This window comes from Pseudomonas sp. App30, assembly GCF_047947025.1.
Classification (GTDB): domain Bacteria; phylum Pseudomonadota; class Gammaproteobacteria; order Pseudomonadales; family Pseudomonadaceae; genus Aquipseudomonas.
The window spans coordinates 6258156-6369257 of sequence record NZ_CP133165.1 but is presented as its reverse complement, the minus strand read 5'-3'; the positions used below and the strand labels follow the sequence as shown (position 1 = coordinate 6369257).

The following is a 111102-nucleotide window of genomic DNA, read 5'->3' as shown; positions in this document are numbered from 1 at the left end:
CCAGCACGGCGGTAATGGCCGCGGCCAGGGGCAGCAGCCAGAACAGCGAGAATCGGGAGTGCGGGCGCTCGCTCACGCAGCGGGTCCTGTGCGTTGGGTGTCACTGAGTAATAGGCGATGACCGGGCTTTCGGCCTGGCCATCGGACGAAAGACAGGCGAAAAAAAACGGGCCTGACCAGGCCCGTTTTCACTCAGCTGGATAGCTGCAACTTATACCGCCGAGCGCCGGTAAAAGCGATAGCGCGGGAACCAGAAGTTGCGCTCGATGGCCGCCAGCAGCAGCTCCTCGGGCGTTTCCAGGGCCACGCCATCGGCCTGGGCCTGCTTGGCCACGGCCACGGCGATTTTCTTGCTCACCGCCTGGATGTCTTTCAGCGGCGGCAGCACCGCGTCGCCGCTGCCGGTAACCACCGGCGAGCACTCGGCCAGGGCGTTGGAGGCGGCCATCAGCATGGCGTCGGTGATGCGCGTGGCCTTGGCAGCCACCACGCCCAGGCCGATGCCGGGGAAGATGTAGGCGTTGTTGCACTGCGCGATCGGCAGGCTGCGGCCGTTGATTTCCACCGGTGCAAACGGGCTGCCGGTGGCGACCAGGGCGTTGCCTTCGGTCCACTCCAGCACTTCGGCCGGGGTGGCCTCGACGCGCGAGGTGGGGTTGGACAGCGGCATGATCAGCGGCTGCTTGCAGTGGGCGTAGACCTCGCGCACCACGGCCTCGGTGAACAGCCCGCGCTGGCCCGAGACGCCGATGAGAATGGTTGGCTTGGCCTGTTTCACCACTTCCAGCAACGGCAGGCCGTTGTCGTCGCGCTGCCAGCCCTGCAGGGCGCTGGCCTTGTGCGCCAGGCGCATCTGGAAGTCGTGCAGGCCGGTCATGTCGTCGGTCAGCAGGCCGAAGCGGTCGACCATGAAGATGCGCTGGCGCGCCTCGCTTTCCGACAGGCCTTCGATCTGCATGGCCGCGACGATGTGCTCGGCAATACCACAACCCGCGGAACCGGCGCCGACGAAGGCCACCACCTGCTCGCCCAGCTTCTGGCCCTTGACCTTGCAGGCCGCCAGCAGGGTGCCCACGGCCACCGAGGCGGTGCCCTGGATGTCATCGTTGAAGCAGCACAGCTCGTCGCGGTACTTCTCCAGCAGCGGCATGGCGTTGGTTTGCGCGAAGTCCTCGAACTGCAACAGCACGCCCGGCCAGCGGCGCTTCACCGCCTGGATGAACAGGTCGACGAATTCGGCGTAGTCCTGGCCGGTGATGCGCGGGTGGCGCCAGCCCATGTACATGGGGTCGTCCAGCAGTTCCTGGTTGTTGGTGCCCACGTCCAGCACGATCGGCAGGGTGTAGGCCGGGCTGATGCCGCCGCAGGCGGTGTACAGCGACAGCTTGCCGATGGGAATGCCCATGCCGCCGATGCCCTGGTCGCCCAGGCCGAGGATGCGCTCGCTGTCGGTGACCACGATGATTTTCACCGAGTCCTTGGTGGCGCTGCGCAGGATGTCGTCGATGCGGTCACGGTCGGGGTAGGAGATGAACAGGCCGCGGTGGGTGCGGTAGATCTTGGAGAATTCCTGGCAGGCCTGGCCGACGGTGGGGGTGTAGATAATCGGCAGCATCTTGTCCAGATGCGACTCCAGCAGGCGGAAGAACAGCGTCTCGTTGTTGTCCTGGATGGAGCGCAGGTAGATATGCTTGTCCAGGTCGCTGGCGCACTGTTCGTACTGGCGGTAGACGCGGTCCACCTGCTCTTCGATGGTCTCGACGTTCTGCGGCAGCAGGCCGATCAGGTTGAAGTCGATGCGTTCTTGCGGGGTGAAGGCGCTGCCCTTGTTCAGCAGCGGCATTTCCAGCAGCGAAGGGCCGGCGTAGGCGATGTACAGGGGGCGAGACTGGTTCGGCACATTTTTCATGGGTGATTTCCGTCATCAGGCAAAAGCACTCCGGCCAGGGTATCGCCGGCAGGCTGCACGCCCGTGACACCGCTGGAGAAGGCTTTTTGTATACACGTCAAAGCACCGATTAGCGCAATTTTGACACCCCTGCGTCAAGTTGCCACACCATGAAATTCTCGACAGGCCTGTTGTGGTGGCCCCGGACGCTGCCTGGCGGCAGCTGCTACAGGGGGTTGGTGCAGGCCTGGGCGATATGCTCGCGCAGCCAGCGGTGCGCCGGGTCACGGTGGCAGCGCTCGGGCCAGAGCATGGTCATCTGGAAGCTTGCCACCGCCAGTGGTGGTTCCAGCACGCGCAGTTCGGGATCGCCGCGCACCAGGCGCTCGGGCAGCAGCGCCACCAGGTCGCTGTTGGCCAGGGCATGGGGCACCAGGAGGAAATGCGGCACCGACAGCACCACCCGGCGGCTCAGGCCCAGCGCCGCCAGGGCGTTGTCGGTGGCGCCGCTGAAGCCGCCGCCATCGGGCGAGACGATCACCTGCTCAAGCTTGCAGAACTGCGCCAGGGTGGGCTTGCGCTTGAGCCGCGGGTGGTCCTTGCGGCCCACCAGCACGTAGCGCTCCTCGAACAGCACGCGGCTGCGCAGGCTTTCCGGCGAATCGTCACGGGTGTGGAACGCCAGGTCCACCTCGCCCTCCTCGGCCTGCCGCGCCAGCCGCGCCGGCACCAGCTGCAGCACCGCCACCCGCGTATGCGGGGCGGCGGCGCGCAGGCTGCTCAGGGCCGGCAGCAGGATAGTCGCGGTGCTTTTGTCCGAGGCTGCCAGGCGCCAGGTGTCCCGCGCCTGGGCCGGGTCAAACGGCGCCACGGGTGCCACTGCCTGTTCCAGCCCCGCCAGCGCCTGGCGCAGCGGCTCACGCAGGGCCTGGGCCCGCGCCGTAGGGCGCATGCCACGCGGGCCTGGCAGCAACAGCGGGTCATCGAACACCTCGCGCAGCTTGGCCAGGTGCACGCTGATGGAGGGCTGCGAGTAGTTCAGGCGCTGCGCCGCGCGGGTCACGTTCTGCTCGCTGAGCAGCACGTCCAGGGTCACCAGCAGGTTCAGGTCCAACTGCCGCAAATTAACCATGCCAATACCTGCAATATCAGTTATTCATTTCCACTATACCCCAGCCGGCGCGAGGATAGCCCCAACCCCACCCGCCCGGACCTGACCATGAACATTCTGATTGTCTACGCCCACCCCGAAGCCAAATCCCTCAACGGCGCGCTGAAGGATTTCAGCGTCGCCCACCTGCAGCAGGCCGGCCACCAGGTGCAGGTCTCGGACCTGTACGCCATGCACTGGAAGACCACGCTGGACGCCGACGACACCCAGCAGCGCCTGGACCCGCTGCACTTCGACGCCTCGAAAGAGTCCCGCCACGCCTTCGCCAACGGCCAGCAAAGTGCCGACATCGCCGCCGAACAGGCGAAGCTGTTGTGGGCCGATGCGGTGATCTTCCAGTTCCCACTGTGGTGGTTCTCGATGCCGGCGATCATGAAAGGCTGGTTCGACCGGGTGTACGCCTACGGTTTTGCCTACGGCGTGGGCGAACATTCCGACACCCGCTGGGGCAACCGCTACGGCGAGGGTTCGATGCAGGGCAAACGCGCCATGCTGGTGGTGACCAGCGGTGGCTGGGAGTCCCATTACAGCGAGCGCGGTATCAACGGGCCAATGGCCGACCTGCTGTTCCCCATCCACCACGGGATGCTGCACTACCCCGGCTTCGACGTGCTGCCGCCGTTCCTGGTGCACCGCACCAGCCGCGTGGACGAGGACCGCTATGCCACGCTGGCCCATGCCCTGGGGCAGCGGCTGGATACGTTGTTCAGCGAGACGCCGATCGCGTTCCGGGCGCAGAACGGCGGGGATTACCAGATTCCGCAGTTGACGCTGCGCGATGACGTGGCGCCCGGCCAGACCGGCTTCCACGCCCACGTGATCCCCCACCGCCCGTAGCAGTGGCCGCCAGGCCGCGTCCGGCCCTGACGCGGCCTGACGGCCGCTGCTACATTCATGAGCCAGGCTCATAAGTTAATCCTGCAGGGGCGCCTTAATCCGCGCCGCCGCGGCTTGTAGCATGGGCTGCTCACCCACAAGGAGGCACCCACCATGCAAACCCGCCAACTCGGCAGCACCGGCCTGCAGGTCTCGGCCCTGGGTATGGGCTGCATGGGCCTGAGCTTCGGCTACGGCCCCGCCGTCGACCGCGCCACCGGCGTGCAATTGCTGCGCGCCGCCTTTGAACGCGGCGTGACCTTTTTCGACACCGCCGAATGCTACGGCCCGTTCACCAACGAGGAACTGCTGGGCGAAGCCCTCGCACCGTTCCGCGACCAGGTCATCATCGCCACCAAGTTCGGCTTTGAGAACGGCGACTCCAAACAGCCGCTCAACAGCCGCCCCGAGCGCATCCGTGCAGTGGCCGAAGCCTCGCTCAAGCGCCTGAAGACCGACCGCATCGACCTGTTCTACCAGCACCGGGTCGACCCCAACGTGCCCATGGAAGACGTGGCCGGCGCGGTCAAGGACCTGATCGCCGAGGGCAAGGTCAAGCACTTCGGCCTCTCGGAGGCCGGGGTCGGCTCGATCCGGCGTGCCCACGCGGTGCAGCCGGTGGCGGCGCTGCAAAGCGAGTATTCGATGTGGTGGCGCGAGCCCGAGCGCGAGGTGCTGCCGACGTTGGCTGAACTGGGCATCGGCCTGGTGCCGTTCAGCCCGCTGGGCAAGGGCTTCCTGACGGGCGCCATTACCGAGACCACCACCTTCGACGCCAGCGACTTCCGCAACCAGGTGCCCCGCTTCAGCGAAGACAACCGCAAGGCCAACGCCGCGCTGGTAAAGGTGCTGGGGCAGATCGCCGAGCGCAAGCAGGCCACCCGCGCGCAGATCGCCCTGGCCTGGCTGCTGGCCCAGGCGCCGTGGATTGTGCCGATTCCGGGTACCACCAAGCTGCATCGCCTGGAGGAAAACACCGGTGCCGCCAGCGTGGTGCTGGGCGCCGACGACCTGGCAGCCATCCAGGTGGCGCTGGACGGTATCACCGTGGTGGGTGACCGCTACCCGGCCCATTTGCAGAAGCGCGTAGGCGGTTGATGCCACGCGGCCCCTGCTAGAATGGGGGGCCGCCCCCTGAAGGAATCGCCTCAATGCTGCGCGAGAACGCCAACGACCTGCTCGCCTTTCTCGCGGTGGCCCGCGAGCGAAGCTTCACCAAGGCGGCAGCCAAGATCGGCGTGTCGCAATCGGCGCTGAGCCATACCATCCGCGGCCTGGAAGCGCGCCTGGGCCTGCGCCTGCTGATTCGCACCACTCGCAGCGTGTCGCCCACCGAGGCCGGGCAACGGCTGTTGCAGACCGTAGGCCCGCATTTCGAGGAAATCGAGATCCAGCTGGCCGCCCTCAGCGACCTGCGCGACCGGCCCGCCGGCAACCTGCGCATCAACGCCTCGGATTACTCCCTGGATACGGTGCTGCGGCCCAGGCTCAGGACTTTCCTGCAGCAGTACCCGGACATCAAGGTCGAGGTGTGCTGCGACAACGGCCTGGTGGACATCGCCGCCCAGGGTTTCGACGCCGGCGTGCGCCTGGGCGAGCAGGTGGCCGAAGGCATGATCGCCACGCGCATCAGCGCCGACATGCGCATGGCGGTGGTGGGCACGCCCGAGCATTTCGCCCGCTACCCCAAGCCGCTGACGCCCCGCGACCTCACCGCCCACCCGTGCAACAACCTGCGCCTGGCCACCCACGGCGGGTTATACGCCTGGGAGTTCGCCAAGGGCGGCGAAAGCCTGAACGTGAAAGTCACCGGGCAGGTCATCCACAACGGCGTCTACCAGTTGCTGGCGGCGGCAGTGGACGGGCTGGGGCTCAGCTACGTGCCGGAAGACCTGTGCGCGCCTTATTTCCAGCGCGGTGAACTGGTGCGCGTACTGGAGGACTGGAGCCCGGCGTTTGCCGGCTTTCACCTGTATTACCCCAGCCGGCGCCAGGCTTCGCCGGCGTTCGCCTTGTTGGTCGAGGCTTTGCGGCACCCCATGCCGTCTTTGTAGTCGTGGGGGCCAGGACGCAGCCTCCGCTTAAATCGCGTCGCCTGCATCGCGGCCAAGGCCGGCTCCTACCACGAACGGGGTAGGAGCCGACTTTAGTCGCGATGCAGACGACGCCGTTTCAAGACAGTTGCTGCTACAGATCGCGCGCTGCATCTGTAGCAGCGGCCAAAGGCCGCGTCAGTGCATCACCCGGGTGACCAGGAAATTCGCCAGATCCGGCTCGTCATCCAGCTCGATGGCGCGCGCCGGGCGCGGCAGTTCTTCCAGCACCGAGTCCCAGAACGCCATGGCCGCATCATCCTGGCGGTAGTAGCGCACCAGCCAGTTCTCGTGGCCGCCCATCAGCACCTGGGTGACCAACGCCTTGCCAATGCCCTTGCGGCGGTAGCGCTTGAGGATGAACAGGTCGGCCAGCTCCAGGGCGTCGATGCCCGGCAGCTCGCTGCGCTCCACCAGCAGGAAACCGGCCACGCAGCCGTTGACCAGCAGCAGGTTGGCGCTCCAGTCCTGCTCGTGCCAGTAGCGCATCAGGTGTTCGTCGTGGATGTAGTAGCGGCCGTCGTCGTCGACGTCCTCCTGCTCCCAGTCGGAAGACTCGTAGGCGTAGAACTGGTACAGGTTGCGGATCAGCTGCGCCTGGTCCACCTGGGTGGGCAACAGCTCGACGGTGAAATCGTTCATGGCTGAAGCTCCCGGGCAGGAGAGCATGGCGCGTGGCAGGCGAAAATCGAAGGCATGGAGTTCCCGGTAAAAATGACCATGGCGCGGGCCCGAACGGGCCGCGCGGTTTTGCAGGGCGCTATTGTTTACAAAAGCGCCGCGCATTGCCATGGGCAATTGTCATCAAGCCAACGCAGCCATGGCCTCCACCTCGATCAGCATGCCTTCCAGCGCCAGGCGCGGCACCGGGATCAGCGTGCAGGCAGGCTTCATGGCCGTGCCCCAGGCCTCGTCCGCCGCGGCCACCCAGGCGCGCAGCCGGGCATCGTCGTGGTCGACGATCAGCAGGGTCAGCTTGAACACGTCGGCCAGCGTCGCGCCCTGGGATTGCAGCGCCACCTGCACGTTGGCCAGGGCCTGGCGCGCCTGCGCGGCGAAGTCGGCGGGCAGCACCCCGTCGCGGTCCTCGCCGCCCTGCCCGGCCAGGAAGATCATGCGCGCCTGGGTGGGCACGCTGGCCACGTGGGAATAGGCGTTCGGGGCGGGGTCGTAGAGGCCCGGTGGGTTGGACAGTTCGAAGGCGCTGCGGCTCATGGAGTGTATTCCCTGACAAAATGAAACGGCAGTATTGCACGCCGCCGTCCTGCAGCCACGGCATAAACCCGGCGCTATACTCAGCACTCATGAGCGGCACGGATGCCGGCAGCCTTCCGTTTGCCGCAAGCAGGCCGTGCACATGACACCCGATACCGCAAGCGTCACCGCCAACGCCGTCCAACTGGCCGCCCTGCACCGGGTCATGGCCATGGCCTGGTTCAGCCCCGAGGGCACCTTGCTCGACGCCAACGCCAACTACCAGGCCCTGCTGGGCTATGGCGGGGTGGACCTGCGCGGCCGCCATCACAGCGCGTTCTGCCCGCCAACGTTGGTGAACAGCGCCGAATATGCAGCGTTCTGGCAGAGCCTGCGCGACGGCGGCTCGCGCTCGGGCGTCGCCGAGCGCCTGCGCCGTGATGGCAGCAGCTGCTGGCTGGAGGCAACCTACCTGCCGGTGCTGGATGAAAACGGACAGGTGGCGCAGATCCTCAAGATCGCCACCGACATCACCGCGCGGCTGGAGCAGGAACACGCCCAGCAGGAGCGCCTGAAGCTGCTGTCGATCGCCGCCGAGGTCAGCGACACCGCCGCGGTGATCACCGACCGCCAGGGGCTGATCACCTACACCAACAGCGGCTTCCGGCAGATGTTCGGCTGGAGCGACCACGAGGTCTGGGGCTGCGACCCCGCCCAGCTGCTGGCGCCGCGCGAGGACTCCAGCGCCGAGGACGGCGGCCACCGCGAGGCCATCGTCACCGGCAAGCAGGGCCAACGCTACTGGGCGCGCATGACCAGCAGCCCGATCGTGGATGACAACGGCCGCCTGCAGCACACCGTCACCCTTTTCACCGACATCACCGAGAGCAAGATCCACCGCGCCCTGCAGCACCAGGTGCTGGAAGCAGTGGCCCGCGAGCAGCCGCTGACCGAGGTGCTGGAGCTGATCTGCCTTGAAGTGGAACGCATTGCCCCCGAGGTCACCGCGTCGATCCTGGCGGTGGACGACCAGGGCCAGCTGCACTCCCTGGCCGCGCCCAGCCTGGACCCCGAATACTGCCGCCAGCTCAACGGCCTGAGCATCGGCCCCAAGGTGGGCTCGTGCGGCACCGCGGCCTGGCGCAACGAAGCGGTGCGCATCGACAACATCGCCGAAGACCCGCTGTGGGCCGACTTCCTCTACCTGGCCCTGCCCCTGGGCATCATCGGCAGTTGGTCTACGCCCATTCGCAACAGCGAAGGCCAGCCCATCGGCACCTTCGCTTTCTATTTCCATGCGCCGCGCAACGCCCACGCCGAGGCCTTCCACCAGCGCCTGGTGGACGCCTGCGCCAACCTCTGCGCCCTGGCGCTGGAGCGTGACGCGTCGCGCCATCGCATCCGCCAGCTGGCGTTCTACGACGGCCTGACCGGCCTGCCCAACCGCACCTTCCTGCAGACCCGCGCCGATGCCATCATCGCCAGCGGTGCCGGCAAGGCGCACCCGGTGGCGGTGCTGTTCATCAACCTCGACCGTTTCACCCAGGTCAACGACTCCCTGGGCCACCCGGCTGGCGACGAGCTGCTGCGCCAGGTGGCCGCGCGCCTGCGCCACGAGCTGACCGAGGCCGACATTGCCGCGCGGCTGTCGGCCGATGAATTCGTGGTGCTGCTCACCGACGGCGATGCCGAGCACGCCGCCCTGACGGTGGAGCGCCTGCAGGCGCTGCTCAGCCAACCCATGACCATCGCCCAGACCAGCCTGAGCATTACCGCCAGCGTCGGCATCGCCCTGTACCCGCTGGACGGCGCCACCATGGAAAGCCTGCTGCACCGCGCCGACATCGCCATGCACCAGGCCAAGAACAGCGGCCGCGGCGCCTTCCGTTTCTTCAGCCACGAGATGAACAGCGTCGCCCGCGAGCACCTGGCGCTGGAGTCGGCGCTGCGCCAGGCCATCGCCCACCGCCAGTTGCACCTGCACTACCAACCCCAGGTCGAACTGGCCAGCGGCCGCCTGTACGGCGTCGAGGCCCTGGCGCGCTGGCGCCACCCGCAGCTGGGCGACATCCCGCCAGGCCGCTTCATCCCGCTGGCCGAGGAAAGCGGGCTGATCGACGAGCTGGGCCGCTGGGCCCTGGACGAGGCCTGCCGGCAACTGGCGGCCTGGCGTGCCCAGGGTGTGGACGTGCCGTCGGTGGCGGTCAACCTGTCCTCGGTGAGCTTCCACCGCCTCGACCTGGCGACGCTGGTGGACACCCTGCTGCACCGCCACCACCTGGCGCCCAAGGACCTGATCATCGAACTGACCGAGAGCATCCTGCTGGACAGCAACCCCAGCACCCTGGACACCATCCAGCGCATCCAGGCACGCGGCATCCGCCTGTCCATGGACGACTTCGGCACCGGTTATTCCAGCCTCAGCTACCTGCGCCGGCTGCCCTTCCACGAGCTGAAACTGGACCGCAGTTTCGTCGCTGACCTGGACCATAGCGAGGCCGCCCGCGCCCTCAGCCAGGCCATCCTGGGGGTGGGCCAGAGCCTGCACCTGACCCTGGTGGCCGAGGGCATCGAAACCCACTCGCAGCGCGCGCGGCTGCAGGAACAAGGCTACCCGGTGGGCCAGGGCTACCTGTTCTCGCCGCCCCTGGCGCCCGCGGCGCTGGAGGCGTGGCTCAAGCAATGGGCGCGGCGCCAGGCGCCGTCAATGAGCTGAAGGCGGTAAAAAGCGGCCTTATATCGCACAACAGTCCGATAATCGCACCAATTTAGCTTCAGGCACTCTCCCCCCACCCCCGTTTTGCGGCACGCTATAGCCATGACGCCAAGCGCCGCCCATTGGGCGCCTGGCGTCGCTGCCGACAGCGCTTCGGCTAAATTGATAACAAGAAGACGTGGCCATTGCCCGTGGCCCGTGCCTTGACTCATTCACACTCCAGGAAAAACCAGGAGCTCGCTTTGATCAATAAAACGTTTGAGTCCGTCGCTGCCGCGGTGGAAGGGATTGCCGACGGTTCGGTCATCATGGTGGGTGGCTTCGGCACCGCCGGCATGCCTTCGGAGCTGGTCGATGGCGTGATCGCCACCGGTGCCCGCGACCTGACCATCATCAGCAACAACGCCGGCAACGGCGAGGTTGGCCTGGCCGCGCTGCTGAAAGCCGGCTGCGTGCGCAAGGTGATCTGTTCGTTCCCGCGCCAGTCCGACTCTTATGTGTTCGACGAGCTGTACCGCGCCGGCAAGGTCGAGCTGGAAGTGGTACCCCAGGGTAACCTGGCCGAGCGCATCCGCGCCGCAGGCTCAGGCATCGGTGCATTCTTCTCGCCAACCGGCTACGGCACCCTGCTGGCCGAGGGCAAGGAAACCCGCGTCATCGACGGCCGCAACTACGTGCTGGAAATGCCGCTGCACGCCGACATCGCGCTGATCAAAGCCTACAAGGGCGACCGCTGGGGCAACCTGGTGTACCGCAAGGCCGCGCGCAACTTCGGCCCGATCATGGCCATGGCCGCCAAGACCGCCATCGCGCAGGTCAATGAAATCGTCGAACTGGGTGAACTGGACCCTGAGCACATCATCACGCCGGGCATCTTCGTCCAGCGCGTGGTCGCCGTGCCGACCTACCCTGTTTCTTCGACCGCCAAAGCCGTTTGAGGCCCGCCATGACCCTGAAAAAACTCTCGCGTAACGAAATGGCCCAACGCGTGGCCGAAGACATCAAAGAAGGCGCCTACGTCAACCTGGGCATCGGCGTGCCGACCCTGGTGGCCAACTACCTGGGCGACAAGGAAGTGTTCCTGCACAGCGAGAACGGCGTGCTGGGCATGGGCCCAAGCCCGGCCGAAGGCGAAGAGGACGACGACCTGATCAACGCCGGCAAGCAGCACGTGACCCTGCTGACTGGCGGCGCCTTCTTCCACCACGCCGACTCGTTCTCGATGATGCGCGGCGGCCACATCGACATCGCCGTGCTGGGCGCCTTCCAGGTGTCGGTCAAGGGCGACCTGGCCAACTGGCACACTGGCGCCGAGGGTTCGATCCCGGCCGTGGGCGGCGCCATGGACCTGGCCACCGGCGCACGCGAAGTGTTCGTGATGATGGACCACCTGACCAAGACCGGCGAAAGCAAGCTGGTGCCCGAGTGCACCTACCCGCTGACCGGCATTGGTTGCGTGAGCCGCATCTACACCGACCTGGCCATTCTGGACGTCACCAGCGACGGCCTGAAAGTGCGCGAGATCGTCGCGGACATCAGCTTTGAAGAGCTGGAGAAGCTGAGCGGCGTGCCGCTGATCAAGTAAGCGAAAACCCTCGTAGCCGCTGCCGCCAGGCTGCGGCTACGAGCGTTTGGAGCGCCTGCTCTGCTGATTCAAGGCCACCGCCGCGCGAATCAACGCCCTGAACGCCTCCTCATCCACAGCCTCCCCCTCGCGCAGGTCAATCGCCCGCCGCACATTGCCGTCCAGGCTGGCATTGAACAACCCCGCCGGATCCTCCAGCGCCGCGCCCTTGGCGAACGTCAGCTTCACCGCCTGCTTGTACGTCTCCCCGGTGCACAGAATGCCGTCGTGCTCCCACACCGGCACGCCTCGCCATTTCCAGGTTTCTTCCACCTGCGGATCCGCCGCCTTGATCAACGCCCGCACTTGGGCCAGGGTTGCGCCGCGCCAGTCGGCGAGGTCGTGGATACGGGCGTCGATGAGGCTTGAGGGGCTGGGGGTGTCGGCAGCGTCGGTCATGCGGGGGCTCCGATACGAACATGCCTATGAGCATAGTTTGTAGACGCGGCCAAGCTGGATTGGCCACGTTGAGGCAATGCAGGAAAATTCGGGGGCAGGAGCTGGCTTGCCAGCTAGCTTATGGGCCCCGAAAAGCTCGCTGGCAAGCCAGCTCCCACAAGGGTATCGAATTTTCGGAACGCCAGCATCGACTCGCTGACTCTTTGTGATTCCTGCGCCCCCAGTATTATTTCTTCACACCGCGCGCAGCGCTCAGCATGGACAGCGACGATATAGGTCGTCTTGCCCTTATAGGTATAGGGTAGGTCGAAGATGCCGGAGACCAGCTCTGTATGGCTACAGATAGGGCACTTCATGGTCAACGCTCCTTGAACGAGGCGCCCGACAGTAACCTGATAGTCCGCTTGGGCAATAGTCCGGTATTGTCAGTTTTCGTTGCAACAGACACTACGACTACGGGTCGGCGCCTGCATTCACCCCGTAGGGTCCGAGCCTCCCAACCCCATCAAATACGCACAGAACATATCCCCCATCGCCTTTGCATACGCCTCGATCTGCGCCGAGGTACGCGGGGTTTCGGAAAACCGTTTGCCCACCCCGCTCAAGGTCGCGAGCAGCAACTCCCCGGCCAGCCTACGCGCGGCGTCGTCGGCCTGGGGCAGCACCTCCAGCAGGAAGCGCTGGAACGCGCCCTCGCCCGCCGCCCTCGCCGCCTGGGCTTCGGGTGCGTCGCGGTACAGCGGGGCGGCGTCGTCCAGGGCCACGCGCATGGCGGCTTCTTCGCATTCGGACTGGATGAACGCGTGCACCAACTGCCGCAGGCGCTGCAAGGGCGGCGTGGCGGCGTCGGCGAGTATGGCGCTGAGCAGGTCGCTGGTCTGGCGCCATTCCTCGCTTTGCAGGCGGAACAAAATCGCGGCCTTGTTGGGGAAGTACTGGTACAGCGAGCCGATGCTCACGCCGGCCTTCTCCGCCACCCGCGCGGTGGTGAAACGCTGGGCACCTTCCTTGGCCAAAACCTGAGTGGCGGCCTGGAGAATGACCGCCACCAGCTCGGTGGAACGGGCCTGGCGCGGCTGTTTGCGCTGTGAAATCGGGGGTGCGGGGCGTTCGCTCATGGGGGTTCGGGAATGCGAATAGAAAATGTGATGGATTGATCGCATTCTAGACCCATACCCACACCGCTGCACACTCACCCTGGAGAATGTGATGAATACTCTGACTTGCGCGCCCCTCGCCGCTCTGCTGGAGCGCCTGTTCGACGAGGCCGAAGCCTACCACCCGGACATGTCGCAGCTGCCAGCCAAGCAGCTGGCGCAGCTGATGCAAAGCAAGACCGGTTACCGCGAGCTGTACAGCCGCCTCAAGGACTTCGCCCTGCCCGTGTCACGCGCCACCGGCAAGCTGCTGTACCTGCTGGCGCGCAGCAGCCAGGCGACGACCATCGTCGAGTTCGGCACCTCGTTCGGGCTGTCTACCCTGCACCTGGCCGCAGCCCTGCGGGACAACGGCGGCGGCCGGCTGATCACCAGCGAGTTCGAAGCGTCCAAGGTCGCCATCGCCCGGCAGAATCTGAGCGCCGGCGGGCTGCTGGACCTGGTGGAAATCCGCGAAGGCGATGCCCTGCAGACCTTGAGCCGCGACCTGCCTGCGCAGATCGACCTGGTGCTGCTGGACGGCGCCAAGGCGCTGTACCCGGAGATCCTGGCACTGCTGGAAAGCCGCTTGAAGCCCGGCGCGCTGATCGTCGCCGACAACGCCGACCACAGCCCCGAGTACCTGGCAAAGGTGCGCTCCACGGCCAGCGGCTACCTGTCGCTGCCGTTCGCCGAGGACGTGGAGCTGTCGATGCGCGCCCTATAGCAGCGGCGGGGCGGCCATCCGCCGCAGGCCGCGTCCGAACACACCGCGCATCCCCAGGCACACCGCGCCGTTGCCGGACGCAGCCTTCGGCAGCTGCTACGCGGGTTTGTTGTAGCCGCTGCCGAAGGCTGCGCTGGCCCTTCCCCACGCTGAAAATCTTCAGTGCACGCCGGGACCAGTGCAGCCTCGCGGCAGCTGCTACGCCAACTCCCTTGTAGCAGCGGCCGCAGGCCGCGTCCCAGACGCTGCGCAGGGGCTGGCGCACCGTGCCATCCTGTGGGAGCTGGCTTGCCAGCGAGCTGTTGGGGCCATAAAAGCTCGCTGGCAAGCCAGCTCCCACAAGACAGTTGCTGCTACGCGAATGCGTAACCGCTTGGATCGCGTGGCCTGCCTCGCGGCCAAGGCCGGCTCCTACCACGAACGCTGTAGGAGCCGACTTTAGTCGCGATGCAGACGGCGCCATTTCAAGACAGTTACTGCCCCACCTCCAGCAGCTTGCCATCGCCATTGAACTTGCCCGCCTGGTAATCACGGATGGCCTGCTCGATCTCGCCACGGGTGTTCATCACGAACGGCCCGTGGGCCACCACCGGTTCGTCGATCGGGTCGGCGTGGCCGAACACCAGCACGGCGTCGCTGCTGGCGTCGATGGCCAGGGTGTCGCCGTCGGCGTTCAGGCTGACCAGGTGCCACGGCTTCACCGGCGTGCCGCCGATGTTCACCTGGCCGCTGACCACGTACAGGAACACGCTGCGCGTGGCCGGGGCTGGCAATTGCACCTGGGCGCCCGCCTGCAGGCGCAGGGTGCTCATGAACACGCCGGTCAGCGACGGGATCGGCCCCTGGGTGCCCTGGAACTGGCCGGCAATCAGGTTGAGCACGCCCTTGCCGTCGGCCACCGGCAGCGCCGGGATGCCATCGGCCTGCACGCCGGTGTAGCGCGGCGCGGTCATTTTCAACTTCGACGGCAGGTTCACCCACAGCTGCAGGATCTCCAGCGGGCCGCCGCTCTGCTTGAAGCTGGGTGGCGACACTTCGGCGTGGATCAGGCCGCTGCCAGCGGTCATCCACTGCACGCCGCCAGCCTCGATCACGCTTTCGTGGCCGCCGGTGTCGTAGTGCGCCAGGTTGCCGGTGAGGATAAAGGTCACGGTCTCGAAACCGCGGTGCGGGTGCGGGCCGAACGGCAAGCCGTTGTTGTTCGGTGCGTACACCTGCGGGCCGTGGTGGTTGAGGAACAGGAACGGGTCGACCTGTTCCAGGCCCGGGCCGGGCAATGGCCGGCGGGTAATCAGGTCGGCGATGTCATCCCGGTAGGCCGGGTGGCTCGCAGCGACGGTGCGGCTGGTCATGGGTGCGCCTCGCGGTAAAAATCAAATGGTACGCCAGTGGCCACGCATAAAAAAACCCGCTGCCACCCTGGGGGCGACAGCGGGCTTTCACGCGAAGGTCTTACTTGCTGTCAGGCAGCGCGTAAGCGATCACGTAGTCGCCACGGTCGGTCGACTGGCGAGCACCACCGGCGGTGATGACCACGTACTGCTTGCCGGTTTTCGGCGAAACGTAGGTCATCGGGCCGCCCTGGCTGCCGACTGGCAGGCGGGCTTTCCAGGCTTCTTCACCGTTGGCGGTGTTGAACGCACGCAGGTAGAAGTCCTGGGTACCGGCGATGAACACCAGGCCACCTTGGGTGGACAGGGTGCCGCCCAGGGTTGGCATGCCGATTGGCAGTTGCAGGTGCATGCGGATGCCCATCGGGCCAGTGTCCTGCACGGTGCCGACCGGCACTTGCCATGCAATCTTCTGGGTCTTCATGTCAACGGCGGTCAGGGTACCGAACGGCGGTGCCTGGCAAGGGATGCCGGCTACCGACAGGAAGCGGTTCTTGTTCACGGCGTATGGGGTGCCTTTCAGCGGTACAGCGCCCATGCCGGTGTTCAGTGCTTCACCACCCGAGGAGGCCTTGGCGTCTTTCTGTTGCGGCACCATCTGGCTCCACAGGCCCAGACGCATGTCGTTCAGGAAGATGAAACCGTGTACCGGGTCAGTGGAGATGCTGCCCCAGTTCATGCCACCCAGCGAACCTGGGAAGCTCAGCGACACGTCGCTGCCCGGTGCGGTGTACAGGCCGTCGTAGCGCATTTTCTTGAAGGCGATACGGCACAGCATCTGGTCGAACGGCGTGGCACCCCACATGTCCGATTCGGTCAGGGTCTGCGCGCCGATCTGCGGCATGCCAACCGATTTAGGCTGGGTAGGCGAGTACGGCTCGTTCGGGATGTTCGACGGCTTGACCGGTACTTCTTTCACTTCGGTCAGCGGCTGACCGGTGTGGCGGTCCAGCACGTAGATCTGGCCGGCCTTGGTACCAATCACCACGGCAGGGACCTTGGTGCCGTCAGGCTTGGCAAAGTCGATCAGGCTAGGCTGCATCGGCAGGTCGAAGTCCCACAGGTCGTTGTGGACGGTCTGGTAGACCCACTTCTCTTCGCCGGTGGTGGCGTTCAAGGCCAGTACCGAGGCACCGTACTTGTGGTCCAGCTTGGTACGTTCAACACCGTAGATGTCGGTGGACGAGCTGCCCATCGGCAGGAACACGGTGTTCATGGCCGGGTCGTAGGACATCGGCGCCCAGCTGTTCGGGGTGCTGCGCACGTAGGTCTTGCCAGCTTCCGGCGCTTGCTTGTCTTGCGGGTTGCCCGGGTCGAACGCCCAGCGCATCTTGCCGGTGACCACGTCGAAACCACGGATCACGCCGCCAGGCATGTCGGTCTGGACGTTGTCGGCTACACGGCCGCCCACTACTACGGTGGTACCGGCCATCAGCGGTGCCGAGGACAGTTGGTAGTAGGAGTCAGGCACGTCGCCCAGGCCGGCTTTCAGGTCGACTTGACCGTTGTTGCCGAAGTCCTTGCAGTACTCGCCGGTGTCGGCGTCAACTGCGATCAGGCGGGCGTCGATGGTGTTGGTCAGCAGGCGACGCTGGCACATGGCACCTGGGGCCACCGAAACGGCGGCGGCTGGGGTGCTGCCATCGGTAGGCGCGGCGACAGCGGCGGTGGCGTCGAAGTACGCCAGGCCACGGCAGCGCTGCCAGACCTTGCTCTGGGCGTGGTTGTCACGCTTCCACAGCTCTTTGCCGGTGTCGGCGTCCAGGGCGATGATGTTGTTGTGCGGGGTGCAGATGAACACCTTGTCGCCAACCTGCAGCGGGGTATCCTGGTCTTCGGCACCGTTGCCGTCGCTGACGGCCACGTCACCGGTGTGGTAGGTCCACACGGGTACCAGCTTGGAAACGTTGCTGCGGTTGATCTGGTCCAGCGCGGCGAAGCGGCCACCACCTTCATCGTTACCGTAGTGTTTCCAGTCTTTCTGGGCGTGAGCCGGGTCAACCTTGGTCAGGCCTGGGCCGTCGCCGGTCGGGGACACCGAGTCATGCGGGATGAACATGCCATAGGCACCGGCCACCACGCCGACAGCCAGCAGGCCACCCAGCGCGTAGCCACCCTTGCCACCGGCCAGGCCATTGGCCTTGCGCAGGGTCGGGTAGACCAGTGCTACCACCAGGCTGAGGACAGCCAGGGCGAACAGGCGCGACACCTGAGGCCAGAACACAAAGCCGGCATCGGCGATGGCCCAGATGACGCTGGCCACCATTACAACGGCGAACAGCCAGGCACCGGCCAGGCGCTGCTTGAACAACAGGACGGAGGAAACCAGCATGCCGACGCCGGCCAGTACGAAGTACCAGCTACCGCCAACGGACGCGAGGTAACCACCCAGCCCGATGTAGAGAAGTGCAAAAACCAGCACGCCCAGACCGGCGACCCATGCGGGCCAGCGGCTGACGTTTGCCGAAGTTCGAGTGTTAGTCATGTACATGATCCTACTGACGCATGAACGTTGCGGGGAAGTTTTAAGAGTAGTGGAGGCCTCGGCTTTTGGAAGCCAAAGCCTTGACAATGTTCACCGTGGGGCTTGCAAGGTCTGCGCACCGCCCTGGGCGATGCGACTCGCCAGCTTGGGTCGGTGACCACTTAAACGCAATTAACTAATCAGTTAGTTACTGAATGTAAGCATACCAAAAAATCACGTCCCTGCGACAAGTTGTCATTTGATCGGGGGAGAAACACTGTTGTTTGGATGGTAACAATGGGGCGCCACGCCCCGTAGCAGCGGCCCCAGGCCGCGTCCGCGAACGCCACGGTTTTCCAGGTGCACCGCGTAATGGCGGGACGCGGCCTGGGGCCGCTGCTACGGGTTGTCATAAGCTTTCGCGGACGTCTACTTGCAGGGGCACGATGACTGTCTGGCCGGCTACCGGCTGCGCCAGCGCCGCCACGGCGCGTTCGGCCAGCGCTGCCACCGGCTGCGACAGCACCGCGTGCAGCAGGCCCTCGGCTGCCGCGTCGCGGGTCAAGGCCGTGACCTCGTGGCACACCACGATGGGCAAGCGCGCGCCCCGCGCCTTGAGCTCGCGCAACGCCCGCACCACCCCGGCAATGCCGCCGCCGGCCACGTACAGCCCGGCCAGGTCCGGCGTGCCCATCAACAGGTCCAGGGTGTTGCCGTAGGCGAAGCCGTCGTCTTCCAGGGTCAGCCGCGCGGCCAGCAGCTCCCACTCCGGGGAGTGCTCGGCCAGGTAGCTGCGAAAACTCAGTTCGCACAGCTCCTGGCACTGGAAGCTCTGGCTGCTCAGCACCACCGCCACCGGCCCCGGCTGCCTGGCCAGCTGCGAGACGAACCAGCCAGCGGTGCGGCCCATGCGCCGGTTGTCGACGCCGACGTAACCGGCGCCCGCCACCGCCGACAGCGCCGACACCAGCGCCACCACCGCCACGCCGCTGTCGCCCAGGCGCGCCACGGCCGCGCGGATCAGCGGGTGATCCACGGCCACCACGCCCAAGCCGTCCACCTGCCCGCGCAGGGCCAGGATGCGCTCGGCGACCTTGGCCGGGTCCAGTTCATCCAGGTAAGCAATCACCACGCGAACGCGGGCATGGGCGTAGTTGACGGCGGCTGCAGACAGCGCCTGGGCCAGCCCCTGGTAGAACGCGACGCCGCTCTTGTGCAGCAGAAAACCCAGGCGCACCGTGGGCCGGTGGGTCAGCAGGCGCTGCTCGATCACCGCCTTGGCATGGAAGCCAACCTTGTTCGCCGCCTCGGCAATGCGCTGGGCGGTGTCGGCGCGCACATCAGCGCGCAGGTTCAGCACCCGGTCGACGGTGGACAGGCTGACCCCGGCTTCACGGGCCACGTCGGCCATGGTCGGACGCCGGGAGTGCTGGGTTCGCTCTGACATGTCTTGACACCTCCTGCCCGCATCATGAGAGGTTCTGACACATTAAGCCAGCGGCTCATGGCGCCCCGCGCCTGGCCCGCCTAGCATCAGCCCGGAGAATAAAAACAATGGAGCGCCGCCATGAAAATCGCCCTGGACCCGTATATGCACCGCCACCTGAGCCTGCCAGCGCTGTGCCGCAAGAGCGCCGAGCTGGGCTTCGAGTACCTGGAGCTGTCGCCCCGCGACGACTTCCTGCCCTGGTGGGTGCACCCGCGCGCGCACAAGGAGCGCATCGCCGAGTTCAAGCAGGCCCTGCGCGACCACAACGTGCAACTGGCCTCCCTGCTGCCCATGTACCGCTGGGCCAGCCCCCACGAAGACGAGCGCCGCATGGCGGTTGAACACTGGAAGCGCGCCATCGAGGTGGCGGTGGAGATGGGCTGCCAGACCATGAACTCCGAGTTCGGCCGCGGCCCCTCGCCCGACCGCGGCCACAGCGTCAGTTGCTGCGGTGGCGTGCACAGCCACGAGTCCAGCGAGGCGGCGTGGTGGCGGTCGATGGAGGAACTGGTGCCGATCCTGGAGCGCGAGGGCATCACCCTCAACGTCGAGCCGCACCCCGAGGACTGGTGCGAGACCCTCAACCCGGCGCTGGACATCATCAAGACCGTGGGCTCGGCCAACGTCAGGTTCCTGTACTGCGCGCCGCACACCTTCCACTTCGGCGACGACATGGCCGGCATGATTGGCCAGGCCGGCACGCTGATCAACCACGTGCACATCGCCGACACCTACAACCACAAGGCGTCGTCAGGGCTGCGCTACATCATCAACCCGCCGGGGGCGAAGGTGACGGTGCACCAGCACATGGACATGCACCAGGGCGAGATCGACTGGGACGTGTTCTTCGGCGAGCTGGCGCGCACCGGGTTCGACGGCATCGTCACCGCCTGCGTGTTTGGCTGGGAGGAGCGCGCGGACGACTCCGGGCGCTTCATGCGCCAGGAGATCCAGCGGTACGTGGATAAATACTTCCGTTAAGTCATGAGCAGTGTGGGAGCTGGCTTGCCAGCGAGCTTTTCAGGCCTTGACAGCTCGCTGGCAAGCCAGCTCCCACAACAACGCGTGCATCAACTCAACTGGTGCGCGAACCGCCCTACTGCGTCCACCACCTTGCGCGCGCCTTCCTGGATTTCGACGATCACCTCACCAGCCTGGCTGGCCAGTTGCACGCCCTGCTCGGCCTGCTGCTTGCTGTGGGCCATCTCGCGCACGGTGCCTTCCACCAGGGTCTGGTTCTGCTGCACCACGGCGGCGATTTCCTCGGTGGCGGTACTGGTGCGCCCGGCCAACTGCCGCACTTCATCGGCCACCACCGCGAAGCCCCGGCCCTGCTCCCCGGCCCGCGCTGCCTCGATGGCAGCGTTGAGGGCCAGCAGGTTGGTCTGCTGGGCGATGCTGCTGATGGTCTGGATGATCGAGCTGATCAACAGCGACTGCTTGCCCAGGGCCTCGACACCGGTGGACGCCGACTGCATGTCATCGGCCAGTTTGCGCATGGTCTGCACGGTGTCGTTGACCACCACGGCGCCGCGCTGGGCGGTGACGTCGGTCTGCTGGGAGATGCCGTAGGCGGTGTGGGCGGCGGCGTTCACTTCCTCCTCGCGCGCCACCTGGTCGCTGACCACGGTGGCAAATTTCACCACCTTGCACAGCTTGCCCTCGGGGTCGTACACCGGGTTGTAGGTGGCTTCCAGCCACACCGGGTGGCCGTGGGCGTCGACACGCTTGAAGCGCCCGGCGACGAACTCGCCACGGTTGAGAGTGGCCCAGAATTCTGCGTACCGGGGCGAGTTGGTCTCCTCGCTGGTGCAGAACTGCCGGTGGTGCTGGCCCTTGACCTGGGCCAGGGTGTAGCCCATGGCGCGCAGGAACTGGTCGTTGGCCGACAGCACGTTGCCCTTGAGGTCGAACTCGATCACCGCCGTGGAACGCAGCAACGCGTCGATAAAGGACGTGCTTTCAGCGGCCTTCTCGATGTTGGCGGTGATGTTGTTGGCGAAGCAGCGGATGTGGGTCAGGGTGCCGCTGGCGTCCTTGATCGGCTGCCAGTGCGCGCGTATCCACACCAGCACGCCGTCGGCACGCAGGAAGCGGTAGTCATCGGTGATGGAGCGGGCCGAGCCGATGGCGGCCATCAGGCTGTGGTAGCACGGCAGCTTGGACACGTAGCTGGGCACGATCTCGGCCATGGGCCGCCCCACCAGTTGCGCCACCGAATAGCCCAGCGCCTTGGCGAACCCCTCGTTGCAGCCGTCGATGCGCATCTGCGGGTCGAGGCTCAGCGTCAGCATTTCCCGTTGCAAGCCGTCGACGAGCTGACGCAGCTCATCGAGTTCGGCCGATTGTTCAGCGAGCTGCTTTTTTATTTGGGTGTTGAACATGAGCCGATGACCTCCTTGTGGTAAGGAGAGTATCGGCGAGGTTTTTCGGGGGATAAGCACCGTTCGGCGGCTTTTATCCCCCGCCCGCCGGGCTATGCGGCGAGTTCGGCGCTTTCCAGCAGCGCCAGCACGTCGGTGAGGGTGGCTTCCAGGCACTGGCCGGCCTTGTAGGCGGCCAACACCGCTTCGCCGCCGTCGATCACCGCCTGGGGTCGCTCGATGAATAGACCGATCTGTTCAAAATCAGCGCTCAACACCACCACCAGCGGAATGGAGACCTTCTCCAAGCCCAGGCGCTCGCGCAACGCCTGCTCGGCGCGGGCCTTGGTGATGATGCCCAGGCGCACGCGAGGCTGCACGCGGCACAGGTAGTCCAGCGCCGCCAGGTTCAGCTGGCAGTCCGGGCACCACATCTCGCCGGCGGCCAGCAGGTGGTAGGTGCCTTTCAAGGAAGCCAGGCGCTGCAGGGTCGCCTCGCTGATGCCGACGGTGTCCAGCGCCTGGCGGGCCTGGGCGACGGTGGCACGTTCGGCGGGCAGGCCGCTGGCGGCGAAGGCGTCGAAGCCCTGGCCGATGGGGAAGAGTTCCGAGTACGGGGTCATGGGACCGGTTTTCCTGATGCTGCAAATTGCCCCAGTGTACGGCAGCGGCGCCGTTTTGGCCTATCATCTGCCCTCGTTCATTGTGGAACCTGTCATGTTCGACTGGGAAGACCTGCGTTATTTCACCCTCTTCGCCAAGCTTGGCTCGCTGTCCGCCGCCGCGCGCCAGCTGCGCGTCGACCACGCCACCGTGGCCCGGCGCATCGCCGCGCTGGAGGCCGCGCTCAAGCTGAAACTGGTGGACCGCCGCCAGCGCGCCTACGTGCTGACCGAGGACGGCCAGCGCGTGAGCCAGTTCGGCGAGCAGATGACCCTGTCCTCGTTCGCCCTGGAACGTTTCGCCGGCGGCGAACAGGCCCAGGTGCAGGGCGAGGTGGTGGTGTCGTCGCCACCGGGCTTCGTCGGCAGCCTGATCGCCCCGCGCGTGGGCGAACTCACTCGCCGCCACCCGCTGCTGCAGCTGCGCCTGATCGGCGCCAAGGCCCGCGCCTCGCTGACCCGCCGCGAGGCCGACATCACCATCAGCCTGATGCGCCCCAGCGAGCCCACCCTGGTGGCCCGGCGCCTGGGCCAGATGGAGTTTCGCCTGTACGCCAGCCCCGACTACCTGGCGCGCACCCGCGACTACAGTTTTATTGGCTACGACGACAGCATGGACGGTTCGGCGCAGCAGAACTGGCTGCTGGAACAGGCCAACGGCCGGCCCATCACCCTGACCAGCAACGACCTGCGCCTGCAGGCCATCGCCGCGGCCGGCGGCGCCGGGGTAGTGTCGTTGCCAGCGTTCATGGCGGCCGAGCACCGCCTGGTGCTGGTGGACCCCGACGGACCGTGCCTGGTGCGGGAGATCTGGCTGGCGGTGCATGAAGACGTGCGCAACGCGGCGCCGATACGGGCGGTGATGGATTTCATCGTGGAGTGCGTGGGGGCCTGAAGCCCCGGACGCAGCCTGCGGCAGCTGCTACGCGGGCCGTAAAAACCGCGGCCCCTGTAGCAGCGGCCAAAGGCCGCGTCCCGACCCCCGCATGTGCATTTCTGCATAGCTCAGATGCGCAGGTAGGGAGTTCTACCAACCAGCACGCAGGACTAGCATCGCCCCCCTCGATTCACAGCACGGTACTCCCCCCATGTCCGCATGCCCCTCGGCCCTCACCGCCGCCCCGCCCACCACCAACGCCCCGCTGCTGCGCGCCGCCTGGGTGGTGACGGCGGTGTTCATCCTGTCCAGCGCCGCCACCCCGCTGTACGGCCACTGGCAGCAACAGCTGGGCTTCGGCGCCGGCACCCTGGCGACGATCTTCACCTGCTACATCCTTGGCCTGCTGGCCACCCTGCTGGTGGCCGGGCAGCTGTCCGATCACTTTGGCCGCAAGGCCTTGCTGCTGCCGGGCCTGGGCCTGGCGATGGGCGCAGCCGTGCTGTTCCAGCTCGCCGAGAGCGTCGCGGTGCTGATGCTGGCGCGGCTGCTGACCGGCGTGGCGGTGGGCATCATCGTCTCCGCCGGCATGGCCAATGTGGTCGACCAGGCCGCCGACAGCCACAAGCGCCAGGCCTCGCTGCTGGCCTCGGTGGCCATGGTCCTGGGCGCCGGCACCGGGCCGCTGCTGGCGGGCGTGCTGGCGCAGTACAGCGCGCACCCGGTGGCCATCGTCTTCAACCTGGAACTGGCCTTGCTGGCCCTGGCGCTGTGGGTGGTGCTGGCGCAGCCACGCCAGCCCCGTGCCACTTCCGCCTTGAAACTGCGGCTGCCCCGGGTGCCACGGGACAGCGTCGGCCATGTGCTGCGCGGCATTGCGTTCTTCGGCCCGGGCATCACCTGCACCTCTTTCGTGCTCAGCCTGGGCCCGGGGCTGTTCTCGGCGTTCGCCCACGTCAGCAGCCCGCTGATCGCCGGCGGCACCGCGTTCGCCATGTTCATGGTCGGTGTTGGCGTGCAGTTCGCGGTGCAGCGGCTGGCGGTGAAGCGCATTTTCCTGCTCAGCGGGCTGGCCACCGTGCTGTCCATGGCCACCCTGTGGCTGGCGGTGCACCAGGTCTCCATTCCCTGCCTGATCGTCGCCGCCCTGCTGGCCGGCGCCGGCCAGGGCCTGGGCCAGCTGGGCGGCCTGAGCCTGATCGCCCTGCACGTGCCGGCCAACCGCCGCGCCGAGGCCAACGGCGTGTTCAACATGGGCGGCTACGTGCCCGCCGGGGCCTTGCCGGTGGTGGCCGGGCACCTGATCGACCTGCACGGCATGGCCGTGGGCGTCAGTGTGCTGGCCGGGTTGATTGCGGCGCTGGCGCTGGCCGCCCTGCTGAGCCTGGGACGGACTGATCGGCCAAGATGAAACATGGCGCGGTGCTATCGCTGCCGCCAGGGCGCTCGGGTATTCTGCGGAACCGCTGCCCCAGCGGCAGGCTCGATCAGGATGGGTGTTGAATGGATGCACCGCGCAAAGCGAACCCCGCCACCCCGGCGCAACTGGCCGCCGGGCGTGTCATTGCATGCTCGATCGCGGCCAGCGTGGCGGTCTCCGCTGCCTTGGCGGCTTTCAGCCTGTTGGCCCCCTACTCCCTTTCGCCCACTGGCAGCGCACCACCCACCACCCTGGGCGCTGCCGAGCGGCAAGCCCGTGAATCCGCATTCAACGCCAGCCTGCCCCTGCCGTTGCAACAGGTAGACAAGGCCGATATACCCAAGGCGGCCGCCACCCTGCACCTGCCCAAGGGCACGCACTTGTCGGTGTGGACCAGCGCCACGCCTGCCCCGCCCGCCGACACTCACGCCGCGCCGCGCCTGGCCTGGGTCAGCCTGTGGGACTCGGACCGCGACAATGGCGACGTGGTACGGCTGTTCAGCGCCGGCTATGGGCGCACCTTGTCACTGACGCGCCAGCCGCAGACCTTCGCCATTCCCGTGGCCAGCGACGGCCAGGTTGTCCTGTACGGCGTGCGCGAAGGCCCCGGCGGCGGCATCACCCTGGGGTTCGGCTCGGGGCCCCAGCACGTGCTGCTGCCCGTGATGGCGGTCAATCAACGGCTGTCCTTTACCGTCAAGGTGCAATGATGCGCGCATTCCGTGAGTGGGCTCTCTCCCTGGCCCCTGTCGCCGCGTTGGCGACGGCACTGATGTTTGCCCTGCCGCTGTGGCTGAAGCTGCCTGGCGTCGATCCCACGCTGCAACGCCTCGGCGTGGCCATGGCCGGCGTGGTGCATCGCGGCGCCTGGTTGCTGCTGGGGCTGGTACGGGCGGGCTGGTTGCTGACCTTCGTCGGCATCTTCCATGAGCGCCAGCGCCGCCGGCAGGCGTGGCCCGCCGATGGCCACTGGCTGGTCAGCCTGTTGAATCGTTTTACCGGCACCCCAACGGCGCCCCCGGTGGCCTCGCTGTGGGCCCGCGCGCCCTGGTGGCGGGCCAGCGTGCTGGGCACGCTGGCGCTGACCGCGCTGTTCATCACCTTCGGGCCACTGTACCGGCCGCAAGCGGTAATGAACCTGCCACCCATGGCGGAGGTAGTGACCTATACCCCGCCGGGTGGCAGCACCGCCGCCCCCGGCAACATGGCTATTTTCACCACGGCCGAGCCGCCGGTCGTCGCTATGCCCTCGACGCGGCCGTTCACCAACAGCTTCGCCATGGACGGCTTCGAGCTGCCCCTGCCACCCGGCCAGTGGCTCACGCTGGCTGGCGGCGACGCCCGTGAGGGCAACGCCGTGGGCAAGCACTACCTGCTGGGGCAAATCGAACACGGGAGGCTGATGGCCGCCGTGCAGGTGACCAGCCTGCGCAACCGCACGCAACTACTGAGCTTTCACGGCAAGGGCTGCGACGCCTTGCACGGCCCCTCCGTCTATTCCCAGGAACTGGAGCCAGCCTCCTCGGCAGACCACCAGAGCTGCTGGCGCCTGAGCCACGTGTTCACCCCACCGCTGCAGCACTGGCACGACGCTGCCGTGCCCATGAGCATGCTGATGCGCACCGGCGCCGCCACCCTTGCTGCCAGCCACGTGGGCTACGCCCAGGACTACGTGCAAGTGGAGTTCATCAGGGCCGAGCCCTGGGGGCTGCTGGAGGCCAGCTACTGGTTCAACCCGGAGCGCGAGGGCATTGCGTCCGACCCGGCCGAACTGCCAGGCAATTCGAACTGGCGCGCAAGCAACGTCTCGCGTTATCCCGAGAAACTGGCTTTTATCGACGGGCTGAAACAATGGGGCGGGATCTTCCGCGAGCGCTTCGACCGGGCCTTCGACGCAGGCAAATGACAGGTGCGGGGCCAGCGGCTACGGGGGGCGTGACTACGTGATGGTGGCGTTGCGAATACCCTCCAGCAGCATCGCGAACGCCGGGTTGTCGTTGTCCTCGCGCCAGATCAGGTGCAGCTCGCTCTGTACCCCCTCCCCCAGGTCGATGTCGCGGAACACCACGTTCTTGAACACCACGCTGGTGGCGCAGCGCGGCACCAGCGCCAGGCCCAGGCCGGCGTTCACCAGCGCCAGGATGGTCAGTGACGAGCCCAGCCACTGCACGTAGTCGGGGGCCACCCGCGCCGAACGCAACATGCCGGTAAGCAGTTCGTTGAACGGCGGGTAGGCGGCGTGGGAGTACATCAGGAACGGCTGGCCATCCAGGTCGCTGACCTTGACCTCTTCGCTCGACGCCAGCGCATGGCCGCGCGGCACCGCCAGCACGAAGGGTTCGCGCACCAGGCATTCGGTGGCGTAGCCCGGTTCCAGCAACGGCGCGCGGGCGATGCCCAGGTCGATGCGCCGGGCGCGCAACGCCTCGTGCTGGGTGTAGGTGTTCATCTCTGCCAGGTCGATTTTGACGTGGGGCTGCTTCAGCCGCGCCTCGGCGATCACCTTGGGCAAAAACTCGTACACGGCGCTGCCGACGAAGCTGATGGCCACCGCGCCAATGTCGCCCTCGGCAAACCGCCGCGCCGCCACCGCCGCCTGCTGGGCGCGCTCCAGCAGGTTCTGCGCCTCGACGAAAAACGCCCGCCCCGCCGCCGTCAGCGCCACGCTGCGGGTGCTGCGGGTGAACAGTTCGACGCCCAGGTGGTGCTCCAGCAGCTGGATCTGCCGGCTCAACGGCGGCTGGGTCATGTTCAGGCGCTCGGCGGCGCGGCGGAAATTCAGCTCGGTGGCGACGGTGGTGAAGCAGCGCAGCTGGGTCAGCTCAAACATTGATTCAATCCAGGTATCAATCAAGTGCCAGGTTAGATTAGACGGGAACAATGCACCCGTCCATCATCGGCCTGTCCCCACAAAAACAATACCGGGAGTCGCCCTTGAAAACCCAAAACCCCAGTGTGCTGGAACAGGCCGCCGCCAAGGTCAAGCGCCATGTGCTGCCGCTGTTCGTGGTGATGTTCATCGTCAACTACATCGACCGCGTCAACATCGGTTTCGTGCGCAGCCACATGGAAGCCGACCTGGGCATCGGCGCGGCTGCCTACGGCCTGGGCGCCGGGCTGTTCTTCATCGGCTACGCCCTGTTCGAGGTGCCGTCGAACATCCTGCTGCAGCGCTTCGGCGCCCGCGCCTGGCTTACCCGCATCATGTTTACCTGGGGCGCCGCTGCAATGGCCATGGCCTTCGTGCGCGGCGAAACCAGCTTTTACGTGCTGCGCTTCGTGCTGGGCGCTGCCGAAGCCGGGTTCTTCCCCGGCATCATCTACTACTTCACCCAATGGCTGCCGGCCGCCGAACGCGGCAAGGCCATGGCGGTGTTCCTCAGCGGTTCGGCGATTGCCTCGGTGATCTCCGGGCCGGTGTCCGGCGCGCTGCTGAGCATCAATGCCCTTAGCCTGCACGCCTGGCAGTGGATGTTCCTGATCGAGGGCGGCGCCTCGCTGGTGCTGTGCGGTTTCGTGTGGTTCTGGCTGCAGTCGCACCCACGGGAGGCGCGCTGGCTGAACGCGGCAGAAAAGCAGGCGCTGGAAAGCTGCCTGGCCGAGGAACAGCGGGCCCGTGAAGCCCAGCACGTGGTCAAGCCGTCGATGTTCAAGCTGTTGGCCGACCGGCAGATCGCGCTGTTCTGCTTCATCTACTTCTCCATCGCCCTGACCATCTACGGCGCCACCTTCTGGCTGCCGAGCATGATCAAGAAAATGGGCAACCTGGCGGACTTCGAAGTGGGCCTGTTCAATTCGGTGCCCTGGCTGATCTCCATCGTCGCCATGTACGGCTTCGCCGCCGTGGCCGCGAAGTGGAAGCACCAGCAGGCCTGGGTGGCCGTGACGTTAGTGGTAGCGGCGCTGGGCATGTTCATGTCCACGGTCGGCGGGCCGGTGTTCGCCTTCGTCTCCATCTGCTTCGCCGCCATCGGCTTCAAGGCTGCCTCGGCGCTGTTCTGGCCCATTCCCCAGGGCTACCTGGACGCGCGCATCGCCGCCGCAGTGATCGCCCTGATCAATTCCATCGGCAACCTGGGCGGCTTCGTCGCGCCGGCCACCTTCGGCTTTCTTGAACAGACCACCGGCAGCATCGAGGGCGGCCTGTATGGCCTGGCCGCCACCTCGCTGGTGGCTGCGGTGGTGATCTTCTTCGCCCGCAGCACCCCGGCCCCGCGCGCGCCCAAGCCACGCAAGGCCACGGTTGCCATCGCCTAATTCGTCGAGCCTGCCTTCAGGAGCATTACTTTTGAAAATCAAGCGCGTCACCGTCACCCCCATCGCCTTCCGCGACCCGCCGCTGCTCAACGCCAGCGGCATCCACGAACCCTTCGCCCTGCGCTCGATCATCGAGATCGAGAGCGACAACGGCTACATCGGCCTGGGGGAAAGCTACGGCGACGCCCCGGCGCTGGCCATCCAGCAGCATCTGCAGAGCCAACTGATCGGCCTGGACCCGTTCAACCTCAACCGCCTGCGGCAGATCGTCGAGGCCACGGTGGCGGCCAACCGCACCAGCTCCCTGGCCGGCGCCGAACTGGCGCCCGGCTCCCATGCCAGCAAGGCAGTGAGCAACGCCTATTCGGCTTTCGAGGTGGCCTGCCTCGACCTGCAGGCACACTCCCTCAACGTGCCGTTGGTGGACCTGCTGGGCGGCGCCCTGCGCGACAAGGTGCCGTTCAGCGCCTACCTGTTCTTCAAATACGCCCAGCACATCGACTCACCCTACAGGCCCGACAACTGGGGCGAGGCGCTGAACGAAGAACAGATCGTCGCCCAGGCCGCGCGGATGATCGAGGCCTATGGTTTCAAGAGCATCAAGCTCAAGGCCGGCACCCTGCCGCCCGAGCACGAGGTGGCCTGCATCAAGGCACTGAAAAAGGCCTTCCCCGGCTACCCGTTGCGCATCGACCCCAACGGCAACTGGTCGCTGGAGACCGCCATCCGCATGGCCGAGCTGCTGGGCGACGACCTGCAATATTACGAAGACCCCTGCCCCGGCCTGGACGGCATGAGCGCGCTGCACAAGCGCACCGGCCTGCCGCTGGCGACCAACATGGTGGTCACCGATTTCGACGAGTTCCGCCGCAGCGTGGCGCTGAACAGCGTGCAGATCGTGCTCGCCGACCACCACTATTGGGGCGGCCTGCGTGACACCCAGACGCTGGCGAAGATGTGCCAGGTGTTCGGCCTGGGCGTGTCCATGCACTCCAACTCGCACCTGGGCATCAGCCTGATGGCCATGGCCCACGTGGCCGCGGCCGTCCCCAACCTGGACTACGCCTGCGACACCCACTACCCCTGGCAGGAGCCGGACGAGGAAGTGATCAAGGGCGGCAAGCTGCCCATCGTCGACGGCTGCGTGAGCATCAGCCGCGCCCCTGGCCTGGGCCTGGAGCTGGACCACGACCAGCTGGGCAAGCTGCACGACCAGTACCTGAGCTGCGGCATCCGCCAGCGCGACGACGTGCGCCAGATGCAGCGCTACAAGCCCGACTGGAAGACGGTGAAGCCGCGTTTCTAAAGGCCCAGGTGCACCTTGACGAACGCCTGCGCCTCGCGCGCCAGGGCGTCAAGGTGCCGGTCGCGCTGCTTCTCGGCGTTGACCATGGCGGGCTCGCCATGTTGCTTCAACAGGTAGGCATGAATCTGCCGCACCTCCACCGAGCGGTAGATGGGCGCGGTGTCCAGCACCGGCGTCAGCCCTTGGGAGGCGTGGTCGCGGGTGTTCATCAACACCTGCGAGCCGCGCGTGCCGATCACCTGGAACCCCAGCGCCTGCCCGCACGCCACCTGGCTCACCACGCAGCCCAGCTCCGCATGGGGGTAGCGCGCCAGCACCTTCTGCACCATGGCCCTGGCAATGCCCTGGCGCCGATGCCCGTCCTTCACTGCCAGGAACAACAGCGAACACGCCTCGGCGTCGCCGCTCAGCGGCAGGTACAGGGCAAAGCCCAGCAGCTGCGACGGGTCCTCGTCATCCAGCGCCGCCACCACCTCCACCGCAAAACCGCGCGAACCGTCCATGGCCTGCAGGTACTGATACACCTCATAACCCACGCCGTACTGGTACAGCGGGTACAGCGCATTACCGGCCGGCAGCGCCACCTGGCTGATGGCGGTGAGGTTGTCGATCACCAGCTGCTGGATCTGCGCCTGGAACGACTCGGGGGGTGGGGTTTGGAACAGGGTGATACTGGGCATTGAAGGCAGCTGCTCTGGTTGGAGGTGAGGCATTGTACCGTAGCAGCTGCCGTGAGGCTGCGTCCAAGGCCCCAGGATTTGCGGCGCCTGGGACGCGGCCTCGCGGCCGCTGCTACGCAAGTGCCGCGCGCGATGCCCCGTAGCAGCTGCCGCCAGGCTGCGTCCCTACCCCCCACCATTTGCGGCGCCTGGTCAACGTGTGATGCCGCGCCGGGAAACGGCGTCTAGTCACCGGCATTCCAACAACAAGGCCCCCCATGCAAACGCTCCTCAACCAGATCCTCGACGAAGTCCGCCCGCTGATCGGCCAGGGCAAGGTCGCCGATTACATTCCCGCACTGGCCGAGGTGCCGGCGAATCAGCTGGGCATTGCCGTGTATGGCAACGACGGCAGCCTGCACAGCGCCGGCGATGCGTACACGCCGTTTTCGGTGCAGAGCATTTCCAAGGTGTTCAGCCTGGTGCAGGCCATCGGGCATTCCGGGGAAGCGATCTGGGAGCGGCTGGGGCATGAGCCGTCGGGGCAGCCGTTCAATTCGCTGGTGCAGCTGGAGTTCGAGCGTGGGCGGCCGCGCAATCCGTTCATCAATGCCGGGGCGCTGGTGATCTGCGACATCAACCAGTCGCGCTTTGCCGCACCGGCGCTGTCGATGCGTGATTTCGTCCGGCGGCTTTCAGGCAACCCCCATGTGCTGGTGGACGGCAAGGTGGCGGAGTCGGAGTACCAGCATCGCTCGCGCAACGCGGCCATGGCGTACCTGATGCAGTCGTTCGGCAATTTCCACAACGAGGTGGAGGCGGTGCTGCGCAGCTACTTCAGCCATTGCGCGCTGCAGATGAACTGCGTGGACCTGGCCAAGGCCTTCTGTTTCCTCGCTAACGAGGGCTTCTGCAAGCACAGCGGCGAGCAGATCCTGACGCCGCGGCAAAGCAAACAGGTGAATTCGATCATGGCCACCAGCGGCCTGTACGACGAGGCCGGCAACTTCGCCTACCGCGTGGGGCTGCCGGGCAAGAGCGGCGTGGGTGGCGGGATCATCGCCGTGGTGCCGGGGCAGTTCACCGTGTGCGTGTGGTCGCCGGAGCTGAACGCGGCGGGCAACTCGCTGGCGGGGATGAAGGCGCTTGAGCTGTTGAGCGAACGGATCAACTGGTCGGTGTTTTGAGCCGACGGATTTGCGGCGGCCCCATCGGGCCAAGGCCGGCTCCTACCCCGTCCGCGTTGGCGCCGGCACGCTTGATGTTACTGCCCCAGATCAGCCAACAAATCCGCCTGCACAATCTCGATCCAGTACTCGTCCGGGTCACTGATGAACGCCACGTCCTTCATGCCCTTGTCCAGGCGCTTGACGAACGGAATCTGCAGCCGCTCGAAGCGCGCGCAGGCTGCCTCGATATCCGGCACGCTGAAGCAGATGTGGCCAAACCCGCGCGGGTCCTTGTTGCCGTTGTGGTACTGCGAGTCGTCGCTCTCGGTGCCCCAGTTGTGGGTCAGCTCCAGCACCGACTGGCGGCCGAAGGTATACACCTGGCGGGCGCCGCGCTCGTCCGGCACGTCCTCGCCCGCCGTCATGGCCAGGAACAGCAGCGAAAACCTCGCGTCGGGGAAATCCACCTGGCGCAGCAGGCGCATGCCCAGCACGCGGGTGTAGAAGTCCAGCGAGCGGCACGGGTCCTTGACCCGGATCATGCTGTGGTTGAACACGTAGGCCTGGGTTTCGGCATCGGGTTCCAGGCACACGCCTGGCTGGTTTTCGCTGATGAAGGACATGGCAGGGGCACTCAAGTGAGGTGGCCCAGTCTAGGACTGCCGCGCCACCGCCGGGTAATAGGCGCCTACTACGGGTCTAAGCTTATTCCAACGTAGTAGGCGCCTATTACCCGCCCCCCGCTGGCGTTACTACTATGGGTTGCGTGACAACAACAATAAGAAGGACTTCGCCATGAGTAACCTGACACTCGATCGTCGCCGGTTTCTTCAGGGCAGCGGCGGCGTGCTATTGGGCACGCTGCTGTTCGCCAGCGGTCCCATTGCCCTGATGGCCCCCAGCCAGAGCTGGGCCCTGCCCATGACCACCCTGGACAGCGACAGCGGCGACAAGCTGCTGCTGATGATCCGCCGCATCTACCCCCACGACACCATGGAAGACGCGGTCTACGCCTTCCCGGTGCAGGCCCTGGACCAGAAGGCCAGCACCGACCCCGGCGTCGCCGACACCCTCAGGCAAGGCATCGCCACCCTCGACCAGAAGGCCGGCGGCGACTGGCGCAAGCTCGACGCGGCGCGCCAGTTCGCCATCCTCCAGGACATCCAGGACACACCGTTCTTTGCCCTGGTGCGCGGCAACGCGGTCAACAGCCTGTACAGCAACGAGCTGGCGTACCTGCACTTCGGCTACGAAGGCGCGTCCTTTCCCAAGGGCGGCTACCTGATGCGCGGGTTCAATGACCTGTCCTGGCTACCCGCCCCACCCGCCTCGGCCAGCCCCGATCCGTTCTCCTGAGGAAGCACGCCCATGACCAACTTCAACCATGACGACGACTCGGTCGTGGTCGTCATCGGCTCGGGTGCCGGCGGCGGCACCCTGGCCAACGAACTTTGCCAGAAAGGCATCAAGGTGGTGCTGCTCGAAGCCGGCGCGCGGCAGAGCCCGGGCACCTTCATCAACGACGAATGGCCATCGTTCTCGCAGCTGGCGTGGGGCGACACGCGCACCACCTCCGGCACCTGGCGGGTGGCCAAGGACTTTCCCAACCTGCCCGCCTGGATCTGCAAGACCGTGGGCGGCACCACCACCCACTGGGCCGGCGCCAGCCTGCGCCTGCAGGAACACGAATTCCACGCGCTGCAGACCTACGGCGCGATCCAGGACGCCAACCTGCTGGACTGGCCGGTGACCCTGGCCGAACTTGAGCCCTACTACGCCCGCGCCGAGGACAAGATGGGCGTGACCCGCACCAACGACATCCCCGGCCTGCCCGGCAACAACAACTTCAAGGTGCTGTACAACGGCGCGCAGAAGATGGGCTACACCGAGTGCTCCACCGGCCACATGGCCATCAACAGCCGCCCACGCGCCAACCGCGCCTCGTGCCAGCAACTGGGCTTCTGCTTCCAGGGCTGCAAGATGGGCGCGAAGTGGTCGACGCTGTACACCGAAATCCCCGCCGCCGAGGCCACCGGCAAGCTCGACCTGCGCCCTTCATCACAAGTGGTGCACATCGAACACAACGACCAGGGCCTGGTGAACGCCGTGGTCTACGCCGACGCCACCGGCCAGCTGCAACGGCAGAAGGCGCGACTGGTGGCGGTGGCCGGCAACGCCATCGAGACCCCGCGGCTGCTGCTCAACTCCCACAGCGGCCGGTTTGCCAACGGCCTGGGCAACGGCGCCGGCATGGTCGGCAAGCACTACATGCGCCATACCACCGGCTCGGTGTTCGCCGAATTCAGCGAACCGGTGCACTTCTACCGCGGCACCATCATGGCCGGCATCATCAGCGACGAGGTGAAGTTCAAGCCCGACCGCGGCTTCGTCGGCGGCTACGAGATGGAGACGATCTCCCTGGGCCCGTCGTTCCTCGGCGCCTTCTTCAACCCCGGCGCCTGGGGCCCGGATTTCACCCGGGTGATGGAGCAGTACACGCACCTGGCCGGCCTGTGGATCGTGGGCGAGGACATGCCGCGCGAGAGCAACCGCGTCACCGTCAACGACCAGGTCAAGGACCAGTTCGGCATGCCGGTGGCCAACGTCCACTACGACGACCACCCCAACGACCTGGCCATGCGCGAGCACGCCTACACCCAGGGCCAGGCGCTGTATACGGCGGTGGGCGCGCTGAAGACCCACCGCGTGCCGCCCTACCCCTCCACCCACAACCTGGGCACCTGCCGCATGAGCGCCAAGCCCGAGGACGGCGTGTGCAACGGCTTCGGCCAGAGCCATGAAATCGCCAACCTGTTCATCAGCGACGGCAGCCAGTTCACCACCAGCGCGGCCGAGAACCCGACGCTGACCATCGTCACCCTGGCGATTCGCCAGGCGGACTACATTGCCCAGGCCATGAAGGACCAGCGCGTCTGACCGTCAGTCAGTGGCCCACGGCCGCCGCGTACTTGCGCGCGGCCGGTGCCACGTCGATGCTCTCGCCCCAGCGCGGCATGTCCTCCACCTCCAGGCCGAAGCTGTCCAGCGCCCGCGCCACGGTGTGGTCGACGATGTCGGCAAGGCTTGTGGGGTGGGTGTAGAACGCCGGCACCGGCGGGTGGATCACCCCGCCCAGGTCGCTCACGGCCAGCATGTTGCGCAGGTGCCCGGAATGCAGCGGCGCCTCGCGCACCATCAGCACCAGGCGCCGGCGCTCCTTGAGCACCACGTCGGCGGCGCGGGTCAGCAGCGTGGTGGTCACGCCGCTGGCGATTTCGGCCAGGGTGCGCACCGAGCACGGCGCCACCAGCATGCCCAGGGTGCGGAACGAACCGCTGGCAATGCTGGCGCCGACGTCGGCGATGGGGTGCACGTGGTCGGCCAGGGCATACAGCTGCTCGCGGCTGAGGTCGGTCTCGTAGGAGCGGGTCATCTCGGCGGCCTTGGACACCACCAAGTGGCTCTCCACGTCCAGGGCCTTGAGCATCTGCAGGGCACGAATGCCGTAGATGATGCCGGTGGCGCCGCTGATACCCACCACGAGGCGTTGGCGTTTAGTGCTCATGCTGGCCTCCGGGGAAACAGTTCTGGGGCGTAGGGGTGCGGGTCGACGTCGACGAACTCGGCGCGGGTGAAATGCTCGCGCAGGTGGAACGGCGCGGTGCAGTCGAAGATGGTCTTGCAGGTGTTGCCGCGCACCAGCAGCGCCGGGTTGTATTCCGGGCCTTGGGAGGGGTCCAGCACGTGGCCGGGCACGCCGGGCAGGAACAGCGTGTCCATGTCGCCCTGGTAGCGGGTCTGCATGGCCCACAGCACATCGTTGGAGTCGAAGGGGTCGACGTCCTCGTCCACCAGGATCACGTTTTTCAACTCGCGGTACACGCCCAGGGCAATGATCGCCGCCTGGCGCTGGCGGCCTTCGTCGCCGGCCTTGCGCTTGGCCACCTGCAAAATCGCCAGGAACTTGCCGCCACCAGCGGTGTGCGCGTACACATTGACCAGGAAGCCGGGCATGGCCAGGTCGACGGCGTTGCGAATGCTGGCCTCGGTGGGAATGCCGGCCAGGTTGGTGTGTTCTTCGCCCGGGCCCACCAGGGTCTGCAGGATGGCCTCGCGGCGCATGGTCACGGCAGTCACGCGGATGATCGGCAGCGCCGGGTTGGCCGGGCCGTTGTAGCCGGGAAACTCGGGCATGGCGTGGCCGGTGTTGGTGTTGATGTCTTCGCGCATGCGCTCATGGGGCAGGATCTCGCCCTCGATGACAATCTCGGCGCGGGCGATGGACTTCTGGTTCACGGTCACCGCGTCCACCAGTTCCACGCCGGTGCCGCGCAGGCCACCGGCAATCTTCAACTCGTCGTAGCCCAGTGGCGTGGTCGGTGCCTCGAAACAGGCGCCGATCGGGATGGCCGGGTCCAGGCCCATGTTGATGGTGATGGGCAGCGGCTTGCCGGCGGCCTCGGCCTTCTGGCGGAAATGGTCGATGTGGCGGTCAGGGGCGAAGAAAATCGTCAGTTTGTCACGGTCCTGCACGCACAGGCGGTGGATGGTGACGTCGGTGTGGCCGTGCTCGGGGTCGCTGCCCAGCACCAGGCCCAGGCAGAAGAACGGCCCGGCGTCCTCCTCGGTGTTGGTGGGGGCCGGCAGCAAGGTGCGGATATCGAAGTCGGGGTCGTCGGCGTGGAAGACGATTTCCTGGCACGGCGCGTCGGCGTGGTCGACCATCACCGGGTCGACGGGGTTGCGCACCGCCTCGCCCATGCGTTCGGCGAGCTTGTCCGGGGCGCTGTCCAGCAGCAGGCCGACGCGTTCGCGGCTGGCCATCAGGCCCACCAGCACGCGGGAATGGGGGTAACCTTCAATGGTGTTGAAGATCATCGCCGGGCCCAGTTGGGTCGGGCGCTTCACCGTGCCGCCCGCGCCGATGCGGCGGTAGACGCCGGCCAGTTGCGCGTGAGGGTTTACCGGGTGGTCGGTTTCCAGCAGCTGGCCGGGGTGGTCTTGCAGGCGGGCGAGCGCGCTGCGCAGGTCGTTGATCGGTGGCTTGGGCATGGGTTCTTCGCCTCTTTGGCTGTACACGTAAGGTGCAACCACAATGAACCCGAATGAATGGATGATCCATCCACTGGAAGGTGTGTTATTGATAAGAAAAAACTTATAATCAAACCATGACGACTTCCCTGCGCCGCCTCGCCTACTTCCTCGACGTGTGTGAAACCCTGCACATCGGCAAATCCGCCGAGCGCCTGGGCATCGCCCAGCCGGCCCTGAGCCAGCAGATCAAGAAGCTCGAAACCGAGCTGGCGGTGCAGCTGTTCCTGCGCCGCAAGCGCGGCATCGAGCTGACCGTGGCCGGTGCCGCCTACCGCCTGGAGGTGCAGCGCCTGCTGGCCATGCACGAGCAGGCCAGTGAGGTGGCGCAGCGCACCGCCCGTGGCGAGCTGGGCTCGATTCACCTGGGGTATGTGGGCTCGGCGATGTTCGAGCCCGAGTTCCCGTCACTGCTCAAGCGCCTGCGCAGCCAGTACCCCGGCGTGCGCCTGGCCCTGCATGAGCAGCGCATCGAGGACCAGCTGGCCGCCCTGCAGCGTGGCGAGTTGGACATCGCCGTGGTTCGTGCGCCAGGCGTAGAGCTGGGGCCGCGCCAGCACAAGCGCGTGGGCTCGCGGCGGCCGCTGATCGTCGCCCTGCCCAACGACAACCCGCTGCTGGCGCAGGCCGCGGTGAGCATCACTGACCTGGCGCCCGAGCCGATGATCAGCTTCGACGACCCCTCCAGCCTGGCTATCCTGCAGATCGCCCACACCCTGGCCCAGCGCGCCGGCGTGCAGTTGAACGTGGCCTGGCGGGTGCCGGAAGTGGCGAGCATTCTCGGGCTGGTGGCGGCGGGCATGGGCTATGGCATCGTGCCGGCGTCGATTGCCAGCCTGGCGATGCCGACGGTGAGTTTCCGGCCGCTGACCGATGAAGGCGCGTACGCGGAGCTGTGGTATGTATGGAACGAAGACCGCATCACCCCCGCCATCCAGCGCTTCCTGGACCTCCTGTAGCAGCTGCCGCAGGCAGCGTCACCAGCACCGCGCTGGCCAAATCAAGGCGCATAGCGCAGCGGCAACCGCGTGGAATACTTGATCTGCTCCATGGAAAAACTCGAGCTGATGTCCGACAGCCCCGGTATGCGAATCAGCTGCTTGTACACCGCGTCATACCCCGCCACGTCCGGCACCGCCACGCGCAGTAGATAGTCGGTGTCGCCGGCCATGCGGTACACCTCCACCACCTCTTCGATATCGGCCACGGCGCGGTGGAAGCCTTCGATCCACTCGGCGTTGTGCTGGGTGGTGCGAATCGAGACGAACACCACCACGCCCACGTTCAGCTGCTTGCCATCGAGCAGCGCCACGCGGGCGCGGATGATGCCGGTTTCTTCCATTTTCTGGATGCGCCGCCAGCAGGCGGTGCTGCCCAGGCCGATCTGGTCGGCGATGTCGCTGACCGAGCGGGTGCAGTCCACCTGGAGGATGTCGAGGATGGCGCGGTCGAGTTTGTCCATCAGAAGGCCTTGAAAGCGGGTTTTGGCGAATTTTATTCGCACGCGGCAGGGAATGACAGGTGAATATTTCACGGCGACCAGCGGTCCCGGGTGTTCAGCTGCCCTTCAGGTTGGCTTGGTATAACGGAACCAAGGCCCTGATACGTCACCCGGAGGCACCGCCATGTTTCGAGCCGTCCACCTGCACGTCAGCTTCCCGCGTTTCGGCAAAAACATGTTCCGCCAGCACGTGGTGCTGCGCAGCACGCCCACGCTGATCCACAACCCGCGCTACGCCGCGGTGCTGATGCCCCAGACCAGCCGCCACTTCAGCAGCGAGGTGGTGGGCCTGAATGACCCGTTCCGCTTCCTCAACGCTATTTTGCAGGCCAACCTGCTGGACACGCCGGTACACCACCCGGCGGCCTGAACGCAAAAACCTCGGCGGCACATGCCGCCCATTGCCTATTCTGAGATCACCGCGCTGAACCCTGCCGGCCGCACCCGGTCTGTAGGTGCAGCCAGCATGTCGCTGCCCTTCCCTTTTTCGGAGACGCATTGTGATCTCGACCCTGCACCTGGCCAGGCTCAAAGCCTGGGGCGCCCATGGTTTCACCGCGACTGGCGTGGTCACCGCCTTCCTGGCCACCCTGGCGCTGTTCGAAAACCAGCCCAAGGCCTGCCTGATGTGGCTGGGCGTGGCGCTGATCGTCGACGGCGTCGACGGCTCGCTGGCGCGCCGGGTGAACGTGCAGACGGTGTTGCCGCATTTCGACGGCTCGGTGCTGGACCTGGTGATCGACTACCTCACCTACGTGTTCATCCCGGCGCTGTTCATCTACCGCTACATCCCGCTGCCCGACTACACCGCGCTGGTGGCCACCTCGATCATGCTGGTGTCGTCGCTGTTCTGCTTCTGCAACGTCAACATGAAGAGCAAGGACAACTACTTCCAGGGCTTCCCCGCCGCCTGGAACGTGGTCGCCCTGTGCCTGTACACCCTCAGCCCGTCGCCGTGGTGGACCCTGGCAACCATCGTGCTGCTGGCCCTGCTGACCGTGACCCGGATGAAATTCCTCCACCCGTTCCGGGTGCGCCGCTTCATGCCCGTGAACATCGCCGTCACCGCCATCTGGCTGCTGTGCAGCCTGTCGCTGGTGCACGACCACCCGGCCATCAACCCGCTGGTGCTGACGCTGTGGCTGCTGATGTCGGCGTACTTCCTTGGCGTGTGCCTGTGGCGCACGGCGGCGGACTGGTTTGAGCGCAGCGATACGCCTGCGCCATGACGCTCAAGATTGGATCACAACCATGGCAGCGTAGTATCATCGTGACATCGCCAGCCTGAACCCGGATGTGATTTTCCCAATGCGTTTGCCTCTTCTCCTCGCGCTGTCGGCCAGCGTGTTCAGCATTTCCCACGCCAACGCGGCCGACGACCCACGCCTTGTCTGCTCGGCCTACTACGAATTGCTCTCGGTTGATGGCGACCAGCTGGACATCAGCGCCAAGCAGGCTTCCAAGGCGTTCTACGCGCTGTTGAAGCAGGCAGGCGATACCCCCCAGGCGCAGGAAGTGGTGGCACAGCAACTGGTAACACTGCGCAAGGAAATCCCGGGGCAGATGAGCGTCGAAAGCATCGCAGCGTTCCGGGCCAAGCATGACTCAGGCTGCAGGACACTGCTGAAAGCGGCCTGGTGCGAGGTCTACAAAGACCCAGGCGCCTGCACGTAGCAGCAATTGTCTTGAAACGGTGTCGTCTGCATCGCGACTAAAGTCGGCTCCTACGCCGTACGTGGTAGGAGCCGGCCTTGGCCGCGATGCAGGCGACGCGATCGACGAGGTACACGGGACCCTGTAGCAGCGGCCGAAGGCCGCGTCGCAAGGCGCCGCGGTGCGCCTGGTACACCACGGTTGCAAGACGCCGGCCCCTGTAGCAGCGGCCGAAGGCCGCGTCATAAGGCGCCGCGGTGCGCCGGGTACACCACGGTTGCAAGACGCCGCCTGCGGCAGCTGCTACGGGGGGCGGGGTTAGAACGCCGGGACTACGTCGCCGTGGTAGCGCTGCTGGATGAACTGCTTCACCTGCGGCGAGGTCAGCAGCGCGCCCAGTTTCTGCACCGCCGGGTCGTTGGCCTTGTCGCGGCGCACGTACAGGTAGTTGGCGTAGGGCGAGTCCGAGCTTTCGATGAACAGCGCATCTTTGTGCGGCTCAAGCCTGGCCTCCAGCGCGTAGTTGGCGTTGATCAGCGCCAGGTCCACCTGGTTCAGCACGCGCGGCAGCATGGCCGCTTCCAGTTCCTGGAACTTCAGGTGCTTGGGGTTGCTGACGATGTCCTGGCGGGTGGCCATGATGTTGCTCGGGTCTTTCAGGGTGATCAGGCCTTGCTTGGCGATCAGCAGCAGGGCACGGCCCGAGTTGGCGGGATCGTTGGGAATGGCGATGGTGGCGCCGTCCTTCAGCTCGGCAATATTCTTTATTTTCTTCGAGTAAGCCCCGAACGGCTCGATGTGTACCGCCACGATCGGCACCTGGTCGCTGCTGGGACGGTCTTTCTTGTAAGCCTCGTAATACGGCTTGCTCTGGAAATAGTTGGCGTCCAGCAGCCCTTCGTCGGTCTGGCGGTCGGGCTGCACGTAGTCGGCGAACACCTTGACGTCCAGGGTCACGCCTTCCTTGGCCAGCTCCGGTTTGAGGAATTCGAGGATCTCGGCGTGGGGCACCGGCACCACGGCGATTTTCAGGGTTTCGGCATAGGCCGAACCGACGGCGGCGACCAACAGCGCCAATGACAGGGCGACACGTTTCACGATTGTTTTCCTTTGAAGCGTTGCAGGGTGAAGGACGACAGGTCCAGGTCGGTGGTGCCGCGGGTGCACCACTGGGCGAACGCTTCGCCCAGCGCGGCGGAGTGTTTGAAGCCATGGCCCGAGCAGGCCGACACCATCAGGGTGTGCTGCAAGGACGGGTGCTCATCGATGATGAAATGGCGGTCGGGGGTGACGGTGTAGGCGCACACCGCCGATTTCACCACCCGCGGGCCGACGCCGGCGATGCGGCCCTGCACCTGCTGGGCGTACATGGCCTGCTCCTCGGCAGGCGCCACGCGGCGGTCCAGGGTGTCGGGGTGCGAGGCGGTGTGGTACTGGGCGGTGGCGATCTTCACGGTGCCCTCGCCCGGCAAGGCAGGGAAGCCGTAGTTGACCTTGTCGTCGCCGCGGCCGTGGGTCAGGATGAAGGTCGGCGAGGCGCCCAGCAGCGCCTCGTCCGCAAGTTCGAACCAGAACAGCTGCTGGCGGTACACCTCCAGCAGGCCGTCGAATGGCGCCCCCAGCAAGCCACCGGCCCAGTTGCCGGCGCTGATCACCAGCTTGTCGGCCTGCAGGGTGCGCTGGTCGGTGGTTACCGTCACGCCCTGGGCGTCCGAGGTGATCGCAGTCACGGTCTCGCCCTTGTACAGGGTAGCGCCGTGCTGCTCGGCCAGTTTCAGCTGTACATCGATGCAGCGCTCGGGCCGCACGAAACCGCCACCCGGCTCGAAATAGCCGATGGCATCGTCACGCACGTGGGCGAACTGCGGGAAACGTTGGCGGATCTGCCCGGCGTCGAGCACTTCGTGTTCGATACCGTAGGTCTGCGCCAGGCCAATGGTGCGCAGGGTGAAATCGCTGCTGTCACTGGGGTCGAAATCCGGGCTGGAGGTCAGCACCAGCAGGCCCGACTGTTCAAACAGCGCCTCGCCCGACAGCGCTTCCAGCTCGCGCCAGATGCGGTGCGAGTTGCGCACGATGGGCACGTACTGCGCGCCCTCGCCCACGGACAGCCGGGTGATGCGCGTGTCACCGTGGCTGGAGCCGAAGGTATGGGGCGGGTGATGGCGGTCGATGCCCGCCACCTTCACGCCCATTTTGGCCAACTGGTAAACGGTGGCGGCTCCCATGGCGCCCAGGCCCAGGACCAATGATTCGAATCGTTTCGTCATCAACTGTCGTCCCTGCAAAAGGCGTGTAGTTGATTGAAAAACGTCAGCAAAAACAAAGATTAAAAAATTATAACCTTATGCCCGTAGCAGCGGCCGAAGGCCGCGTCAGCGCCAGTCGAGAATCCGCTGCGCCGCGGCCAAATTGGCTTCAAGGTCATGCCGCCACAACCAATCGAAACGGCTGGCCAGGGTGGCTGACAGCGCCGGCTCTTCGCGGGCGAACGACAGCGCGCGTCCTTCGTAGAGGTCCCCCGCTTCGCGCGAAGTCTGCTGCACGCGGCTGGCCCGTGGCCGGCGCAGGGCGTCGTAGGCCTGCAACAGGGTATCGGGCGCGGTGCCCAGGGCGCGGCGGTCGCCCAGCAGGCGCGCCAGCAGCCAGGCGTCTTCCAGGCCCTGGCCGGCGCCGGCGCCCTGGTGGGGCAGCATGGCGTGGGCGGCGTCGCCGATCAGCGCCACCCGGCCATGGGCGTAGCCAGCCAGCGGCTCGATGTCGTGCAGCGCCCACAGCGACGGCGGCGGCATGCAGCCCAGCAGCACCTGCACCGCCGGGCACCAGCCAGCGAACGCCTGCAGCAGTTCGGCGTGGCTGGCGGCGCGTACCCAGGGCTGCTCCGCCGGCCAGGGCGTGGCGTCGGTGACGAACGCCACCACGTTGATCAGACGCCCCTGCTTTACCGGGAAGGTAAGGATGTGCGCATCCGCGCCCAGGTACATCTGCGGCACGTCGATCAGGTGAGTGTCGATGCCCTGCTCGGCATAGGCAGCGCGCAGGTGCGCGCTGTCGATCAGCCCGCGGTAGGCACGGGTGCCGCTGAAGCACGGCGCCACCGGCGGCTGGCCCAGGCCTTCAAGCACGTGCTGGCGCAGGCTGGACTTGATGCCGTCCGCGGCGATCAACAAATCACAGCGGTGCTCACTGCCATCGGCGAAGGCAACCGTGGCCTGCCCCGCCGCCTGTTGCACCGCCACCGCACGTTTGCCGAAGCACGCCACGCCGGGCGGCAGCTGCCGGGCCAGGGCGTCGAGGAAGTCGGCACGGTGCACCGAGGACTGGCCCACGCCCGGCGCCACGCTGGCCCCCAGGTAGCCGGCGTCGGCGCTGCGCCGCCACTCGAACCACACGTCCTGCCAGGGCGCCGGGGTGGCGTCGGCGATCTGCCGGTACGGCCCGCCCAGGCCCAGGCCTTCGATGGCGCGCACGGCGTTGGCGCCGAACGACACGCCAGCGCCGACTTCACCAAAGGCCGCGGCCGCCTCGAACAGCTGCACCCGCAGATGTTGATGGCGCGCCAGGTCCAGGGCCAGCGCCACGCCGGCGATACCGCCGCCGACGATGCCAATACTCAGAGCAGTTTGCATGGGGAAATTCCTGTTGTTGTTGGAGTGCCCCGAGCATGCCCGCCTCACCTCTATTGATAAATGGCGCAAACTGCATAGACACTATCACCACCCTGAATACGCACCGGGACGACCATGGAACTGCGTGACCTGGACCTGAACCTGCTGGTGGTGTTTCACCAGTTGCTGCTGGACCGCAGCGTCAGCGCCGCCGCCGACAGCCTGGGGCTGACCCAGCCGGCGCTGAGCAATGCGCTCAAGCGCCTGCGCAGCCGTCTCAACGACGAGCTGTTCGTGCGCACCCGCGAAGGCATGGCGCCGACGCCCTATGCGCTGCACCTGGCCGAGCCGGTGGCCCAGGCCCTGGCCACCCTGCGCGGCGCGCTGAACCACCCGGCCGGCTTCGACCCGGCCAGCAGCCAGCGGCGCTTCGTGGTGGCGATGACCGACATCGGCGAAATCCATTTCCTGCCGCGCCTGCTCGAAACCTTGCTGCAACGCGCGCCGGGCGTGGCCGTCACCACCCTGCGCGCCCACCCCGGCCTCAACGAACAACTGGCCAATGGCGAGGTGGACCTGGCCGTGGGCCTGCTGCCAGGCCTGCAAGCCGGGTTCTACCAGCGTTGCCTGTTCCACCACCGCTACGTGGGGTTGTGCCGCCAGGGCCACCCGCTGACCCGGGGCCCGGTGACCGCCGAACGCTACTGCGCCCACGGCCACGTGCGCGTGGTGGCCGCCAGCACCGGCCATGAGGCCGTGGAAACGCACCTGAACCGCGCCGGCCTGCGCCGCGACATTCGCCTGCAGATCCCGGACTTCGGCGCCCTGGGCCACATCCTCCAGCACAGCGACCTGGTCGCCACCGTGCCGCAACGCCTGGCCAGCAGCTGCCTGCAACCGTTCGGCCTGGCCACCGTGGCGGTGCCGGTGGCGCTGCCGGACATTGCCATCAACCTGTTCTGGCACGCCAAATATCATCGCGACCCGGCAAACCAGTGGTTGCGCGGTTTGATGGCCGAAGTGTTCACTGATTGAATCGCTGCCGCGCCACTCCATTATCGACGCCAAGGACCTGCCATGCCCGCACCGGACGCCAACACCGCCCTGCTGATCATCGACATGCAACAGGGCATGAACACCCCTGCCCTGGGCCGCCGCAACAACCCCGGGGCCGAGGCGCACATCGCGCAACTGCTGCACGCCTGGCGTACGGCGCAGCGGCCAGTGGTGCACGTGCGGCACATCTCGCGCACGCCTGGCTCGGTGTTCTGGCCGGGCCAGGCGGGCTGCGCGTTCCAGCCAGCGCTGGCGCCGCTGGACCACGAGCACGTGGTGGAAAAAAACGTCCCGGACGCGTTCATTGCCACCGGGCTTGAGCGTTGGCTGCATGTGCGCGGCATTCGCCACGTGGTGATCGCTGGCGTGGTCACCAACAACTCGGTGGAAGCCACGGCGCGCACCGGCGGCAACCTGGGCTTCGCGGTGCAGGTGGTGGGCGACGCCTGCTACACCTTCGACCAGGTCGACCTCAACGGCCGCACCTGGCCGGCCGAAGACGTGCATGCCCTGTCGCTGAGCAACCTGGCGATGGACTACGCCACCATCGTCGACACCCACGAGCTGGTATGACACTACGCCCGGACGCAGCCTGCGGCAGCTGCTGCATCCTGTGGGAGCTGGCTTGCCAGCGAGCTGTTGGGGCCATAAAAGCTCGCTGGCAAGCCAGCTCCCACAAGACAGTTGCTGCTACGGGGTTGGTTCGCCGGCCTTGAGGGTGGTGAATGCCCGGGTCAGCGCGCGGTTGAAGGCCTTGCCGTTGTCGTTCTTGCTGAACAACGTGGCGCGCACGGCCGCCGGTGGGTAGGTGCCGGGGTCGTTGCGGATCTCGGGGCTGACCAGCGCGTCGGCGGCGGTGATGGCGTTGGCATAGTGGATGGTGTCGGTGATGGGCGCGATCACGTCCGGGCGCATCAGGAAGTCCATCAACGCCAGGCCCGCCGCCGGGTGCGGGGCGTCCCGGGGGATGACCATGGCGTCGAACCAGATCAGCGTGCCCTCCCGGGGAATGCTGTAGTGCAGGCTGAACGGCTTGCCGGCCTGCTTGGCCTGGGCCGCGGCGATGCCGACGTTGCCGTTCCAGGACATGGCCACGCAAGTGTCGCCGTTGGCCAGGTCGCTGATGTTGCGGTCGTTGTCGAAGTAGCGCACGTAGGGGCGGATCTTCATCAGCTGCGCCTGGGCGGTCTTCAGGTCGGCCAGGCTCTGGTTGTTGATGTCCAGCCCCAGGTAGCGCATTACCGCGGCGTACAGCTCGTTGGGGTCGTTGAGCAGGCTGACCCCGCAGTCGGCGAATTTCGCTACCACGGCCGGGTCGAACAGCATCGCCCAGCTGTCGGTCGGGGCGTTGGCCAGGCGCTTGTTCACCGCTTCCTGCTGGTAACCAAAGCCGGTGGTGCCCCAGCCGTAGATGCCGGCGTAGCGGTTGCCCGGGTCGAACACCGCCATGTGCTGGCGGAACTCGTCGCCGATGCCGTTGAAATGCGGCAGTTGCGCCTTGTCCAGGGGCTGGATGGCCTTGGCCTCGATAGCCCGGCTAAGGTGCTGGCCGGCGCTGAGCACCAGGTCGTAGCCGCTGCCGCCGGTCAGCAGCTTGGTCTCCATGGTTTCCAGCGAGTCGAAGTGGTCTTCCACCACGCGAATGCCGGTCTCGGCCTCGAAACGCTTGAGGGTGTCCGGCGCCAGGTACTCGCCCCAAATGTATAGGTTCACCGTGGGCGGCTCGGCGGCGGCCGCGCCCACGGCCGCCGTCAGCAGCGCGGCTGCGAGCAGGCCTTTCATGCCGGTACCCCGCCGGCGTATTGCGGCATGGTGATGCACGCCACGTTGCCGCCGCCCAGGAGGATTTCCCGCGAATTTTCGATGCCGATGATGCGGTGGCCGGGGAACAGTTCGGCCAGGGTGGCCTGGGCCGCCTGGTCGTGCCGGCCACCGAACAGCGGCACCACGATCACCGAGTTGCCGGCGTAGTAGTTGATGTACGAGGCGCAGATTTGCGTGCCGGCCTGGCGCACGTGGGTGCCGTCGATGTGGTCGAGGCCGGCGGCCTCCTCGGCGGTCCATTCCAGCACGTCGGGCTGCTGCAGCTTGTGCACCACCAGCTCGCGGCCGCGGCTGTCGCGGGTGCTGCGCAGGATATCGTAGGCCTCCTGGTAGATTTCCCACTGCGGGTCGTCGCGGTTGTCGGTCCATTGCAGCACCACCTCGCCGGGCCGCACGAAGCAGGCCAGGTCGTCGACGTGGCCGTCGGTCTCGTCGAATTTGCAGCCGCGTGGCAGCCAGATGATCTGCTCGGCGCCCAGGTAATCGGTGAGGCGCCGGGTGACTTCGTCCTTGCCCAAGTGGGCGTTGCGGTTGCGGTTGAGCAGGCACTGCTCGGTGGTGAGAATGCTGCCCTGGCCGTCGCTCTGGATGCCGCCCAGCTCGGCGATCAGTGGCGCGCGGTAGCGGTCGAAGTGCTCGATTTCGAGGATTTTCTGCGCGATCTGGTCGTCCTTGTCCCAGGGGTAGTAGAGCCCGCCGTCCAGGCCGCCGTAGGCGTTGAACTGGAAGTCGACGCCACGCACCTCGCCGCTGGTGTCGTTGACCACGAAGCAGGGGCCGCTGTCGCGGAACCAGGTGTCGTTGCAGGTCATCTCCACCACGCGCACCTGCTCGGGCAGCAGGCGCCGGGCGTTGGCGTACTGGGCGGCCGAGGCGCACACCGTTACCGGTTCGCTCAGGGCGATGGCGCTGACAATCTGCACCCACACCTGCTGCGCCGGCTTGCCGCCGTTGCGCCACACGTCCGGGCGCTCGGGCCAGCCGAGCCAGCAACGGCTTTTGCGCTCGAATTCGCCGGGCAGGCGGAAACCATCGGCCTTGGGGGTGGTGTGCAGGGAGCGGGACATGGGCAACGCCTCGTTGGGTGGGGATGACAGGCACGCTAACACCCGCCATGCAGGGCCTTCCAACGAGCATTTCTAAGCAATAGGTGAGTTAAATTCAGGCAAGGTGCAGCTGCCCTTCCAGCCACTGCAGGAACGCCGCCACGGCGGGGCGTTCCAGGCGCAGGCGCTCGCAGACAATGGCGTACTGGCCCAGCGCCGTGATGCTGGCGCTGAAGGGCCGCACCAGGCGGCCGCTGGCCAGGTCCTCGGTGGCCGTGAGATTGTCGCCCATGGCCACGCCCTGCCCTTGCGCGGCGGCTTCCAGGGCCAGGCCGGCATGGGCGAAATAGGCGTGGCGCAAGCCCTGCACGTCGCCGGCGTGGGCGGCCAGCCAGGTGGCCCAGGTGCTGCCGTCCTGGTCGTCGTGCAGCAAGCCGTGGCGCGCCAGGTCGCGTGGCTCGCCGAGGGTGCCCTGGTTGAACAGCACCGGGCTGCACACCGGGAAGAACACCAGCACCGGCAACGGCTTCACCCAGTAGGCGCCTCCATCGTCGGGGCCGGCGCCGTAGGTGATGGCAATGTCAATATCCTCGCCCGGGGCGCTGGCGTCGATGGCCTGCTCGTGCACGTGCAAGGTGATGTGCGGGCACTGCGCGGTGAAATCGGCGAGGCGGCGCACCAGCCATTTCTGCGCCAGCTCGGCGGTGACGGCAATGCGCAGCACGGCCTGGGAGGCCGGGTCGCGCAGCTCGTCACAGGCCTCGCCCACCAGTTCGAACGCCTGCTGCAGGCGTTGCAGCAAGCGCAACGCCGCGGGCGTGGGGCGCACCTGGCGGCCTTCGCGCACGAACAACTCCACGCCCAGTTCGCCTTCCAGCTGGCGAATCTGGTGGCTGACGGCGCTGTCGGTAACGCACAGCTCCGCGGCGGCACGGCCGAAATGGGCGTGGCGGGCAGCGCATTCGAACGTGCGCAGGGCAGTCAGGGATGGCAGGCGGCGCATACAAGGGTCCTTGTGGTGATCAGAGTGCGTAGCCGCTGCCGCCAGGCTGCGCTGGCCCCTGAGTGCGCTGAAGATTTCCAGTGTGGTTGAGGGCCAGCGCAGCCTGCGGCAGCGGCTACGCGATTGTGTTGATCCCGCCGTTATTCGTAACCGATGATGGCCTTGGTTTCCAGGTATTCCTCGAAGCCGTGTACGCCGAATTCGCGGCCGTTGCCCGAGCGCTTGTAGCCGCCGAACGGGGCGTGGGGGTTCCAGGCCGGGTGGTTGAGCAGCACCTGGCCGGCACGGATGCGCGCAGCCACCGCGCGTACCACGCCAAGGTCGCTGCCCTGCACGTGGGCGCTGAGGCCGTAGACGGTGTTGTTGGCGATGGCCACGGCTTCGTCGAGGCTGTCGTAGGGGATGATGCACAGCACCGGGCCGAAGATTTCTTCCTGGGCGATGGCCATGTCGGCGTCTACCTCGGAGAAGATGGTCGGCCGCGCGTAATAGCCAACGTCCAGCCCCGCCACCCGGCCGGGGCCACCGCAGATCTGCTTGGCACCGGCGTCGATGCCGCTGGCGATCATGGCCTGCACGCGGTTGAACTGCGCCTGGTTGGCAATGGGGCCCAACACGGTGTCTGCCGACGCCGGGTCACCCACCAGAATGGCGTTGGCCGTAGCCGCCGCCAGCGCCTCGATTTCCGCCAGCCGCGCGCGCGGCACCACCATGCGCGTCGGCGCGCTGCACGACTGCCCGACGTTGCGGAACGCGGTCATCACCCCCAGCGGCACCACCCTGGCAAAGTCGGCGTCGGGCAGCAGCACGTTGGGCGATTTGCCGCCCAGTTCCTGGGTCACCCGCTTCACCGTCGGCGCGGCCGCCTGGGCCACCAGGGCGCCGGCGCGGTTGGAACCGGTGATGGAAATCATGTCGATATCAGGGTGGCTGGCCATGGCCTCGCCCACCTCGGCGCCGCTGCCGTTGACCAGGTTGAACACCCCAGCCGGCACGCCAGCGTCATGCACCAGCTGGGCGAACAACAGCGCGCTCAGCGGCGACAACTCGCTGGGCTTGAGCACCACCGTGCAGCCGGCGGCAATGGCCGCGGCAGCCTTGGCGGTGATCTGGTACAGCGGCCAGTTCCACGGCGTGATCAGCGCGCATACGCCAATGGCCTCGCGGACGATGGCCGTGCCGTGCTCCACTTTCTGGAACGGGTAAGCCGGCAGCAGGTCACGCACCACGCGAATGTGCTCGGCCGCCAGCGGCACCTGCAAGGTACGGGCGAAGCTGATGGCCGCGCCCATCTCCAGTGACAGCGCCTGGGCGAACTGCTCCGTGCGCTCGAGCATCAGCTCATGCAGCCGCGTCAGCACCTGCACGCGGGTCTCTACCGCCGACACGCTCCACTGGGCAAACGCAGCGCGGGCGGCGAGCACCGCGTTGTCCACGTCCGCCGCGGAACCTGCGGCCACCTCGGCCACCACCGCTTCGGTGGCCGGGTTCACCACCGGCAGGCTGCCGGCCGCCTGCACCGGCAGGCACCAGTCGCCGTTGATGTAGAAGCGGCGCGTCAGGGCCGGGTCGATGCTGAAGGTGGTGGCGCTGTGGTCGGTCATTGGCGGGGCCCCGGAAAAAAGGAAAAAACCATGACGCCTACGCTACCAAACCCGCCCCCGCGCCGCGTGCCGTTCGCAGCGCCTGCATGGAAGGTTGTGCTGTATCGTCGGGGGTAAACGGCGCGTTAATGCCGGATCAGCTTGCGCAGGGGCACCACCTCTTTCATCACCGGTGACTTGATGACGATGTAGCTGAAGTATTTGGCGATGCCGATGTTCTTGTCGATGATGCTCTCGATCACTTCCTGGTAGTGCTGGATGCTACGGGTCATGAAGCGCACCAGGTAGTCGTAGCCGCCGCTGATGAGGTGGCATTCGAGCACCTCGTCGACCTGGCGGATGTTGGCCTCGAACTTGGCGAAGTCCTCGCGCTTGTGGTCGCTGAGGGTAACCTCGGTGAAGATGGTCACCGACTCGGTGATCTTCGCCAGGTTGATGTGGGCCTTGTAGCTGGAGATGTACCCCGCCGCTTCCAGGCGCTTCACCCGCTGCAGGCAGGGGCTGGCCGACAGGCCCACGGCGTCGGCGAGGCTGACGTTGGTCATGCGGCCGTCCTTTTGCAGCTCGACCAGGATGTTGATGTCGATGCGGTCCAGTTTGACCATGCCTTCCATTGTGTAGCCCTCGAATGCCAATGTCCCTGAGGTTCTTCAATCAATTCAACGGCGTAACCATAGCTGATGTTGCGACACCAGGTCGGCGAGGCTGTTGATGCACTCGTCCACCGGGCATTCCCCCGCGTGCCGCCGGCCCCGGCGCAGCAGGCACACCGCGCCCTGCTGGGCAGGTTCGGGCAGGCTGGCGCGCACCCACAGCGCCTGCTCGAACGGCACCTGTTGCTGGTCGAGCCAGGCCTGGGCCTCGGCGGGCGCCAGCAGCTCCTCACCCTGGATGCCCAGGCGTTCGCACAAGGCTTCACGGTCCTGGGCGTCGCGGTCACACAGTATCACCAGCCGGTAGAACTTGCGCAGGTACAGCAAGGCCCCCGGCGCGTCCTCGAACAGCGGCCAGGCCACGGGCGTGCGGGCGAAGCTCAGGCTTTCCTCCCAGCTGGCCCGCAGCCCCAGCGCTTCGGCCAGCTGGCGGTGGGTAAAGCACAACAGGCCGGTAAAACCCAGTTCATCGAAGCGCGGGTACAGGCCGTGCAGCACCTGTTCGAAGCGGTCCAGCACCAAGGCTTTTTCCGGCGCGGCGGGGCCACCGGTGAACAGGCCCTGCAGCGCCGTCCAGACGCCGCTGTCACGGTCGATCAGCACGCCGTCACAATCCAGCAGCAACACACGATAATCAGTCAGGCGCATGCCAACTTCATCCCTATGATGGACAACCGCGACCCAGGCGGCGACGCCCGGGCCTGTCGTGGAATTCAGGCAATCAAGACCCGTGCCAAGGCGCGGTCGAGAATGGCCAGGGCTTCGTCGAGCTCGGCGTCGCTGGTGGTCAGCGGCGCCAGGAAACGCACCACGTTGCGGTGCACGCCGCACTTGATCACCAGCAGGCCACCTTCGCGGGCGGCGTCGATCACCTGTTGCGCCAGGGCCGCGTCAGGGCTGGCGCTGCCGTCGGCGCTGACCATCTCCATGGCTAGCATGAAGCCCTGGCCGCGTACGTCGCCAATGCGCGCGTGCCGCTGTTGCAGCGCTTCCAGGCCCTGGCGCAGGCGCGCGCCCAACTGCTCGCCGCGGGCCAGCAACTGTTCGTCTTCAAAGGCGTCGATCACCGCCAGCGCCGCCGCGCAGGCCAGGGCGTTGCCGCCGTAGGTGCCGCCCAGGCCGCCCGGCGTCGGCGCGTCCATGATCTCGCTGCGGCCCACCACGGCCGACAGCGGCAGGCCGCCAGCGAGGCTCTTGGCCACGGTGACCAGGTCGGGCTGGATGCCGGCGTGCTGGAAGCCGAACCAGCGCCCGGTGCGGCCAAAGCCTGCCTGGATTTCATCGAGGATCAGCACAATGCCATGCTGCTCGGTGAGCGTGCGCAGGGCCTGGAGGAATTCGGGCGGCGCCGTGAGGAAACCGCCGTCGCCCTGCACCGGCTCGACGATGATGGCGGCCACGCGGTCCGGGGCGATCTGGGTGGCGAACACTTCTTGCAGCGCGGCCAGGGCGTCGTCGCTGCTCACGCCGCGGTACGGGTTGGGGTACGGGGTGTGGAAGATTTCCGGGGCGAACGGGCCGAAGTTCTGTTTGTACGGCTGGCTCATGCCGGTCAGGCTGCAGCCCAGCAGGGTGCGGCCGTGGAAGCCGCCACGGAAGGCAATCACGCCGGGGCGGTTGGTGTGGCCACGGGCGATCTTGATGGCGTTCTCCACCGCCTCCGCACCAGACGTGAACAGCGCCGCCTTGTGCGGCACGTCAGCGCCCACCAGTTGGCTGAGGCGCTGGGCCAGCTCGATGTACGGTGGGTAGGCCACCACCTGGAAGCAGGCGTGGGAGACCTTTTGCAACTGCGCCTGCACCGCTTCGACCACTTTCGGATGGTTGTGCCCGATATTGAGCACGCCAATGCCACCGACGAAGTCCAGGTAGCGCTTGCCGTCCACGTCCCACAGCTGCGAGCCCTGGGCGCGGTCGATGACCAGCGGGTGGGCGGTGAGCACGCCGCGCGGCACCGATTGTTCACGCTGCTGCAGCAGGCGGGGAGTATCGTTGAGTTTGCTGTTCATCAGGGTTCCTCTGGCCATGCCCGGGAGTGGGTCTCGATGCCTTCCAGAGTACGGCTTGCGCGGAGCCGACTTGGCCGAACTTGCCTGCCAGCCTGCGCAGATCCACTGTTTTGCACGGCGCAAACGGCAGAATCGCTTGGCGCCGATGGCCCACAATAGGCCCAGCCCTTTTCATGCCGCCGAGGACACCATGGCCCTGCTCTACAAAGCCGACCCCCAGCGTGGCGAGCGCTGGCGACAACTGTTCGCCGCCCACGCCCCCGACATCGAGTTCCGCCAGTGGCCAGACATCGGCGACCCGGCCGACATTCACTACCTGGCCGCCTGGCAGGCGCCGGACGACCTGGCCACCCTGCTGCCCAACCTCAAGGCGCTGCTGGCGATTTCCGCCGGCGTCGACCAGCTGAACCTGGCCACCCTGCCTGCCCACCTGCCGGTGGCACGCATGCTCGACCCCGGCATTACCCAGGGCATGTGCGAGTACGCGACGTGGGCGGTGCTCAGCCTGCACCGCGACATGCTGCGCTACCGCGCCCAGCAGCAGGCGGGCGTGTGGGAAGACCACGCGCTGGTGCCGGCCAGCCAGCGCCGCGTGGGCGTGATGGGGTTGGGCCAGCAGGGCCAGGCCATCGTCAACGCCCTGCAACCCTTCGGTTTTGCCCTGAGCGGCTGGGCCCGCAGCGCCCACGACCTGCCCGGCGTGGCATGCTTTGCCGGTGATGGCCAGCTGCCGGCGTTCCTGGCCCAGTGCGACATTCTAATCTGCCTGCTGCCGTTGACCGAGCACACCCGTGGCATCCTCGACCGCCGCCTGTTCGCGCAACTGCCCCGGGGCGCAGGGCTGATCAACATGGGCCGTGGCGCGCACCTCAACGAAGCGGATTTGCTCGACGCCCTGGCCAGCGGCCAGCTCGGCGGCGCGGTGCTGGACGTGCTGGCCGAGGAGCCGGCAGCCGCCGACCACCCGTTCTGGCAGCACCCGGGCATCGTGCTCACCCCGCACATTGCCGCCATGACCCAACCCGACAGCGCCTTCGCGGTGCTGCTGGACAACATCCGCCGGCACCAGCGCGGCGAGCGGTTGAATGGGCAGATAGACCGCAGCGACGGTTATTGACGCGGCCTGCGGCCGCTGCTACGGGCCGTAGCAGCTGCCGAAGGCGGCGTCTGCTTCAGACACCGCCGATATGGAAGGCCTTGATTTCCAGGTACTCGTCCAAGCCATAGCGCGAGCCCTCGCGCCCCAGGCCCGACTGTTTCACGCCACCAAACGGCGCCACTTCCATGGAAATGACCCCGGTGTTCAGCCCCACCATGCCAAAGTCCAGGGCCTCGCCCACCTGCCACGAACGCTGCAGGTTTTGCGTGAAGTAATACGCCGCCAGGCCATAGGGCGTGTCGTTGGCGATGGCGATGGCCTGGGCTTCGCTGTCGAAGCGAATCAACGGCACCAGCGGCCCGAAGGTTTCTTCCTGGGTGCAGAGCATGGCAGTGGTCACGTCGGCCAGCACCGTCGGCGCCACGAAGGGGCTGGTGGCATCCGGCACGCCGCCGCACAGCAGCCGCGCGCCCTGCCCCAGCGCATCGTCGACGTGGCGGGCGACCTTCTCCACCGCCGCCTGGTTGATCAGCGGCCCCAGGGTCACGCCGTGTTCCAGGCCATTGCCCAGCTTCAGCGTGGCGACTTCCTGCAGCAGGCGCTCGGCGAAACGCTCGTAGATACCGTTCTGCACCAGGATGCGGTTGGCGCATACGCAGGTCTGCCCGGCGTTGCGGAACTTGCTCAGCATCAGCCCGGCCACGGCCTGCTCGATGTCGGCGTCATCGAAGACAATGAACGGCGCGTTGCCGCCCAGTTCCAGGCTCAGGCGCTTGATGTGCTCGGCGCTCTGGCACATCAGCAGGCGGCCCACGGCGGTGGAACCGGTGAACGAGATCTTGCGCACGGTGGGGTTGCCAGTCAGCTCGGCGCCGATCGCCTGGGGCAAGCCGGTGATCACGTTGAACACCCCAGCCGGGATGCCCACGCGCTCGGCCAGCACCGCCAGGGCCAGAGCCGACAGCGGCGTCAAATCCGACGGCTTGACCACGATGGTGCAGCCCGCCGCCAGCGCCGGCGCGCACTTGCGGGTGATCATCGCGGTGGGGAAGTTCCACGGCGTGATGGCGGCGCACACGCCCACCGGCTGCTTGAGGGTAAGCAGGCGGCGGTCGCCGGCGGGCGCCGGAATGGTGTCGCCGTAGATGCGCCGGGCTTCCTCGGCGAACCATTTGACGAAGCTGGCGCCGTAGCGGATCTCGCCTTGGGCCTCGGCCAGGGGCTTGCCCTGCTCCAGGGTCATGATCAGCGCCAGGTCGTCGAGGTTGTCGAGGATCGCCTGGTGCCAGGCCTCCAGCAACAGCGCGCGCTGGGCCGCCGGGCGGGCGCGCCAGGCCGGCAGCGCAGCCTCGGCAGCCGCGACGGCATGGCGCGTCTCGGCGCCCAGCAGTGCCGGCACCCGGGCGATGCACGCGCCGGTGGCCGGGTCGAGTACGTCCAGAGTGGCGCCGGTGTCGGCGGCCAGCCACTGGCCGTTGATGTAGGCGCGTTCGGCCAACAGGGTGGGGTCTTTCAGTCGGTTGCGCAGCATGGGACGGGTCCTGTGAGTCACGGTAGGTCCAGTCTAAAAACATGCGCCGCGCGCGGATGCCGAATACGCCGTGGCAACGGTGGCGAATGCTGAAAAAAAGCCGCCGGCAGCAGGTGCTGCTTAATTTTGACGTGCCGGTCTATACAAAGTTGCCGAAGTGTCTATTCCGGGCCTCAAGCTTAAACGTTTCATGCCGAAAGAAGGGTATTACTTTGCCACTATCGAGACCTTCTTGATGAACCTTCGCCACCTGAACATCGCCCCCCGATCACTCTTGTGCTTCGGCTTTTTCGCCCTGCTGATCACCGCCCTCGGGCTGTTTTCGCTGTTCCAGTTCAGCCAGCTGAAAGGCTCGCGCGCCACCCTGCAGGAGCAGGTGCTGCCCGCCGTGCAGACCATCGGCCGAATCAAGAGCGACCTGCTGACCATCCGCCTGGGCAACACCAACCTGCGCGTGGCCCTGAGCAGCCAGGGCGCAGACCTGGCGCGCACCAGCATCAACCGCGGCCGCGACGATCTGCAGGCCGACGTGCGCAAGCTCAAGGCCATGTTGCGCAGCGACGCCGGGCTGCAGGCCTACACACAGCTGGAAACCGCCATGGGCCGCTACCTGGAGGTGCACACGCGCTTCCTGCAGGCCATCGAACAGAAGCGTGACGACGTCGCCACCGCCCTCAGCCAGCCCACCGGCGAGCAGACCGTGGCCGGCAACCAGTTCAGCAGCGACATCGACGCCGTGGCCCAGCAGGTCAACCAGACCATGGCCGAGTCCGACGTGGTGGCCAACGATGCCTACAGCCAGGCGCGCAACGTGACCATCGGCGCCATCCTGGTGGCCCTGGCCGCCACCCTGGGCCTGGCCACGCTGTTCACCCGCAGCCTGGTAACCCCGGTGGCCCGCGCCCTGGCGGTGGCCGAGCAGATCGCCGCCAACGACCTCAGCAAGCCCATTGTCGTCGATGGCCGCGACGAGCCCGGGCGCCTGCTGGCGGCGCTGGCGCGCATGCAGGCCAACCTGCAACGCACCCTGGCCGAGCTGGGCGGTTCGTCCAACCACCTGGCGTCCACTTCTGAAGAGATGGCCGCCCTGACCCAGGACGCTCTGCACGGCATCCAGCGCCAGAACGACGAAATCAACCAGGCCGCCACCGCCATCAACCAGATGAGCGCCGCCGTCGAAGAGGTGGCGCGCAACGCCGCCCTGGCCTCCACCGCTGCCCGCGACTCCAGCCAGTCGGCGGAAAACGGCCGCCAGCGCGTGGACGAAACCCTGAGCGTGATCAACGCTCTGCACGAATCGGTGGGCGCCACCGCGGTGGAAATCGACGGCCTGGCCCTGCAGCTCAAGGACATCAGCGGCGTGCTGGACGTGATTCGCGGGGTGGCCGAGCAGACCAACCTGCTGGCCCTGAACGCCGCCATCGAAGCGGCGCGGGCCGGTGACGCCGGCCGTGGCTTCGCGGTGGTGGCGGATGAAGTGCGGGCCCTGGCCCATCGCACCCAACAGTCCACGGCGGAAATCGAGACCATGATCGTCTCCATCCAGGGCGGCGCCAGCAAGGCGGTGACCTCCATGGGCCAGAGCAGCGAGCGCGCCCGCGCCAGCCTGGAAGTGGCCCAGGGCGCTGGCCAGGCGCTGGCCGAGATTACCGCGGCGATTGTGCAGATCAACGAGCGCAACGTCAGCATCGCCACCGCCACCGAGGAACAGGCACAGGTGGCCCGCGAGGTGGACCGCAACCTGACCAGCATCCGCGACCTGTCGATCCAGACCTCGGCGGGCGCCGACCAGACCTCGTCGGCCAGTGGCGAGCTGTCGCGGCTGGCGGTGCAGTTGAATCAGGTGGTGTTGCAGTTCAAGGTGTGATGCAACCTTGTGGGAGCTGGCTTGCCAGCGAGCTTTTCAGTGGCCCCAACGGCTCGCTGGCAAGCCAGCTCCCACAGGTTACCGCCGCTACAGGGATTTCAGCAGGGTTTGCAGCAGGCGTTCGCAGGCTTGCAGCTGCGCCAGCTCCACATACTCATCGGGCTTGTGGGCCTGCTCGATCGAGCCCGGCCCGCACACCACCACCGGCACGTTCAGGCGCTGGGCGAACAGCCCGCCTTCGGTGCCGAACGCCACCTTCACCTGCGCCGTCTCCGGCGCGGCGAAGGCCTTCAGCCAACGCACGGCGTCAACCGTGGGCGAGGTGTCCAGCCCCGGGTAGGCGTTCAGGCTTTCAATGCGGATATCCGCCACGCCACTGACCTTCTTCGCCTCGCGGGCAATGGCCTCGGCCTGCTCGGCCAGTTGCGCCAGCATCACCTCGGGGTCATCGGCCGGCAGGTGGCGAATCTCGAATTCCAGGGTGCACAGGTTCGGCACGATGTTCAGCGCCTTGCCGCCGTCGATGCGGCCGACGTGCACGGTGCTGTAGGCGATGTCATAGGCGTCGTCGTGGGCGCCCTGCTGTTGCAGCCGCTGCTGGGTGTTGCGCAGGCTGCCGATGAAGTCGCTGGCCAGGTGGATGGCGTTGGCCGCCAGCGGCGCCAGCGACGAATGCGCCTCCTGGCCGTGGCAGTGCACGCGGTACGAGGCCTTGCCCTTGTGGCCCAGGGCAAAGTGCATGTTGGTGGGTTCGCCGACGATGCACAGGAACGGCCGCTGCGGCGCCAGGTGCAGCACGTCCAGCAGGCGCCGCACGCCCACGCAGCCAATCTCTTCGTCGTAGCTGAGCGCCAGTTGCAACGGCCGTTGCAGCGGCTGCCCCGCGGCGCTCAGCAGCGCGTCGAGGGCCACGGCGATAAAGCCCTTCATGTCGCAGGTGCCACGGCCGTAGAGCTTGCCGTCGCTGAGCGTGGCCTGGAACGGTGGCCGGGTCCAGGCCTGGCCGGCCACCGGCACCACGTCGGTGTGCCCGGACAGCAGCACGCCCGGCACGTCCCTGGGGCCGACGCTGGCGAACAGGTTGGCCTTGGTGCCGGCTTCGTCGTGCACCAGGGTGGTGTCGATGCCCTGGGCGTTGAGGAGCTGTTGCACGTAGTGAATCAGCGCCAGGTTGGACTGGCTGGAGGTGGTGTCGAAGCTGATCAGCTGCTTGAGGATATCCAGGGTGCGGGTGTTCATGATTTTCACGCTGTAGGGGCCGTTTTTGTGGGAGCTGGCTTGCCAGCGAGCTGTTGGGCCCCTGAAAAGCTCGCCGGCAAGCCAGCTCCCACAGAGGCAAAGCGGTTGATGTGGAAGTCGTGGATGCGCGTGCTGGTGCTGCCGGTGGCGATCAGTTCGGCCATCACCGCGCCCACGCCCGGGCCCAGCTGGAAGCCGGCGCCGCAGAAGCCGAAGGCGTAGTACAGGCCGTCCACCTGGCCGCTGGGGCCCATGATCGGCAACGAATCGGCGGTGTAGCTCTCGATGCCGCTCCACACGCGGATGATGTTCAACGGCGCGATGCCCGGCACCAGCCGGCGCATCTGGCTGATCTGGTTGAGGATGCTGCGCGGCTCCACGTGGGCGCGACGCTTGAGCATGTCCGGCTTGCTGCGATAGCCGCCGCCGATGACGATGTTGCCGCGGGCAGTCTGGCGGAAATAGATCACCTCTTCGGGAATCTTGGTGTACACGCCAATCACCGTCTTCAGCGCATAGGGCACCGGCTCGGTGACGGCCATCTGCGGGCCGTTGGTGTCCAGCGGCACCGGCTCGCCGAACTGCGCCGAGAGCTTGTCGCCCCAGGCGCCGGCGGTCACCAGCAGGTTCGGCGCGCTGAAGCGACGGCCGTCGGTGGTGTCGATGTAAAAGTCGCCGCCCACCTTCTGCACCTCGCGCACCTCGGTGCGTTCATGCACCGTGGCGCCGGCGCGAATGGCCGCGCGGGCGAACGCCGGGGCGGCCAGGCGCGGGTTGGCATGGCCATCGTGGGGGGCGTAGGAGCCGCCCTGCACCTCCGGGCCCAGGAACGGAAAGCGTTCGTGCAGGGCCTTGCCGCTGAAAATCTGCAGGTCCAGCTCGCGGGCCTCCGGCGCCTGGGCGTAGGCCTCAAGGTCAGCGATGTGCGCAGCGTCATAGCACACGCGCATGTGGCCACTGGGCATGAACTCCAGGTCTTCGCCGATCAGCTCCGGCAGGCGTTTCCACAGGTGGAACGAGCGGTTCGACAGTTCCAGCTGGCACAGGTAGCGGCCCTGGCGGCGGACGTTGCCGAAGTTGACGCCGCTGGCGTACTGGCCGATCTGGTCGCGCTCCAGCAAGATCACCGAACGGCCATGCTGACGCAGGAAAAACGCAGCGGCGGCGCCCATGAAGCCGCCACCGACGATGACTACGTCCGCCTTTTGCACGGTCATGGTGCTACCTCCTGCAAACTCAGGGTCAAGGGTTTGACCGGCGCCTGGCCGCGCTGGCGGCCGACATCGCGCACCGGCACGCCGGCCTCGGCGGCAATGATTTCAGCGCCGGCCTGGGAGCAGTAGCGCCCCTGGCAACGGCCCATGCCCACGCGGCTGAAGGCCTTGGCGCGGTTGACCTCGCAGGCGCCCTTCTCGCGCACCACGCCGCGCAGTTCACCGGCGCTGATCATCTCGCAGCGGCAGACGATGGCCTCATCCGGCAGGTGCTCGACCTGCGCCGCCGGCCACGGAAACGCCTGGGTCAGGCCGAGGCGGAAGCGCTCCATCTGCGCCAGCAGGCGGCGCTGGGCCTGCACCTGATCGTCGGCCACTGGCAGGCCCAGATCCTTGAGCAGCGCCAGGGCCGCCAGGCGCCCCGCCGCTTCCGCCGCGTCGGCGCCACGAATGCGCGCGCCGTCACCGGCGGCGTAGACGTTGGCCAGGGAGGTGCGGCCGTCTTCGTCGGTCTGCAGCAGCCACTGCCCCGATGCCTCGTCGAAGGCAAAGGCGCAGCCGGCCAGGTCCGCCAGCTGGGTCTCCGGGCGCAGGTGGTAGCCCAGGGCGACGGCGTCACACGGCACGTGCAGCCGCACGCCCTTGCCGGTGCGCACGGTCACGCCCTCGACGCCGGTGCGCTCGTCACCGTGGATCTGCAGCGGCGTGACGCCCAGGTGCACCGGGACTCCGGCCTGGTACAGGCCCGCCAGCAGGCTGACGCCGGTGGCCAGCACGCCGGGGCGCGCCATGAGCTTGGGCGTGGCTTTCAGGCGCGAGTACAGCGGCGAGGTGTCGAGCACCGCCGCCACCTGGGCGCCGGCCTTCACGTACTGGCTGGCCACCAGGTACAGCAACGGGCCGGTGCCCATGAACACCACGCTGGCGCCGATGGACACGGCCTGGGCCTTCAGCGCGATCTGCGCGCCGCCCAGGCTGTAGGTGCCTGCCAGCTGCCAGCCGTGCACCGGCAACAGCCGGTCGGTGGCACCGGTACACAGCACCAGCGCGTCGTAGTCCAGCGCCGAATGGCGGCCCTGGCTGGCGCAGCACAGCTGCTGGTCGGCCAGGTTCCACACCAGGGTATCGGGGCGGTAGTCCAGTTGCGCGCGCAGCTGGTCGAAGCGCTCGTGCAGGGCGCGGGCCTTGCCGGCCTCGCTGCCGTACAGCTGCGTGTAGTCACGGGTGAAGCCCTCGGGCTGGCGCCGGTAGATCTGCCCGCCGGCGCGGCGGCCCTCGTCCACCAGCGTCGGGCGGATGCCCGCGGCCAGCAGGGTCTCGGCGCAGCGGATGCCCGCAGGCCCGGCGCCGACAATGGTTACCCGCGCAGTGGCCATAGTGCCTCCGGTTGTGCGGTGAGAATGTCCAGGCCGTCGCGCACCTCCTGGCTACAGGCGCGCAGGCGCTCGCCGCTGCGGGTCCACACCCAGCAGTCCTGGCAGGCGCCCATCAGGCAGAAGCCGGCGCGGCGGCCGTTGTCGAATTCCGAGCCGCGCAGGCTGTCGCCGCAGGTCAGCAGCGCCACCATCAGCGTGTCGCCTTCCAGCGCCTGCACCGGCTGGCCATCGACCTTGAGGTGAACGGCCGGGCGTTGCTGCTCGGCCAGGCGGACAAAACGGGCACTCATGCGTAGGCTCCCTGGGTGGGCAAAATAAGGGTCGGTTGGCCAGCCGCGAGTTGCGGGCTGTCCAGGTGGCAGAGTATCTCGCTGCCGCCGACGATGGCGCGGCGGTTCGGCGCGGTGTGGTTGCACAGGCCTTCCACGCGCAGCGGGCAGCGGTTGAGGAAGGTGCACAGCTCGCGCTGGTTGGCCGTGGGCGCGCTGATGGGCGGCAGCTTGCAGGCCACCGCCGTGCTTTCCAGCCAGCCCTGGCGCAGCGCCGGCACCGAGTTGATCAGCAGGTTGGTGTAAGGGTGGAACGGCGCCTGGGCCAGGGCCTGGCGGCTGCCGCTCTCGACGATATGGCCGCTGTACATCACCGCCACGTCGTCGCACAGGGCGCGCACGGTGGAAATGTCGTGGCTGATGAACAGGTACGACACCTGCAGCTCGCGGCGCAGTTCGGCCAGCAGCTCGAGAATGGCGGCGCCGACCACGGTGTCCAGCGCCGAGGTAACCTCGTCGCACAAAATCAGGTCCGGCTTGGCCGCCAGCGCGCGTGCAAGGTTGACGCGCTGCTTCTGCCCGCCCGACAAGGCACCGGGGCGGCGCTCGGCGAGGCTGCGCGGCAGCTTCACCAGGTCCAGCAGTTCATCGATGCGCTTGCTCTGCGCCGCGCCTTTCAGGCCGTGGTACGCGCGCAACGGCCGGCCGAGGATATTGGCGATGCTGTGCATGGGGTTCAGCGCCGTGTCGGCGTTCTGGAACACCATCTGGATGCGGCGGAACTGGTCGGCGCTGCGGCCCTTGAGGTCGCCGGACAGCGGCTGGCCGTCGAACAGCACCGCGCCGCGCGCCGGTTGCAGCAGGCCGGCCACCACCCGCGCCAGGGTCGACTTGCCCGAGCCCGACTCGCCAATGATGCCCATGGCCTGGCCACGGTGCAGGGTCAGGTCGATGTCTTCCAGCACGCGGATGCGCGGCAGCCCGTGCAGGTCGCGCGGGCCGTAGCCGGCGGTCATGCCCTGGATGGTCAGCAGCGGCGTGTTGCCGCGCGCCACGTCGTCCACGCGGATCTTCGCTGCCGGCCGCGCCGCGGCCAGCAGGCTGCGGGTGTATTCGTGGTTGGGCGACTTGAGCAGCGCGGCGGTGCCGTTGTCTTCCAGGATCTGCCCGCCGTTGAGCACGATGATCTGGTCGGCCATCTGCGCCACCACCGCCAGGTCGTGGCTGACGTACACCGCCGTGGCGCCGCGCTCGCGCACCACGCGCTTGAACGCGCGCAGCACGTCGATCTGGGTGGTCACGTCGAGCGCCGTGGTGGGCTCGTCGAGCACCACCAGCAGCGGGTCGCTGATCAGCGCCATGGCCGCCATGACGCGCTGCAACTGCCCGCCCGAGACCTGGTGCGGGTAGCGCTCGCCGATGTGTTCCGGGTCTGGCAGCGCCAGGTCGCGGAACAGCTCGATGGCCTTCACCCGCAGCTCGTCGCGGCTGCCGCCCACGCCGTGGATCAGCGCGCCTTCAAGCACCTGGTCGATCAGCTTCTGCGCCGGGTTGAAGGCTGCGGCGGCGCTTTGCGCCACGTAACACACGCGGTTGCCACGCAGGGCCTGCAGCTCGCTTTCGCTCAGGGCCAGCAGGTCGTCGTCGCCCACCCGCACCTGGCCACCGGCAATGCGGCAGCCGCGGCGGGCATAGCCCAGCAGCGACAGGGCGATGGTGGTCTTGCCCGAACCCGACTCACCGATCAGCGCCAGCACCTCGCCGCGCTCCAGGTTGAAACTCACGCCCTTGACAATCTCGGTCTCGCCGTGGTCGCCACAGGCATTCACGCGCAGGTCTTTGACTTGGATGAGATGGCTCATTCAGTGCCCTCCCTTGCTGCGCTGGCGACGGCTGGAAATGCTGTCGATCAGCAGGTTGATGCCCACGGTCATGGAGCCGATGGCCAGCGCCGGAATCACCAGCGCCGGTGCACCCTGGCTGAGGCCGCCGATGTTCTCGCGCACCAGCGAGCCGAGGTCGGCGTCCGGTGGCTGCACGCCCAGGCCCAGGAAGCTCATGCCGCTGAGCAGCAGCACGATGAAGCCGAAGCGCAGGCCCAGGTCGGTGAGCACCGGGTTGAGCATGTTCGGCAGAATTTCCACGCAGGCGATGTACCAGCGCGGCTCGCCACGGGTGCGTGCCACCTGCACGTATTCCAGCGCTTCAATGTTGGTGGCCAGGCTGCGGGCGATGCGGTAGCAGCCCGGCGCGTAACTGAGCACCGCGGTGGCGATCAGCAGCTCCACCGAGGCGCCGAAGGCCGACACCACCACCAGCGCCAGCATCTTGCTGGGGATGGAAATCAGCGCGTCCATCAGGCGGCTGACGCAGCCGTCCAGCCAGCGCGACGACACCACCGACAGCAGCGCCAGCGCGGTGCCCACGGTGCTGGCCAGCACCGCCGCCACCAGCGCCAGGCCGACGGTGAAGCGCGCACCAATCAGCACGCGGCTGAGCATGTCGCGGCCCAGGTAGTCGGTGCCCAGCGGGAAGGCGCGGCCCAGGTCGTCGAAGACGTTGCTGGACACCACGTCACCCACGCCATGGGGCGCCAGCAGGCCGCCAAAGATGGCCACCAACAGCCAGAACAGGCACACCACGGCGCCCACCACGCCCAGCACCGGGGTGCGCGGGCGGGCCAGGGGTTTGAAACCAGCGGACTTGCCAATGACGTTGTTCATCGCTGTCTCAGCCTCGGGTTGGAAATGATTGCCACCACGTCGGCCACCAGCACCAGCGCAAGGTAAGCGGCGCAGAACAGCATGGTGCAGGCCTGCACCAGGGCCATGTCGCGGTTGGTGACCGCGTCCACCATCAGGCTGGCGATGCCGGGGTAGTTGAAGATGGTCTCGACGATCACCACGCCGCCCAGCAGGTACGACAGGCTCAGGGCCACGGCGTTGACGATGGGGCCGATGGCGTTGGGCAGCGCATGGCGCAGCACGATGCGCACGGGGCTGGCGCCCTTGAGGCGGGCCATTTCCACGTAGGGGCTGTCGAGCTGGTCGATGACCGCGGCGCGGGTCATGCGCGCCATCTGCGCCACGATCACGCAGCACAGGGTGACCACCGGCAAGGCATAGGCGCGCAGGAATTCCAGCGGCGTGTGCACCTCGGCGGCGAACGACAAGGCCGACAGCCAGCGCAGCTTGACGGCGAAAATCAGCACCGCCAGGGTCGCCACCAGAAATTCCGGCACCGCCACCAGGGTCAGGGTGCAGAAGCTCAGCACGCTGTCCAGGCGCCCGCCACGGCGCATGGCCGAGACGATGCCCAGGGTCAGCGCCACCGGCACCGACACCAGCGCCGTCACGGCCGCCAGCATCAAGGTATTGGGCAGGCGCCCGGCCATCAGCTCGCTGACCGGCATGGCGTTGGACACCGACTCGCCCAGGTGGCCGGTGACCAGGCCGCCGAGCCAGTGCAGGTAACGGACGATGCCGGGCTGGTCGAGGCCCAGCTGGGTGCGCAGCGCCGCCACCTGTTCGGGCGTGGCGAACTGGCCCAGGGCCTGCTGCGCGGCGTCGCCGGGCAGCACCGCGGTGATGGCAAACACCACCATCGACACGATCAGCAGCGTCAGGGCCACCAGCCCCAGGCGCCGCGCGATCAGCCAGTACAGAGTGTTGTGCATGGTACGTCTCCTGCACCGTTTTTGTGGGAGCTGGCTTGCCAGCGAGCTTTTGGGGGCCTGGAAAAGCTCGCTGGCAAGCCAGCTCCCACAGGCCCGCTAAAGCTCAGGTCACGCGTCCAGCCACACCTGTTCGGCGAACATGTAGCCCATGAAGCCGCCCAGCGGGTTGCTGCCGTAGCCCTTGATGCGCGCATCCACGCCGTCGATGTTGCTGATGAACACCGGGATGCCGATGCCGCAGTGGTCGTGCACCAGGGCCTGCATGTCCTTGTACATCTGGCTGCGCTTGGCGTCGTCGGTCTCGCCGCGCGCGGTCATCAGCAACTGGTCGAACTGTTCGTTCTTCCAGCCCGATTCGTTCCACGGCGCGGTGGACTGGAAGAACTGCGAGAAGATGATGTCGGCGTTCGGCCGCGGGTTGATGTTGCCGAAGCTGATGGGGTGCTTCATCCAGTGGTTGGACCAGTAGCCGTCCGGCGGCAGGCGGTTCACGGTCAGGTCCAGGCCGGCCTGCTTGGCCGACTGCTGCAGCAGCACCGCCATGTCCACCGAACCTGTGGCCGCCGGCGAGGCCACCAGCGGCATCTTCACGCTGCTCATGCCGGCTTTCTTCAGCAGGAAGCGCGCCTTGTCCGGGTCGTATGGGGTTTGCGGCAGGTCGGCGTTGTAGTAACGCGAGCCCGGCGCAATAGGGTGGTCGTTGCCCACTACCGCGTAGCCACGGAACACCGCCGACTTCACCTGTTCGCGGTCCAGCAGGTACTTCATGGCCTGGCTGAAATCGGCGTTCTGGGTGGGCATCTGGTCCTGGCGCAAAATCATGTCGGTGTAGTTGCCCGACGGCGCGTCCACCACTTTATGCCCGGCGCTGGCGGCAATGCGCTGGGTGGAGCGCGGGTTCACTTCGTTGATCATGTGCACGTCGCCCGACAGCAGCGCGTTCACCCGCGACGGCTCGTCGGAGATGGCGATGAACTCGATCTCGTCCAGGTACGGCAGGCCCGGCTTCCAGTAGTTGGGGTTGCGCGCCGCCACCGAGCGCACGCCCGGGCGGAACTCCTTGACGGTGAACGGCCCGGTGCCGATGCCCAGGTTGAAGTCGGTGGTGCCGGCCGGCACGATCAACAGGTGCGACACCGCCAGGATCGACGGCAGCTCGGCGTTCGGCGCGGTCAGCTTGATCTGCACTTCCAGCGGGCCGGTGGCCTTGATTTCCGCGAACTGCTCCATCAGCGGCATCACCTTGGAACCGGTGGCCGGGTCTTTATGGCGGGTCAGCGAGAACACCACGTCGTCGGCGGTCAGCGACTTGCCGTTGTGGAAGGTGACGCCGCTGCGCAGGGTGATGGTCCACAGGCTGGCGTCGGTGTGGTCGATTTTCTCGGCCAGCTCCAGCTGCGGCACCAGGTGCGAGTCGAAACGCGTCAGGCCGTTGTAGAACATGTACTGACGGGCGTAGTCGGTGGACAGCGCGCCCTTGGCCGGGTCCAGGGTGTCGGCGGTGGACGAGGACATGCCCGCCACGCGGATGCGCCCGCCCTTCTTGCCCACGGTGGCGGGGCCGGCGTCGGCGTCGGCGGCGAACACCGAGCCGGCGCCGCCCAGCAAGCCACCCACGCTGCTGGCCATGATGCCGGCCACGCCGAGCATGCGCAGCGCTTCACGGCGCGACATGCCACGGTTCAAGCCTTCGAAGATACGTACGCTGTCGGGGCCGGTGATGAGCGCGGATTCGACCTTTTTGTCTGTCATGGCGGTGCTACCTGTCGATAATCGGGTTACACGAAGGGCTCGCGGTTGGCCGCGAACGTGCTTGAAGCGAAAGCAGGTTCAATCAGTGCAAGTGGTCCTGCAGGCGGTAATACGCGCCCACCAACGGCAGGAACCACGGTTTGCCGAAATGCCCCGGAATGGCAGGCCAGTCCAGGCTGCGCCAAGGGTTGGCGGCGGCGTTGCCGTCCAGCACATCGGCCATCACCCGGCCCATGTGCACCGACATCTGCACGCCATGGCCGCTGTAGCCCATGGAGTGGAAAATGCCGTCGTGGGAGCCTGCGCGCGGCAAGCGGTCGGCGGTCATGTCCACAAGGCCACCCCAGCAATAGTCGATGCGCACCTGGGCCAGTTCAGGGAACATCTGCGCCAGGGCGGCGCGCAGAATCTCGCCGCTCTTGGCGTCCGAGCGCGGGCTGGACATGGCAAAGCGCGCCCGGCCGCCGAACAGCAGGCGGTTGTCCGGGGTCACGCGGAAATAGTTGCCGATGATGCGGCTGGTCACGTACGAGCGCTGGGCCGGCAGCAGGCGCGCCAGCACCGCCTGGGGCAGCACTTCGGTGACGATGATGAAACTGCCCACGGGCGCCATGCGCCGGCGGTACCAGTTCAAGTCCCCCACCTGCGACGCCCCGGAGGCCAGCAGCAACTGCCCGGCCTGTACCGCACCGCGCGCGGTGTGCACCTGGTAGCCGCCGGCCCTGGCCTGCCATTGGCTGACCGCGGCGTGCTCGTAGATCAGCGCACCCTTGCGCGCCGCCGCCTCGGCCAGGCCCACGCCGAAACGCCCGACGTGCATCTGCACGCCGTTGCGCTGCAGCAGGCCGCCGTGAAATTGCCTCGAGTCCACCTCGCTGCGCACGTCTTCGGCCGACAGCAGCTCGACGTCGGCGTCCACCTCGCGGCGAATCAACTCATAGGTCCTGGCCATGCCGGCGAAATGCTCGGGCTTGGCCGCCAGCTTCAACTTGCCGTTGCGCTGGTAATTGCAGTCGATGCCCTCGCTGCGCACGATGTCATCGACGCTGGCCACCGCGCTTTCATAGGCCTGGTAAAACTCGCGCGCCTGGGTGGCGCCCAGCTTGGCCGACAGCGCCGCGTAGTCCTGGGCCACCCCCGTGTTGCACTGGCCACCGTTGCGGCCAGACGCCTCGCCAATCACCCGGCCCGCCTCGAACACCGCCACCCGTGCGCCCTTCATCGCCAGCGCGCGGGCCGCCGACAGGCCGGTAAAACCGCCGCCGACAATGGCCACGTCCACCTGCCCCTCCACAGGGCCCACCTGGCCAAGGCCAAAGGCCGGTGCGGTGTCCAACCAGTAGGATTCACTGCTCATGTCTTGCTCCTGCGGGCCACGGTTGAGTGCAGCTGCCACCGCGGTGGCAGCCAGGGGCGAACGGTCAGAGACCGACCAGGCCCGGCAGGCCGCCGATGTCGGCGATCTGGTTGTACTCATAGCTGGCGTTGGCCGCAGGCTCATGGCCACGAGCAACGAAGGCCTTGTTCTTGATACCCATGTCATGGGCCGAGAACAGGTCGTAGCGGAAGCTGGAGGACACGTGCAGCACGTCTTCCGGGCCGCAGCCCAGGTTGTCCAGCATGAACTCGAAGGCGGCCAGGCGCGGCTTGTAGACCTTGGCCTGGTCGGCGGTGAACACCTTGTGGAACGGCACGCCCAGCTTGTCGACGTTGGACATGATCTGCGAGTCGCTGGCGTTGGAGAAAATCACCAGGGGGATCTTGTCGGCGATTTTCGCAAGGCCGGCGGTCACGTCCGGGTGCGGGCCCCAGGTGGGCACGGCGTCGTAGTACAGGCGCGCCTCGGCTTCCTTGAAGGCCACGTTCCAGCGTTTGCAGGTGCGCTCCAGGGCGTTCTTCAGAATCACGTCGTAGGGCTGCCAGTCGCCCATCACTTCATCCAGGCGGTAGGCCGAGAAACTCTTGACGAAGGCGTCCATCTTGTCAGCCGGCACGCGGTCGGCGAACAGCTCGCGGGTCATGGTGCCCATGTGGAAATTGGTGAGGGTGCCGTAGCAGTCGAAGGTAATGAATTTCGGGCGAAGAAAGCTCATGGTGCCGTTCCTGAGTTCGTGGAAGTCTGTGGCGCAAAGGCCCGGTATACAGTCCCGTGGAGGGCAACCCCTCCGTTGCGCAGCGACTTCATTACAACACCGTGAATTCAGCAGATGGCGTTTAAAGCGCAGCCTTGAAAACACAAAAAACCGTTTTGACGCGTTCCGGCAGCAGAGCGTGCTTCCTGCTCCACACGCGGGCAAACCGCAAAAAAGTGCGCTGTTTTGGGCCCGAAATACGGGGGTGGCGCGGGCGGCCCCAATAAACCACAGCAGATTCTGCGTCAGCGTAGACCAATGCAAGACGGGCGCCAGGTAGGTTCACAGGCCTTAACATGGCGTGTGCCTGGTATTTACTGCTGGCGGCCGTCCGGGTTGAAGCAGTTAATGTGGCGCGGCCGTCATGGCGCTGCACAATCTGCCGAACTTGCCCTGCCCTATTGCCACCCCCTTGCCGCAGGTGCGATACAAGGCGCCATCGCGACTCAAACGGAGCCTTTGCATGACTGATTACCAGTACCGCGCCATGACCGCCGCCGACGTGCCGGCCGCCCATGCTTTATCCGTCGCCTTGAAATGGCCGCACCGCGCCCAGGACTGGGCCATGCTGCAAAGCGTGGCAGACGGCTTCGTGGCCCTGGACCAGGGCCGCGTCATCGGCTCGGCCTTCGCCTGCCACCAGGGCGGCTGGTCGACCATTGGCCTGGTCATCGTCAGCGATGAATACCAGGGCCACGGCATCGGCCGCCGGCTGATGGACCTGGCGCTGGACAGCGTGGGCCCGCGCACCGCGCTGTTGAATGCCACCGTGGCCGGCGCACCGCTGTACCGGAAAATGGGCTTCGTCGAGTTCGGGCAGATCCAGCAGCGCCAGGGCACCGTTGGCGTGGTTGCAGCAGCTTCTGCCGGGCGCACCCTGAACGCAGACGATCACCCACGCATGAGCTACCTGGCCAGCGCCGCCACCGGCCTGGACCGCGGCGCGGTGATGCACGCCGTGTTCGCCGACATCGAGCAGGCCGTAGGCCTTGATGTGGACGGCCAGCTGCAGGCCTTTGCCATCATTCGCCCGTTCGGCCGTGGCCGCTGCATCGGCCCGGTGGTGGCGCAAAATGCCGCCCAGGCCCAAGCCTTGATCGCCCAGCTGCTGGCCAGCGTGCCGGACGCCTTCGTGCGCATCGACATTCCCGTGGGCTGCGGCCTGGAAGGTTACCTGGACAGCGTCGGCCTGCCCGGCATCGACACCGTCACCTGCATGAGCCGCGGCGAGATACCCCAGGCCTGCGAAGGCGTGCAGGCGTTTGCGTTGGTGACACAGGCCATTGGTTGATTGATTGAGGAAGTGACATGTCGGCTTCAGTTGCAAGGGTATTGGCGTTTGCGGATGGGCGTGCGGCGTTTCACTCCGGTGAAGCAGGCCCGCTGGCAGAAGGCGACCCGTTTGGCGGGCACCGCAGCACCGTGTTCAGCGATGAACAGGGCTTCGCTGCGGGGCTGGCGGCCGTCTCGGGCCGGTACGACGTGGCGGCCTACCCGTTCACTGAAACGCTGGTGGTGCATGAGGGTGAGCTGAGCTTTACCAGCAATGAACAGACGATTGTGCTGAAGGCCGGGGACTGCCTGGTGATCGCGCGGGGCACGGCGTTTGCGCTGGATGCCAGTGCCGACGGGTTGTGGGCCTGGTTTGCCGCCACGCGCGCCGAGGCGGCCGTGGTGCCTGGGTTGACCGTGGTGAACCGCGACCTGCACCTGAGCCCGTCGGCGCCGCCCGATGACCAGATCCTCATCAGCCGCGCGCCGCAGTGCCGGGCGCAGGGGGTGTTTGAAGAGGGCCCGCTACGAATTGGCGTGTGGGACTCGACGGCTTATGAGCGGCACAGCCGTGGGCATTTGTGCCATGAGTTCATGCACCTGACTGAAGGCAAGGTGACGCTGCGGTTGGCTGGCGGGGAGGAACTGGTGGTGCATGCAGGGGATACGGTGTTTGTGGCCAAGGGCACGTCTTGTGGGTGGTTGAGCACGGGGTATGTACGCAAATACTACGCGGTGACCTGAGGCCCGAACGCAACCCGTGGGCACTGGCTGATGCTGTGGCGGGCGCCCTTGTGGGAGCGGGCTCTGCCCGCGAAAAGAACGCCTCGGTGTACCTGGCTGAATTACGGTCCGCGTTGCTCATGACGCGGCCTGCGGCCGCTGCTACAGATATCGCGTAGCCAGTGCTGCCGGGCCTCAAAACACCGGGACAGCCATCCCAGGATCACCCGCCACCCGCGCATTTTCCTTCCTGATGTTCACCTGCATCGCCACGCGCGCCACATCCAGCAAAACGCGAGGCACCTGCTGGTACCCCTTACCCTCCATCCACCCCAGCACCTCGGCCAGATGCCAGATCGCAGAGCTGCCTTCATGCACCGGCGTTGGAAAGGTTGGATAACTGACCACCAGCTTGCGCATATTCTGCCGCGTTACCCCCATCACCTCGGCAACATCGGTAAGCCCCACCAGATCGGGTGTCGCCTCAATCAAACGGGCCTCGGGCACCGCCCGCTGAACGTCCGCCAACGCGCTTTCAACAGCTTCCCTGGCCGAAGCGGCTTCGCGCACGAATTCGAGCCCCAGCCGCCCTGGCTGGCCTACGCCGACCAATGCATCGTCACACCCCTGCTCTGCCAGGCGCTCGATAAGCGCGTCGGTGTCGGTGTCGTGGGTGGGTAGTTGGTACTTGAGAGTGAAGGTAAATTCCATCCCTGTTGCTCCGTGGATTGGCTTGCTAGGTTGCTCTGCTTGCTTTTGAACGTAATGTTGCTGGGCTTGCTTTACTCAGTTTTGAGCTTTTCCCGCTGCCGCGAGCAGTTATCTATCACCCGGCACAGCTGCGAAGCGTGGGTCGTTGGGTTCTTGGGGGTGCTCCACACACAAGTGATGCAGAACTCTCCACAACGACATTCGCTGTCGTTGAAGGGACAATAGATTTTTCCCCAAGCGTGCCCCCCTCCCAGCTTCACTACCCAACCTTGCGACTCGGCATGCTGCAAGGCTGCTTCGATTTCCTTCTTCGGATGCTTGGTACGCCCCATCAGCAGTTCTCCAGCATGGGATGACGACAATCGGTTGTCAAGTGACAACCATGCCAGACGCGCGATGCAGGGGCAAGCCGGGGACGTATCCGCACATTTCCAGAAACAAATCTATCGGAAAAATCCTAGGAAATTTCCTACAAATCCAGCGATAATTGAATAATTAGCTTACATTTTCACGCTTGTGCTCATCTCCTCCGGTTACTACTCTCCCCCCGCCGCTGCACATCAGCGGCCGGGCTTGGTCACCCGACGCTATGGACACTTCCGTGTTGCCTTCTCATGCTCCCGCATGACGTTTTATGGCAGCTGTGCGCGGGGCATCTTCGGATGCGCCGGGGTGTCCGTAGCTCGGTTGACCAACCCTCGCACAGTTGCCTCCCATTCGCTTGGTCACGACTGGCTGGTAATTCCTTCAACTCTACGGAATCTCCAATATGGTCAAGCCAACCCCTGATCCACCCTTCAGCAAAAAACCACCCCCCGGTCACCCGCTCTACGCCTCCCCCTTGCCCCAAACCGAGTTCGACCCCAAGCGCGTGGTCGAACACTTCGTGCATCAAAGCACCCTGCTAGAGGTCGCACGCCGCAACGAAGCCCTGCACACCGCCAAACCGCCTCGATGGTGGCAATTCTGGCGCTGGCGTAAAGCCTGGTAATCGCAACGCGCTGCACGTGGCTGCCCCGGGCGGCCACGCTGGTTTACACATAGGGACATTGATCATGAGCGACTTCCAGGAAACCACCGCCCTGCCCTTCGGCATGCGCGACTCGCAACAACAGCCGTTCTTCAGCGTGAACCCAGGCATCAGCCTGGAAGACACCCTGTGCCACCTGGCACACCTGCTGCGCTGCGCCTACGACTCCGCCTACGAACTCACCGACGGCGACGGCATCGAAAAAGGCCTGGCCTGGTCCACCCTGCACCACATCGAAGGCGCCAAGGGGTTGGTGGATGCGTTGATTGCCGTGAGGTAAGCCATGCCCTGCAGCAGCGGCCGTAGCCGCTGCCGCAAGGCTGCGCTGGCCCTCGGCCACACCAACACGCTCAACACAGAATTCATCTTTTCTACGGCCCCACCTGCCGCATAATGACCGTCTCACGTTCGGCTTCACGCCGGATGACGCCGTTTTTTGCCGTATGGAATGTGGAATGAACAGAGTGACCGGCCGTACCGTTTTGACCTGGGCGCTGCCCGCTTTGCTGGCCCTGCTGATGACGGGGTGCGCGAGCGATCGTTCGCGGTGTTATGCCAAAGCGCTGCCTACGCAGGGCGAAGGTGGGTTGGCGTGGGGGCCTAATGCGAAGGCTGCCGAGGGGAAAGCGGTGCGTGATTGTGCTACTTATGCGGGTAGGTCCGGGGGGACGCCGGGGACTTGTCGGGTTGTTTTGGTGAAGTGTAAGTAGGGGCTGGTTACCGCGAAGAAGATTCAGGCCCCTCTCCGCCCCCCCCTTCAACCTTGTGACAGGGGGGCCGGTGGTTTTGGCGAAAAATGAATTTCAAATCGAGCTCATGCACTCAAGCAATCGCACATCGTTTCACGAAAGTCAGTGGCTTTGAAGAGAGGGCCCTATCGGTCACTGTCCCAGAGCCACAGATCGAAGCGAGACAGCAAGGTCATACTCCATCAAGCGAACATTCGGCACCTGTGAAGCCGCATATCGCAGTTTCCGCCCAATATTCGATGCCACAATAATTCCGTATACATTCCGTTCGCCCGCAAGATGCTCCTTCACCCACCCCATATACCTAAGGATCTGCCCCATTGCCGCATCCGCCCCTCGCCCTACTTTCAGTTCGAGCACATAAAAATCACCGTTCCCCGTAGCCAGAATATCAATTGGGCCAACATCCGTCTGAAACTCCACACCATCGCGATCAACTGCGTGGTAAAGCGAAAGAGCTACGTCATGGCCCGGCAATTTGGGAAGCTTTTTAGCGAGGTAGTCACGCAGGTGAGCCTCAAGAGCGAACATTCCATACGCCTCATCCGGCGAATGTTCGTCCTCGATTATCGACAGCGAATTCTCGTCAACTCCTTCCGCAAGGCGAACGCTCAATGTTCCGTCAGCTGACTTCGCAATTTCCCATACGCCATGTTTTTCAGGCTGATACCAAACAACTCGGCCGCGACCCGTGCTGTATAGGTAGTCGTAGTCCGACTCAGTGAGGCGCGGCTTTTTGTTCTCTCCGTAGTGAATTCGAGATGGATGGTTCACTGCGCCAGAGATGATGCTGCAAGTCATAGAGCTGCCATTGACATCAGCTCCATACATTGACCTAACTTTGGCCCTGATCGCAGCGTATGTACATTCACCACTCATCTGCTGCACTGCTTCGCGAACCATCTGCCAGACGGCCAAGCGGGGAACATCAGTCACCGCGCGCTCCTATAGAAATATCCATCAGGTTAATACAGGTTAGTAAATACCGTCGCGCCCGACTTGCCTAAGAACAGACCGTCTTCAAGCGAACGGCGTACTCTTCAAGCTTGCGGATAAGATCATTAACGCCGACCTCCTTTTGGAGCACCACTTTACGCCATGAAGTACCTTGATGCTTACCAAATCGGCTGTCAAATACTATGAGGAATTCGCGCAATCGTTCACCTTCCGCTTCGGAAGTTGCGAAGCCCGTATCAAGAATCAATGCAACGTCGTATTTAGTCTTAGTGCTATCTGTGTACCTGACATGAAGGTACACTGGCCACCAGTCTTCGCCTTTGAACCGCTCCCAGCCAGGAGGGCAGATATCGAGCCACGCTCGGGCATGTTCGATATTCTCTCGGCTGAAACCAGGCACCTTGGCCACCAACGTCTCCTTGATAGACGCCATGCCCTGGGTTTCACGAAGGAAAGAAAAAGCTGCCTTGTTCTGCAGCATGAAAATCATGTACGTAGAGCTGCCGTCTTGCAGCCAGCATTTTTCGAGACGACCAGTGTTGGCTTCAAGCAAATGCCTGATTGCGGCACCATGGGTTTGATGCAGCTCCGCAGCCAAGGTAATGGCTCGCTGACTCGCGGGGCTCTCCCAATCAGTCTGCCGGTTGCAGTAGCTCACCACCAACCTGGCGGCCGCATTACCGCGCTCTACGTGCAACAATGCACGATCAGCCGATGCTTTCAGCCAGTCATAACCCAAATGCAACCAATAGCCATTGGAAGGCCGGTCAGACCAGTCACCCCCGACAAAATCCCTATCGAGTGCAATAAAGACGCTGTCGTAATCTTTTAGATGGGGATTACTGGCTACGGTGTCTTGCCAGCTGGCACGGTAACCGTCCAGTTGGTTTTGGCTGTGAGCCGTGCCTGCTTTATTCTCAATCAACAACACAAACTTGTTGTCTGGGTCAATCACGAACAGATCAACCCGTTCAGTGGCCTTCAGCCCTAATTCACGAGCCGTAAATACGCTGCCGAAGCTGGCAGTGCGAATTCGCGATGGCGGCCAATCGGCAAAGAAACGAGCCGTAGTGCTTCTGCCATCCAATCCACACTCGGCAGCTGCTTGAGTGGCGGTGATCAGCAGGTCTCGGACAATCTGATCACCTTGGCCATGCCCTTCGCGAGGGTCAAATAACCAAGCCAGAAAATCCGAGTGCTGGTTTTCGCTCAGGTTGATGACGTCCAAAATGTCATCGCCGATTTTCAGGATTTCACAGAGTTCGGACAGTTTAGGGGCACACAGGAACGCTTCTACAGCTTCAGGTGTTGCATCCATGCGCTAATGCTCACTACGTAAGAGAAGTGGGAGGCGTTACCATGGGAGCCCCATTGGCGACGCAGTTCAGCTAGCGCTATGCCGAGCGGTCATTCGGTCGTGCAACGCTCTAGCCGGGAGAGATGATGGCCAAATAGCATCCTCAAGAGCAACAAACACTCCACCGGTACAGATCAAAAAAGATTGTTCTCAGCAACCTCGTTTGATTTCATTCGGCAACGTCCAACGAGCTCCGCAGCGATTTACGGTTGGCCCTTCCAAGACCCTGTCGTCTTGTGGTGCCTTGAGCCAAAGCGGCTCGGGATCGATAGAAATAAGATAACTGTCTTCCACGAACTGTTGCTGGTCACGCGGCCGCCCCAGCTGCCCGCTCTGCCCTAGCGCCTCCAGCGCATGCCCGAAAGCGTGAATACGCTCCACATCATGAACATAAGTAAAGCCCTGTCGGCCCTGCACCAGCCAGGGAAACCGGTCCATCAATTCAGCAAGAAACGGCGCGGAATTGTCTGCGCCGAAATACCAGAAGCGATCCGTCCCCTCCGCCAGATAAACCCTGCGCCCTTGGTCATGCCTGAACGCTTCAATCCAGTTGTGCTGAGCCGATGGCAACCTCCGCCATCGGTCGTTCTCGCGAAAGTACAGGTTATCCCCATACTGCTGCTCAATAGAACCATCCGGGTCGGGGCGCTTCGCTGGAAACTGGTGGAAATACTCGTCCATACCGAGCACCTTCGTCAGGCGCATTGCGTATACCAGCCGGTTACCGGTGGCCTTGGTCGAATGCCCGACGACCCAGTCCCCCGGTACCAGGCGCACATTCATGTGATTGGGCGTACACAGCGCCAGCGAACATACGCCAAAGAAAGGGTTGGGGGCTAAGCCCGAATCATGCGTCATTACGTACTTGAGCAGTTTCATCCTTACCCTCTGACTGACTGTACAAACATCGAACTGCTGGAACGGATATCTACCCCCTTGGCAGCGGCTACTCCCCTCGCCGCCGAACCGCCCGCTCAATCCGCGCCCGCCCCGCATGCGTCAACTTCTGCACACCCGCCTCGCGCGACACCGCATATACCAACGCCTCCCCCGATAACCCACGCACCACCATCTCCTCTACCAGCGCTCCGAGCTCGGGCAAGCAAATCTCCATCAAACTCCGAATCGCATCCTCTTCATCCGCCCCCCGGAAAACAGCCAAGCCATCGTGCTCCAGCGCTGCCGGCCAATAAAACACGCCGACCTGTTCTTCCTCATGAGAGCGGAAACGTCCTTTCGCCAACTGGTCGACACGATCCCGAATCCGCGACCCTGTACGCACCCAGCCATGGGCCCGTGCGATACGGCGCGCCAGCACCGTGTCGAGCACGGGGCCTTCTTGATCGATTACATAGGTAATCATCTGCTCAAGAACCGGGGTGTATCCCGCATCGAAGAACCGATCCGGGTCCACGCCGTCCACTGCCTGAGCCGGGTCTACTTCGCGGTAAACCGGACGGGCAACCGTGAGCGCGTGCAACGCTGGCGCGTGAGCCGCCGCTGGTGCAGGTGCAGGTGCAGGCGTCGCGGCGCCTGCATAAAGCACCTGTGGCAATGCGCCGTCCGGATCATTCGCCCCCGGCGCTTGCACGTCTGGCGCCAGTACTTGCCCCACCTCATCAGCAATGGCGATAGCCTCGGCCACCGCAGCGTCCACCTGCTGCCGGGCGGCTTCTTGCGTGGCATCTACCTGTGCCTGTTTAGCGCGAGCGTTCGCCAGCAGCGCCGAAAGGCTCTGATGCACTTTTTCCGCTGTACCGGCCGCGTCAACCCACCAGTCCGTCGACCAGATGCGTACGATGTCCCAGCCCAGGCCGCGCAGCACGTGTTCACGCAGTTTGTCGCGGTCACGAGCCGTGGCACTGCGGTGGTAAGTGGCACCATCGCATTCCACGCCCGCCAGGTAGCGGCCAGGCGCGTCGGGGTCGACGACCCCCAGGTCGATGCGGAAGGACGACACTCCGATCTGGGTGTGAACCTGCCAGCCTTTCTTCGCCAGTACTGCGGCCACTGCTTCTTCGAACGGGCTGTCGAAGCCGCCCACGCTGCCGGAGTTGGCCTCGACCAATGCGGCTGCACCGCGCTCGGCGAATTCCAGGAAGTGCTTGAGGTCCTTGACGCCGACGGCTTGTGTGCGGGCCAGGTCGATAGACTCGGGGCGCAAGCTGGAGAACACCAACAGTTCATGCCGAGCCCGGGTAACGGCCACGTTAAGCCGGCGCTCGCCACCTTGACGATTCAGAGGGCCGAAGTTCATGGACATCACACCCGCTGCATCCTTGGCGTAGGTGATCGAGAAGTAAATGATGTCACGCTCATCACCCTGCACGCTTTCCAGGTTCTTGACGAACACCGGCTCAAGTTCCGATTCGGCAAAATACGGCTCCAGCGACGGGTCTTTGCGGCAGGCGTCATCCAGCAGGTCGTGGATGAGTTTCTGCTGCTCGCCGTTGAAGGTCACTACGCCCACGGTTTGGCCAGACGCCCGGAATTCAGGAGATTTCAACCTGGCGACCAGATGCGCAACCAGCGCCCTTGCTTCAACGGGGTTGGTGCGGGACCCGCCTTTCTCGTACACGCCCGCCACCGGACACAGCTTGACCGCTTTGTCAGCCGTGTGGGGCGAAGGGAACGTGACCAGTTTCGAGTTGTAGTAACGCTGGTTGGAGAACGCGATCAGGCTCTCGTGGCGGCTGCGGTAGTGCCAGTTGAGGTTGCGAGTGGGCAGGTTGGCGCTGATGCATTCATCGAGGATGCTTTCCAGGTCAGCTTCAACATCTTCATCTTCAGCCGTGGACTCAGCGCGATCAAAGAACGAGGTTGGCGGCAGCTGCTTCGGGTCTCCGACCATCACCACCTGGCGCCCGCGCGCCATGGCGCCGATAGCGTCCCACACGGGGATCTGTGAGGCCTCATCGAAAATCACCAGATCGAAGGGCGCAGTACCAGGCGGCAGGTATTGGGCAATCGACAGCGGGCTCATCAACAGGCAAGGCGTCAGCTTGGTCAACGCCTCGGGAGCCCGACTCATCAGTTCACGCAAAGGGATGTGTCGGGTTTTCTTGCCCATCTCATGGCGCAGCAGCCCCCATTCCGAAGATCGGCTGACGCTGTCCTGGCTGGGCAGGTCCGCGCACAGCCGTGCCCGTAGCCAATCACGAGTCAATGCGGTAAAGCGGTCATCCAGCACGCGAAAATCGCGAATGCGCTGTTCGTGTTCAACGCTGACGAAGGTACGAATGACGGCTTCGTTGTCGACCGTCGCGTTCAACCACCAACGGGCGTAGTTCACTTCGAGGTGGCGGCGGACACTGGCGACGCCGGTGCTGCCGACTTCCATGGATTCCACCAAGGTGCCCAAGCCCAGCACATAGGCTTCATCCCTAACCTTGCGCCAGGCGCACCAGGATTTCAGCCGCGGCTCGGACAGGATGACGGTATGGCAACTTTGTTTGAACGAGTCCAGGGTCTGCTCGACGACGGCCGCCGCTCCTGGCCCGGTGAAATGCCCTACCGTGACGAACTGGTCGGTGCGCTCCGCCAATTGCGCGAGCTTTTCGCGCAAGGCTACCCCGCCCAGGACAATGGCCCCCTCGGGCTCGAGAAGCGCGTTGCCATCGCCAAGCAATGTGTTCAGTGGCGCTTTATAGGACGATATCTGCTCAGGATTCAGCGCCAGCTTGGCGAGCGCAGTGGCCAGCCGCGCCTGGAATGCGATGGCTTGACGGGCGTGTTCGAGCTTGGTTTTAAGGTCGCTCCACAACGGAACCAACTCTTTTAAATCCACCAGATCAGCCAGCTGTCGTTCGACCCCTGACCGCTGGCGAAGCAGCTCGAAGTCAGCCTTCAGCAGGGCACCGCAAGTACCGGCCTCAACCAGTGAGTGCTCGTCCGACAGCTTGCCGCGCTCGACGATTTCATGCTTGTCGGCCTGGAATTTAAGCGCCGCACGGAGCCCATCGACGTAAGTATCCAGCCCTTTCCACAAGCCGTGCACTTGCTGGTCGAGGGAACCCAGTTCTACCATTTCACCATCGAGCCGCACTATTTTTCGCAGTCGGCTGAGCTCTGCTTTCAACGCTTCGCCCAGGTGGCCTTGATCTACCGCTTCGAATCCTTCATCCGTCCAAGTGTTGTTTGCCTTCTGCGCGCTGATCGCCTGCTGCAATCGAAGGCTGACTTTTAAATGCAGGGCATTCGACTCGGCGCCCTTCCAAACCGCAGCCGCTTCGCCGGTCGGTTCAAGCGCATGGATGGCTTTGCGTACGGCGCGAATCTGGCTCCAGGTATCCAGGTCCTTGCCCGCATCCAGTTCACCAGGCGCTGCTTGCGTAGCCGCCAGCACGGCCGTGATTTGCCGCTTGGCAAACCAGGACTTGGGCCAAAAGGTGGCTTCGGCCGCATTCCATTGCTGCTGTAGCTGGTCGATATTCAACGCTTCGACGGAGTCGGCATAGCTCACCGACAACTGCTGCTTGAGCGCCGCTATCTGCGCCAACAAGCCAATCGCCTGGGCCAGTACCGTCTGGGTCGATTCGGACCAGACCGGGCCCACCTGCTCCAACGTCTCACGGCGTTGCTGGAGTAAGTCCAAGGCGTGCTTCGCTTGAGTGACTACGGCTGACGGCCAGGATGCCGAAAGGCCGGCGCTCAGTTGACGATGTTGCTCGATGTGCTCACAGCCGTCCCCCAACCGCTGGGCCAAGGTACGGGCATCGGGCCTCAGGGCGAAGCGCCAATCATGCCCTGCCGCTTCAGGCAGAACCTCGGACAAGGCTGACAAGCCCTGCAAGCCAGTGTGTGTGAGAGCTGCCGAAGGTAACCCAGTCAACTCGATAAACTTATCTGCGGCGCGCTGGACGGCCTCAGCTGCCGGAATGGCGTCGCGCGCAGCTTGTACAAAATGCTGCTGCCAGTGGGGCGACCAATCTGTCTGCCCGACTACAGACAGTGCATGGCCTGCCAGTTGGTCGAACCCGACAGCCTGAGCGTTGGCCTCCAGCCGGTCGCCCACTTCACGCAGGTCAAGCAACGCCTTGTGGTCGTGGAACTCCGGGGTCGGCCACGCCAACGAAACATGCGGCACGTCTACGCCGTCAGTGACGACACCAATGGCTTCATAGATGGAATAACCGTTACGGTGGCGACGGTGCAGACGTTCCACATACAGGTTCAAGCTGTCGCGCAGCGCACTCAAACGCAGTGCTTCGGCCTCCCACGCGGCGGTGTCGACCTGCCCCTTGGCTTCCCAGGCAGATTGCAGCTGAGCCAGCACATCGGTCTTCCGGGCCTTGCTGGAGTGGACCTCCAGACAGAACTCCCCAAGCCCGATTTCCCGAAGCCGGCGATACACCACATCCAGCGCTGCGATCTTCTCAGAAACAAACAGCACGCGGCGGTTCTGGGCGATGGACTGCGCGATCATGTTGGCAATGGTCTGGCTTTTACCCGTGCCTGGCGGGCCGATCAGCACGAAATCCTTGCCCTTGGAGGCAGCCATCACGGCGGAAAGCTGCGAGGAGTCGGACGGCAGCGGGCAGAACACGTCGGCCGGACCGAAGTCACGGTCCAGTGCCCGGGCCTCAGGGAACGTCAGGTCAGAAGCGAACGAGTCTCGCGGCGTGTCCAGCAGGTGCTGAACCACCGGACTTTGCCGCAGGTGCGCCTCGTTCTCCGCCAGGTCCTTCCACATCAGGTATTTGGCGAACGAGAACATCGACAGCACCACGTCTTCATTCAGCTCCCAACCTGGAACGTCCTTGATTGCATGACCGACATGCCGCCAGATTCCAGCGATATCCAGGCCTGAGTCGTCCTGGGGCAGCTCGTGCTCGAGCGACCCGAGCCCAAGCTCGAAGTCCTGGCGCAGCATCTCGATAAGCGTGGGGTTGAAGCGTGGCTCATCATCATGCAACACGATGGAGAAACCAGACCGGGCACTCCTACGTTCAAGCGTAACGGGGATCAACACCAGGGGAGCGCGGTAGCGTTGGTCGGCGCGATCCTCGCGTGTCCAACTGAGGAAGCCGAGTGCCAGGAATAGTGTGTTAGCCCCACCCTCCTGCAACGCGGTTCGGGCACCGCGGTAGAGTTCAGTGAGCCGTGAGTCCATTTCCGCACCCGACAGCGCGACGAAGACTTCCCGCCGCTTCAGCGCATCCTCGGCATGGCGACGCCGCACATCTTCCCGCTCACGCTGTTCGTAGAGCGCACGCTCGCGAGGGTCCGCGCCGTCCATCAAGTCTGGGCGGGTCAGCAGGCGAAGTGATTGGCCACTGGCCAGGAGATCCTCGAGCGCACCCGGGTCTGGCGCTTCGAGCTTGAGGGCGCGCTTGCCGGTCTTGAAGTTGAGCAGGTTATTCTTGAGGGAAAGGTCCAGGAGCTTACGCTGCCAGCGGCCCAGGCGGTCTGCCGGGTCCAGTCTGGAAACATCGACGTCTGCTACCTGAGCGTTATCGACTGGCAGATCCGCGTTACTTTCAACGCCAAGATTCGATATCCCGGCCTCATCAGTGTCAACCGGGCGCGCGACTTGCGCTTCCGCGCTAGCAAGCGGTTTGATGCGCTGTAGACGTGCTCGCCGAATATCCAACAGCATCTGGAATGGCACTTCCGCGTCTTCGGCAACCTGAAGGGTTCCCCGCTCCGCCGCATAAGAGAATGAACAAATGGGGTGCTGGGTAATGAGGGTCGTCTCGAACAACACCAGCTCTTTTAGCTTGACCCGCTTGCGGATAGTGGTGACGTCGTCGACCAGCGCCGTGGTGAACTCCTCGGGCTTGAGCCACAGGCCGGCGAAAGCATGGCCATGGGTAAAGACCATCACCGGGTTTAGACCAGCCTGCTCCAGTGCCGCACAGAAAAACAACGCCAGGTCCAGGCACGTGGCCAAGCCGGTATCGGTGACTTGGCTGGGGCTGCGGACCTTTTGACCAAACTGCTCGAAACTGGCGGGCGGTAGCGCGTAGTCCAGCTTCATGCGCGCCACGGCAGCCCAGATCGCCGAAGCCAACTCCCACGCCCGCTTGGCGCCCCCTTCGTAGCCATCCAACGCCGACGGCCTGTCGCTTTTGCGCAACACATCCGCCGCCTGCTTGAGCAAGCGTTCAACGGCGCTGTCGTTCGGCTGCACAAAGGCGGCGGTCATGTCGGGTATGTGTGCCAGACCGCCCCACTGGTTGCGAGGTAACAGTTCAACCACATGCTCAGTGCGCAGCACCTCTGTGCGGCCAGCGCCGGCTTCACGGTCGTCGGCTTCGAGCAAGAAAGTGAAGGTTGAGCTTTCTGCTTCTGTCAGACGCCCGAGCAATGCGCCGTCGAGCACCAGGTCAAGGCCAGGGATGATCTGGAATGCTCCGGCACTGATCTCATCAATGCGCCAGATCTTGGGTTTGAACACCGCTGGCGACGAAGTCAGGGTAAGCGTTGCATTCAAGTAACGCTTATCCGTTTCGTTCAGAATCCGCAGTTCGCGAATGACCGGAATAGCGTTTTGGAAATCTGCCAGGTTAAGTTTGGAAACCAGCGTGGCGAGGATTTTGAGTTCTTTGGGCAGCGGGGCTTCAGGTGCCGGAACAGGCTGAACGGAATCGTCCATGTGCAACCATCCTTGTCATGGTGCCCAAGGGAGTGCGGACGAGCGCCCGATCTTGGTAGGCCCCGCTCAGGCTAGTGGCGCGATGATAGCGCTTCTTGGGTGGGGTGGTAATCAGCCTTTGGTCGTCGGACGCGTGTTCTGTAGCGGATGATCCGGCATGGCTGGGGCAGGCCAAGCCCTACCGACGATAAACTACCAATTCCCCGGACGTAGCAATCACCAAGCTCTTCCCCGACCAGGAAAACCCAAACGCCCTCAACTCACGCTCGACCGCCAACTTATGAAAAGCGCAGGGCTGTTTATAACGTTCGCCGTACAGCCACGACCCCGGTTCCACCAGCAACAGGTGATGTTCCGGCCAACTCAACGTTACGGTCTCAACACACCATCCATCCGGTGACGCAACGGGCAGCCCGCCCCCGCTGATCCCTGACGTCCGTATATTCATGCCGGCCAGCGGGCCTATTCCTTCGCACTCCAGGTAGGCATCGGTCAGTACATCGTCGGCATAATCCCGCGCGATTTTCGCTCCCGTAAGGCAATCGAATACGCCACGCCCTGAACTCGACACCACCAAAAGCAGCTCTGAATCGCGGTGAAAGCCGATGTCAAACAACCCGGCTACGCAATACCTGGCAATCTCTATCCACGGATGCGGAGGCGCGGTTATTTTGCGGTCGTGGATCGCAGCGCGCAGTGGCGCTAGATGGTCAGTGGTCATTTGGGGCTGCATCAATTCCGATAGTTCGCCAACGATACCATGGGCTGCCGTGTGCTCCTCCAGATCAGCTGCAGCCTTCGGCAGCGGCTACACCAGGACTCCGTAGCAGCGGCCGCAAGGCCGCGTCCAGGCCCTGCGGTTTTGCGGGGCCGCCGGACGCAGCCTTCGGCAGCTGCTACGGGGGTTTTATGGCGGCCATTTGTGCGCGAATCCATTGCAGGAACACCCATTCCTTCCTGCCCTCCTCGAACCCCCGCGGCGCCAGCAGGCAATACTTCGACCCATCGCGCCGAAACCCGAACGGCGCCATCAACTGCCCCGACGCCAGCTCATCCTGCACCATCAGGAATGACGACAACCCCACCCCCAACCCCGCCGCAGCCGCCTGGATGCACAGGTAGAAATGCTCATATTCCACCCGCGTGGAACCCAGCGCCGCCACTTCCGCCAACCGCAGCCAATGCTCCCACGCCAACGGCCGGGTCTTGCTGCGCAACAGGCGCATCCCGTCCAGCTGCTGGCCTTCGGGCCATAGCGCTGGCGTGCACACCGGGCCTATCCATTCTTCGCAGATGGTTTCGCTGTACAGCGCCTCCCCCCAGTAGAAGTCGTCCCGCCGCACCGCCACGTCGGCGCCGGTGCGGGCGAAGTCGATGGGGCCGCCGGCGGTCAGCAGTTGCACTTGCAGGTGCGGGTGGGCGGCGTGGAAGTCCGGCAGGCGCGGGATCAGCCATTTCATGGCGATGGTCGGTTCGCAGGACACCACCAGCACGTCTTCGCGCGCGTCGCGGCGCAGGGTGTCGACGGCGCCTTCGAGCTGTTCGAAAAACGGCCCGGTGACGTTGTACAGCAGCCGGCCGGCGTCGTTGAGGAAGATGGCGCGGTTGCGGCGGTCGAACAGTTCGACGCCGATGCCCTCTTCCAGCAGCCGCACCTGGCGGCTGACGGCGCCGTGGGTGACGTGCAGCAGGCGCGCGGCCTGGACGAAGCTCTGGGTTTGCGCGGCGACGGTGAAGAAGTGCAACGCGGTGAGGGCTGGCAGCTTCATATAGACGATGATTTCTCACAGATTCGCTGCACTATAAATCGTTTTTATTCCCCATCGCAAAGCGCCACTCTGCGCGGCATGGCGCAGGGTACCTGTGCGAAAACGTCGTGCAAAATGGGGAGCAGGTATGAATGAGTTGTTGGCCGTAGCGGCGATCACGATGCTGGCGGTGATCAGCCCAGGGCCGGACTTTGCGATGGTCACCCGCAACAGCTACGCCTACGGGCGTCGCAGCGGGCTGATGGCGGCGTTGGGCATCGCCTGCGGGGTGCAGGTGCATGTGTTGTATACCGTGTTGGGCATTGCGCTGGTCATCACCCACTCGCCGATGGTGTTCATGGCGATGAAGCTGCTCGGGGCGGGTTACCTGATCTACCTGGGGTGGAAGTCGCTGAGCAGCACCTCGGCCTTGGAGGTGGGCGTGGCCAGCGGTCCGCGCCCTTCTGCTGGCAAGGCGTTCGGGATGGGGTTCCTGACCAACGCGCTGAACCCGAAGACGATGCTGTTCGTGGTGGCCACTTACAGCCAGGTGGTGCAGGTCAGCAACGGTTTGGCGACTGATTTGGGCTATGGGCTGTTCATGTCGCTGGCGCATTGGGGGTGGTTCAGCGTTGTGGCGGTGTTCTTTTCGGCAGAGGCGCTGCGCGGGCGTTTGCTGGCCAGGCAACGGGTGCTGGACAGGGTGGTTGGTGCGGCGTTGATTGGGTTGGGGGTGGGTTTGGCGCTGGCTGGGTTGTAGCCGCGGCTGTCAGGCGGCGGCTACAGGGCGCATCACGCTTGACTCTGTTGAATCAACGCTACTTCAAGACGTGCCTCGCGGCGCGCTTTTTCCGCGTGCTCCTGGATGATGCCCGGGATCAGGAACGCATCCACCAATAACCAGAGGCCGGTAATGATGAGCGGGAAGATGGTGAAACAACCGATAACGGTGATGATCAATTGAGCCACGGCAGTGCCCGTTTTACCCAGGTAAAAACGGTGTGCGCCGAAGCCGCCCACGAAAAACCACAACAGGTAGGCAACGCCAGTGGACTTCTTGGCGTTTGCCACTTTCTGTTCAATAAGCATTTCGGCTTGCAGGGATGACATTCAGGTTTCCTTTCCCAATCGGGATTCCATGTGTCGAACTGACACGATCTTGGACAAAGCAAAACGATATCATTTTGCAATCAAGAAAGCATGTGCCTGGATCTGTAGAGACGTCCACGGTCCCGTAGCAGCGGCCACCAAGCCGCGTCCCAGGCGCCGCAGTGCAATGAGCGCATAGCGCGTTACACTGTTCCCCACAGCCCCACCCACGAGCCCCACCCATGCCCACCTCCCTGAACCGCCCCACCCCCGCCCCGCTGCTGGCTCCCGGTGAAACCGTGGTGCTGTTCGACGGGGTGTGCAAGCTGTGCAACGGCTGGGCGAAGTTCCTGATTCGCCATGACCGCAGCCAGCGGGTGCGCCTGGCCACGGTGCAGTCGCCCGAGGGGCAGGCGTTGCTGGCGTGGGCCGGCCTGCCGGTGGATGCGTTCGACACCATGGCGGTCATCCGCGATCACCATTACTGGGTGCGCTCGGAGGCGTTTTTCGAGGTGGTGGCGCTGCTGCCCACGCCCTGGCCGGCGTTGCGGGCGCTGCGCGTTTGCCCATTGTGGTTGCGCGACTGGGCCTACGACCGCATCGCGCTCAACCGCTACCGGCTGTTCGGCAAATATGACGTGTGCCTGATGCCCACGCCGGACCATCAGCGGCGCTTTCTCAAGGCGCCGGCATGAACCGCCTGCGCCAGGCACATTGGCTGGGGCGTGGCGGCCTGGCGTTCATGTTTGCCTACCATGGGCTGGTGCCCAAGCTGATCATGACCGCCCCTGGGGAGCGCACGTTGCTGCAGGCCCATGGCCTCGGGGATGCGCTGTGGTTTTCCCAGGCGGCCGGGGTGGCCGAGCTGGCGCTGGCGGCGTTGTTGCTGTTCACGCCGGGGCGCAGTTGGCCGTTGCTGGTGGCGGGCGTGGCGTTGTTGGCGCTATTGGTGGATGTGGCGCTGGTGCAGCCATCGATGCTGGCGGATGCGTTCAACCCGGTGACCTTGAACGTGGCCGGCATGGCGCTGGCCGCAATCGCCTGGGTAACCCGGACTCCGTAGCAGCGGCCGCCAGGCCGCGTCCCAGGCGCCGCGGTGAACGTGGTGGGCTTCGGGACGCCGCCTGCGGCAGCTGCTACGGGGGGTGTTAATTCATCTTCCGGGGGGAGCTGCCGGCCTATGATGGGGGCTTTGCGGAAAGGGAGTTCCCCATGAAGTTGTCACGCCTTGCCTGCAGGGTCGCGTTCACGCTGTTGGCAACGAACATCGTCAACGTCTGCTTCGCCGCCACAGCGCTTACGCAGCCCAATCCACCGGCGGCGTCGATCTACGAGGCCATCGACCGCTACTCGACCATCGAAGACGCCACCAAGCGCACCGCCGTGGTGGCGGCGATGATCGCTCCGATGGTCCGCCAACTCGAAACCAACCCAACGTTAGGCCACCCGTTGAATAACGCGTCCGCGCTCGAGCTCGCCAGTTCGGACGCCGCGTTCGCCCGGTTTCTGGACGTCGCCTCGCTCGGCGCCACCTTCACCCCGCCCAATGCGCCCCTGACCTTGCCGTGCGCAGCGCTGGTGCGCCGCCCTGGGCTGATGGCGGCGCTGGGCTCGGTCTACGGCGGGGCCATTGACAGCCAGTTGGTTACTACGGACTGCGAAGCCACCCTGCCTGCCCTGCCCGCCCTGGATGCGTTGGCGCACGCCGCAGAGCAGGCGCAGCCCGATTGCCCGGGGACGGTACGGTTCTCCCTGTATCGTGAATACGCCAGGACGCGGCTGGCCGTGCGGTTGCACGACATGGCGCTGTGGCGGGCGGTCAGTGACGTGCCCGAGGCATCAATGCAGTACCCAGTGGACGAGCCGCACTTTATCGCCGATCACCAGGCGTTGATGCGGCAAGCAGCCGCTGAGCTGGCGGCCTACTACACAAGCCAGTTCGCCGTGCCCGCCGGCGCAGCGCAAGAGCAGGCCCAACGGGCTGTTCACCTGACCGTCAGCGGCGCTTACAACCTGTGCATCATGGGCTAGCCGCAGCGCTGCGCCACACTGCTGGGCTTCAGGATAGTGAGGGGCGGGACGCCGCCTGCGGCAGCTTGTGTCTAGAGAAGGGAATAGAATCTGAGGTGAGAGCGGTGAATGGCAGGTTGTTCGGCAGCAGTGTTGATAAGCACGTGTAGCAGCAGAACCGCCATTCACCTCTCCGCTCTGGCTACAAGCCCGAACAGTTGAACGAGCCGACCTCGAACATCACAAGCATGGGCATCACCAGAGTGCTCTCATCCTTGAGTGTAAGAGGTGTTCCCCATGATTTCCTGGCTCGGTATCGACGTCGCTAAATCCTCCCTCGCAGTTTGGCTTCGCCCCCAAGACATCAGCTTCAATGTCCCCAATAACTCAACAGGTTATGCCCATCTGATCGAAAAGCTGAGCGGTTGCGACGTGCAGAAGGTCCTGCTTGAGGCGACCGGCGGCTACGAGCGGGGGGTGATGGCGGCCCTTCGCCTGGCTGGCTTTACCGTCGTGCGCGTAAACCCCCGCCGTGCCCGGGCGTTTGCCGAGGCGATCGGTAAGCAAGCCAAGACAGACCCCATCGATGCCCAGGTCCTGGCGCAGTTTGCCGAAACTTTGAAGGCGGCCAAACCCCAGCAGGATTCGGCGCCGACCCAGTTTTTACGGGAGCTGGTACAGCAGCGCGAGCGCTTCGTACAGCAACGCGACGACGACAGACGCCGTCTGAAACAGGCCCAGTCCCCCAGGATAATCGAGCTGCTGGAAGGCCATATCGCCTTCCTGAAAGCACAGATCCTGGAGCTGGAAAAGGCCATCGAGCAAACGATGCAGGCACTTGATGCGCCCAAGGTGGCGCAACTGACGTCAGTCAAAGGTCTCGGCACGATCACCGCGGCCAGCCTGATGGCTTACCTGCCAGAACTGGGCGAGTTGGACCGGCACCAGATAGCGGGGCTGGCGGGCCTGGCCCCCTATAACAACGACAGTGGCAACTTCCAGGGCAAGCGCAAGATCTGCGGCGGGCGCAGTGCGGTGCGGCGAGTGCTGTACATGTCGTGCTGGACGGTCATCCGCTACGACGCCTCGTTCAAGGCGCGTTACGAGGGGCTGCGCGATAAAGGCAAGAGTGCAAAAGTGGCGCTGGTAGCGTGCATGCGCGTGCTGCTGGTCCGGCTTAACGCCATGCTGCGCGACGGCACAGCATGGCGGACGTCATTAACTGGGCAAGACAGTGGCTAGGCGAATCTGTAGCAGCGGCCGCAGGCCGCGTCCTGGAGCAACGCAGGACCGCCGCCGGACGCAGCCTTCGGCAGCTGCTACGCGAATGCGGATACCCCATAGACCGCGTCGCCTGCATCGCGGCCAAGGCCGGCTCCTACCACGAATAGTGTAGGAGCCGACTTTAGTCGCGATGCAGACGACGCCATTTCAAGACAGTTGCTGCTACGGGGGGAGAAAAGCGTCTGCCAGGCGCCCCGAGTACAGCCTTGCCACCGGCCCGGTCAACATCACCGGCCCTACCCCATCCCACTGCACGGTCGTGCTGCCGCCATCGCATTCAACCCGTACCTCGCTGTCCAGCAGCCCCCGGCGCATGCCGTTCACCGCCGCGCCGCAGGCGCAGGAGCCCGACCCCAGCGCCACGCCACCGCCGCGCTCCCAGATGCGCAGGCGGATGTGCTGGCGGTTGATGACCTGGACGAAATGCACGTTGGTTCTGGCGGGGAACAGCGCATGGTGTTCCAGCGCGGGGCCCAGGGCGGCCACGTCCACGGTGGCCAGGTCGTCCACGAAGTAGGTGCAATGCGGGTTGCCCATGCTGACCGCGGCAGGGCTGCCGGCGATGGGCAGCTCACGGGTGTCCATTTCCCTTGCCAGGGGGATGTCCGCCCAGCCAAGCGAAGGCTGGCCCATGCTCACGGAAATATCGCCGGAGGCGGTGCGCGTGCACGTCAAGAGTCCGCGCCCCGTACGCACCACCACGGCGGCGGTATTGCCCTCACGCATCAGAAAATCGGCGGCGCCGCGGGTGGCGCTGCCACAGGTGGCCAGGGGTGAGCCGTCGGCGTTCCAGAACACCAACTGCGCCTCGGCGTGCTCGCAGGGGAGCATCACGGCAAGCTGGTTGAAGCCGATGCCGCGGTTTCTGTCACCCAACCGTCGCGCCAGCTGCTCGGTGATGGCGACGGGCACGCGCCGGGCGTCGACAATGACGAAGTCGTCGCCGTTGGCGTGCATCTTGTGGAATTCCAGGAACGAGGTCGTGGTCATGCAAGCCCTTCTTCACGCAACGCTGTTAAAACCGCAGGCCGTGCCTTGACCCGTTCATGCCAGGCGCGAAGGTTGTGCAGGTGGTCAAAGTGGATGTCGGCCTTGTAGTAACTAGTCAACCAGCCGGCCTGCCCCCAGCCTGTCAGTGCAAACAGGTAGGCGTCCGCCACCCTGAAGGCGTCCCCCATAAGGTACGGCTTTTCGGCCAGTTGAGCATCGATCCAGTGGAAGCGTTGCTCAAGCTTGGGTTTGGCGGTGGCCACGTATGAACCGGCCAGGGTGGCGTAAAGCAACGGGATAAAGCCCTTGTGCACCTCGGACGACAGAAAGTTCAACCACTCCTGTAGCCGGTACCGCGCCAGGCTGCCTGCGGGGGGCACCAGCTGGCACTCCGGTTTCAGGTCGGCGAGGTATTGCACAATCGCCGGCCCTTCGCGCAGCAAGGTGCCGTCTTCCAGTTCAAGGGCGGGCACGTAGGCCAGGGGGTTGACCGCGAGATAATCGGCGCCCGAATCGGTGCGGTGCTTCTTGTGGTCGACCTTGATCAAGGCCGCTTGCAGGCCCAGTTCATTCAGCACGATATGAGGGGCTAGCGAGCAGGACGCGGGGATGTAGTACAGCTTCATGGGCGAGCTCCAGAACATGGGGAAACGGCACAGTGGCGGCTTCGGGCCATTCTAGAGCGCGGGTATAAAATAAGAAGAAGGCAGTAATTTGTAGTATAGGTACAAAATGTATACCTGTTTGCCCGGGGCTTGAGCTGATGAAACACAACATATCCGGTTGTTCGGTGGAAGAAGCAATGCGCTTGCTGGGCGGGCGATGGCGCTTGTTGATTGCCTCATACCTGTTGGAGGGCCCCAAGCGTTTCAACGCCCTGAGGCGTGATATGCCGGCCATATCCCAGCGCATGCTGACGCTTGATCTGCGGGCGCTGGAAGAAGCGGGGTTGCTCAAGCGCACGGTGTTTCCTACCGTGCCGGTAACCGTTGAATACGAACTGACGGAGGACGGCAGGCGGCTGGCGCCGGTCGTGGAGGTGATGCGCGAGTTTGGGCTGTGGGTTAAAAGCCGCTGATGCAGAGGCCCGGACGCCGCCTGGCGGCAGCTGCTACGCCTGCCCGCCTGCCTGGTGCACAAACCGCTCGATCAACCACCTCGCCGCCGGCCCCGGCGGCTGATCGGTGCGGTAGATGACATCGAAGGCATAATGCCCACTCGCGTACTCGGCTATGTCCAGGTGCACCAGCCGGCCACTCGCCAGGTCCTCCGCTACCATCGGCGCCGGCATGTTCCCCCAGCCAATGCCCTCGCGCAGCAGCATGTGTTTGGCACCCAGGTCGGCGAGGCGCCAGGTGCGGTTGCCGAGCACGGCGAAGTCCTTGCCTTCGGTCAGGTGCGAGCGGTCGGACAGCACCAGTTGGGTGTGCGCCCGCACCGCGCCCGGCGGGTTGGCGCCGTTCATGGCCAGGGGGTGGTCGGGGGCGGCCACCGGGATCAGTTCGACGCTGCCGACGGCCATTTTCTCGATACCATCGATGGCGTTGCTCATCGGCCCGCTGACGCCGAGCGTGGCGCCACGGTTGATCACCCGGTCGGTGACCGCGCCCAGCGCCTCCATGTGCAGATGCAGGGCGACCGTGGGAAAGGTTTCACGAAAGGATTTCAACGCATCCACCACCCGCTCCGCCGGCAGCATCACGTCCAGCACCAGGCGAACTTCCGCTTCCAGGCCCTGGAGCAGCCCCTTTACCTTGGCCCGCAGGCCGTGGATGCCGTGGGTAATGCTGCGCGCTTCGGCCAACACCGTGCGGCCCGCCTCGGTGAGCTGCGGCTTGCGGGTGGTGTGGCGGTCGAACAGCAGCACGCCCAGCTGCAATTCCAGGTTGGCGATCGAGTAGCTGACCACCGAGGTGGCGCGGTGCAGCTTTCTGGCGGCCGCCGCGAAGCTGCCGACCTCGACCACGGTCATGAACACGCGCAGCTGGTCGAGTGTGGGGGTGCCGGGCTCGGTGATCATGACGGTGTCCTTGACGATGAAGACCGACAGTATCCGCCTGCCTGCCTCAGCTTGCCTATTTTTTCGAACGTAACGTACTAAATTAGCCGGCTATTCAGATGGTCGGGGCCGGCGCACCATTTCTTCACTGCGGCGGTTCATGGCGAATCCGCCCTCCCTGAAGGAAATACCCCATGACTGCAAACATTGCTCAAGCCGCTGCCACTCCAGGCAGCTCCGACGTGGCCCAGGCCTCGGTGTCGTTGATCGGCCGCGTGCTGCTCAGCACCATTTTCATCCTCTCCGGCTTTTCCAAGCTGGCCGCCCCGGCAATGATGGTGGGCTACATCAGCTCAGTAGGTTTGCCGCTGCCCCAGGTGGCGCTGGTGATAGCCATCCTGGTCGAAATTGGCGGCGGCATCGCCCTGATCGCCGGCTACCGCGCCCGCGCCGTCGCGGCCGTGCTGGCGGTGTTCAGCGTGGCGACGGCGTTGGCCTTCCATAACGCCCTGGGCGATCAGAACCAGTTCATCCACTTCTTCAAGAACATCGCCATGGCCGGCGGGTTGCTGCAGGTCGTGGCGTTCGGCGCCGGCCGCTTCAGCCTGGATGCACGTAAATGAAGCCGGTAGCGCCCCGCGCGATCGCCTACCGCACCACCGGCAGCGGCCACGGCGCCATCGTCCGGCTGATGAGCCCGGGCGACCTGGGCCAGTGGCTCAAGCCCTTCGTGTTCCTGGACCTGTTTGAAGGCGAGAGTGCGTTCATCAACGGCATGCCCATGCACCCGCACTCGGGTATTGCCACGGTCACGCTGATTACCGAAGGCAACCTGCGCTTCGACGACGCCGACTCGGGCCAGGGCTTCATCGACTACGGCGGCGTGGAATGGATGCGCGCCGGCGGCGGGGTGTGGCACGGCAAGGAAATGTCGGTGGGTACCTCGCCACGCATCCAGGGCTTTCAATTGTGGCTGGCCCTGCCGCCGGCGCTGGAAAACGCCAGCGTCGACAGCCAGTACCTGGAGTCCCGCGCCATGCCCGAGGCGGGCCCGGCACGGGTGATCCTTGGCGAGTACCAGGGGGTGCAAAGCCCGGTGCGCGCGCCCACCGGGGTGAACTACCTGCTGGTGACGCTGGGCGCCGGGCAGTCCTGGACCTACACGCCGCCGGCCGGCCATGAGTCGCTGTGGCTGAGTGTCAGCCGCGGCGCCCTGGCCGCGCCTGACCGGGTGCTGGGTGGCGAACTGGTGATCTTCGAGCCGGGCAGCGATGCAGTGACGCTAAGGGCTCTGGGCAAGGACGCGGTGTTCGTCATCGGCTCTGCCGCGCCGCATCCCTATGACCTGGCCCTGGGCGACTACTCCGTGCACACCAACCCCCAGGCCTTGCGCGCCGGCGAGGCGAACATCGCCGCCATCGGCCGCCGGCTGCGCGAGTACCTGAAGCAGACACCCGCCGCGAGCCCCATCCCGGTCTTCAAATAACCCCCCGTAGCAGCGGCCGCAGGCCGCGTCCCCAACCACCGCGTCCGAAGCCACCGCCTCCTCCCGCAGTGCTGCGCTGGGCCGGACTCAAGGGCCAGGACGCCGCCTGGCGGCAGCTGCTACGGGGCCGGCGCCAGCCCGGCCTTTTCAAGCACCCGCGCCGAGGCGCTGTTGGTGGCCAGGCAGGCGGTGGGCACGCGGTGCAATTCCAGCGTTTGAAAGGCAAACAGCATGAGGTGCCGGACCGCTTCGGTGGTGAAGCCCTGGTTGCGAAACGCCGCGCCGATCCAGTAGCCCAGGTGGCCGCTACGGTGGCGCCTGGAGGGGCGCAGGTTGATGACGCCCATCAGTTCGCCTGCGTGGGTGTGGATACCTGCCACGTAATCCTCGTCGCGTTCGGCACCCTGCCTGGAACGCTCGATGAAGGCGTGGGCCGCCTCTACCGTGTAGGGCGAGGGCATGTTCGCGGTGAAGGCGCGCACCCACGGGTCATCGGCCAACTCGGCCAGGCGGGCGGCCTGTGGTGCGCTCAAGGGTTTGAGCAGCAGCCGGGGCGTGCGCAGTGTTGGTAGGTCCATCAGTGGTGCTCCCTGCTCCTGGCGCATCGATGTCGACGTGATACGGGACATGATGCGCCATGACTGTGAACGATAGGTGGGCCCGGACGCAGCCTTCGGCAGCTGCTACGTTTACGCGGCCCCTGGCTTTTTCTCCACGTTCACCATCCACGGCACGCCAAAGCGGTCGGTCAACATACCGAAGCCCTGCGCCCAGAACGTCTCGCCCCAGGGCATGCGCACCGTGCCGCCCTGCCCCAGCCCGTCGAACCAGGCCTTGCCCTTGGCCAGGTCATCGGTGGCTACCGACAGCGCAAAGCCGCCGTGGGTTTTCTCGCCGGGGGTGGGGTCGTCGCTCATCATCAGTTGGGTGGTGCCGATCAGCAGGTTGGCGTGCATGATGCCGTCGGGCGGTGCGGCGGGGCAGTCGGCGCCGCTCGACGCTTGCGGCGCTTCGGCGAAGGTCATCTTGAATTGCACGGTGGCGCCCAGCACGGCGCAGTAGAAATCAATCGCTTGCTGGCACGTGCCAGGAAAAAACAGGTAGGGTTGCACGTTCATGACGCAGCTCCCAGGCAGTGGCGGCGCGAATGCACCGCCCCGTTCAACAGCATAACCCCTGTAGCAGCGCCCGCCAGGGCGCGTCATGGCCAAGGAGGCCTGCAACTTTTCCAGTGGCCGTCCCTCGAACCCAAAGACCCTTTCGTTAAAGCCCGAGCAGGAGACTGACATGCCAACCGCTCCACTGATCACCCTCAACGACGGCGCACAAATCCCCCAACTCGGCCTCGGCGTCTGGCAGCTGGATGACGACCAGGCCTACGCGTCGTCGAAGGCCGCGCTGGCCGCCGGCTATCGGCATATCGACACGGCGATGATCTACGGCAACGAAGCCGGCGTGGGCCGGGCCGTGGCCGAAAGCGAGGTGCCCCGCGAGCAGATCTTCGTCACCACCAAGCTGTGGAACGCCGACCAGGGCTTCGACCGCACCCTGCGCGCGTTCGACGCCAGCCTGGAGCGCCTGGGCCTGGAGACCCTGGACCTGTACCTGATCCACTGGGCCATCCCGAAGAAAGGTGCCTACCGCGACACCTGGAAAGCCTTCGTGCGCCTGCAGGAAGAAGGCCGGGTGCGCTCCATCGGCGTGTCCAACTTCAATGCCGAGCACCTCACCCACATCATCGATGACACCGGCGTGGTGCCGGCGGTGAACCAGATCGAGATCCACCCCGACTTCAACCAGGCCGAGCTGAGCCAGTGGTGCCGCGCCAAGGGCATCGTCACCGAGTCCTGGAGCCCGCTGGGCCAGGGCGGCGAGCTGCTGCAACTGCCGCTGTTCGCCGAGATCGCCCAGCGCCACGGCAAGACGGCCGCCCACGTGATCCTGCGCTGGCACCTGCAGCAGGGCCACGTGGTGATTCCGCGCTCGTCCAACGCCCAGCGCATTGCCGCCAACCTCGACGTGTTCGACTTCGAGCTCAGCCCGCAGGAACTGCAGGCCATCGCCCAGCTCAAGCAGACCGGACGCCTGGGGCCAGACCCGCTGACCATCGAGATGGGCCTCTGACAGCAGCGCCCAGCGCTACCCCTCACCCAAAGGAACCGGCCATGCCCACCCCCGAAGCCGCCCTGCTGCACAGCTGGCACCACAACGCCCAGGCCTGGACCCTGGCCGTGCGCGACGGCAGCATCGAAAGCCGCCGCCAGGTCACCGACCAGGCCATCCTGTTGGCGGTGCTGGGCCGCCAGCCGGCGCGCGTGCTGGACCTGGGCTGCGGCGAGGGCTGGCTGCTGCGCGCCCTGGCGCAGCGCGGCATCGAGGCGGTGGGCGTGGACGGCGACGCCACCCTGGTGGCAGCGGCGCAGGCGGCAGGTTCGGCGCCGGTGCACCTGGCCAGCTATGCGCAGCTGGCCGAGGCGGCGGTGGACGTGGGCAGCGGCTACGACCTGGTGTGCGCCAACTTCGCCCTGCTGCATCAGGACATCATCCCGCTGCTGGCGGCCATGGGCGCCCTGCTCGTGCCTGGCGGCGCCCTGGTGATCCAGACCCTGCACCCCTGGGCCGCGGCGGCGGGTGACTACCAGGATGGCTGGCGCGAAGAAACCTTCGCCGGGTTCCAGGGCCAGTGGCAGCCCATGCCCTGGTACTTCCGCACCCTGGCCAGCTGGGTGAACGCCCTGGACATGGCCGGCTTGCGCGTGGCCTCGATACAAGAACCGCAGCACCCGCAAAGCCCGATGCCGCAGTCCCTGCTGCTGACCGCCACCATCCCGTAGCAGCGGCCCAATGGCCGCGTCCCAACGCCGCGGCATACCTGACACGGCGTGGTTGCAGGACGCCGCCTGCGGCAGCTGCTACGTAGGGCGGCCCGATACATATTGCCAAATGCCCGTACACTGAAGAAAATGAGATTCATTTTCATATGAACTCGTCTCAGGTATGAGCCATGTCCTCTCTCGACCGCACGCAGCACCCGGCCATCCACACCCTCTACAGCGAGCACCACGGCTGGCTCTGCGGCTGGCTGCGCAAACGCCTGGGCTGTTTCGACCACGCGGCGGACCTGGCGCAAGACACCTTCATTCGCGTGCTGCTGCAACGCAAGGCGCCTGAGCTGCGCGAGCCGCGGGCGTACCTGAGCAGCATCGCCCGCAGCCTGATGGTCGATATGTTCCGCCGCCGGGCGCTGGAGCAGGCCTACCTGGAAACCCTGGCCGCACGCCCGCAAGCCGAGGACATTTCCCCGGAAACCCGGCTGCTGATCATCGAGACCCTGGTCGAAATCGACCGGTTGCTCGATGGCCTGGGCCCGCGCACCCGCGAGATTTTCCTCATGGCCCAGCTCGACGGCCTGAGCTACGTGCAGATCGGCCGCGAGCTGAAGGTCTCGGTGAACACCGTCAAGAAGCATGCGGCGCGGGCCCTGACCCACTGCCTGCTGGCGGCCGAGGACTGAGCCGTGGCCCTGGATCATGCGGTGCTTGAAGCGGCGGCACGCTGGTACGTGGAGCTGCGCTGCGACGACGCCAACGACGCCACCCGCGAGGCGCACCACCGCTGGCTTGCGGCCCACCCCGGCCACCGCCAGGCGTGGGAACGGCTGGCGCGCCTGCAGGAACGTCTTGAACGCGTAGGCCCGGGCGTGGCGCGCCCTGCCCTGGCCAGCGCGCGGCTCAAGCGCCGCGAAACCCTCAAGGTGCTGGCACTGCTGCTGGCGGGCAGCGGCAGCGCCGCCCTGTCCTGGCGCCTGACGCCGCTGCCGACGCTGATGGCCGACCAGCGCACCGCCACTGGCGAGCAGCGCACCCTGCAGCTGGACGACGGCAGCCAGGTGCAGCTCGACACCGCCACTGCGGTGAATATCCGCTACAGCCCCCAGCTGCGCGAGGTGCAGCTGCTGCGCGGGGAAATCCTGGTGCAGACCGCCCGCGACGCCCAGGCCCGGCCGTTCGTGGTACACACCCCGCAAGGCAGCGTCCGCGCCCTGGGCACGCGCTTCGTGGTACGCAGCGAAGGCGAGCGCACCCGCGTCTGCGTGCTGGAGCACGCCGTGCAGGTGCGCACCGCCACGCTGCTGCCGGCGGTGCGCGTGGAGGCCGGCCAGCAACTGCAGTTCGGCGCCGACCAGCTGGGCCCGGTGCAGCCGGGCAACCGCCAGGCCGACGCCTGGACCCGCGGCATGCTGGTGGCCAACGACTGGCGCCTGCAGGACCTGATCAGCGAACTGCAGCGCTACCGCAGCGGCTACCTGGGGTGCGCGCAGCAGGTCGCCCAGCTGCGTATTTCCGGGGCCTTCCACCTGGCCGACATCAACGCCGTGCTGGACAACCTCGCTGCCACCCTGCCCGTACGCATCCGCCATTTCACCCCGTACTGGGCCCGCGTGGAGCCGGCCGTCGACGCCGGATGAAAAAAATTCGCCGGGGGTGTTGTCGATTTCAATTCTCGTTCGACTTGGTAGCAGAGACGCAATAAGCGCCATCACCACTGCCACAGGGGCGAAGGGAACACACATGTCTGCACGCAAGCCAACTTTCAATCGACCGCACCTGCTCAAGCGCGCGGTGCGCCAGGGCCTCATGAGCATCACCCTGGCCACGCCGATGACGGCGCTGCTGGTGGCACCCAGCGCCTGGGCCCAGGCCACCGCGCAGCTGCGCTTCGATATTCCCGCCGGGGCGGTGAGCGCGGCCCTGGAGCAGTTCTCCAGCGCCACCGGCGTCAACATTTCCTACGACCCGCGCACCGCCCAGGGGCAACGCTCGCCCGGCCTGCACGGCACCTACGCGGTGGACGCCGGCCTGCGCCAGCTGCTGGCGGGCAGCACGCTGCAGCCGGTGCTGCTGGCCAACGGCAGTTACTCGCTGATCCCGGCGGTGGACGCCGCCGTGCAACTGACGCCCACCAGCATCTCCGGCAAGGCCATGGTCGGCAGCGCCGACCCGGGCCAGGGCTACGTGGCCACGCGCAGCAGCGCCGGCACCAAGACCGACACGCCGATCATCGAGATTCCCCAGTCGATCTCGGTCATCACCCGCCAGCAGATGCAAGCCCAGGGCGCGCAGACCGTCACCGATGCCCTGCGCTACGTGCCGGGGGTGAAGGTGGAAGCCTACGGCCTGGACCCCAAGGGCTTCGACTGGCTGTACATCCGTGGCTTCAACGGCCAGGCCACCAGTGACTACCTGAACGGCCTGCGCCAGCAGAACAACAGCTACGCGTTCTTCCGCAGCGAGCCCTACGCCTACGACCGTGTGGAAGTGGCGCGCGGCCCGGCGTCCAGCCTGTTCGGCCAGGGTGACGCCGGGGGCATCGTCAACCGCGTCAGCAAGCTGCCCGAAGCCGACCACGTCAACGAAGTGCAGTTGACCGGCGGCAACAACAACCGCCTGCAAGGCCAGTTCGACGTCGGCGGCGCCTTGAACGCCGACCAGAGCCTGCTGTACCGCGTGGTGGGCCTGGCCCGTGACGCCGACACCCAGGTGAAATACGCCGACGGCCACCAGGTGGAAGACGACCGCCTGTACATCGCGCCCTCCTTCACCTGGGCGCCGGACGCCGACACCAGCCTGACCGTGCTCACCGACTTCCTACGCGACCACAACGGCGGCTCGCTGTTTGCCTACAGCACCCCCAGCGGCCACACCACCAGCACGCTGATGGGCGACCACAGTTTCAACCACCTGGACCAGGACCAGTACACCCTGGGCTACGCGTTCCGCCACCGCTTCAACGACACCTGGGAGTTCCGCCAGAACGCCCGCTACGGCCAGGTGGACCTGATTTTCCAGAACCTGCTGCCCACCGCCGTCGACCTGGCCAGCGGCACCACCTCACGCATCGCCGACCGCTTCGACCAGCACATGGACACCTTCAACCTCGACAACCAGCTGCAGGCCGACTTCAGCACCGGCCCCCTGGTGCACAAGCTGCTGATGGGCGTTGACTACGCCTGGCAGGACGCCGACATCAGCCGCTGGCGCACCCTGGCGCCGACGCTGAACATCTACAACCCGCAATACGGCCAGAGCATCGCCCGCCCCAGCGCCGCCAACAGCATCAGCTCCATTGACTACGACCAGACCATCCAGCAGGTGGGCGGCTACCTGCAGGACCAGATCAGTTTCGACGACCACTGGATACTCACCGCCGGCGGCCGTTACGACTACGTGCGCAACGACCTCGACAACCACGTCGGCGCCTCCACCAACCAGAAGGACAACGCCTTCACCGGCCGCGTGGGCCTGACCTACCTCACCGATTTCGGCCTGGCGCCGTACGTCAGCTACGCCGAGTCGTTCAACCCCAACACCGGCACCAGCAGCACCGGCAGCGCCTTCGACCCGAGCATGGCGCACCAGTGGGAAGTGGGCGTGAAATACCAGCCCAGCGACGCCCTGCTGATGACCGTGGCCGCCTACGACCTGACCAAGACCAACGTGCTGACCAACCAGTTGGTGGGCGGCGTGACCACCGGCTACTCGGTGGCCTCCGGCGAACAGCAGTCGCGCGGCCTCGAGGCCGAGGTCAAGGCGCGCCTGGACCGCAACTGGGACCTGCTGGCGTCCTACACCTACACCCACGCCGAAATCAACAAAAGCAATAACGGCGACCAGGGCAACCGCCCGGCCAACGTCCCCAGGCACATGGCCTCGGCGTGGCTGAACTACAGCTTCCACGACACCCTGCTGGACGGCCTCAGCCTGGGCGGCGGCGTGCGTTACACCGGCGCCCTGTACGGTGACAACGCCAACACCTTCCACGTCGACAACTACACCCTGTTCGACGCCGGCGCCAGCTACCCGATCAACCCGCACCTGACCTTGTCGGTGAACGCCCAGAACCTGCTGAACACCGAGTACGTGGCCACCTGCGACGACACCTATGAGTGCTACCCGGGGCTGCGCCGCACCTTGCTGACCAGCGTCAAGTACAGCTGGTAGACCGTAGCGCCGCCGGACGCACGCCCCCCGTAGCAGCGGCCACGGGCCGCGTCCGGCAACACCGCGCTACTTCCCAATCGCCACATGACAGATGATAATGCGACTATTTATCAAATAGACCCCTCGCAGGATCCGCCATGCAGCGCTCCGACCACCCAGCCCTCGTCGAACAACTCTACCGCGACCACAGTGCCTGGCTGCGCGGCTGGCTGTACCAGCGCCTGAGCAACACCGCCGATGCCGCGGACCTGGCGCAGGACACCTTTGTGCGCGTGCTGCAACGGCGCCAGCTGCAACCGCTGGCGCAGCCCCGCGCCTACCTGCACACGGTGGCGCGGGGGCTGGTGATCGACCTGTGGCGGCGCCGGGACATCGAACGGGCGTGGCTGGAAACCCTGGCCGAGTTGCCACCCCAAGAGGCGCCGTCGCCGCAGACCGGCCTGCTGGTCATCGAGGCGCTGATGGCCATCGACCGCCTGCTCGACAGCCTGCGCCCCATCGTCCGCCAGGCGTTCCTGCTGGCCCAGCTGGACGGCTTGAAATGCCCCGCCATCGCCCGCGAGCTGGGCGTCTCGGTACCCAGCGTGGAGCGCTACATCGCCCAGGCGCTGCGCCAGTGCTACGCCGCCACCTTCGGCGGTGACCTGCCATGAACCGCACGCCCGGGCACATTCCGGCGGCAGTGCTCGACGCCGCCATCGACTGGTCGCTGAAGGTCACCTTCAACACCCCGGACGCCGCGGCGCGGCAGGCGTTCGAGCACTGGCTGGCGGCGGATGAACTGCACCGCAGCGCCTGGCAGCGCATCCAAGGCCTGCATGGCCAATTCGCCGCGCTGCCGGCCCAGGCCGCACGCGCCACCCTGAACAAACTGCCCGACACCCGCCTGCAGCGGCGCCAGCTGCTCAAGTTCGTGGTGCTGGCCGCAGGCGTGGGCGCCACGGGCTGGACCGCGGAGCGCCAGGCGCCCTGGCAGCGGCTGGTCGCCGACTACAGCACGCGCACCGGCGAGCACCGGCGCTGGACCTTGCCCGACGGCAGCGTGCTGGACCTGAACACCGACAGCGCTGCCAGCCTGGCCGTGAACGACGCGCACCGGCTGACCCTGCTGCGCGGTGAACTGGCCCTGGCCACGGCCCATGGCAACCCGCAGCCGTGGCGCCTGGAAACACCGGACTGCGAAGTGGCAGCCACTGACGCCCGCTTCGAAGCGCGGCTGATGGCCGACGGCACCTGCGTCACGGTCGCCCAGGGCCAGGTCAGGGTGACGGCCAGGGCCACCGGGACGCCCCTCACCCTGGCCGCCGGCGAACAATGGCTGGTGAGCAAGGCCGGCGCCCGGCCGCTGCCTGCCCCTGGCGCGGAACACGGCGCCTGGCGCGACGGCATGCTGATCGCCCGCAGCCTGCCGCTGTCCCAGGTGCTGGCCGAGCTGGGCCGCTATCGCGTCGGCTACCTGGGCTGGGACGCCACGCTTGCCAGCGCGCCGGTGAGCGGCAACTTCAGCACCGTGAACCGGGAGCAATCGGTGGCGCTGATCGCCCGCGCGTACGGCTGGCGGGTGCGCCAGGTCACCCGCTACTGGCTGCGGGTGAGCGCCGCTTGAAAAAAACCTGGCGCAGGTTGATGGGGTTTGGCGACTGGGACGGCATAGCTACATGAACGCCCCATTCCTTCCCTTCGAGATTCCCGACGTGACCCAGCGCGCCACCCTTTCGCTTCGCCCCCGCCTGCTCAACCAGGCGCTGCGCCGCGCCCTGCTGTGCGGCAGCCTCTGCGCGCCCCTGGCCCAGGCCGCCGACCCGCTGCAGATCGACATCCAGGCCGGCAGCCTGGACAGTGCCCTGACCCAGCTGAGCCGTAGCCTGGGCGTCAACATCATCGTTGACCCACAGCTGCTGGCCGGCAAGCGCAGCGCCGGCCTGCACGGGCGCTTCACCGCCGACCAGGCGCTGCAGCAGTTGCTGGCCGCCAGCAGCCTGAACGTGGTGAAGCAGCCCGACGGCTTCGTGCTGGTGCCGGCGGCACCGGCCAGCACCGCGCTGGACCTGACGCCCACCGAAATCACCAGCAACCAGCTGGGCAACATCACCGAGGGCACCGGCTCCTACACCCCGGGCCTGCTCGGCACTGCCACCCGCCTGGTGCTCAGCCCCCGGCAGACCCCGCAGTCGGTGACGGTGGTGACGCGCCAGCACATGGACGACTTCGCCCTGGACAACGTCGACGACGTGATGCGCCACACGCCCGGCATCACCGTGTCGGCGTACGACAGCGACCGCTCGAACTACTACGTCCGCGGTTTCTCCATCAACAATTTCCAGTACGACGGCATTCCCTCGGCAGTGCGCAACGTCGGCTATTCGGCAGGCAACACCCTCAGCGACATGGCCATCTACGACCGCATCGAAGTGCTCAAGGGCTCGCCCGGCCTGCTGGTGGGCGCCGGCTCGCTGGGCGGGACCATCAACCTGATCCGCAAGAAACCCACCGCCGATTTCCAGGGCCACGTGAGCCTGGGCGCCGGCTCGTGGGACAATTACCGCAGCGAGGTCGACGTCAGTGGCCCGCTCACCCCCACCGGCAACGTCCGTGGCCGCGCCGTCGCCGCCTTCCAGGACAAGCAGTCGTTCATGGACCGCTACAGCAGCAAGGCCGAGGTGTACTACGGCATCCTCGAATTCGACCTGTCGCCCGACACCCTGCTGACCGTGGGCGGCGACTACCAGGACAACACCCCGCGCGGTTCCACCTGGTCGGGCAGCTTCCCGCTGATCAACGCCCAGGGCGAGCGCAACAGCGTCAAGCGCTCGTTCAGCAACGCCGCCGACTGGAGCAGCTGGCGCCAGTACACGCGCACGCTGTTCGCCACCGTCGAGCATCAGCTGGGCGATGGCTGGGTGAGCAAGCTGCAGCTGGACCACAAGCTCAACGGCTACGACGCGCAGATGGGCACTATCCAGGGCAACACCCCGGCCGCTGACGGCACCGCCCGCATCACCGCCCAGCGCTACCGCGGCGACACCACCAGCGACGCCGCCGATGCCTATGTCAGCGGCCCGTTCAACCTGTTCGGCCGCGAGCACGAGGTGGTGCTGGGCGGCTCCATCAGCAAGGCCCACTGGGATGGCAAGGGCTACTGGGAAGTGACCTTCCCCAGCGGCAACCAGCTGGACTTCTACAATTGGCACGGCAACGTCGACAAACCCTACTGGGGCACGGCGCAGCAGGTGAATGACGACGTGATTCGCCAGACCGGGGTGTACCTGGCCACGCGCCTGGCGGTCACCGACGACCTGCATTTCATCCTCGGCGGGCGGCTGGTGAACTACACCCTCACCGGCACCACCGACACCTACCGCGAGAGTGGCCGGGTCATCCCATATGCGGGCGCCGTCTACGACCTGACGAAGCAGTTCTCGGTGTACGCCAGCTACACCGACATCTTCATCCCGCAGGACTATTACAACCTCGACCGCAACGGCAAGCTGCTCGACCCCGACGAAGGCGAGAACTACGAGACCGGCATCAAGGGCGAATTCTTCGACGGCCGCCTGAACGCCAGCCTGGCGTATTTCCAGGTGAAGGAAAGCAACCGCCCGGTCTCGGACGACGCCTACAACAACCAGAGCCCGACGCCGCCCAACTACGCCTTCAAGGGCACCGACGCGCAGACCAAGGGCTTCGAGGCAGAGGTGTCCGGGCAACTGGCCAAGGGCTGGCAGCTGCAGGCCGGCTTCACCCACAAGGTGGTGCGCGACGACGGCAACGAGAAAATCTCCACCTTCGAGCCCGAGAACCAGCTCACCCTGTACACCACCTACAACCTGCCGGGTGCACTCAGCCAATGGACCGTGGGCGGTGGCGGCCGCTGGCAGAGCCGGGCCTGGCAGGCGATCTGGAACTCGCCCCATGACGAGTATGAAACCTTCGAGCAGAAGGCCTATTGGGTGGCGGACCTGATGACCAAATACCAGATCACCCCACAGCTGTCGGCCACGGTGAACCTCAACAATCTGTTCGACAAGTACTACTACACCAACATCGGCTTCTATAACTCGGCGGTGTACGGTGAACCGCGCAACGTGATGGTGACCACCCGCTGGGACTTTTGACCGCCGTGCCCCCGGACGCAGCCTGCGGCAGCTGCTACGCGGGTGGGGTGTTGTGGTTTACACTGCGGCGGCCTGCGCATACACGGAGTCAGCTTCATGGCCTACCTGTCACCCAAGCTTGGCGGCGCGTCCACCGGGGTGTTCTGCCTGGAGACCAGCGACACCAGCGGCTATACCGTCGACTGGCACGCCCACGACGGTGACATGCTGCTGTTGCCACGCCTGGGCGGCCTGCTGCTGGCCACCGAAAGCAACCCGCAGGCCTACCTGTCGAGCCAGTCGTTCTCCTTCGTGCCCGCCGGCTTCGCCCACGCCACCCAGGCGGCGCCGGGCCGGGAGAAACACATGACGCTGTACGTCGACCCCGGCTACGTGCGGCACCAGGGCCAGGCCTGCGGCTACCGCGGCTTCGCCCGGCAGCTTGACCGTTCCGGGGTGTGGCCGGCCAGCCCGGCGCTGGAGAATATCCTGCGCCTGCACGACCAACTGCAGCACGGCACGTCGCCCCAGGCCTTCGCGCAGCAGTTGCCGCACCTCAACCAGCTGCTGTTCACCGAGTGCGCCCGGCTCATTGCCAGCCAGCCGGCGCACGCCCGGCCCCGCGACCACCAGCAACAGGCCCTGCTGGTGCAGGACATCCAGCGCTACGTGCGGGAAAACCTCGACCGGGACCTGTCGGTGGACGCCATCGGCCATGAGTTTCACCTGTCCCGGCGCCAGCTGACGCGCGTCTTCAAGGCCGTCAGCGAGCAGACCCTGGTGGAGTTCATCAGTCGTGCGCGGGTGGAAAGCGCCGCCCACCTGCTGTCGGCCACCTCGCTGTCGATCCTCGACGTCAGCCTGGCGGTGGGGCTGCAGTCGCCCTCCTACCTGGCCCGGCTGTTCCAGCGTTTGCTGGGCGTGGCACCCAGCGAGCTGCGCCGCCCCGCCTGAGGCCCAAACGGGCGCGCCCATGGCCCGATCGGGCGCATGCCGGCGCCCGGCCTTGGGCACACTGGCGGCGGGCAACGAACTCCGGGGAACGACCATGATTCGCGTGGGTGAAGCAACTGTCTGCATCGAGCGGCGTGAGGCCTTTGTGGCGGGCATGCCGGTGGCCCTGGGCAGCCGCGCCTTCGATGTGCTGGAAACGCTGATCGCCAGCCCCAACCAGCTGGTCAGCAAACAGGCGCTGCTGGACGCCGCCTGGCCCGACCTGTGTGTCGAGGAAAACAACCTCGCCGTGCAGGTCAATGCCCTGCGCCGCCACCTGAAGCTTGACCGCACCACCCTGCAGACCCTGCCCGGCAAGGGCTACCGCCTGCACATCAGGCCGGTGCCGGGCTGCGCGGCGCTCACCACTGACCGCGGCGTACTGGAAATCGAGTATGTGGAGTCGGTGGGCCTGGTCAGCCGCGTGCGCGGCAAGGAGGCGATCCGCGCCTTCCTGGGGGCGTTGTTGAGCAAGGTGCCGGAGTTCGAGGCGCATAACGTACGCTTCCAGATCGACCTGCCAGAGCACCTGCACCCTGAATAATTACACCGGCCGCGTTGGGGCCGGACGCCGCCTGCGGCAGCTGCTACTGGCTGGCCTGGGCCTGGAACCACTGCATCACCTGCGCGCAGGCCGGGTGGCTGGCGGCCGCGGGCTGCGGGCACAGGGCGTAGACGCCGCCGGTGCGCAGCGCCGGGCCGAACGGCACCACCAGCACCCCGCGGTCCAGGGACTCCTGGGCCAGGGTCTGGTCGGTGACGGCCACGCCCAGGCCCCGGGCAGCGGCGTCCAGCGCCAGTTCGTCGAGGTTGAAGGGAATGTGCCGGTAGTCGGCCAGCGGCCGTTTGCCGTGGGCCGCCAGCCAGTCGCGCCAGGCCTGGCGATCGGCCGAGCGGTGCAGCAGGGGGAAGCGCAGCAGGTCGTCCAGCCCTGACAACGGCCCCAGCCCCGGCGCGCACACCGGTATCAGCGCTTCCTCGAACAGGGTCAGGCAGGCCGGGTCGGTGGGCGCCTGTGGCAGGTACAGTATGAACGCATCGCTGTCGCTGGACGGCTCCACCACCTCGGTGGCCACGGTTTCGATGGCCAGCGCCACTTCGGGGTGGCGCAGGTAGAAATCGCTGAGCTTGGGCAGCAGCCAGCGCACCGCCAGCGACACGTGCATGCGAATCCGAAACGGCCGCTTCTGCGGTGCCAGGCGTTCATGCAGCGCCTTCAACTGCGCCAGGATCTGCCGCGCGCTGGCCAGCACCTGCTCGCCCTCCGGCGTCACCTGCAGCCCACGGCTGTTGCGCAACAGCAGCGGCACGCCGAAATGGCTTTCCAGCTGCTGCACCTTGCGGCTCACCGCGCTCTGGGTCAGGCACAGGGCGTTGGCGGCCAGGGTGAAGCTGCCGCTGTCCGCCACTTCCACCAGCGCTTGCAGGCCTTGCAGCGACGGCACATGCCGATTGTTATCCATGCGTTTTCCGAATAGACGAATGCGAATTTAACGTTGGCCGCAGCCCGCGCCACCTCATAAATTGTAGCCACGACGGCCAACCACCGAAAGCCATCATGCCTATTTCGCATGCGTGGCCGGGGCCCGCACCTTATCGAGGCAAACCATGAACAATCACTGTGGCTGGATAGCGCTGGCAGGCACTGCCGCCCCGCGGGCCCGCCTGCACGGCAACCAGCAGGCCGACTTCCTGATCATCGGCGCCGGCATCACCGGCCTCAGCGCCGCCCATGCGCTGGCCGAAGCGCACCCCCAGGCGCGCATCGTCGTGCTCGACCGGCAACGCGCCGCCCAAGGCGCCTCGGCGCGCAATTCCGGGTTTGCCGTGGCCCACGAACACCCTGCAGCCCTTGAGCTGATCGGCCAGCCGGGGTTTGCCGGCTACCAGGCCGACACCGCCATTTCCCGCGCGGCCAACGATGCATTGCGTCAGCGACTGGCGCGGCTGGCAATCGACTGCGAGTTCCGCGACGACGGCTACCTGTTTGCGGTCAACGACCCGGCCAAGCTCACCGACATCGACGCTACCCTGGCCACCCTGCGCGCCGTGGGTGCCCAGGCCCGCTTCCTGCAAGGCGCGGCGTTGCAGCAGCGCCTGGGCACCGGCCATTACCAGGCGGCCATCGAGTGCGCAGGCGGCAACGCCCTGCTGCAACCGGCGAAATACGTGCGCGGCCTGCTCGACACCCTGCCCGCCTCGGTCACGGTGCACGAACACACCGCGGTCACCGCCCTCGAACGGCTGGCCAGTGGTGGGTTACGTGCGGTTGCCGCACACGGCAGCGTCACGGCGCCACGGGTGCTGGTGTGCCTGAACGCCTTCATCGCCCGCAGCGGCCTGGCCGCCAGCGCCACCTTCCCCATGGAACTCAGCGCCAGCCTGACCCGCCCCCTGAGCGAGCAGGAACTGGGCGACACCCAGCCCTGGGGCGTGCTGTCCACCCGCCCGCTGGGCGCCACCGTGCGGCTGACCCCGGACCGCCGGGTGATGATCCGCAACACCGCCGAATACCGCGGCACCGATCTTACCGACGCGCAGCTGCTGCAGCGCCGCCAGCACCACCTGCAAGGCCTGCAACGGCGCTTCCCGTGGCTGACGGCCGAGGACATTCGCTACACCTGGACCGGCCACCTCAGCGCCTCGCGCTCGGGCCAGCCGTACTTCGCCGAGGTGGAACGCGGCCTGTACGCGGTGGCCGGCTGCAACGGCTCGGGCGTGGCCCGCGGCACCCTCTGGGGCCAGCTGCTGGCGGAACTGGCCAGCGACCAGCGCTCGCCGCTGCTGGACGCCGTGCTCGAGCGCGCCCGCCCCGGCTGGCTGCCGCCCAAGCCGCTGCTGGACATCGGCGCCTGGCTGCGCATGCGCGTGGAAACCGTGCGCGCCCGCAGCGAAATCTGAACAACAATAACCTCAACCCCGACAGGTCCTGGAACATGCGCGCACTCACGCTTTGCACCGCCACCCTGCTGTCCACCGTCGTCCTGGCCGCCCACGCCGACGAGCAGGTGAGCATCTCCAACTGGAACGGCTACATCGCCGACGACACCCTGGTGAACTTCACCCAGGCCACCGGCATCAAGGCCACCTACGACCTGCACGACAGCAACGAGGTGCTGGAGTCGAAACTGATGACCGGCAACTCCGGCTACGACGTGGTCAGCCCCTCCAACCACTTCCTCTCGCGGCTGATCAAGGCCGGCGCCATCCAGAAGCTGGACAAGAGCCAGCTGCCCAACTGGCAGCACCTGGACCCAGTGCTGATGAAGAAACTGGAGACCAACGACCCCGGCAACCAGTACGGCTTCCCCTACATGTGGGGCACCGCCGGCATCGGCTACAACGTCGAGAAGATCAAGGCGATATTCGGCAGCACCGACGTTACCCAGTCGTGGAGCCTGTTCTTCGACGAAGCCAACATCAAGAAGCTCAGCCAGTGCGGCGTGGCGATCATCGACAACCCCACCCAGGTGCTGCCCATCACCCTCAACTACCTGGGCCTGCCGCACCACAGCCATGAGCCCGCCGACTACCAGCAGGCCGAGGCGGCGCTGCTGAAGATCCGCCCGTACATCCAGTACTTCCACGCCTCCAAGTACGTCAGCGACCTGGCCAACGGCAACATCTGCGCGGTGATCGGCTTCAACGGCGACATCGTCCAGGCCGCCGCCAGCGCCAAGGAAGCCCACAACGGCATCAACATCGCCTATTCAATTCCGAAAGAGGGCTCGACCCTTTGGATGGACATGGTGGTGATGCCCAAGGCCGCGCCCCACGAAAAGAACGCCTACGCCTACATGAACTACCTGCTCACACCCCAGGTAATTGCCAACATCAGCAACAGCATCCACTACGCCAACCCCAACAGTGGCGCCGAGGCCTACCTGACGCCTGCGGTGAAGAACGACCCGGCTATCTACCCGCCCAAGGACGTGCTGGACCGGGTGTTCATCGTCGAGGACCTGCCGCCGGCCATCGCCCGCCTGACCACCCGGCTGTGGACCAAGCTCAAGACCAACACCTGACCCCGTCGTCCGCGTAACGCCCGGACGCAGCCTGCGGCAGCTGCTACGCGAGGTGCCGTGTAGCAGCTGCGGGGCGGCCATCCGCCGCAGGCCGCGTCAGTGCGCGAATATCGACCCCCCCGCCTTGCCCGCCATCTTCTCCGGCTTGATCAGGAACCGCGCCAACGCCGGCAGCAGCCACAGCGCACCAAACATGTTCCACAGCAGCATGAACGTCAGCATCAGGCCCATGTCGGCCTGGAACTTGATGGCCGAGAAGATCCAGGTGCACACGCCGATCGCCAGGCACAGGCCGGTGAACAGCACCGCCTTGCCGGTGGATTTCAGCGTCTGGTAATAGGCTTCCTGCAGCGGCAGGCCCGCGCGCAGGAAGCTCTCCAGGCGGCTGTAGATGTAGATGCCGTAGTCCACCCCAATGCCCACGCCCAGCGCCACCACCGGCAGGGTCGCGACCTTGACGCCGATGCCCATGAACGCCATCAGCGCGTTGCCCAGCACCGAGGTCAGCACTAGTGGCAGCACGATGCACAGCGTCGCGGCGAACGAGCGGAAGGTGATCAGGCACATCACCGCCACGCAGATGTACACCAGGATCAGGATAGTCAGCTCGGCCTGCTTGATCACCTCGTTGGTGGCCGCCTCGATGCCGGCGTTACCCGCCGCCAGCTGGAACTGCAGGCCGTCGCTGTCATGGCTGGCGGCGAACTGCTTGATCACCGCCACGGCGCGGTCGAGGGTCTCGGCCTTGTGGTCGTTGAGGAACACCAGCAGCGGCGCCAGCGAGCAATTGCCGTTGTACAGGCCATCGGCGCGGGCCACCGAGCTGTTGAGCACCTCGGGGTTGCGCGACAGGCTTTCCCACTTGAGGTTACCCTCGTTCATGCCCTTGATCACCTGCTTGCT

Annotated in this window: 105 protein-coding genes and 3 pseudogenes (2 of these 108 running past the window's edge); 51 read left to right on the top strand and 57 right to left on the bottom strand. The window is 65.8% G+C overall.

The features are described from left to right. From RAM80_RS29395 to RAM80_RS29385, 3 genes are all read right to left on the bottom strand, one after another. Window positions 1-76, bottom strand: the start of a protein-coding gene (locus RAM80_RS29395) for an intermembrane transport protein PqiB (RefSeq protein ID WP_416423881.1). The gene continues 1526 nt to the left of window position 1, outside the view; 76 of the gene's 1602 nt are visible here — the first part of the coding sequence; it begins with the start codon at window positions 74-76; its stop codon lies beyond the left edge, outside the window. Window positions 77-211: 135 nt separating this feature from the next. Continuing rightward, window positions 212-1909: an NAD-dependent malic enzyme gene (locus RAM80_RS29390; RefSeq protein WP_416423880.1), complete on the bottom strand. Its 1698-nt coding sequence runs from the start codon at window positions 1907-1909 to the stop codon at window positions 212-214. A gap of 205 nt (window positions 1910-2114) precedes the next feature. Further along, entirely contained in the window at window positions 2115-3020 is a 906-nt protein-coding gene (locus RAM80_RS29385; RefSeq protein WP_416423879.1) for a LysR family transcriptional regulator, read from the bottom strand. Window positions 3021-3107: 87 nt separating this feature from the next. Here RAM80_RS29385 and RAM80_RS29380 point away from each other — a divergent pair, with 87 nt between their 5' ends. The 3 genes from RAM80_RS29380 to RAM80_RS29370 all read left to right on the top strand — a co-directional run bounded on the left by RAM80_RS29380 (window position 3108) and on the right by RAM80_RS29370 (window position 5989). Further along, window positions 3108-3896 carry an NAD(P)H-dependent oxidoreductase gene (locus RAM80_RS29380; RefSeq protein ID WP_416423878.1) on the top strand — a complete coding sequence of 263 codons (789 nt, stop codon included), beginning with the start codon at window positions 3108-3110 and terminating at the stop codon, window positions 3894-3896. A gap of 153 nt (window positions 3897-4049) precedes the next feature. Beyond that, window positions 4050-5033 (top strand): aldo/keto reductase, encoded by a 984-nt coding sequence (locus RAM80_RS29375; RefSeq protein WP_416423877.1) that lies wholly within the window; start codon window positions 4050-4052, stop codon window positions 5031-5033. Between the two features lie 53 nt (window positions 5034-5086). Continuing rightward, window positions 5087-5989 (top strand): LysR family transcriptional regulator, encoded by a 903-nt coding sequence (locus RAM80_RS29370; protein WP_416423876.1) that lies wholly within the window; start codon window positions 5087-5089, stop codon window positions 5987-5989. A gap of 177 nt (window positions 5990-6166) precedes the next feature. Here the strand turns inward: RAM80_RS29370 and RAM80_RS29365 are convergent, their stop codons facing one another. Then, complete coding sequence (locus RAM80_RS29365; protein ID WP_416423875.1) at window positions 6167-6670, bottom strand: GNAT family N-acetyltransferase; 504 nt, start codon at window positions 6668-6670, stop codon at window positions 6167-6169. Window positions 6671-6832: 162 nt separating this feature from the next. Further along, on the bottom strand, window positions 6833-7243 hold the full coding sequence (locus tag RAM80_RS29360; RefSeq protein ID WP_416423874.1) for a RidA family protein: 411 nt from the start codon (window positions 7241-7243) through the stop codon (window positions 6833-6835). Between the two features lie 142 nt (window positions 7244-7385). Here RAM80_RS29360 and RAM80_RS29355 point away from each other — a divergent pair, with 142 nt between their 5' ends. From RAM80_RS29355 to RAM80_RS29345, 3 genes are all read left to right on the top strand, one after another. Then, a complete protein-coding gene (locus tag RAM80_RS29355) occupies window positions 7386-9938 on the top strand; it encodes an EAL and GGDEF domain-containing protein (protein ID WP_416423873.1) in 2553 nt (850 codons plus the stop codon). A 242-nt stretch (window positions 9939-10180) separates the two neighbouring features. Continuing rightward, complete coding sequence (locus RAM80_RS29350) at window positions 10181-10876, top strand: 3-oxoacid CoA-transferase subunit A (RefSeq protein WP_416423872.1); 696 nt, start codon at window positions 10181-10183, stop codon at window positions 10874-10876. A gap of 8 nt (window positions 10877-10884) precedes the next feature. Continuing rightward, window positions 10885-11523, top strand: coding sequence for a 3-oxoacid CoA-transferase subunit B (locus tag RAM80_RS29345; protein ID WP_416423871.1), 639 nt, complete (start codon window positions 10885-10887; stop codon window positions 11521-11523). Window positions 11524-11559: 36 nt separating this feature from the next. Here RAM80_RS29345 and RAM80_RS29340 read toward each other — a convergent pair whose 3' ends face one another. The 3 genes from RAM80_RS29340 to RAM80_RS29330 form a co-directional block, all read right to left on the bottom strand. Continuing rightward, on the bottom strand, window positions 11560-11961 hold the full coding sequence (locus RAM80_RS29340) for a DUF1801 domain-containing protein (RefSeq protein WP_416423870.1): 402 nt from the start codon (window positions 11959-11961) through the stop codon (window positions 11560-11562). A gap of 113 nt (window positions 11962-12074) precedes the next feature. Next, a complete protein-coding gene (locus RAM80_RS29335; protein ID WP_416423869.1) occupies window positions 12075-12317 on the bottom strand; it encodes a type II toxin-antitoxin system MqsA family antitoxin in 243 nt (80 codons plus the stop codon). Between the two features lie 117 nt (window positions 12318-12434). Further along, window positions 12435-13079, bottom strand: a complete 645-nt coding sequence (locus RAM80_RS29330) for a TetR family transcriptional regulator (RefSeq protein WP_416423868.1) — start codon at window positions 13077-13079, stop codon at window positions 12435-12437. A 91-nt stretch (window positions 13080-13170) separates the two neighbouring features. On the opposite strand from RAM80_RS29330, the gene RAM80_RS29325 reads away from it, so the two are divergent. Next, a complete protein-coding gene (locus tag RAM80_RS29325) occupies window positions 13171-13824 on the top strand; it encodes an O-methyltransferase (protein WP_416423867.1) in 654 nt (217 codons plus the stop codon). Window positions 13825-14297: 473 nt separating this feature from the next. On the opposite strand, the gene RAM80_RS29320 is transcribed toward RAM80_RS29325, so the two are convergent. From RAM80_RS29320 to RAM80_RS29310, 3 genes are all read right to left on the bottom strand, one after another. Beyond that, window positions 14298-15176, bottom strand: a complete 879-nt coding sequence (locus RAM80_RS29320; protein WP_416423866.1) for a pirin family protein — start codon at window positions 15174-15176, stop codon at window positions 14298-14300. A gap of 100 nt (window positions 15177-15276) precedes the next feature. Further along, window positions 15277-17700, bottom strand: a complete 2424-nt coding sequence (locus RAM80_RS29315) for a glucose/quinate/shikimate family membrane-bound PQQ-dependent dehydrogenase (RefSeq protein WP_416423865.1) — start codon at window positions 17698-17700, stop codon at window positions 15277-15279. Between the two features lie 388 nt (window positions 17701-18088). Next, entirely contained in the window at window positions 18089-19126 is a 1038-nt protein-coding gene (locus RAM80_RS29310) for a LacI family DNA-binding transcriptional regulator (protein WP_416423864.1), read from the bottom strand. A gap of 120 nt (window positions 19127-19246) precedes the next feature. On the opposite strand from RAM80_RS29310, the gene RAM80_RS29305 reads away from it, so the two are divergent. Beyond that, the gene (locus tag RAM80_RS29305; RefSeq protein WP_416423863.1) at window positions 19247-20149 is read left to right on the top strand and encodes a sugar phosphate isomerase/epimerase family protein; all 903 of its coding nucleotides are present in this window, start codon (window positions 19247-19249) and stop codon (window positions 20147-20149) included. Between the two features lie 89 nt (window positions 20150-20238). Here the strand turns inward: RAM80_RS29305 and RAM80_RS29300 are convergent. The 3 genes and pseudogenes from RAM80_RS29300 to RAM80_RS29290 form a co-directional block, all read right to left on the bottom strand. Further along, window positions 20239-20670: pseudogene (locus RAM80_RS29300) on the bottom strand (methyl-accepting chemotaxis protein); the annotation flags it as partial. A gap of 105 nt (window positions 20671-20775) precedes the next feature. Next, window positions 20776-21462: pseudogene (locus tag RAM80_RS29295) on the bottom strand (PAS domain-containing protein); the annotation flags it as partial. 182 nt (window positions 21463-21644) lie between these two features. Continuing rightward, window positions 21645-22154 (bottom strand): thioredoxin family protein, encoded by a 510-nt coding sequence (locus RAM80_RS29290; protein ID WP_416423862.1) that lies wholly within the window; start codon window positions 22152-22154, stop codon window positions 21645-21647. 94 nt (window positions 22155-22248) lie between these two features. Between RAM80_RS29290 and RAM80_RS29285 the strand changes: the two genes are divergently transcribed. The 4 genes from RAM80_RS29285 to RAM80_RS29270 all read left to right on the top strand — a co-directional run bounded on the left by RAM80_RS29285 (window position 22249) and on the right by RAM80_RS29270 (window position 26396). Beyond that, the gene (locus tag RAM80_RS29285; protein WP_416423861.1) at window positions 22249-23088 is read left to right on the top strand and encodes a LysR family transcriptional regulator; all 840 of its coding nucleotides are present in this window, start codon (window positions 22249-22251) and stop codon (window positions 23086-23088) included. Window positions 23089-23281: 193 nt separating this feature from the next. Further along, window positions 23282-24481, top strand: a complete 1200-nt coding sequence (locus RAM80_RS29280) for an MFS transporter (protein WP_416423860.1) — start codon at window positions 23282-23284, stop codon at window positions 24479-24481. A 92-nt stretch (window positions 24482-24573) separates the two neighbouring features. Next, a complete protein-coding gene (locus tag RAM80_RS29275) occupies window positions 24574-25200 on the top strand; it encodes a hypothetical protein (RefSeq protein WP_416423859.1) in 627 nt (208 codons plus the stop codon). Further along, entirely contained in the window at window positions 25200-26396 is a 1197-nt protein-coding gene (locus RAM80_RS29270) for a hypothetical protein (protein ID WP_416423858.1), read from the top strand. Before RAM80_RS29275 ends, RAM80_RS29270 begins: the two co-directional genes overlap by 1 nt. A gap of 33 nt (window positions 26397-26429) precedes the next feature. On the opposite strand, the gene RAM80_RS29265 is transcribed toward RAM80_RS29270, so the two are convergent. Continuing rightward, on the bottom strand, window positions 26430-27320 hold the full coding sequence (locus RAM80_RS29265) for a LysR substrate-binding domain-containing protein (protein WP_416423857.1): 891 nt from the start codon (window positions 27318-27320) through the stop codon (window positions 26430-26432). A gap of 104 nt (window positions 27321-27424) precedes the next feature. On the opposite strand from RAM80_RS29265, the gene RAM80_RS29260 reads away from it, so the two are divergent. Together RAM80_RS29260 and RAM80_RS29255 are read left to right on the top strand one after the other, a co-directional pair. After that, window positions 27425-28747 (top strand): MFS transporter, encoded by a 1323-nt coding sequence (locus RAM80_RS29260; RefSeq protein ID WP_416423856.1) that lies wholly within the window; start codon window positions 27425-27427, stop codon window positions 28745-28747. A gap of 31 nt (window positions 28748-28778) precedes the next feature. Beyond that, complete coding sequence (locus tag RAM80_RS29255) at window positions 28779-30053, top strand: glucarate dehydratase family protein (protein ID WP_416423855.1); 1275 nt, start codon at window positions 28779-28781, stop codon at window positions 30051-30053. Here the strand turns inward: RAM80_RS29255 and RAM80_RS29250 are convergent. After that, window positions 30050-30733, bottom strand: a complete 684-nt coding sequence (locus tag RAM80_RS29250) for a GNAT family N-acetyltransferase (RefSeq protein ID WP_416423854.1) — start codon at window positions 30731-30733, stop codon at window positions 30050-30052. The genes RAM80_RS29255 and RAM80_RS29250 overlap by 4 nt on opposite strands. Window positions 30734-30990: 257 nt before the next feature. On the opposite strand from RAM80_RS29250, the gene glsB reads away from it, so the two are divergent. Beyond that, on the top strand, window positions 30991-31899 hold the full coding sequence (gene glsB, locus RAM80_RS29245; RefSeq protein WP_416423853.1) for a glutaminase B: 909 nt from the start codon (window positions 30991-30993) through the stop codon (window positions 31897-31899). Window positions 31900-31976: 77 nt separating this feature from the next. Here the strand turns inward: glsB and gloA are convergent, their stop codons facing one another. Continuing rightward, the gene (gene gloA, locus RAM80_RS29240; protein ID WP_416423852.1) at window positions 31977-32504 is read right to left on the bottom strand and encodes a lactoylglutathione lyase; all 528 of its coding nucleotides are present in this window, start codon (window positions 32502-32504) and stop codon (window positions 31977-31979) included. Window positions 32505-32676: 172 nt separating this feature from the next. On the opposite strand from gloA, the gene RAM80_RS29235 reads away from it, so the two are divergent. Then, complete coding sequence (locus tag RAM80_RS29235; protein WP_416423851.1) at window positions 32677-33237, top strand: twin-arginine translocation signal domain-containing protein; 561 nt, start codon at window positions 32677-32679, stop codon at window positions 33235-33237. 12 nt (window positions 33238-33249) lie between these two features. After that, a complete protein-coding gene (locus tag RAM80_RS29230) occupies window positions 33250-34818 on the top strand; it encodes a GMC family oxidoreductase (protein WP_416423850.1) in 1569 nt (522 codons plus the stop codon). 7 nt (window positions 34819-34825) lie between these two features. Here the strand turns inward: RAM80_RS29230 and RAM80_RS29225 are convergent, their stop codons facing one another. Then, window positions 34826-35446: a UbiX family flavin prenyltransferase gene (locus tag RAM80_RS29225; protein ID WP_416423849.1), complete on the bottom strand. Its 621-nt coding sequence runs from the start codon at window positions 35444-35446 to the stop codon at window positions 34826-34828. After that, a complete protein-coding gene (locus RAM80_RS29220) occupies window positions 35443-36933 on the bottom strand; it encodes a UbiD family decarboxylase (protein WP_416423848.1) in 1491 nt (496 codons plus the stop codon). Before RAM80_RS29220 ends, RAM80_RS29225 begins: the two co-directional genes overlap by 4 nt. A gap of 116 nt (window positions 36934-37049) precedes the next feature. Between RAM80_RS29220 and RAM80_RS29215 the strand changes: the two genes are divergently transcribed. Beyond that, on the top strand, window positions 37050-37931 hold the full coding sequence (locus tag RAM80_RS29215) for a LysR substrate-binding domain-containing protein (protein ID WP_416423847.1): 882 nt from the start codon (window positions 37050-37052) through the stop codon (window positions 37929-37931). Window positions 37932-37972: 41 nt separating this feature from the next. On the opposite strand, the gene RAM80_RS29210 is transcribed toward RAM80_RS29215, so the two are convergent. Further along, window positions 37973-38434, bottom strand: a complete 462-nt coding sequence (locus RAM80_RS29210) for an Lrp/AsnC family transcriptional regulator (RefSeq protein ID WP_416423846.1) — start codon at window positions 38432-38434, stop codon at window positions 37973-37975. Between the two features lie 163 nt (window positions 38435-38597). Here RAM80_RS29210 and RAM80_RS29205 point away from each other — a divergent pair, with 163 nt between their 5' ends. The 3 genes from RAM80_RS29205 (at window position 38598) to RAM80_RS29195 (ending at window position 40147) form a co-directional block, all read left to right on the top strand. Next, entirely contained in the window at window positions 38598-38843 is a 246-nt protein-coding gene (locus RAM80_RS29205) for a hypothetical protein (protein WP_416423845.1), read from the top strand. 130 nt (window positions 38844-38973) lie between these two features. Then, window positions 38974-39702 (top strand): phosphatidylcholine synthase, encoded by a 729-nt coding sequence (gene pcsA / locus RAM80_RS29200; RefSeq protein ID WP_416423844.1) that lies wholly within the window; start codon window positions 38974-38976, stop codon window positions 39700-39702. 79 nt (window positions 39703-39781) lie between these two features. Beyond that, entirely contained in the window at window positions 39782-40147 is a 366-nt protein-coding gene (locus tag RAM80_RS29195) for a hypothetical protein (RefSeq protein ID WP_416423843.1), read from the top strand. A gap of 297 nt (window positions 40148-40444) precedes the next feature. Here the strand turns inward: RAM80_RS29195 and RAM80_RS29190 are convergent, their stop codons facing one another. From RAM80_RS29190 to salA, 3 genes are all read right to left on the bottom strand, one after another. Then, entirely contained in the window at window positions 40445-41224 is a 780-nt protein-coding gene (locus RAM80_RS29190; protein ID WP_416423842.1) for a MetQ/NlpA family ABC transporter substrate-binding protein, read from the bottom strand. Continuing rightward, the gene (solA, locus tag RAM80_RS29185; protein WP_416423841.1) at window positions 41221-42396 is read right to left on the bottom strand and encodes an N-methyl-L-tryptophan oxidase; all 1176 of its coding nucleotides are present in this window, start codon (window positions 42394-42396) and stop codon (window positions 41221-41223) included. Before solA ends, RAM80_RS29190 begins: the two co-directional genes overlap by 4 nt. A gap of 105 nt (window positions 42397-42501) precedes the next feature. Continuing rightward, a complete protein-coding gene (gene salA, locus RAM80_RS29180) occupies window positions 42502-43755 on the bottom strand; it encodes a salicylate 1-monooxygenase (RefSeq protein WP_416423840.1) in 1254 nt (417 codons plus the stop codon). Window positions 43756-43869: 114 nt separating this feature from the next. On the opposite strand from salA, the gene RAM80_RS29175 reads away from it, so the two are divergent. Together RAM80_RS29175 and RAM80_RS29170 are read left to right on the top strand one after the other, a co-directional pair. Further along, on the top strand, window positions 43870-44769 hold the full coding sequence (locus RAM80_RS29175) for a LysR family transcriptional regulator (RefSeq protein ID WP_416423839.1): 900 nt from the start codon (window positions 43870-43872) through the stop codon (window positions 44767-44769). Between the two features lie 42 nt (window positions 44770-44811). Next, the gene (locus RAM80_RS29170) at window positions 44812-45363 is read left to right on the top strand and encodes a cysteine hydrolase family protein (RefSeq protein WP_416423838.1); all 552 of its coding nucleotides are present in this window, start codon (window positions 44812-44814) and stop codon (window positions 45361-45363) included. Window positions 45364-45480: 117 nt separating this feature from the next. On the opposite strand, the gene RAM80_RS29165 is transcribed toward RAM80_RS29170, so the two are convergent. From RAM80_RS29165 to gabT, 7 genes are all read right to left on the bottom strand, one after another. Then, a complete protein-coding gene (locus tag RAM80_RS29165; protein WP_416423837.1) occupies window positions 45481-46572 on the bottom strand; it encodes an extracellular solute-binding protein in 1092 nt (363 codons plus the stop codon). Beyond that, window positions 46569-47681: an agmatine deiminase gene (gene aguA, locus RAM80_RS29160; RefSeq protein WP_416423836.1), complete on the bottom strand. Its 1113-nt coding sequence runs from the start codon at window positions 47679-47681 to the stop codon at window positions 46569-46571. Before aguA ends, RAM80_RS29165 begins: the two co-directional genes overlap by 4 nt. A gap of 94 nt (window positions 47682-47775) precedes the next feature. Further along, the gene (locus RAM80_RS29155; RefSeq protein WP_416423835.1) at window positions 47776-48663 is read right to left on the bottom strand and encodes a LysR substrate-binding domain-containing protein; all 888 of its coding nucleotides are present in this window, start codon (window positions 48661-48663) and stop codon (window positions 47776-47778) included. 140 nt (window positions 48664-48803) lie between these two features. Beyond that, window positions 48804-50267: an aldehyde dehydrogenase family protein gene (locus tag RAM80_RS29150; protein ID WP_416423834.1), complete on the bottom strand. Its 1464-nt coding sequence runs from the start codon at window positions 50265-50267 to the stop codon at window positions 48804-48806. 125 nt (window positions 50268-50392) lie between these two features. Continuing rightward, the gene (locus RAM80_RS29145; protein ID WP_158153280.1) at window positions 50393-50881 is read right to left on the bottom strand and encodes an Lrp/AsnC family transcriptional regulator; all 489 of its coding nucleotides are present in this window, start codon (window positions 50879-50881) and stop codon (window positions 50393-50395) included. 45 nt (window positions 50882-50926) lie between these two features. Next, a complete protein-coding gene (locus tag RAM80_RS29140) occupies window positions 50927-51568 on the bottom strand; it encodes an HAD family hydrolase (protein WP_416423833.1) in 642 nt (213 codons plus the stop codon). Between the two features lie 65 nt (window positions 51569-51633). Continuing rightward, the gene (gabT, locus tag RAM80_RS29135) at window positions 51634-52929 is read right to left on the bottom strand and encodes a 4-aminobutyrate--2-oxoglutarate transaminase (RefSeq protein WP_416423832.1); all 1296 of its coding nucleotides are present in this window, start codon (window positions 52927-52929) and stop codon (window positions 51634-51636) included. 190 nt (window positions 52930-53119) lie between these two features. Between gabT and RAM80_RS29130 the strand changes: the two genes are divergently transcribed. Next, window positions 53120-54046, top strand: a complete 927-nt coding sequence (locus tag RAM80_RS29130) for a 2-hydroxyacid dehydrogenase (protein ID WP_416423831.1) — start codon at window positions 53120-53122, stop codon at window positions 54044-54046. Window positions 54047-54101: 55 nt separating this feature from the next. Here the strand turns inward: RAM80_RS29130 and RAM80_RS29125 are convergent, their stop codons facing one another. After that, window positions 54102-55559 carry an NAD-dependent succinate-semialdehyde dehydrogenase gene (locus RAM80_RS29125; protein WP_416423830.1) on the bottom strand — a complete coding sequence of 486 codons (1458 nt, stop codon included), beginning with the start codon at window positions 55557-55559 and terminating at the stop codon, window positions 54102-54104. 190 nt (window positions 55560-55749) lie between these two features. On the opposite strand from RAM80_RS29125, the pseudogene RAM80_RS29120 reads away from it, so the two are divergent. Together RAM80_RS29120 and RAM80_RS29115 are read left to right on the top strand one after the other, a co-directional pair. Further along, a pseudogene (locus RAM80_RS29120) lies at window positions 55750-56568 on the top strand (MCP four helix bundle domain-containing protein); the annotation flags it as partial. Further along, window positions 56563-57426, top strand: a complete 864-nt coding sequence (locus tag RAM80_RS29115; protein ID WP_416427586.1) for a methyl-accepting chemotaxis protein — start codon at window positions 56563-56565, stop codon at window positions 57424-57426. The pseudogene RAM80_RS29120 and the gene RAM80_RS29115, both read left to right, overlap by 6 nt. Window positions 57427-57513: 87 nt before the next feature. Here RAM80_RS29115 and argE read toward each other — a convergent pair whose 3' ends face one another. From argE to RAM80_RS29065, 10 genes are all read right to left on the bottom strand, one after another. Beyond that, a complete protein-coding gene (gene argE / locus RAM80_RS29110) occupies window positions 57514-58665 on the bottom strand; it encodes an acetylornithine deacetylase (RefSeq protein WP_416423829.1) in 1152 nt (383 codons plus the stop codon). Window positions 58666-58670: 5 nt separating this feature from the next. After that, a complete protein-coding gene (locus RAM80_RS29105) occupies window positions 58671-59882 on the bottom strand; it encodes an NAD(P)/FAD-dependent oxidoreductase (RefSeq protein WP_416423828.1) in 1212 nt (403 codons plus the stop codon). Then, window positions 59879-61255 carry an FAD-dependent oxidoreductase gene (locus RAM80_RS29100; protein WP_416423827.1) on the bottom strand — a complete coding sequence of 459 codons (1377 nt, stop codon included), beginning with the start codon at window positions 61253-61255 and terminating at the stop codon, window positions 59879-59881. The genes RAM80_RS29105 and RAM80_RS29100 overlap by 4 nt, the downstream gene beginning before the upstream one ends. Then, window positions 61237-61545, bottom strand: a complete 309-nt coding sequence (locus RAM80_RS29095; protein ID WP_416423826.1) for a (2Fe-2S)-binding protein — start codon at window positions 61543-61545, stop codon at window positions 61237-61239. The genes RAM80_RS29100 and RAM80_RS29095 overlap by 19 nt, the downstream gene beginning before the upstream one ends. Next, the gene (locus RAM80_RS29090; protein ID WP_416423825.1) at window positions 61542-63386 is read right to left on the bottom strand and encodes an ABC transporter ATP-binding protein; all 1845 of its coding nucleotides are present in this window, start codon (window positions 63384-63386) and stop codon (window positions 61542-61544) included. Before RAM80_RS29090 ends, RAM80_RS29095 begins: the two co-directional genes overlap by 4 nt. Beyond that, a complete protein-coding gene (locus RAM80_RS29085) occupies window positions 63387-64247 on the bottom strand; it encodes an ABC transporter permease (protein WP_416423824.1) in 861 nt (286 codons plus the stop codon). Continuing rightward, window positions 64244-65200: an ABC transporter permease gene (locus tag RAM80_RS29080; RefSeq protein WP_416423823.1), complete on the bottom strand. Its 957-nt coding sequence runs from the start codon at window positions 65198-65200 to the stop codon at window positions 64244-64246. Before RAM80_RS29080 ends, RAM80_RS29085 begins: the two co-directional genes overlap by 4 nt. 108 nt (window positions 65201-65308) lie before the next feature. Next, entirely contained in the window at window positions 65309-66952 is a 1644-nt protein-coding gene (locus RAM80_RS29075; protein ID WP_416423822.1) for an ABC transporter substrate-binding protein, read from the bottom strand. 82 nt (window positions 66953-67034) lie between these two features. Continuing rightward, complete coding sequence (locus RAM80_RS29070) at window positions 67035-68309, bottom strand: NAD(P)/FAD-dependent oxidoreductase (RefSeq protein ID WP_416423821.1); 1275 nt, start codon at window positions 68307-68309, stop codon at window positions 67035-67037. Window positions 68310-68373: 64 nt separating this feature from the next. Next, window positions 68374-69045: a haloacid dehalogenase type II gene (locus RAM80_RS29065; protein WP_416423820.1), complete on the bottom strand. Its 672-nt coding sequence runs from the start codon at window positions 69043-69045 to the stop codon at window positions 68374-68376. 502 nt (window positions 69046-69547) lie between these two features. On the opposite strand from RAM80_RS29065, the gene RAM80_RS29060 reads away from it, so the two are divergent. Further along, on the top strand, window positions 69548-70375 hold the full coding sequence (locus RAM80_RS29060; RefSeq protein WP_416423819.1) for a GNAT family N-acetyltransferase: 828 nt from the start codon (window positions 69548-69550) through the stop codon (window positions 70373-70375). Window positions 70376-70392: 17 nt separating this feature from the next. Further along, window positions 70393-71100 carry a cupin domain-containing protein gene (locus RAM80_RS29055; protein WP_416423818.1) on the top strand — a complete coding sequence of 236 codons (708 nt, stop codon included), beginning with the start codon at window positions 70393-70395 and terminating at the stop codon, window positions 71098-71100. Window positions 71101-71274: 174 nt separating this feature from the next. Here the strand turns inward: RAM80_RS29055 and RAM80_RS29050 are convergent, their stop codons facing one another. Continuing rightward, on the bottom strand, window positions 71275-71790 hold the full coding sequence (locus RAM80_RS29050) for a helix-turn-helix transcriptional regulator (RefSeq protein WP_416423817.1): 516 nt from the start codon (window positions 71788-71790) through the stop codon (window positions 71275-71277). Window positions 71791-71861: 71 nt separating this feature from the next. After that, window positions 71862-72122 (bottom strand): hypothetical protein, encoded by a 261-nt coding sequence (locus RAM80_RS29045; RefSeq protein WP_416423816.1) that lies wholly within the window; start codon window positions 72120-72122, stop codon window positions 71862-71864. Window positions 72123-72559: 437 nt separating this feature from the next. Between RAM80_RS29045 and RAM80_RS29040 the strand changes: the two genes are divergently transcribed. The 3 genes from RAM80_RS29040 to RAM80_RS29030 all read left to right on the top strand — a co-directional run bounded on the left by RAM80_RS29040 (window position 72560) and on the right by RAM80_RS29030 (window position 73530). After that, window positions 72560-72781 carry a hypothetical protein gene (locus RAM80_RS29040; protein ID WP_416423815.1) on the top strand — a complete coding sequence of 74 codons (222 nt, stop codon included), beginning with the start codon at window positions 72560-72562 and terminating at the stop codon, window positions 72779-72781. 64 nt (window positions 72782-72845) lie between these two features. Further along, window positions 72846-73100, top strand: coding sequence for a DUF3077 domain-containing protein (locus RAM80_RS29035; protein ID WP_416423814.1), 255 nt, complete (start codon window positions 72846-72848; stop codon window positions 73098-73100). 175 nt (window positions 73101-73275) lie between these two features. Next, window positions 73276-73530, top strand: coding sequence for a hypothetical protein (locus RAM80_RS29030; protein WP_416423813.1), 255 nt, complete (start codon window positions 73276-73278; stop codon window positions 73528-73530). Window positions 73531-73701: 171 nt separating this feature from the next. On the opposite strand, the gene RAM80_RS29025 is transcribed toward RAM80_RS29030, so the two are convergent. The 6 genes from RAM80_RS29025 to RAM80_RS29000 all read right to left on the bottom strand — a co-directional run bounded on the left by RAM80_RS29025 (window position 73702) and on the right by RAM80_RS29000 (window position 85249). Next, window positions 73702-74505, bottom strand: coding sequence for an endonuclease NucS domain-containing protein (locus RAM80_RS29025; RefSeq protein WP_416423812.1), 804 nt, complete (start codon window positions 74503-74505; stop codon window positions 73702-73704). Window positions 74506-74572: 67 nt separating this feature from the next. Further along, window positions 74573-75844 carry a PD-(D/E)XK nuclease family protein gene (locus RAM80_RS29020; protein WP_416423811.1) on the bottom strand — a complete coding sequence of 424 codons (1272 nt, stop codon included), beginning with the start codon at window positions 75842-75844 and terminating at the stop codon, window positions 74573-74575. 189 nt (window positions 75845-76033) lie between these two features. Then, on the bottom strand, window positions 76034-76762 hold the full coding sequence (locus tag RAM80_RS29015; RefSeq protein ID WP_416423810.1) for a hypothetical protein: 729 nt from the start codon (window positions 76760-76762) through the stop codon (window positions 76034-76036). A gap of 67 nt (window positions 76763-76829) precedes the next feature. Continuing rightward, the gene (locus tag RAM80_RS29010) at window positions 76830-83480 is read right to left on the bottom strand and encodes a DUF3320 domain-containing protein (RefSeq protein ID WP_416423809.1); all 6651 of its coding nucleotides are present in this window, start codon (window positions 83478-83480) and stop codon (window positions 76830-76832) included. 178 nt (window positions 83481-83658) lie between these two features. After that, a complete protein-coding gene (locus tag RAM80_RS29005; RefSeq protein WP_416423808.1) occupies window positions 83659-84201 on the bottom strand; it encodes a hypothetical protein in 543 nt (180 codons plus the stop codon). Between the two features lie 175 nt (window positions 84202-84376). Next, entirely contained in the window at window positions 84377-85249 is an 873-nt protein-coding gene (locus RAM80_RS29000) for a LysR substrate-binding domain-containing protein (RefSeq protein WP_416423807.1), read from the bottom strand. A gap of 127 nt (window positions 85250-85376) precedes the next feature. Here RAM80_RS29000 and RAM80_RS28995 point away from each other — a divergent pair, with 127 nt between their 5' ends. Next, window positions 85377-85988, top strand: coding sequence for a LysE family translocator (locus tag RAM80_RS28995; protein ID WP_416423806.1), 612 nt, complete (start codon window positions 85377-85379; stop codon window positions 85986-85988). Window positions 85989-86020: 32 nt separating this feature from the next. Here RAM80_RS28995 and RAM80_RS28990 read toward each other — a convergent pair whose 3' ends face one another. Continuing rightward, a complete protein-coding gene (locus RAM80_RS28990) occupies window positions 86021-86338 on the bottom strand; it encodes a TM2 domain-containing protein (RefSeq protein ID WP_416423805.1) in 318 nt (105 codons plus the stop codon). A 221-nt stretch (window positions 86339-86559) separates the two neighbouring features. On the opposite strand from RAM80_RS28990, the gene RAM80_RS28985 reads away from it, so the two are divergent. The 4 genes from RAM80_RS28985 to RAM80_RS28970 all read left to right on the top strand — a co-directional run bounded on the left by RAM80_RS28985 (window position 86560) and on the right by RAM80_RS28970 (window position 89569). Next, complete coding sequence (locus RAM80_RS28985) at window positions 86560-87012, top strand: thiol-disulfide oxidoreductase DCC family protein (protein ID WP_416423804.1); 453 nt, start codon at window positions 86560-86562, stop codon at window positions 87010-87012. Then, window positions 87009-87380, top strand: a complete 372-nt coding sequence (locus RAM80_RS28980; RefSeq protein ID WP_416423803.1) for a DoxX-like family protein — start codon at window positions 87009-87011, stop codon at window positions 87378-87380. Before RAM80_RS28985 ends, RAM80_RS28980 begins: the two co-directional genes overlap by 4 nt. 149 nt (window positions 87381-87529) lie before the next feature. Next, on the top strand, window positions 87530-88348 hold the full coding sequence (locus RAM80_RS28975; protein WP_416423802.1) for a hypothetical protein: 819 nt from the start codon (window positions 87530-87532) through the stop codon (window positions 88346-88348). 276 nt (window positions 88349-88624) lie between these two features. Further along, the gene (locus tag RAM80_RS28970; RefSeq protein ID WP_416423801.1) at window positions 88625-89569 is read left to right on the top strand and encodes an IS110 family transposase; all 945 of its coding nucleotides are present in this window, start codon (window positions 88625-88627) and stop codon (window positions 89567-89569) included. 204 nt (window positions 89570-89773) lie between these two features. On the opposite strand, the gene dapF is transcribed toward RAM80_RS28970, so the two are convergent. Further along, window positions 89774-90601, bottom strand: a complete 828-nt coding sequence (gene dapF, locus RAM80_RS28965; RefSeq protein ID WP_416423800.1) for a diaminopimelate epimerase — start codon at window positions 90599-90601, stop codon at window positions 89774-89776. Then, a complete protein-coding gene (gstA, locus tag RAM80_RS28960; RefSeq protein WP_416423799.1) occupies window positions 90598-91227 on the bottom strand; it encodes a glutathione transferase GstA in 630 nt (209 codons plus the stop codon). Before gstA ends, dapF begins: the two co-directional genes overlap by 4 nt. Window positions 91228-91364: 137 nt before the next feature. On the opposite strand from gstA, the gene RAM80_RS28955 reads away from it, so the two are divergent. Then, window positions 91365-91679 (top strand): winged helix-turn-helix transcriptional regulator, encoded by a 315-nt coding sequence (locus RAM80_RS28955; RefSeq protein ID WP_416423798.1) that lies wholly within the window; start codon window positions 91365-91367, stop codon window positions 91677-91679. Window positions 91680-91712: 33 nt separating this feature from the next. On the opposite strand, the gene RAM80_RS28950 is transcribed toward RAM80_RS28955, so the two are convergent. Next, on the bottom strand, window positions 91713-92621 hold the full coding sequence (locus tag RAM80_RS28950) for a LysR family transcriptional regulator (protein ID WP_416423797.1): 909 nt from the start codon (window positions 92619-92621) through the stop codon (window positions 91713-91715). 173 nt (window positions 92622-92794) lie between these two features. Here RAM80_RS28950 and RAM80_RS28945 point away from each other — a divergent pair, with 173 nt between their 5' ends. Both RAM80_RS28945 and RAM80_RS28940 read left to right on the top strand, forming a co-directional pair. Then, a complete protein-coding gene (locus RAM80_RS28945; RefSeq protein ID WP_416423796.1) occupies window positions 92795-93223 on the top strand; it encodes a DoxX family protein in 429 nt (142 codons plus the stop codon). Continuing rightward, window positions 93220-94086, top strand: coding sequence for a pirin family protein (locus RAM80_RS28940; protein WP_416423795.1), 867 nt, complete (start codon window positions 93220-93222; stop codon window positions 94084-94086). Before RAM80_RS28945 ends, RAM80_RS28940 begins: the two co-directional genes overlap by 4 nt. Window positions 94087-94205: 119 nt before the next feature. Here RAM80_RS28940 and RAM80_RS28935 read toward each other — a convergent pair whose 3' ends face one another. Together RAM80_RS28935 and yjdN are read right to left on the bottom strand one after the other, a co-directional pair. Beyond that, entirely contained in the window at window positions 94206-94664 is a 459-nt protein-coding gene (locus RAM80_RS28935) for a GNAT family N-acetyltransferase (protein WP_416423794.1), read from the bottom strand. Window positions 94665-94775: 111 nt separating this feature from the next. After that, a complete protein-coding gene (gene yjdN, locus RAM80_RS28930) occupies window positions 94776-95204 on the bottom strand; it encodes a VOC family metalloprotein YjdN (RefSeq protein ID WP_416423793.1) in 429 nt (142 codons plus the stop codon). 169 nt (window positions 95205-95373) lie between these two features. Between yjdN and RAM80_RS28925 the strand changes: the two genes are divergently transcribed. The 10 genes from RAM80_RS28925 (at window position 95374) to RAM80_RS28880 (ending at window position 106718) form a co-directional block, all read left to right on the top strand. Continuing rightward, window positions 95374-96210 carry an aldo/keto reductase gene (locus tag RAM80_RS28925; protein ID WP_416423792.1) on the top strand — a complete coding sequence of 279 codons (837 nt, stop codon included), beginning with the start codon at window positions 95374-95376 and terminating at the stop codon, window positions 96208-96210. Between the two features lie 41 nt (window positions 96211-96251). Further along, the gene (locus RAM80_RS28920; protein WP_416423791.1) at window positions 96252-96920 is read left to right on the top strand and encodes a class I SAM-dependent methyltransferase; all 669 of its coding nucleotides are present in this window, start codon (window positions 96252-96254) and stop codon (window positions 96918-96920) included. 170 nt (window positions 96921-97090) lie between these two features. Further along, the gene (locus RAM80_RS28915; RefSeq protein ID WP_416423790.1) at window positions 97091-97600 is read left to right on the top strand and encodes a sigma-70 family RNA polymerase sigma factor; all 510 of its coding nucleotides are present in this window, start codon (window positions 97091-97093) and stop codon (window positions 97598-97600) included. Window positions 97601-97603: 3 nt separating this feature from the next. Further along, complete coding sequence (locus tag RAM80_RS28910; protein ID WP_416423789.1) at window positions 97604-98554, top strand: FecR domain-containing protein; 951 nt, start codon at window positions 97604-97606, stop codon at window positions 98552-98554. A gap of 103 nt (window positions 98555-98657) precedes the next feature. After that, the gene (locus tag RAM80_RS28905) at window positions 98658-101087 is read left to right on the top strand and encodes a TonB-dependent siderophore receptor (protein ID WP_416423788.1); all 2430 of its coding nucleotides are present in this window, start codon (window positions 98658-98660) and stop codon (window positions 101085-101087) included. Window positions 101088-101224: 137 nt separating this feature from the next. Then, window positions 101225-101740, top strand: a complete 516-nt coding sequence (locus RAM80_RS28900; RefSeq protein WP_416423787.1) for a sigma-70 family RNA polymerase sigma factor — start codon at window positions 101225-101227, stop codon at window positions 101738-101740. Continuing rightward, window positions 101737-102693 carry a FecR domain-containing protein gene (locus tag RAM80_RS28895; protein ID WP_416423786.1) on the top strand — a complete coding sequence of 319 codons (957 nt, stop codon included), beginning with the start codon at window positions 101737-101739 and terminating at the stop codon, window positions 102691-102693. The genes RAM80_RS28900 and RAM80_RS28895 overlap by 4 nt, the downstream gene beginning before the upstream one ends. A gap of 52 nt (window positions 102694-102745) precedes the next feature. Further along, window positions 102746-105202, top strand: a complete 2457-nt coding sequence (locus RAM80_RS28890) for a TonB-dependent siderophore receptor (protein WP_416423785.1) — start codon at window positions 102746-102748, stop codon at window positions 105200-105202. A gap of 96 nt (window positions 105203-105298) precedes the next feature. Next, on the top strand, window positions 105299-106135 hold the full coding sequence (locus RAM80_RS28885; RefSeq protein WP_416423784.1) for a helix-turn-helix domain-containing protein: 837 nt from the start codon (window positions 105299-105301) through the stop codon (window positions 106133-106135). A 94-nt stretch (window positions 106136-106229) separates the two neighbouring features. Continuing rightward, window positions 106230-106718 carry a winged helix-turn-helix domain-containing protein gene (locus RAM80_RS28880; protein WP_416423783.1) on the top strand — a complete coding sequence of 163 codons (489 nt, stop codon included), beginning with the start codon at window positions 106230-106232 and terminating at the stop codon, window positions 106716-106718. 43 nt (window positions 106719-106761) lie between these two features. On the opposite strand, the gene RAM80_RS28875 is transcribed toward RAM80_RS28880, so the two are convergent. Further along, window positions 106762-107637, bottom strand: coding sequence for a LysR substrate-binding domain-containing protein (locus RAM80_RS28875; RefSeq protein ID WP_416423782.1), 876 nt, complete (start codon window positions 107635-107637; stop codon window positions 106762-106764). 145 nt (window positions 107638-107782) lie between these two features. Between RAM80_RS28875 and RAM80_RS28870 the strand changes: the two genes are divergently transcribed. Both RAM80_RS28870 and RAM80_RS28865 read left to right on the top strand, forming a co-directional pair. Further along, a complete protein-coding gene (locus tag RAM80_RS28870) occupies window positions 107783-109075 on the top strand; it encodes an NAD(P)/FAD-dependent oxidoreductase (protein ID WP_416423781.1) in 1293 nt (430 codons plus the stop codon). A 35-nt stretch (window positions 109076-109110) separates the two neighbouring features. Then, window positions 109111-110199 carry a polyamine ABC transporter substrate-binding protein gene (locus RAM80_RS28865; RefSeq protein WP_416423780.1) on the top strand — a complete coding sequence of 363 codons (1089 nt, stop codon included), beginning with the start codon at window positions 109111-109113 and terminating at the stop codon, window positions 110197-110199. A gap of 96 nt (window positions 110200-110295) precedes the next feature. Here the strand turns inward: RAM80_RS28865 and RAM80_RS28860 are convergent, their stop codons facing one another. After that, window positions 110296-111102: the 3' end of an efflux RND transporter permease subunit gene (locus RAM80_RS28860; protein WP_416423779.1), read on the bottom strand. The gene runs 1578 nt beyond the window's last position; only the last 807 of its 2385 coding nucleotides appear in the window; the start codon falls outside the window, past its right edge — the gene reads right to left on this strand; its stop codon occupies window positions 110296-110298.

What these genes read in the sequence shown, in the direction of transcription:
- dapF (WP_416423800.1), bottom strand. Translation starts at nt 90,601, where the DNA reads ATGACCACGACCTCGTTCCTGGAATTCCACAAGATGCACGCCAACGGC.
- RAM80_RS28940 (WP_416423795.1), top strand. Translation starts at nt 93,220, where the DNA reads ATGAAGCCGGTAGCGCCCCGCGCGATCGCCTACCGCACCACCGGCAGC.
- RAM80_RS29280 (WP_416423860.1), top strand. Translation starts at nt 23,282, where the DNA reads ATGTCCGCATGCCCCTCGGCCCTCACCGCCGCCCCGCCCACCACCAAC.
- RAM80_RS29355 (WP_416423873.1), top strand. Translation starts at nt 7,386, where the DNA reads ATGACACCCGATACCGCAAGCGTCACCGCCAACGCCGTCCAACTGGCC.
- RAM80_RS29195 (WP_416423843.1), top strand. Translation starts at nt 39,782, where the DNA reads ATGCGTTTGCCTCTTCTCCTCGCGCTGTCGGCCAGCGTGTTCAGCATT.
- RAM80_RS29175 (WP_416423839.1), top strand. Translation starts at nt 43,870, where the DNA reads ATGGAACTGCGTGACCTGGACCTGAACCTGCTGGTGGTGTTTCACCAG.
- RAM80_RS29290 (WP_416423862.1), bottom strand. Translation starts at nt 22,154, where the DNA reads ATGACCCCGTACTCGGAACTCTTCCCCATCGGCCAGGGCTTCGACGCC.
- RAM80_RS28955 (WP_416423798.1), top strand. Translation starts at nt 91,365, where the DNA reads ATGAAACACAACATATCCGGTTGTTCGGTGGAAGAAGCAATGCGCTTG.
- RAM80_RS29230 (WP_416423850.1), top strand. Translation starts at nt 33,250, where the DNA reads ATGACCAACTTCAACCATGACGACGACTCGGTCGTGGTCGTCATCGGC.
- RAM80_RS29080 (WP_416423823.1), bottom strand. Translation starts at nt 65,200, where the DNA reads ATGCACAACACTCTGTACTGGCTGATCGCGCGGCGCCTGGGGCTGGTG.
- RAM80_RS28915 (WP_416423790.1), top strand. Translation starts at nt 97,091, where the DNA reads ATGTCCTCTCTCGACCGCACGCAGCACCCGGCCATCCACACCCTCTAC.
- RAM80_RS28895 (WP_416423786.1), top strand. Translation starts at nt 101,737, where the DNA reads ATGAACCGCACGCCCGGGCACATTCCGGCGGCAGTGCTCGACGCCGCC.
- gstA (WP_416423799.1), bottom strand. Translation starts at nt 91,227, where the DNA reads ATGAAGCTGTACTACATCCCCGCGTCCTGCTCGCTAGCCCCTCATATC.
- RAM80_RS29225 (WP_416423849.1), bottom strand. Translation starts at nt 35,446, where the DNA reads ATGAGCACTAAACGCCAACGCCTCGTGGTGGGTATCAGCGGCGCCACC.
- RAM80_RS28920 (WP_416423791.1), top strand. Translation starts at nt 96,252, where the DNA reads ATGCCCACCCCCGAAGCCGCCCTGCTGCACAGCTGGCACCACAACGCC.
- RAM80_RS28880 (WP_416423783.1), top strand. Translation starts at nt 106,230, where the DNA reads ATGATTCGCGTGGGTGAAGCAACTGTCTGCATCGAGCGGCGTGAGGCC.
- RAM80_RS29100 (WP_416423827.1), bottom strand. Translation starts at nt 61,255, where the DNA reads ATGGCCACTGCGCGGGTAACCATTGTCGGCGCCGGGCCTGCGGGCATC.
- glsB (WP_416423853.1), top strand. Translation starts at nt 30,991, where the DNA reads ATGCAAACGCTCCTCAACCAGATCCTCGACGAAGTCCGCCCGCTGATC.
- RAM80_RS29250 (WP_416423854.1), bottom strand. Translation starts at nt 30,733, where the DNA reads ATGCCCAGTATCACCCTGTTCCAAACCCCACCCCCCGAGTCGTTCCAG.
- RAM80_RS29000 (WP_416423807.1), bottom strand. Translation starts at nt 85,249, where the DNA reads ATGAAGCTGCCAGCCCTCACCGCGTTGCACTTCTTCACCGTCGCCGCG.
- RAM80_RS28925 (WP_416423792.1), top strand. Translation starts at nt 95,374, where the DNA reads ATGCCAACCGCTCCACTGATCACCCTCAACGACGGCGCACAAATCCCC.
- RAM80_RS28950 (WP_416423797.1), bottom strand. Translation starts at nt 92,621, where the DNA reads ATGATCACCGAGCCCGGCACCCCCACACTCGACCAGCTGCGCGTGTTC.
- RAM80_RS29130 (WP_416423831.1), top strand. Translation starts at nt 53,120, where the DNA reads ATGGCCCTGCTCTACAAAGCCGACCCCCAGCGTGGCGAGCGCTGGCGA.
- RAM80_RS28905 (WP_416423788.1), top strand. Translation starts at nt 98,658, where the DNA reads ATGTCTGCACGCAAGCCAACTTTCAATCGACCGCACCTGCTCAAGCGC.
- RAM80_RS29030 (WP_416423813.1), top strand. Translation starts at nt 73,276, where the DNA reads ATGAACAGAGTGACCGGCCGTACCGTTTTGACCTGGGCGCTGCCCGCT.
- RAM80_RS29340 (WP_416423870.1), bottom strand. Translation starts at nt 11,961, where the DNA reads ATGACCGACGCTGCCGACACCCCCAGCCCCTCAAGCCTCATCGACGCC.
- RAM80_RS29375 (WP_416423877.1), top strand. Translation starts at nt 4,050, where the DNA reads ATGCAAACCCGCCAACTCGGCAGCACCGGCCTGCAGGTCTCGGCCCTG.
- RAM80_RS29220 (WP_416423848.1), bottom strand. Translation starts at nt 36,933, where the DNA reads ATGCCCAAGCCACCGATCAACGACCTGCGCAGCGCGCTCGCCCGCCTG.
- gabT (WP_416423832.1), bottom strand. Translation starts at nt 52,929, where the DNA reads ATGAACAGCAAACTCAACGATACTCCCCGCCTGCTGCAGCAGCGTGAA.
- RAM80_RS28890 (WP_416423785.1), top strand. Translation starts at nt 102,746, where the DNA reads ATGAACGCCCCATTCCTTCCCTTCGAGATTCCCGACGTGACCCAGCGC.
- RAM80_RS29305 (WP_416423863.1), top strand. Translation starts at nt 19,247, where the DNA reads ATGAAAATCGCCCTGGACCCGTATATGCACCGCCACCTGAGCCTGCCA.
- RAM80_RS29365 (WP_416423875.1), bottom strand. Translation starts at nt 6,670, where the DNA reads ATGAACGATTTCACCGTCGAGCTGTTGCCCACCCAGGTGGACCAGGCG.
- RAM80_RS29090 (WP_416423825.1), bottom strand. Translation starts at nt 63,386, where the DNA reads ATGAGCCATCTCATCCAAGTCAAAGACCTGCGCGTGAATGCCTGTGGC.
- RAM80_RS29215 (WP_416423847.1), top strand. Translation starts at nt 37,050, where the DNA reads ATGACGACTTCCCTGCGCCGCCTCGCCTACTTCCTCGACGTGTGTGAA.
- argE (WP_416423829.1), bottom strand. Translation starts at nt 58,665, where the DNA reads ATGAACACCCGCACCCTGGATATCCTCAAGCAGCTGATCAGCTTCGAC.
- RAM80_RS29035 (WP_416423814.1), top strand. Translation starts at nt 72,846, where the DNA reads ATGAGCGACTTCCAGGAAACCACCGCCCTGCCCTTCGGCATGCGCGAC.
- RAM80_RS29165 (WP_416423837.1), bottom strand. Translation starts at nt 46,572, where the DNA reads ATGAAAGGCCTGCTCGCAGCCGCGCTGCTGACGGCGGCCGTGGGCGCG.
- RAM80_RS29315 (WP_416423865.1), bottom strand. Translation starts at nt 17,700, where the DNA reads ATGACTAACACTCGAACTTCGGCAAACGTCAGCCGCTGGCCCGCATGG.
- RAM80_RS29150 (WP_416423834.1), bottom strand. Translation starts at nt 50,267, where the DNA reads ATGACCGACCACAGCGCCACCACCTTCAGCATCGACCCGGCCCTGACG.
- RAM80_RS28995 (WP_416423806.1), top strand. Translation starts at nt 85,377, where the DNA reads ATGAATGAGTTGTTGGCCGTAGCGGCGATCACGATGCTGGCGGTGATC.
- RAM80_RS29275 (WP_416423859.1), top strand. Translation starts at nt 24,574, where the DNA reads ATGGATGCACCGCGCAAAGCGAACCCCGCCACCCCGGCGCAACTGGCC.
- RAM80_RS29075 (WP_416423822.1), bottom strand. Translation starts at nt 66,952, where the DNA reads ATGACAGACAAAAAGGTCGAATCCGCGCTCATCACCGGCCCCGACAGC.
- RAM80_RS29325 (WP_416423867.1), top strand. Translation starts at nt 13,171, where the DNA reads ATGAATACTCTGACTTGCGCGCCCCTCGCCGCTCTGCTGGAGCGCCTG.
- RAM80_RS28875 (WP_416423782.1), bottom strand. Translation starts at nt 107,637, where the DNA reads ATGGATAACAATCGGCATGTGCCGTCGCTGCAAGGCCTGCAAGCGCTG.
- RAM80_RS28970 (WP_416423801.1), top strand. Translation starts at nt 88,625, where the DNA reads ATGATTTCCTGGCTCGGTATCGACGTCGCTAAATCCTCCCTCGCAGTT.
- RAM80_RS29155 (WP_416423835.1), bottom strand. Translation starts at nt 48,663, where the DNA reads ATGCGCCGCCTGCCATCCCTGACTGCCCTGCGCACGTTCGAATGCGCT.
- RAM80_RS28990 (WP_416423805.1), bottom strand. Translation starts at nt 86,338, where the DNA reads ATGTCATCCCTGCAAGCCGAAATGCTTATTGAACAGAAAGTGGCAAAC.
- RAM80_RS29170 (WP_416423838.1), top strand. Translation starts at nt 44,812, where the DNA reads ATGCCCGCACCGGACGCCAACACCGCCCTGCTGATCATCGACATGCAA.
- RAM80_RS29330 (WP_416423868.1), bottom strand. Translation starts at nt 13,079, where the DNA reads ATGAGCGAACGCCCCGCACCCCCGATTTCACAGCGCAAACAGCCGCGC.
- RAM80_RS29105 (WP_416423828.1), bottom strand. Translation starts at nt 59,882, where the DNA reads ATGACCGTGCAAAAGGCGGACGTAGTCATCGTCGGTGGCGGCTTCATG.
- RAM80_RS29310 (WP_416423864.1), bottom strand. Translation starts at nt 19,126, where the DNA reads ATGTCAGAGCGAACCCAGCACTCCCGGCGTCCGACCATGGCCGACGTG.
- RAM80_RS29380 (WP_416423878.1), top strand. Translation starts at nt 3,108, where the DNA reads ATGAACATTCTGATTGTCTACGCCCACCCCGAAGCCAAATCCCTCAAC.
- RAM80_RS29010 (WP_416423809.1), bottom strand. Translation starts at nt 83,480, where the DNA reads ATGGACGATTCCGTTCAGCCTGTTCCGGCACCTGAAGCCCCGCTGCCC.
- RAM80_RS28900 (WP_416423787.1), top strand. Translation starts at nt 101,225, where the DNA reads ATGCAGCGCTCCGACCACCCAGCCCTCGTCGAACAACTCTACCGCGAC.
- RAM80_RS29055 (WP_416423818.1), top strand. Translation starts at nt 70,393, where the DNA reads ATGTCGGCTTCAGTTGCAAGGGTATTGGCGTTTGCGGATGGGCGTGCG.
- RAM80_RS29390 (WP_416423880.1), bottom strand. Translation starts at nt 1,909, where the DNA reads ATGAAAAATGTGCCGAACCAGTCTCGCCCCCTGTACATCGCCTACGCC.
- RAM80_RS28865 (WP_416423780.1), top strand. Translation starts at nt 109,111, where the DNA reads ATGCGCGCACTCACGCTTTGCACCGCCACCCTGCTGTCCACCGTCGTC.
- yjdN (WP_416423793.1), bottom strand. Translation starts at nt 95,204, where the DNA reads ATGAACGTGCAACCCTACCTGTTTTTTCCTGGCACGTGCCAGCAAGCG.
- RAM80_RS29065 (WP_416423820.1), bottom strand. Translation starts at nt 69,045, where the DNA reads ATGAGCTTTCTTCGCCCGAAATTCATTACCTTCGACTGCTACGGCACC.
- RAM80_RS29235 (WP_416423851.1), top strand. Translation starts at nt 32,677, where the DNA reads ATGAGTAACCTGACACTCGATCGTCGCCGGTTTCTTCAGGGCAGCGGC.
- aguA (WP_416423836.1), bottom strand. Translation starts at nt 47,681, where the DNA reads ATGTCCCGCTCCCTGCACACCACCCCCAAGGCCGATGGTTTCCGCCTG.
- RAM80_RS29060 (WP_416423819.1), top strand. Translation starts at nt 69,548, where the DNA reads ATGACTGATTACCAGTACCGCGCCATGACCGCCGCCGACGTGCCGGCC.
- RAM80_RS28885 (WP_416423784.1), top strand. Translation starts at nt 105,299, where the DNA reads ATGGCCTACCTGTCACCCAAGCTTGGCGGCGCGTCCACCGGGGTGTTC.
- RAM80_RS29270 (WP_416423858.1), top strand. Translation starts at nt 25,200, where the DNA reads ATGCGCGCATTCCGTGAGTGGGCTCTCTCCCTGGCCCCTGTCGCCGCG.
- RAM80_RS29285 (WP_416423861.1), top strand. Translation starts at nt 22,249, where the DNA reads ATGTTCGACTGGGAAGACCTGCGTTATTTCACCCTCTTCGCCAAGCTT.
- RAM80_RS28870 (WP_416423781.1), top strand. Translation starts at nt 107,783, where the DNA reads ATGAACAATCACTGTGGCTGGATAGCGCTGGCAGGCACTGCCGCCCCG.
- RAM80_RS29085 (WP_416423824.1), bottom strand. Translation starts at nt 64,247, where the DNA reads ATGAACAACGTCATTGGCAAGTCCGCTGGTTTCAAACCCCTGGCCCGC.
- RAM80_RS29320 (WP_416423866.1), bottom strand. Translation starts at nt 15,176, where the DNA reads ATGACCAGCCGCACCGTCGCTGCGAGCCACCCGGCCTACCGGGATGAC.
- RAM80_RS29015 (WP_416423810.1), bottom strand. Translation starts at nt 76,762, where the DNA reads ATGAAACTGCTCAAGTACGTAATGACGCATGATTCGGGCTTAGCCCCC.
- RAM80_RS29045 (WP_416423816.1), bottom strand. Translation starts at nt 72,122, where the DNA reads ATGGGGCGTACCAAGCATCCGAAGAAGGAAATCGAAGCAGCCTTGCAG.
- RAM80_RS28985 (WP_416423804.1), top strand. Translation starts at nt 86,560, where the DNA reads ATGCCCACCTCCCTGAACCGCCCCACCCCCGCCCCGCTGCTGGCTCCC.
- RAM80_RS28975 (WP_416423802.1), top strand. Translation starts at nt 87,530, where the DNA reads ATGAAGTTGTCACGCCTTGCCTGCAGGGTCGCGTTCACGCTGTTGGCA.
- RAM80_RS29205 (WP_416423845.1), top strand. Translation starts at nt 38,598, where the DNA reads ATGTTTCGAGCCGTCCACCTGCACGTCAGCTTCCCGCGTTTCGGCAAA.
- RAM80_RS29095 (WP_416423826.1), bottom strand. Translation starts at nt 61,545, where the DNA reads ATGAGTGCCCGTTTTGTCCGCCTGGCCGAGCAGCAACGCCCGGCCGTT.
- RAM80_RS29040 (WP_416423815.1), top strand. Translation starts at nt 72,560, where the DNA reads ATGGTCAAGCCAACCCCTGATCCACCCTTCAGCAAAAAACCACCCCCC.
- RAM80_RS29385 (WP_416423879.1), bottom strand. Translation starts at nt 3,020, where the DNA reads ATGGTTAATTTGCGGCAGTTGGACCTGAACCTGCTGGTGACCCTGGAC.
- RAM80_RS29265 (WP_416423857.1), bottom strand. Translation starts at nt 27,320, where the DNA reads ATGTTTGAGCTGACCCAGCTGCGCTGCTTCACCACCGTCGCCACCGAG.
- RAM80_RS29345 (WP_416423871.1), top strand. Translation starts at nt 10,885, where the DNA reads ATGACCCTGAAAAAACTCTCGCGTAACGAAATGGCCCAACGCGTGGCC.
- RAM80_RS29070 (WP_416423821.1), bottom strand. Translation starts at nt 68,309, where the DNA reads ATGAGCAGTGAATCCTACTGGTTGGACACCGCACCGGCCTTTGGCCTT.
- RAM80_RS29125 (WP_416423830.1), bottom strand. Translation starts at nt 55,559, where the DNA reads ATGCTGCGCAACCGACTGAAAGACCCCACCCTGTTGGCCGAACGCGCC.
- RAM80_RS29145 (WP_158153280.1), bottom strand. Translation starts at nt 50,881, where the DNA reads ATGGAAGGCATGGTCAAACTGGACCGCATCGACATCAACATCCTGGTC.
- RAM80_RS29360 (WP_416423874.1), bottom strand. Translation starts at nt 7,243, where the DNA reads ATGAGCCGCAGCGCCTTCGAACTGTCCAACCCACCGGGCCTCTACGAC.
- RAM80_RS29140 (WP_416423833.1), bottom strand. Translation starts at nt 51,568, where the DNA reads ATGCGCCTGACTGATTATCGTGTGTTGCTGCTGGATTGTGACGGCGTG.
- RAM80_RS29005 (WP_416423808.1), bottom strand. Translation starts at nt 84,201, where the DNA reads ATGACCACTGACCATCTAGCGCCACTGCGCGCTGCGATCCACGACCGC.
- gloA (WP_416423852.1), bottom strand. Translation starts at nt 32,504, where the DNA reads ATGTCCTTCATCAGCGAAAACCAGCCAGGCGTGTGCCTGGAACCCGAT.
- solA (WP_416423841.1), bottom strand. Translation starts at nt 42,396, where the DNA reads ATGACGAAACGATTCGAATCATTGGTCCTGGGCCTGGGCGCCATGGGA.
- salA (WP_416423840.1), bottom strand. Translation starts at nt 43,755, where the DNA reads ATGCAAACTGCTCTGAGTATTGGCATCGTCGGCGGCGGTATCGCCGGC.
- RAM80_RS28945 (WP_416423796.1), top strand. Translation starts at nt 92,795, where the DNA reads ATGACTGCAAACATTGCTCAAGCCGCTGCCACTCCAGGCAGCTCCGAC.
- RAM80_RS29050 (WP_416423817.1), bottom strand. Translation starts at nt 71,790, where the DNA reads ATGGAATTTACCTTCACTCTCAAGTACCAACTACCCACCCACGACACC.
- RAM80_RS29020 (WP_416423811.1), bottom strand. Translation starts at nt 75,844, where the DNA reads ATGGATGCAACACCTGAAGCTGTAGAAGCGTTCCTGTGTGCCCCTAAA.
- RAM80_RS29370 (WP_416423876.1), top strand. Translation starts at nt 5,087, where the DNA reads ATGCTGCGCGAGAACGCCAACGACCTGCTCGCCTTTCTCGCGGTGGCC.
- RAM80_RS28980 (WP_416423803.1), top strand. Translation starts at nt 87,009, where the DNA reads ATGAACCGCCTGCGCCAGGCACATTGGCTGGGGCGTGGCGGCCTGGCG.
- RAM80_RS29210 (WP_416423846.1), bottom strand. Translation starts at nt 38,434, where the DNA reads ATGGACAAACTCGACCGCGCCATCCTCGACATCCTCCAGGTGGACTGC.
- RAM80_RS29115 (WP_416427586.1), top strand. Translation starts at nt 56,563, where the DNA reads ATGCAGGCCAACCTGCAACGCACCCTGGCCGAGCTGGGCGGTTCGTCC.
- RAM80_RS28935 (WP_416423794.1), bottom strand. Translation starts at nt 94,664, where the DNA reads ATGGACCTACCAACACTGCGCACGCCCCGGCTGCTGCTCAAACCCTTG.
- RAM80_RS29335 (WP_416423869.1), bottom strand. Translation starts at nt 12,317, where the DNA reads ATGAAGTGCCCTATCTGTAGCCATACAGAGCTGGTCTCCGGCATCTTC.